Below are 112,115 nucleotides of genomic sequence, written 5' to 3' on the forward strand. Positions count from 1 at the left end.
TCGGCACCGGTTAGCGGCTTGGTGGCTTAGCGACACGCCGGCGCCGGAACGGCCCGACCTCGCGCACAACGCCCCGTCACTACCCGACGCGCACCCGGAGTCCGCCCGGGTCTGCTCCGTGCTGGGTGGACAACGCCACCGGTAGGCCGTTTAGGCTGACGGTCGTGGAGTACGCAGAGCACATCGCAGACCTCGTGGGCAACACCCCGCTGGTCAAGCTGAACTCGTTGACCAAGGGGCTCAAGCCGCTCGTGCTGGCCAAGGTCGAGTACCTGAACCCGGGTGGCTCGGTCAAGGACCGGATCGCGCTGCGGATGATCGAAGCGGCCGAGAAGTCCGGTGCCCTGCGCCCGGGCGGCACGATCGTGGAGCCGACGTCCGGCAACACCGGCGTCGGGCTGGCCATGGTCGCCCAGCGCAAGGGCTACCAGTGCGTCTTCGTCTGCCCGGACAAGGTCAGCGAAGACAAGCGCAACGTGCTCAAGGCGTACGGCGCCCGGGTCGTGGTGTGCCCGACCGCGGTCGCGCCCGAGCACCCGGACTCCTACTACAACGTCTCCGACCGCCTGGTCCGCGAGATCGACGGCGCCTGGAAGCCCAACCAGTACGCCAACCCGCAGAACCCGGAGAGCCACTACCTCTCCACCGGCCCGGAGCTGTGGAAGCAGACCGACGGGAAGATCACCCACTTCGTCGCGGGTGTCGGCACCGGCGGCACGATCTCCGGCACCGGCAAGTACCTCAAGGAGGTCAGCGACGGCGCCGTCCAGGTCGTCGGCGCCGACCCGGAGGGCTCGGTCTACTCCGGCGGCAGCGGCCGCCCCTACCTGGTCGAAGGCGTCGGCGAGGACTTCTGGCCGGAGACCTACGACCGCAACGTCGCCGACGAGATCATCCCGGTCTCCGACGCCGACTCGTTCCAGGTCACCCGCCGGCTCGCGCTCGAAGAGGGCCTGCTGGTCGGCGGCTCCTGCGGGATGGCCGTCGCGGCCGCGCTGAAGCTCGCCGAGCGCCTCACCGAGGACGACGTCGTGGTCGTGCTGCTGCCCGACGGCGGCCGCGGCTACCTGACGAAGGTCTTCAACGACACCTGGATGTCCTCCTACGGCTTCCTGCCCCCGGACTCCTCGGGCGCGACGGTCGCGGACGTCCTGACGAAGAAGAGCGGGCAGCTGCCGGCCCTGGTGCACTCGCACCCGAACGAGACGGTCGCCGAGGCCATCGCGATCCTGGCCGAGTTCGGCGTCAGCCAGATGCCCGTGGTCAGCGCGGAGCCGCCGGTGATGGCGGCCGAGGTCGTCGGCGCGGTCAACGAGCGTGACCTGCTCGAAGCGCTGTTCACCGGCAAGGCGCAGCTGGCCGACCGGCTCGACCGGCACATGTCGCCGCCGCTGCCGACGATCGGCGGAGGTGAGCAGGTGGGTTCCGCGATGACCGCGCTCGAAGGGGCCGACGGCGCGCTCGTGCTGGTCGACGGCAAGCCCGCCGGCGTCGTCACGCGGCACGACCTGCTGGGTTTCCTGGCCGGCCGGTGAACTCGAGCCGAGAAGAATCTTAATCGGCGGACCCGGCCGGGGCGTTACGAGCGCCCCGCCGGGTGATCCGATAGCGTGGGCGCAAATAGAACACTTTCGCGTCCTCGTCAAGGGGGTTCAAGACCCACATGAGTGCACCGCAGCCACCGAACCAGCCGTGGGGTGGCGGCCAGCCACCTCAAGGCCCGCCGAGTGGCCCCCAGCCGCAGCAGGACAACCCGTTCGGTAGTCCGGAGCCGACGCAGGTCGTGCAGCCCGGTCAGCCACAGGGCGGTTCTCCGTTCGGAGAGACGCCGGAGCCGACGCAGGTCGTCCAGCCCACCCGGCCGGGTGAGGGCGGGGCGGGCGCTACTCAGGCGCTGCCCCCGGTCGACGCGAACGCGACGCAGTGGGTGAACCCGGCCGGCGGTGACGCCCCGGTCGGGGAGTCCACGCAGCTGGTCCCGCCGGGTTCCCAGCCGCCGCCGTCGATCCCGTACACCCCGCCGCCGAGCGCGGCCGACAACCCGGCCGCGGCCTTCGGCCAGCAGCAGGGTGGTTACGGCCAGCCTGGCGGCTACGGCCAGCAGCAGCCGGGCGGCTTCGGCCAGCCGGGTCAGCCGGGCCAGCCGCCGCAGGGCTTCGGTGGCCCGCCCGGGTTCGGCGGTCCGCAGCAGCCCGGGTTCGGCGGCCCGCCGCAGTTCGGCCCGCCTTCGGCCGGCGGCGGCAACGGGATGTTCGGCTACATCGCCGGTGGCGTCGTGGCCCTGCTGGGCCTCCTCTCGCTGATCTTCGCCTTCGTGTACTTCGGCGACGCCAGTGACTACTCGAAGCTGTTCGACGGCGCGCCCGCCGACCAGGTCGACAAGTTCCTGGACGACGCGGGCACGGTCGGTTCGGGCACGTTGTGGCTGTACGTGATCCTGCTGCTGGTCTTCAGCCTCGTCGCGCTGGCCGCGGGGGTCGGGCTCGCGATCGCCGGGCGGCTGCCCGCGTCGATCAAGAAGATCCTGCCGATCGCGGTCGCCGCGGGCGGCGCGCTGGTCACGCTGTTCTCGGTCCTGATCCTCACCGGGACCACGCCGAGCTCCGACTACCTCGACAAGCTCAAGGGCCTCGGGGCGAACATCGACAGCGCGACGGGCATCGGCATCCCGCCGATGATCTGCGGCATCCTGATCCTGATCGTCGGTGTGCTCGGGCTCATCCCGGCGACCGCGCAGTTCGTCGGCCTCGGGGCCGGCGGTGCCGCGCCCGCCGGGCCGGCGAACCAGGGCTTCGGCGGTCCGCCGCCCGGGTTCGGTGGCCCGCAGCAGCCCGGGTTCGGCCACCAGCCGGGGCAGCCCGGTCCGCCGCCGCAGGGCTTCGGCCAGCCGCCGCAGGGTTACGGCCCGCCCCCGGGCTACGGCCAGCCGGGCGGTCCCAACCCGGCCAGTGGCGGGTTCCCGCAGCCGTCGAGCGGTGGGTTCCCCCAGCAGCCGCAGCAGCCCCAGCAGCCGGGTGGTTTCGGTCAGCCGGGCCAGCCGCCGCACGGCTACCCGCAGCAGCCGGGCCAGCAGCCGGGTCAGCCGCCGCAGGGCTGGGGTCAGCCGCCGCAGCAGCAGGGTCCGCCCAACGGTGGGTTCGGCCAGCCGGGCCAGCCCCCGCAGCAGTGGTGACACTGAGCCGTTCGGGTTGACCGGCAGCACACACCGTGACTCGCCTTCCGGCGGTCGTCCCGGGTGTTGTCGGAAGTTGACCGGATCTTGGTGAACACCGTTTTCGTGCCCCGGAGCCAATTCGGCTCCGGGGCACGCTGCATTTATAGCCGGACACGCAATTGTCCGAATAGGACAACCGGTGGCTAAACCGCTCGCCGCGATCGCGTGACAGGATTTCTGCCGCTACCGCAGGAAAATGATCTTGGGTTCCGCCGTCCGGCCGAATTCCGATCTTTTTCCTGACTCCTTCCACTTTTCCCGACTAGGGTGAGCGCCGTCGACTCGTGCTCTGTTGATGGGGGAGTTGTGACCGGTCCACGCGGTTACCCGGTAGCGCATTCGCATTCGTATTCATCCGCTAGGCCGTCCGGAGTAACGGCGGTGCTGGCCGGGGTGCTCGGTTTACCGGCCGCGGTCGCCGCGGGTTTCGTGCCGGTCAAGATCTTTCTCGACATGCCCGCCGAATTCAGCCTCGGCATGCTGCCCGCGTTGGTTCTCGTCGATCTGGCCGGCTTTCTCGTTGCCGGTCTCGTGCTGTTGCTCGGTTCGCTCGCGACGTTGTTCCGCGCGACCGCCGGCGCGATCCTGCTCGGGGTCGGCGCGCTGCTGGCGATCGGCGCCCTGCTGGTCGAGCCGCTCTCGGCCGGGGTACCGCTCGCCCGATACGTCGACGCGATGTTCACGCACGGTGGCCTCGCCATGGTCGACCGGGTGGGCCTCGCCGGGCTCGCGGTCCTCGTGCTGGTGCTCGCGTTCCTGCCGCCGACCTTCCGGTACCTGCGCTACCGCAGCACGCCCACGCTGCCGGTGTTCAGCGGCCAGGGCGCGTACACGTCACGGACCTGGTGAGCCGGGGCCCTATCCTCGGGCCCCGTGATCACGATCGACGACGCCGGGACGGCGCGCGCCGCCGGCGGCCTCGCCCTGCTCGGCGGGCTGCTCTACCTGGCGGGACTGCTCCTGGACGTCGTCACGCTGTTCCGGTTCCCGGACGACGCGGCCCGCACCGCCGTTCACGCGGTGGTCGGCCTGCTGCTCACGGCCGCCCTCCTGCCCGGCGGAGTCCTGCTGCTGCGCCGTGACCCCCTGGGCAGGCTGGGCTGCATCGTCGGCAGCACGACGGCGATCGTCGCGACGCTGACGTCGCTGCTGCTGTCGGCGACGGGACTGGCGTCCCTCGACGTCGGTCCCGGTGGCCTGGTCGCAGGCGGGGTCCTGGCGCTGCTCGTGGTACTGCCGCCCGCCGTCGCCACCCTCGCGCTGGCGATCTCGGCGCCGGCCGCGCGGTGGTGCGGGCTCCCGCGATTCGAGCGTCAGGCCTGAGATATATCCCACCTGACGGGAATGCCCGGGCCGGGCCGTACGCTGAACGGATGGTGGACGACTACTCCGAATTGGGATTCGAGACTCGCGCGATCCACGCCGGTCAGAAGCCCGACCCCCGCACCGGCGCGGTCATCGTGCCCATCTACCAGACCTCGACCTACGCGCAGGACGGCGTGGGCGGGACCCGTGAGGGCGACTTCGAGTACTCGCGCACCGCGAACCCGACCCGCAGCGCGCTGGAGGAGGCACTGGCCTCGCTGGAAGGCGGCCGCCACGCCCTCGCCTTCGCGTCCGGCATGGCCGCGTCCGACGTCGTGCTGCGCAGCACTCTCCGCCCCGGCGACCACCTCGTGCTCGGCAACGACGCGTACGGCGGCACGTTCCGCCTGATCGACAAGGTACTCAGCCTCTGGGGCGTCGAGCACACGGTCGCGGACCTGGGCAACCTCGACGAGGTGCGCGCCGCGATCCGGCCCGAGACCAAGCTGATCTGGTGCGAGTCGCCGACCAACCCGCTGCTCGGCATCGCCGACATCGCCGCGCTGGCCGGGGTCGCGCACGACGCCGGCGCCCGGCTGGTCGTCGACAACACGTTCGCGACGCCGTACCTGCAGAACCCGCTGTCGCTCGGCGCGGACATCGTGCTGCACTCCACCACCAAGTACCTCGGCGGTCACTCCGACGTCGTCGGCGGCGCGATCGTCACCAACGAGGACGAGCTGCGCGAGCAGTTCTTCTACCTGCGCAACGCCGCCGGCGCGGTGCCCGGCCCGTTCGACGCGTGGCTGACCCTGCGCGGCATCAAGACCCTCGCCCTGCGCATGGAGCGGCACAGCGACAACGCCGAGCTGGTCGTGCAGGCGCTGCTTAAGCACCCGAAGGTCGCGAAGGTCTACTACCCGGGCCTGCCGGAGCACCCCGGCCACGAGATCGCGGCGAAGCAGATGCGCCGCTTCGGCGGGATGGTCTCGTTCAGCCACGTCGACGGTGAGCAGGCCGCGCTGGACGTCGCGTCCCGCACCAAGCTGTTCATCCTCGCCGAGTCGCTCGGCGGCATCGAGTCGCTGATCGAGCACCCGGGCAAGATGACGCACGCGAGCACCGCGGGCTCGACGCTGCAGGTGCCGTCGGACCTGCTGCGCCTGTCGGTCGGCATCGAGGACGGCACCGACCTGGTCTCGGACCTGCTGACCGCCCTCGGCTGACCTTCCCCAGACGCGGAAACGGCGCCGGAGCAAGCAGCTCCGGCGCCGTTTTCGCGGGCTTTGCGCAGGTCAGGGGTTGTAGTTGCCGTGCACCACGGTGCCGGACTTGGGTGTACCCGTAGCGGGCAGGTCCGCGCCATCGACGCAGCCGCCGACCAGCTCGACGTGGCTGTCGTGGCGGATGTACTGGGCCGGCGACGCGCAGGAAGCGCTGTCCACCGTGATGTACGCGGCACCGGTGAGGGCGGCGGCCGACGCCAGCCCGATCACGAGCGGGACCAGCCCGGCGGAGCGGGTGGCGCGCGCCCGTTTAGCGGCGTTCGCGTCGTTCCCCCGTGCCATGGTTGCTCCCTGTTTACCGCGAGTTGACACGCCAAGGGTACCCGGCTCCCGGTCCGATCAACCTGTGGATCTCCTGAGTGGCATCATCCGGCTCATGGAACTCGTCACCATCGAGCGGATCCAGGCCGCCCGCGAACTCCTCAAAGGAGTGACCCGGGTGACGCCGATGGAGCACGCGCGCGACCTGCGCCGGCTCCACGGCGGTCCGGTGCACCTGAAGTGCGAAAACCTGCAGCGCACGGGGTCGTTCAAGATCCGCGGGGCCTACACCCGCATCCACGGCCTCACCGACGAAGAGCGCGCGCGGGGCGTCGTCGCGGCCAGTGCCGGCAACCACGCGCAGGGCGTCGCGCTCGCGTCGTCGCTGCTCGGCGCCAAGTCGACCGTCTTCATGCCGCTGCGGGCGCCGCTGCCGAAGCTCGCCGCCACGCGCGGTTACGGCGCCGACGTCCACCTGCACGGCGCGCTGCTCGAGGAGACCCTCGCCGCCGCGATCGAGTTCGGCGAGCGGACCGGGGCGGTGTTCATCCACCCGTTCGACCACCGGGACGTCATCGCCGGCCAGGGCACGGTCGGCCTCGAGATCCTGGAGCAGGTGCCCGGGGTCAAGACGATCCTCGTCGCCACCGGCGGCGGCGGGCTGGTCGGCGGGGTCGCGTCGGCCGTGAAGGCCGTGCGCCCGGACGTCCGGGTCGTCGGCGTCCAGGCCGAGGAAGCCGCCGCGTATCCGCCGTCGCTGGCCGCGGGCACGCCGGTCCGGCTGAGCCAGACCTCGACGATGGCCGACGGGATCGCCGTCGGCGAGCCGGGCCCGGTCAGCTTCGCCCACGTCGAATCCCTGGTCGACGACGTCGTGACGGTGTCCGAGCAGTCGCTCTCGCGGGCCGTCCTGCTCTGCCTGGAACGGCGCAAGCTGGTCGTCGAGCCCGCCGGCGCGGCGACCGTCGCCGCCCTGCTGCAGCACCCCGGCGCGTTCGAGCCGCCGGTCGTGGCCATCCTCTCCGGCGGCAACGTCGACCCGGTGCTGCTCCTGCAGATCATCCAGCACGGCATGACCGCCGGCGGCCGCTACCTGCGGCTCCACCTGCGGGTCCCGGACCGGCCGGGGTCGCTGGTGGGCGTGCTCTCGTGCGTCAGCGGGCTGGGCGCGAACGTGCTCGACGTCGAGCACTCCCGGATCTCCGGCAGCCTCGACCTCGGCGAGGCCGACGTCGTGCTGGCGCTGGAGACCCGCGGTCCCGAGCACTGCAAGGAGATCGAGATCGCGCTGACGAACGCCGGTTACACCGTCGTCTGAGGCCGTTCCCCGGTGATCGCCGCCAGGGCCAGGACCGTGGCCTCGGCGGTGACCTCCGACGGCGGGACGAACCGCCGGGCCCGGATGTGGGCGACCAGCTCCGGGTCCGGTGGCACCCCGTGCTCACGCAGGTAGTACGCGACCGCGCCGGGCCACGCCCACGCCCCGTCGGTGCGGAAGTTCATCGGCACGGCGTCGGTCCGGTCGGGCGCGAACGCGTCGGTCCCGTTGCTGCGCGACGCCAGGATGACCGGCGCCCCGTCCAGGTAGGCGAGCACGCGCTCGATCTCGGCCGGGACGAGCGGCTGACGCCGGATCAGCGGCCGGCCCGACGCGTCGAGGCCGTCGTGGATGCGGGGCGTGTGCACCGGGCCGTCCGGGATGGGCGGCGGTGGTGGTGGCGGCGACGGCAGCCCCGCCCGCTCCCGCAGCCAGCCCGGGATCCGCTCCTCGGCGCGCGGGAAGAACCGCAGCTCGTCCTGGAAGCCGATGGGTGGCGGCGGCCGCCGGAACGGCGGTTCGAGGTCCGGCCGCCCGAAGTCGACCTCGGGCGGCTGCCCCGGGTCGACGACGAGGACCGCGGTGAGCCAGGTGCCGAGGCCGGGCTGGTACATGCCCGCCCGCAGGACGCCGAGCAGCCGCACGGCCTCCGGGTGCGGCGGCAGCGTCCGGGGCAGCCCGTCCGGGGCGGTCACCAGCAGATCGGCTTCGATGTGCCGGCCGGCGGCGCGGTACTCGACCCGCAGCTGCCGCCACCCCGGTGGCACCTGCCCCGTCAGCACCGCGCCGATCTGCCGGACGAGCTCGTGCTGCTGCTCCGGTCGCAACGGCCCCGGTGGCTGGCTCATGTCGTCCCTCCTGCTGCTGTCAGGATCCGTCGGCACCTTGCCGCAACCAGTCGGGCGTGCGCCGCTCGGAGCGCGGGTAGCGCCGCAGCTCCTCGGCGTACTCCGCGGCCGGTGGCGCCTGCTGGAAGCCGGGGTCTTCGTTCGAGTTGAACTGCGCCTTGACCGTCTCGGGGAACTTGACCTCGTACTTGAGGCTGACCCAGGTGCCCCGGCCGTCGGACAGCGAAGCCGCGCGGTGCCGGCGCAGCAGCTCGAGCACCTGCTCCGGCGGCGTCCACGGGTACACCGTGCCGGTGATCGAGTGGACGACCGCGCCGGACTCCTCGTAGTCGCCGATGGCGCGGAACTGGAGCTGGAGGTAGTCCCACCCCGCGGGGAGGGCGAACGCCAGGTGGTCGGCGATGCCCCGCAGCATCGCGTTCGGCTCGTCCTCGATCCGTTTCCCGCCGCTCTCGCCCTTGCTGTCCAGGTACCAGCCGGGCAGCCATTCCGCGTCGCGGTCGAAGACCTCGAAGTCCTCCTCGTAGACGCCGATCTCGACCGGCGGGTCCCACATCGGGTCGAGGTCGTAGTTGTAGGTCACCCCGTAGTCGCCCGACGGCTGCAGGGCCAGCCGCATCGAAAGCCAGGTCCCGCGGCCGCGGGTGTACTTCTTGTTCCGCAGCTCGTGCAGCAGCGGGCTGACGTCGGGCGGCGGGTCCATCCGCGCGGCGCTGCCGTCCGGCATGACGACGGCCAGCGCGATCTCCTCCACCGAGGTGGTCAGCCGGACGGTCATGTCGATCCTCAGCCAGCCTTCCGGGGCGGCGTCCATCAGCCAGCCGCAGATCCAGCGGACCACCTGCGCCGGCTCGGCCTGCTGCAGGTCAGGTCCGGGTGGGGGGTACCACGGTGGCTGGGTTCGGGACATTGCGGAAACTCCTGTAGTTGTAGGTGCGGGTGCCGTCGGGGTGGATTCTCTCGGACATCACGTGCAGGCGGTCGGGAGTCTCCCCGACCGACGGCGCGTCGGCGTAGACCTGGACGGGCCCGTGGGTCCCGAGACCGCGGTTCTGGAAGGTCTGGCGGTCGATCTCCATCTGCCGCCAGTTGTCCGGGTTGCCGACACTGTGGTTCTGGTAGTAGTCCTGCGGGACCATGCCCATCCGGCCCTGCAGGCCGCCGGAGCGCTGGTCGGCCGTGTGCCCGCCGCGGTTCACGCTGCTGCCGGGGTGGTCCTCCAGCCCGGTGTGCCCGAGTTCGCGCTGCACGGCCACGTCCACCCGCGGATTCGCGGGGTTGGAGTAGTCGGGTGTCCACGACACGGCCGCGTTGCCGTACTCGTCGGCGTGGAAGTGCATGTCGCCGATCTCGTACTTCGCGCCCCGCACCGGCATGCCCTCGGGCCGGCCTTCGTGCTGGTCGTGCATCGTGTGCTTGTCACCCGTCTCCGGGTTGATCATGCCGCGTTCGTTGTCGTGCCACGTCTTGATGTGCGTGAACTCCGGCGGGTTGTCGCCGTTCGTGTAGAAGGTGCCGTGCCACTGGTCGGTGCCGTCGGGTGCCTTCGAGTAGACCTCGTAACGGCTGTTGGGCTTGAGGTCCTCCGGGGGCGTGGCGCCGAACGGCCCGTCGCCGTCGTGGCTCGGGTCGTAGTCCGTGATCCGGCGTTCGACGGGCGGCGGCGTCATCGGCGGGTCGAAGTGGTCGAGGTCGATCTCGGGACGCCCGTCCGCGCCGGTGTGGAACTCGAACTGGCCTTCGCCGGTGTTGACCCGGTAGTCGACGTCGCCGAGCAGGTGGGTCGTGTCGGGGTTGCCGACCTCGTGGACGTCGTTCCCGACGCGGGTGTTCGGCACGTCGGCGTCGACGTGCGTGATCCGCGGCGGCTCGTCCCCGTTGGTGTAGACGCGGGTGAACCGGCCGTTCGGGTCGGTGACCTCGTAGCGGGTGTTCGGCTCGAGGTGCCGGGGGTTCGCCGGGTCGTAGAACCGCTCGTTCGGCGCCAGTGTCACGGGCTCGTGGCGCTTGACCTCCGGTTCCGTCCAGCCTTCCTCGAGGTCGTGCATGTCCGGGTGTTCCTTGCCCCGGGCCAGCGCGCTGTCGGCGTCGACGTCGTGCGGGTCGCCGTGGTGGCTGTCCGGCGCGAAGCCGTCGTCGCCCGCGCGGTGCGCCGAGCCGTCCGGGTGGTGGGTGTTCCACTCGCCGTCCGGCGGGATGCGCGGGCGCATCTTCCCGTCGGGGCCGATCTCGTAGTCGGAGGAGAAGACGCGGCCGTGCGCGTCGGTCCACGCCGGCTTGGTCGGGGCCATCACCTCGGTGTCGAGCTCACGCGAAAGCCGGTGCGCGAAGTCGTTCGAGCTCGCGTCGCAGCCGATCAGCCGGACCGGCCTGCCGTCGTAGTCGGCGTTGCGGCGCAGGACGTCCGCGAACTCTTCGGGGGTGTAGAGCCGGTCGCCGATCCGCGCGTGGCCGTCGGGCGTGACGTGCACGTCGACGGTGTAGCGGCCGTCCGGGTCCGGCTGCACGCGGTGCGGCAGGTCGCCCATCTCCGGGTCACCGGCGTGGTAGGAGCTGCCGGCCGGCGTGCTTTCGGCGTGCCGGGCGTTCACCTCGTCCGGGCTGAGCGGCTCGTGGTGCGGGACGTCGCCGTCCGGGCTGCCGTCCGGATCGTGGTGGCCGTGCTCGTGGGGCGCCGCGCCGTCGGGTCCGGTGTGCCCGGGACCGGTGTGGTCCGGTCCGCCGGGTCCCGTCCGGCCGGGTCCGGTGTGGCCGGGGCCGCCGGGGCGGGTGCCGGGGGTGTCGGGCCCGTGCGTGCCGGGGCCGAAGCCGCGGGCCGCCGGTTCCGGGGTACGCGGCCGCGGGGTGTCGCCACCGCCGGGCCGAGGGCGTCCGGGCGCGTCCGCGCCGTCGCCGACGCGGGGCCGTCCGGGCGCGTCGGGTGTGTGCGGGGTGTGGGAGCCGGGGCTGCCCGGGGTCCCGGTCCAGCCGGCGTTGCCGCCGCCGGCGCGCGGGGAACCGCCACCGGGCGCACCGCCACCGGGAGCGCCACCCTGCGGCGGCATCCCACCGCCGCCCATCGGAGCCCCGCCTTGCGGGGCGGCGGCACCGTCCCCACCTCGCGGCGACGGCACCTGGGTGTCACCGGTGCGCGGGGTGGCGGGAGCGGTACCGCTGGCCGAGGTGGTCCCCTCGGCCCGCGGCGGCGCGGCGCTGCTCGGGCTTTCGGTGCCCCCGTGCGGCCCGGCGGCATCGGACCGGGCGGCGGGCGAGGAGTGCGCAGGGCTGCCGCCATCGGAGTGGCTCGGCGACCCGGAGTGCGTGGGCGCCGGGCTGTCGGCTGCGCGCGGTGAGGGGCTGGAGTCCCCGGCGTGGGAAGGAGAGCTGTCGGCTGCCCGAGCGGAGGGACTGGAGTCCGCAGCGTGGGACGGCGAGTTGTCCGCAGCGCGGGGCGAGGGGCTGGAATCTCCGGCGTGGCCCGGTGAGTTGTCGCCAGCTCGAGTCGGAGACGGGCTGCTGTCCGCCGCGCGGGGCGAGGGGCTGGAGTCTCCGGCGTGGCTCGGCGAGCTGTCGCCAGCTCGAGTTGGAGACGGGCTGCTGTCGGCTGCGCGGGGTGAGGGGCTGGAGTCTCCGGCGTGGCTCGGTGAGCTGTCGCCTGCCCGAGTCGGAGGCGGGCTGCTGTCGGCTGCGCGGGGTGAGGGGCTGGAGTCTCCGGCGTGGCTGGGCGAATTGTCGCCAGCGCGAGCCGAGGGGTTGGAATCTCCGGCGTGGCTGGGCGAGTTGTCGCCAGCGTGGGCCGAGGGGCTCGACTCCCCGGCGTGGCTGGGCGAGCTGTCGGCTGCGCGAGCTGAGGGGCTGGAATCCCCGGCGTGCGAAGGGGAATTGTCTCCGGCGCGGGCCGATGGGCTGCTGTCCGCCGCCCGAGCCGAGGGGCTCGAGTCCCCGGCATGTGAAGGAGAGCTGTCGCTTGCGGAGCTGGAATCCCCGGTGCGGGAAGGAGAGCCGTCACCGGATCGGGCCGACGGGCTCGACTCCCCGGCGTGCGAAGGAGAGCTGTCGCCCGCCGAGCTGGAGTCCCCGGCCGAGGAAGACGAACCGTCGCCCTCTCCCGCGTGGGTCGGCGAGCCGTCGCCGTTCGACGAACCGGACTCGTCGCGGCTCGCACTGCGGCGGGATCCCGGATCGGTGTCCGGCGACGAGTCCGGGTTCATCGGGTCGGAGCTCGGCGAGTCCGAATCCCCATGGCTGCCACCGGAATCACCCGAATCGCCGGACGAGCCGGAGTCACCGGACGAGCCCTCCGAGCCGCCATGGGCCCGGGCGTGGACGCCACCCTCGCCCTTGGGGATCTTGTGGACGAAGCCGCCTTCCTTGACCTTCAGCCCGTCCAGGCCGCTGACCTTGCCCAGCACCTTGCCGAAGACCTTGGCGATCTTCTCGAAGATGTCGACGAGCTTCGACAGCAGCGGCGAAACCTTGCGGATCGTGTCGGTCAGCTTCTTGAGGAGCTCACCGATCTTCTTGCCCCACTTGGCGATCGCGGCCGACGCCTGCGCGACGACGACCGGCGTGCCGAAGCCCAGTGAGAAGACTTCCTCCATCACCCACGCGATGAGCTTGCCGACCAGGTCCGCGATCAGCTGCCGCACGGTCTCCCGGACGAACGAGACGACCTGGCCCATGATCATGGTGACCGTGCTGATCGCGCCGGCGACCGTCGCCGCGCCGGAAAGGGCGTCGCTGTGCTCGGTGGCGAACTTGCGGTACGCGTCGGCGCCCGCGCCCTGCCACCCCGCCGTGCCGGTCTTGACGGCGTTGTCGAAGTCGGTCTTCCGCTCGCCCAGCGCCTTCGAGACGTTGCCCCAGGTGTCCGCATAGGACTGGATCACCGGCGGGTTGCCCGCGAGCGAGTCCAGCATGTCCTTCAACGGCTGGATGTGCTCCATCAGGAACGACGCCACCGACGACATCAGGTACCCGAACGGGTCGACCGCGGCACCCGCGATCTCGCCGGCCAGGCTCAGCACGCCGAGGCCGCCGGAAACCCAGTCGCCGTCCTTGATCCCGTTGAACGCGTCCATCGACGACTCGGCGAGCCCGATGCCGCCGGCGTAGCCGTAGTCGCCGTTGCCCGCGGTCAGCGGACCCGGGCCGTTGGGGTCCTGCTTGGCGTCCGCGACGAGCGGGTTGCCCTCGGGCATCACGCACCGCCCGTGGACTGGTTCAGGTCGCCGGCCACACCGGATTCGTAGGTGTGGTACGCCGCCGCGGCTTCGCGGACCTTGCCGGAGACGGCGGTCATCGCCTGCACGGCGTCCTTGAGCGCGTCGATCCCGTACTGCTCCACCGGGTCGAGCAGCATCCGGAACGGCTGGCAGAGGATGCCGTACGCATCCGTCGGCATGCTGACCTGGTTGGCCGCGTCGACGGCCTGCTGCAGCCCGTCGCCGATGGTGTCCAGCTGCTTCGCGTGCGCGGTCAGGTCGGTGCTGAGTTCCACGTCTGACACGGTTTCCCCCTCAGGACAGGATCGGTCCGCCGAAGTCGTCGTCATCGTCGTTGTCGACCGGACGGCGGCGTCGCGGCGGTTGCTGCTGCGGCGGTGGCGGTGGCGGCGGAGTGCGCGGCGGTGCGGGTGGCGGTGGCGAGTCGTTGTCCTCCGGCAGGAACCGGCGGACGCGGTCGGGTTCCGGGAACGCGGGCTCGGGTTCCGGCGGCGGTTCCGGGAAGGTGCTCTGCGCCTCCCGGACGATCTCGACGGCGGCCTGGTCACCGGTGCCGGTGGTCTCGGTCATCGCCTGCTGCAACAGCTCCGGGATCCGCGCCTGCGCGCGCTGCACCAGCTGCATCACCTGCGCCGAGATCTCGGCCATCCGCTTGGTGCCGGCCGCGGACTCCGCGATGACGAGGTTCTTCAGCAGTCCACGCGAATCGACGGTCACCGTCACCGTGCCGTCCTTCGACCGCTCGGTGACCGTCTGGCCCTGCATGTGCTCGGCCAGCGCCTGGTACCGGGCGGCGTTCTCCTCGAGCCGCTTGGTCCAGTTGTCGATCATCTCGTCGCTCGCGTCGACGCTGTCCGGCATGCCCGCCCCTTTTCCGCCCTCTTGACACTGACGAACCGGAGCCGTCCCTGGTTCCGGGTCCGCACCGAAAACACGCCAAAGGCCACCATAGGGGACCCAGGGGCTCCCGATGGTGGCCTTCGCCGTTTCGTGGACTTACAGGTTGCCGCGGCGCTCCTGCTCACGCTCGATGGCCTCGAACAGGGCCTTGAAGTTGCCCTTGCCGAAGCCCAGCGAACCGTGGCGCTCGATGAGCTCGTAGAACACGGTCGGCCGGTCGCCGATCGGCTTGGTGAAGATCTGCAGCAGGTAACCGTCCTCGTCGCGGTCGACGAGGATGCTGTGCTCCTTCAGCGTCTCGATCGACACGCGGACGTTGCCGATGCGGGCGCGCAGTTCCGGGTCCTCGTAGTAGGACGCCGGGGTGTCGAGGAACTCGACGCCGGCGGCGCGCATCGCGGTGACCGTGGCGATGATGTCGTTGGTGGCCAGCGCGATGTGCTGGCAGCCGGCGCCGCCGTAGAACTCGAGGTACTCGTCGATCTGCGACTTCTTCTTCGCCACGGCGGGCTCGTTCAGCGGGAACTTGACCCGGTGGTTGCCGTTCGAGACGACCTTGCTCATCAGCGCCGAGTACTCGGTCGCGATGTCGTCGCCGACGAACTCCGCCATGTTCACGAAGCCCATGACGCGGTGGTACCAGTCGACCCAGTAGTCCATCTTGCCGAGCTCGACGTTGCCGACGCAGTGGTCGACGGCCTGGAACAGCCGCTTCGGCGCGCCCTCGGGCCGCTTGACGGTGCTCTCGCGCGGCTCGTAGCCGGGCAGGTAGATGCCGGTGTAGCGCGACCGGTCGACCAGCGAGTGGCGGGTTTCGCCGTACGTCGCGATCGCCGCGACGCGCACGGTGCCGTGCTCGTCGGAGACGTCGTGCGGCTCCTCGAGGACGGTCGCGCCCTGCGCGCGGGCGTGCTCGATGCACTTGTCGACGTCGGTGGTCTCCAGCGCCAGGTCGATGACGCCGTCACCGTGCTTGCGGTGGTGGTCCAGCAGCGGCGAGTCCGGCCGCACGCCGCCGGTGATGACGAACCGGGCCGAGCCGGACTTGAGCACGTACGACTTGCGCTCGAAGTCGCCGGTTTCGGGGCCGGAGTAGGCGACCAGCTGCATCCCGAACGCGATCTGGTAGTACCAGGCGGTCTGGGTCGCGTTGCCGGCGATGAACACGACCGCGTCCATGGCCTTGACCGGGAACGGGTCTGTCGAGGCGTCGTGGTCGACGAGGCCGACGAGCTGACGCAGCTGGTCGTAGCTGACGTCGTCGAGGGCACCCTGGTGGGGTTCGGCAGTCTGGGTCATACCCCGAAGGATCCGCCCCGTGAGGCAAGATGTGCAATGGTCGTTCGTTTTGCTGGACAACCTGACCGGTCAATGAGGGACACTGGCAGTCAGCTTGGACAATGTGCGCAGGGAGAGAGCAATGCCGGAGAACCTGGACGCGCTCGACGCGCGGCTGCTGCTGTTGCTGACCGACTCCCCGCGGCTCGGGGTGCTGGAGTGCGCGCGCCGGCTCGGGGTGGCGCGCGGGACGGTCCAGGCGCGCCTCGACCGCCTCACCGAGCGCGGCATCCTCGGCGGTTTCCCGCCGGAGCTCGACCTGGCGGCGATGGGGTACGGCCTCACGGCGTTCGCCGTGATCGAGATCGCGCAGGGGCGCCGGGCGGAGGTCGCGAAGGCACTGGCCGCGATCGACGAGGTGTGCGAGGTCCACGCGACGACCGGCCAGGGCGACCTGTTCGTCCGCATGGTGGCGCGGGGCAACGACGACCTGCAGCGCGTGATCGACGAGGTCGTCGGCGTCCCGGACGTGCAGCGGACGTCGACGTCGATCGCGCTGTCGACGCCGGTCCCGCCGCGGGTCCGCCCCCTGCTGGAGCGGACCGCGCGGGAGTGACCGGGCGGCGCTGCCTCAAGGTTCGCGCCGGTGCGAAGCGGGGTCTCGGCGTTCGTCGATGGAGGATTCTGGCCGCTCGACGTCCCAAATCTTCCATCGACACCTCGCGGTCGTGTCCCGCTGCGGGTCCGCCCTCTGCTGGAGCGGACCGTGCGGGAGTGACCGGGCGGCGCTGCCTCGCAGGTTCGCGCCAGCGCTAAGCGGGTTTCGGCGTTCGTCGATGGAGGATTCTGGCCGCTCGACGTCCCAAATCCTCCATCGACACCTCGCGGCCGTGTCCGCTGCGGGTCCGTCCCCTGCTGGAGCGGACCGCGCGGGAGTGACCAGGCGGCGCCGCCGGACCCGGCGGAAGGGCTGGGCCCTCAGTCCTTGTCGACGACCTGGCCCAGGTACCGCCTCGCCGAGCGCTGCACGACCTCGAAGCCGTCGGTGCGGACGATCGCGTCCCACCAGGCGCCGTAGATCGCGTCGAACCGGTAGCCCGCCAGCAGTTCGGCCGCGCGGCGGACGATGTGCGGGCGCTCCGGGACCAGGTTCGGGTAGCTGTACATGAAACCGACGTGCGTGCGGTCGGGGATCACCTGCACGATGTCGCCGGACAGCAGCGCGCCGCGGCCCTCTTCGCCGTCCGGCCAGTGCAGGACCGTGCCGCCGTCGAAGTGCACCCCGAGGTTGATCAGCCGCAGGCCGGGCGCGACGTCCAGGGTGGTGCCGGACCACAGCTCCACCGACGGGTCGGGCCGGCCGATCCACTGCCGGTCGCCCTCGTGGAGGTGGATCGGCACGTCGAAGGCGTGTGCCCACTCGACCATCGTCGTGTAGTAGTGCGGGTGGCTGATCGCGATGCCGGTGATGCCGCCGAGGGCGTTCACCTGCTCGACGAGAGCGTCGTCGAGGTAGGCCGCGCAGTCCCAGAGGAAGTTGCCGGATTCGGCCCGCACCAGCAGGGCGCGTTCACCGATCGCGAACCCGGGGTTCGAGCCGACGCCGATGATGCCGGGGCCCTGCTCCTCGACGCGCGGGGTGTACGTGCCGCTCGCGCGGAGTGCGGCCAGGTTCGTCCACCGCTGGCCCGACGCCGGGACGTACTGGCGTTCGTCCTCGCAGACCGGGCAGTTGTCCCGGGCCGCGGCGTACTGCATGCCGCAGGCCTGGCAGATCGGTTCCGTGCTCACAGAAGTCCTCCCAGAAGATGGATCCCGGGAGGACACGCTAGCTGCGGGGACGCGCGCCCGGCCACGGGAAAACCGGGCGCGTCCGGACCGCTACTTGCCGTCGCTGTAGGGGACGGCCTTGACGAGGGTGACCTTCTGCAGCTTGCCGTTCGGCAGCTCGTACTCGCGCGACTCGCCTTCCTTGGCGCCGAGCAGGGCCTTGCCCAGCGGCGACTCGGGGGAGTACACGTCGAGGCCGCCTTCGGCGCCTTCCTCACGGGTGGCGAGCAGGAACTTCTCGTCCTCGTCGTCGCCTTCGTACCGGACGGTCAGGACCTTGCCGGGGCCTGCGGTGCCGTCGTTGGCCGGCGCCTCGCCGACCTTGGCCCCGCGCAGCAGCTCCTGCAGGTGCCGGATGCGCGCCTCGGCCTGGCCCTGTTCTTCACGGGCGGCGTGGTAGCCGCCGTTCTCCTTGAGGTCGCCTTCTTCGCGGCTGTCGTTGATGCGCGCGGCGATAACCGGACGATTCTCGATCATTTCGTCGAGCTCGTGCTTGAGCCGGTCGTAGGCATCCTGGGTCAGCCAGGTCACCTTGGTGTCGCTCACGGTCACCATCTCCTCGTCGGGCCTGCCAGGCTTGCGTGTTCAAGCCGGCCCACACGGGCGTAGGTGCCCGCGTGGCTGAGATAAAGGAAAAACACGGCCCGTCGTGGGCCGTGCTGAAGGATCAGACTATCACGGCACGACAGTGCCGAGCCCGTTATTTCCGCGCGCCGTGGGCGTTGAGCGCGCGGTTCACCCCGTTGGCCGCTATGGGGTTGACAGGTAGCGTGGTATGTCGTACGAGCAGCCGTACACGTCGGCGGTCACCGGAGCCCCGATGCTCCTGATCGTCGTGGTGATGGTGCTGTACTTCGCGCCGGCGGGGATCAGGAGCTCTTTGCGGCCGCTCTCGGCGCCGGTCTTGTCACGGACGCGGACGATGCAGACGCCCGGCCGGTTGTTGTCGTCGCGGGTCACGTTGAGGGTGATTTCCATCGCGTTGCCCGGTTTGCCGGCGAAGGCGACGCGCTCGGCGTCGATCGGCGCGGCCCCGAGGTTGACGTAGGCGACGTAGGCGACGACCCCGCTGACGACCAGGGCGATGGCCAGGAACAACCACCGGCGCCAGCGCCGGGACGTCGGCGCGCGCCCGGTGCCGTAGCGGCCTTCGGGCAGCGTGGACGCGCTGCTCCCGACGACCGTTTCCGCCGGTCCGCCTGCCAACCCGGGGCCTCCTGCTCGTTCTTGTCGTACCCGCAGGGACAATGGTGGGGCGGGTACGGCTTCGAGTATCCGCCCGCTGGGTGGGCGGCCCGCAGGTGGGTCGCGGAATACGGGTAGAGAAGGAGTCGTTCGCAGCATGGTGGACCAGTTGACGAAGACCGCCAAGCCGCGCCTGATGGCCGTGCACGCGCACCCGGATGACGAGTCGAGCAAGGGTGCCGCCAGCATGGCGCGCTACGCCGCCGAAGGTCACGAGGTGCTGGTCGTCACGTGCACCGGAGGCGAAGCGGGGAGCATCCTCAACCCCGCGATGGACCGGCCCGAAGTGCTGGCGAACATGAGGGAGATCCGCCGTGAGGAGATGGCCCGCGCCGCCAAGATCCTCGGCGTGAGCCAGCGCTGGCTGGGGTTCATCGACTCCGGCCTTCCGGAGGGCGACCCGCTGCCGCCGGTGCCCGAGGGCTCGTTCGCGGTCGTGCCGCTCGAGGAGTCCACCGAGGCGCTGGTGCGCGTGATCCGGGAGTTCCGCCCGCACGTCATCACCACCTACGACGAGAACGGCGGCTACCCGCACCCCGACCACATCCGCACCCACGAGGTGTCGATGGCGGCGTGGGACGCGGCTGGCGACCCGGACCGCTTCCCCGACGCCGGTGAGCCGTGGCAGCCGCTGAAGCTGTACTACATGCACGGCTTCTCGAAGGCCCGGATGGTGGCCTTCGACGCGGCGCTGAAAGAGGCCGGGATGGAGTCGCCGTACACCGAGTGGCTCGAGAAGTGGGACCCCGACCGCGCCGATGTGATGGAGCGGGTGACGACCCGTGTCGCGTGCGGTGAATACTTCGAGGCGCGGGACGAGGCGCTGAAGGCGCACGCGACGCAGATCGACCCGAACAGCCGCTGGTTCTTCGTGCCCTTGGAGATCCAGCGCGCGACCTGGCCGACCGAGGAGTACGAGCTGGTCAAGTCGCTGGTGGACAGCACGCTGCCGGAGGATGACCTGTTCGCCGGCATCGCCGGCACCGAGGAGAAGGTGAACACATGAGTCTGACGCTGCCGGCCGGCGTGGCGCTTCCGGTGACCGCGTCGGCCCTGGTCCTGACGCAGCAACCCGGCAACGGCGACAACGGCGGGCAGGGGGAGGACTTCGGCAAGTCGTCCCCGGTCGGCTTCCTGGTGCTGATCCTGTTCCTTATCGCGGTGGCCTTCCTGGTCCGCTCGATGACGAAGCACCTCAAGCGCGTCCCGGCCAGCTTCGACGAGCCGGCCGCCGAAGAGCCGGCCGCCGAGCCGGAGAAGAAGGCCGACGCCGAGGTGGCCGAGAAGCCCGCTTCGGACTCCACGGCCACCACGAAAGCCGACTAGCCGCTCATCGGTGGCGGCAGGAGCATGCGCCTTCCAGGGAGCACTCCTCGACCCAGCGGCACCACAAGCTCATCGCCGTGAGGCCTTCGAGTGCTGCCTGCTCGGTGATGTCCGCGAGGTTGTGGGTCACCTGGTTGCGAATGCACTGGAAAACGCCGCTGCCGAAGCTCCGGATGCCGGATTGCCTGCTCTTGAATTCGTCGTCCGTTGATGCTGTCGGCCAGCGCAAGCGCGGCCTGGACGGCTTGGGCCCCGTCGAGCAAGACAAGGCTTTGAACCGCCGTAGTGAAGGCTTGTCGTGGGCGTTTCGCACGAAGTCAAAGTCTTGTCCGGAGCGGATCATCTCCTGGTAGATCCGTACCGCGGCCAGGCCGACCAGCCGCTCAAAGCCGCGGATCCACCGGGTCCGACTCGAGGGCCAGCACCGCGAACACGCACTCGTGGACCCGCCACAGCGGCTCACCCCGGGCCACGCGCTCCAGGGCCTCCAGGCCGAGCGCGTACTCCCGCAGCGCCAGCATGCGCTTGCGGTTGAGCCCGCGCTTGCGCAGCCGCTCGAGGTTCGCCGGCAGTGTGTAGTCCGGCCCGTAGATGATCCGCAGGTACTCGCGTCCGCGCACCTTCACCCCGGGCTGGACCAGGCCGCGCGTGCCGCGGGTCAGGTTGGCCGCCGGTTTGACGACCATGCCCTCGCCGCCCGCGCCGGTCAGCTCCTCCCACCACGTGACGCCGCGGGTGGCCGACTCCTCGTCGAGGAGGTCGACCGCCAGCGTCCGGGTGCGCTGGAACCGCGGCCCGGCCAGCCGGCCGAGCATCGACAGGTGCCACTCGTGCGGCCGGTCGTGGTAGCTCGCCCCTTCCGACGCCAGCAGCTGGAACGGCGCCAGCCGCACGCCGTCGAGACCGGACGTCGGCCAGCAGTAGCGCCGGTAGGCGTCCCGGTACGACTCCACTGTGGACGAACGCGAAACGGTCCGCTCCAGCAGGTCCGTGACGTCGATGCCGCGCTCGGCCGCCGTCGCCAGCGCGGAGACCGCTGCCGGCAGCACGGCCTCGGCCGCCGCGCCGACCGACGCGTACTGGTCCGAGATCAGCGAACCCGCCTTCGCGCTCCACGGCAGCAGCTCGGCGTCGAACAGCAGCCAGTCGCTGTTCAGCCCGTCGAACAGCTCGCCTGCCGCCGCCCGGACGTCGGCCAGCAGCTCGAGGTTCTGCGCGGCGGAGAAGAACGGCCGTCCGGTGCGCGTGTACACCGCTCCGCCGCCACGGATGCCGAAGCGCCGGTACGCGACGTCGTCGTCGCGGCACACCAGCACCACGGCCCGCGAGCCCATGTGCTTCTCCTCGCACAGCACGGACTGGACGCCGGCCGCGCGGAACTCGGCGAACGCCTCGTCCGGGTGCTCCAGGTAATCGGAGCGGGACGACGTCGAACACGGCGCCATCGTCGGCGGCAGGTAGGCGAGCCAGCGCGGGTCGACCGCGAACCGGCTCATCACCTCCAGCGCCGCCGCCGACTGCTCCGCCGAGACGCCGACCCGGCCGTGGTGCGCGGTCTGCACGATCCGCTTGCCGGTGACGTCGGCCAGTTCCAGCACGGCGGGCTCGCGCCCACCCAGCGGCCGCGACGCGTCGAGCGGCTTCGTCGGCTCGTACCAGACCTGGTGCGCCTTCACCGAGACGACTTCGCGCTCCGGGTAGCGCAGCGCGGTCAGCTTCCCGCCGAACACCGCGCCGGTGTCGAGGCACATGGTGTTGTTGACCCACTCCGGTTCCAGCGTCGGCGTGTGCCCGTAGAGGACCATCGCGGACCCGCGGTAGTCGCGCGCCCACGGCAGCCGCACCGGCAGGCCGTACTCGTCGGTCTCGCCGGTGGTGTCGCCGTAGAGCGCCATGCTGCGCACCCGCCCGGACGCGCGCCCGTGGTACCGCTCGGGCAGTCCGGCGTGCGCGACGACCAGGTTGCCGCCGTCGAGGACGTAGTGCGCGATCAGGCCGTCGCAGAACTCGTGCGCCTGGCGGCGGAACTCCTCGGTCTCGGCGCCGAGCTGCTCCAACGACTCGGCGAGCCCGTGCGCGACGTTCACCTTCCGCCCGTGCAGCGCGCGCACCAGCTTCTGCTCGTGGTTGCCGCACACGACCAGCGCATTGCCGGACGAAGCCATCCCCATCACGCGCCGCAGCACACCCGGGGTGTCCGGCCCGCGGTCGACGAGGTCACCGACGAACACCGCCGTCCGCCCGTCCGGGTGCACGCCGTCGGCGTACCCCAGCTCGGCCAGCAGCTCCTCGAGCTCGGCCGCGCAGCCGTGGACGTCGCCGATCACGTCGAACGGCCCGGTCAGCTCGCGCTTGTCGTTGCGCAGCGGCTCGACGGCGATCTCCGCCTCGGCCACCTCGGTCTCGCCGCGCAGCACGTGCACCCGCCGGAAACCCTCACGCTCCAACGACTTCAGCGACCGCTGCAGCTCGCCGCGCTGCCGCCGGATCACGTGCTCGCCGAAGTCGCGGTCGGGCCTCCCGGCGTTGCGCGCCGCGCAGACGGAAAGTGGCAGGTCGAGCACGATCGCCGTCGGCAGCACGTCGTGCTCCTTCGCGAGCTTCACCAGGCTCGCCCGCGAAGCGCGCTGGACGTTCGTCGCGTCGACGACGGTCAGCCGCCCGGCCGCGAGCCGCTTGCCGGCGACGTAGTGCAGCGTGTCGAAGGCGTCGGCGGACGCGGACTGGTCGTTCTCGTCGTCGGCGACGAGCCCGCGGAAGAAGTCGCTGGAGAGCACCTGCGTCGGCGCGAAGTGCGTGCGCGCGAACGTCGACTTGCCGGAGCCGGAAGCGCCGACGAGCACGACGAGGGACATCTCGGGAACGGTCAGCTTCACGCGGCCACCTCCTTCTTCCTGTCACCGGTCGTGAAGACCGCCATCTGGGTCGGCGGTCCTGAATCCTGGTCCTCCGGTCCGACCGGTAGGTAACGAACGTCGTAGCGGTTTCGGGTCGCCACGGCATCGGCCCAGGCGCGGAACTGCGCCCGGGTCCATTCGAACCGGTGGTCGGCGTGCCGGAAATGCCCCATCGGCAGGAACTCGAACAGCCGGTTGTACTCCGCGTTGGGGGTCGTGACGATCACCGTCCGCGGCGCGGCGACCCCGAACACCGCGTGCTCCAGGGCCGGCAGGCGCTCCTCGTCGACGTGCTCGACGACCTCCATCAGCACGGCCGCGTCGTACCCGGCCAGCGCCGGGTCGGCGTAGGTCAGGGCGGACTGCCGCAGCGTCACCCGGCTGTGCTCCTTGAGCCGCTTCTCCGCGATGTTCAACGCGCTCGCGGAGACGTCGACCCCGACGATCTCGGTGAACGACGGCTCCTTCTCGAGCACGCGCAGCAGCGCGCCGGGGCCGCAGCCGAGGTCGAGGACACGCCGGGCGCCGGCCGCCCGGAGCGCGGCGAGCACGCTGCCGTGCCGCTGCGTCGAGAGCGGCTCCGGCCGGTCGGGCACCTCGGTGACCAGCGCTTCGGCCTCGGCCGGGACGTCGTCCGCCTCGGCCAGCCGCGAAAGCGCGTAGTTCACGACGGGACGGCGTCGCTCCAGGTAGCGGCTGGTGATGAGGGTCCGCTCGGGATGCCCGCCGAGCCAGCCGTCACCGGCGCGCAGCAGCTTGTCGGCCTCGTCCTGCCCGACCCAGTAGTGCTTGTCGCCGTCGAGGGCGGGCAGCAGGACGTAGAGGTGGCGCAGCGCGTCGACGACCCGCTGGGTGCCGGTCAGGCGCAAGTCGACATAGCGACTCTCGCCCCACCGCGGGAACTCCGGGTCGAGCGGGATCGGCGTCGCCGTGACGGCCCAGCCGAGCGGCTCGAACAGCTTGTGCACGACCTCGGCCCCACCGCGCGCGGACAGCGACGGCACGTGGACCTCCAGGTCGAAGGGCTCGTCGACCAGCTCGGGGCGAGCGGTGCAGCGCCCGGCGAGCGCCGTCGTGAACGCCGCCCGCAGGGCCACCGCGAGGTACGAGCCACCGGCGTACGGCCGGTCGTTGACGTACTGCGTCAACGACGTCCCGCCGCCGCGCACCAGCTCGATCGCGTCGATCTCGACGAACAACGCGGCGGTGCACCTCTCCGGCGTCGCCTCCGGGTAGAAGACGTGCGCGGTGCCGGCGGAAAGCGCGACCGACTGGGCCTTCTCCGGATGCTTGTGCAGCAGGAAGCCCAGGTCGGTGGCGGGGGTACGGGTGGTCGTGATGGTCAACAGCACCGGGCCAGTGTGACCGAGGGCCCGGTGACCGCGCGCCCGTTTTTCCGGGGTGCCACCCTGGAGGGCATGAACCGCCTCGCCAGCGCGACCAGCCCGTACCTGCTCCAGCACGCGGACAACCCCGTCGAATGGTGGCAGTGGGGCGCGGACGCGCTCGCCGAGGCGAAACGCCGGGACGTGCCGATCCTGCTTTCGATCGGCTACGCCGCGTGCCACTGGTGTCACGTCATGGCGCACGAGTCGTTCGAGGACGCCGAAACCGCCGCCGTGATGAACGCGCACTTCGTGAACATCAAGGTCGACCGCGAGGAACGGCCGGACATCGACGCCGTCTACATGGCCGCCACGCAGGCGATGACCGGGCAGGGCGGCTGGCCGATGACCTGCTTCCTCACCCCGGACGGCGAACCGTTCTACTGCGGCACCTACTTCCCGACGCCGACGTTCCGCCGGCTGCTCGACGCCGTCGCCGAAGGGTGGCAGAGCCAGCGGAAGGACCTGCTGGACCAGGCGAGCCGGGTCGTTTCGAGCATCGCCGGGGCCACCGGGCCACTGCAGGAGTCCGTTGTGGACGAAGCCGCCCTCGAAGGCGCGGCCGGGATCCTGCTGCGGGACGCCGATCCGGTCAACGGCGGGTTCGGCGGCGCGCCGAAGTTCCCGCCGTCGATGGTCCTCGAATTCCTGCTGCGCCACCACGAGCGCACCGGGTCCGAGGACGCGCTGGCCCTCGCCGACCGGACGGCGGAGGCGATGGCCCGCGGCGGGTTGTACGACCAGCTGGGCGGCGGCTTCGCGCGCTACTCCGTCGACGCCGAGTGGATCGTCCCGCACTTCGAGAAGATGTTGTACGACAACGCGTTGCTGCTGCGCTTCTACGCCCACCTCTGGCGGCGCACCGGCTCGGCGACGGCGTGGCGCGTCGCGAACGGGACCGCGGAGTTCCTCGCCGCCGAGCTGCGGACGCCCGAAGGCGGCTTCGCGTCTTCGCTGGACGCGGACACCGAAGGCGTCGAAGGCCTGACGTACGTCTGGACGCCGTCGCAGCTTCGCGAGGTCCTCGGCGACGACTCGGCGGCCGAGCTGTTCGGCGTCACGCCCGAAGGCACCTTCGAGGAGGGTGCCTCGACGTTGCGCCTGTTCGGCGACCTGCCCGAGACCACGCGCGTCAAGCTCCTGGAGGCGCGGGCGAAGCGGCCGCAGCCGGGCCGGGACGACAAGGTGATCGCGTCCTGGAACGGCCTGGCGATCACCGCTCTGGCCGAAGCCGGCGTCGCCCTGGATCGTCCACAGTGGATTCAGCTGGCGGTCGACGCCGCCGAGCTGCTCCTGCGGGTGCACGTGGTCGACGGCCGGTTGCGGCGCAGTTCGCGTGACGGCGTCGTCGGGGCATCGGCGGGGGTGCTGGAGGACTACGCCTGCGTCGCCGACGGGTTCCTGGCCCTGCACCAGGCGACGGCCGAGGCGCGCTGGCTGACCGAGGCGACGCGCCTGCTCGACCTGGCGTTGACGCACTTCGCGTCCCCGGACGCCCCGGGCGCGTACTTCGACACCGCCGACGACGCCGAAACGCTGGTCCAGCGCCCGGCCGACCCGACCGACAACGCGAGCCCGGCCGGGGCGTCGGCGCTGGCCGGAGCGCTGCTGACGGCGTCCGCGCTGGCCGGCCACGCGTCCGTGGCCAAGTACCGCGAGGCGGCGGAGCAGGCGCTGCGACGGGCCGGGGTGCTGGCCGGGCGGGTGCCCCGGTTCGCCGGGCACTGGCTATCGGTCGCGGAGGCGCTGCAGGCCGGTCCGGTGCAGGTCGCGGTGGTGGGCTCCGACGCGGAGCTGCTCCGGGCGGCGGCCCGCGGGGTCCACGGCGGCGGCATCGTGCTGGCCGGTTCGCCAGACGCTCCCGGCGTCCCGCTGCTGGCCGACCGCCCCCTGGTCGAGGGCTCGGCCGCGGCGTACGTCTGCCGCGGCTACGTCTGCGACCGCCCGGTGACCACCCCGGAAGCCCTCACCGCCCAGCTCTGACCAATGCCGTGAAGGCCACCTTGAGGGACTCAGAGTCCCTCAAGGTGGCCTTCACGGCATTGCGCTCAGGGTGAACGACGTCCGCGATCGCGTATTTCCGGCGTAGCGTGAGTTGCGTTGTAATCATGTAATCGGAGGTGCGACATGGGACGAGGCTGGAGAGGCGGCGGCCGCGGCTGGCAGCAGGCCGAGGTGCCGTCGGCCGACGACGCGGCGGCCTGGTTCGGCGGGCGCCTGCCCGACGGCTGGTTCACCGGGGCGCCGGAGGTCACGGTCGACCGTGAAGAGATCATCCTGGTCGGCGAGCTGCCGGCGCTGACCGAAGAGCACGCCGACGACGCGGCCCGCGCCGCGGCGGAGGACGGCCGGATCAGCCGGTTCCGCGAGGAGACGCGCGACGAGCGCATCGAGATCGCGCGCCAGGCCGAGCACCGCTACCAGCGCAAAGTCGCCTGGGGCGCCAAGCTCGGCGGCACCACCGCGCTGTTCACCACCCACTCGGCGCCGGTGATGACCCGGCTGCGGCAGCCGGAACGCCTGGTGCTCGACACGCTTGTCGACGCCGGGGTCGCGCGCTCGCGGTCGGAGGCGCTGGCCTGGGCCGTGCGCCTGGTCGGCGAGCACGCCGACAGCTGGCTGGGCGACCTGCGGGAAGCGATGACCAAGGTCGACGACCTGCGCTCGAAGGGGCCGGACCTGGCCTGAAACCGTGGGGTGCCGCCGCATCGGTGGCACCCCGCGGTGTTCCGTGGGCCACGCACGAGTGAGCTGAACCTGCACGATCCGCACGGCTGGGGCACGCTGGCTACCAACGAGTAGCCAGTACTTTTTCGGAGGAAGCCGTGGACGTGCCCAATGTGCCCGCGAAGGTGGATCCGGACGCGCTGACCGCCGTCCTCGACGGACGGTGGGCCGAGCTGCGCCGCGGGGTGCGCGCCCAGATGTCCGGCTCGGAGTTCCGGGACCCGGTGGACCTCGAAACCGAGGCGCACCGCGCCCAGGTGCTCGACCAGCTGCGCGCGCTCGCCGAGACCGACCGGCCCGGCCTGGGTTTCGACCCGGCCTACGGCGGGGGCGGTGACGTCGGCGGCTCGGTGACGTCGTTCGAGATGCTCGGCTTCGGCGACCTGTCGCTGATGGTGAAGGCCGGTGTCCAATGGGGACTGTTCGGCGGCGCCGTCCAGCTGCTCGGCACCGAACGGCACCACGAGCGCTACCTGCGCGCCATCAAGGACCTCGACCTGCTCGGCTGTTTCGCGATGACCGAGCACGGCCACGGTTCGGACGTCCAGCACCTGGGGACCACGGCGACCTTTGTGGACGGTGGGTTCGTGGTGAACACGCCGGATTCCATGGCCAAGAAGGAGTACATCGGCAACGCGGCGCGCGACGGCCGGATGGCGGTGGTGTTCGCGCAGCTGATCACCGGTTCGGAATCCCGTGGGGTGCACGCGTTCCTGGTCCCGATCCGGGACGACGACGGCAACCCGGCGCCCGGAGTGTCCATCGAGGACTGCGGCCGCAAGGCGGGCCTGAACGGCGTCGACAACGGGCGGCTGAGCTTCGACAACGTCCGCATCCCGCGGGAAGCCCTGCTCAACCGCTTCGCCGACGTCGACGAGTCCGGTGCGTATTCGAGCCCGATCGAGAGTGACAGCCGGCGGTTCTTCACCATGCTGGGCGCGCTGATCCGCGGCCGGGTGAGTGTCGGCGGGAGCGCCGGCAGCGCGACAAAACGCGCGCTGGCGCTGGCGATCCGCTACGGCGAGGTCCGCCGCCAGTTCACCAAGCCGGACGGCGAAGAGGTCGTCGTCCTCGACTACCTGGCGCACCAGCGGAAACTGCTGCCCGCGCTGGCTAAGACGTACGCGCTGCACTTCGCGCAGGAGGAGCTGGTGTCGAAGCTGCACGACATCGACTCGTCGGCGCCGGAAGAGGAGCAGCGCGAGCTGGAGTCGCGCGCGGCCGGGCTGAAGGCGCTCGGCACGTGGCACGCGACGGCGACGATCCAGGCCGCGCGCGAGGCGTGCGGCGGCTCGGGGTACCTGTCGGAGAACCTGCTGGCCGGGCTGAAGGCCGACACCGACGTCTTCACGACGTTCGAAGGTGACAACACCGTGCTGCTGCAGCTGGTCGCGAAGGGCCTGCTGACCAGTTTCAAGCAGGACTTCGAGGACCTGAGCCCGCTGGCGACGGCGCGGTTCTTCGCCGAGCAGGTGGTCAGCACGGTCCTCGAGCGCACGTCCGCGCGCAAGGCCTTCGAACGGCTCACCGAAGCGTCCGATTCGGACGTGTTCTTCCGCCGCGACTGGCAGCTCGGTCTGTTCGAAGACCGTGAGGAGCACGTGGTCGAGGGCGTGGTGAAGCGCCTGCGCAAGGCGGCGGACGACCCGTTCGGCGTGTTCAACGCGGCCCAGGACCACGTGCTGCGGGCGGGCCGGGTGCACGTCGAGCGCCTGATCCTGACGGCGTTCGCGTCGGCGATCAAGCGGTGCGAGGACCCGGACGCCCGCGCGGTGCTGGAGCGCGTCTGCGACCTGTACGCGCTGTCGGCGATCGAGGAGGACCTGGCCTGGTTCCTCGGCCACGGCCGCCTGTCGGCGTCCCGCGCGAAGGCCGTCACCTCGGCGGTGAACGGCCTGTGCGCGGAGCTGCGCCCGCACGCCCGGGCGCTGGTGGACGCGTTCGCGATCCCGGACCAGTTCCTGCGCGCGCCGATGCTGACGTCCTGACTTCCCTGCCGGGCCAACGGGAAAGGGGCGGCGCGCGTGATCTAGCCTTGCCGCACCGATGCTGCAACCGGGCGAAACGCCCGAAGTGATCGGCATGGTCAAGGTCGGCTCGGTCAAGAAGGCCGTCGGCCGGAGCGTCGCGCTCGGCGTCGCGACCGCCGTGCTGAGCGGCGGGACGATGTACTCGATCACGACCCAGCGTGAGCTCTACTTGCTGCTCACCGACCGGCAGTTGCTGTTCTTCGAAGCCGACGCCTACACCGGCGGGCCGGGAAAGGCACTGTTCGCCGTGCCGCGCGGGTACGTCGCGATCACCGAGCCGAAGGGCGGCTTCCTGGTGAAGACGGAGCTTCGCATCCACGGCTGGGACCAGGTGCTGGCGCTCACGGTGGCGCCGCTGCCGCCGTCGATGCGGAAGAAGGGCCTGCGGCTGCTGGCCGGGCTGCCGCGACTGCAGGTCGCCGCGGCGTGACCCCCGGGCGGCCGGCTTCGGGGAGCCGGCCGCCCGCTCAGGGTTACGACTTGCGGTGCTTGCCGTTGTCGTCGGTGACCTCGAACTGCTCCTTGCGGACCTTGCCGGACACCGTCTGGTCTTCGGTGACCGTCTCGGTCTTCAGGCGCGCCCGCTCGACGGCGACGGTTTCCTTGTTCACGACCGGCTTTTCGGCGTGCAGCACGATGTCCTGCTCGTCCTCGCCGATCTCGGCCCGCCCGCCGCGGCCGTCCTTGATCGGCTCGCGCTCGATGCGCACCTCTTCGTGGCTCACCGGCACGGTGATCTGCTGCTCTTCGGTGACGACGTACTTGCGCAGCCGCACACGTCCGGTCTCGACCTGCTCGGTCCCGACGTTCAGCCGCTCTTCCGAGCGCGTCATGGTCCGGTCGTCGTCCCGGCCCATCTTGTCGCGGTCCATCTTGCCGCGGCCGGAGGCGTCCCGACCGTCCATTCCGGACCGGCCACGACCGGCGTCGCCCATGGCGGCCTGCCCCGTGCCCGCACTGTCCATTCCGGACCGCTCGCGGCCGTTGCCCTTGCCCTGGGCCGCCTGGTCGTCCATCTGCCCGTCCGGCGACATCCGCGGCACCGGCAGGCCGTAGTGCTTGTAGAGCCGCGCGCTCTCCTCGGGCGAGAGGTGCCCGTCGGCGTCGATGCGGGGCGCGTCGGAGACGGCGTCCTTGTCGACCCGGACGTGCACGCCGTCGTTGTCCGTGTGGGCGCCGGAGAGCGGGACGAAGCTCTCCTTGGTCCCGAAGAGACCCGTCTTGACGGTGATCCACTCCGGCTGGTGCGTCGCGTCGGCGAGGTAGACGTTGCCGACCTTCCCGAGCTTGTTGCCGTCCGGGTCGACCACGGCACTGTCGATGAGCTCCTGGGGCTGCATGGTCTTGGCCATCGCTGTGCTGTCCTTCCACGCGTTGGGGCTGTTGGAGCTACGGTCGGCCGTGGTGTTGATCACGGCAACCGTCGCGGTGTTCCTGTGGGTGACCCCCGAAGGTGCGGGTTTGAAGCAGGGTCCGCGGGCGAAGTCCAGCGTGTCGCCGCAGGTCAGGGCCGTGGCCAGCGAAGCGATCGGCGACCGCCGCGTTGGTGCGAAGGTGTGTAACCGCGGGTGGCTGGGAAGCACAGGGCATGGACGAGTGCGAAGTGATGTGGCGCGTCCCGGCCGACGCGGACGCGGTGATGCAGTTCGTGGGCTGGGACAACCCCCTGCCGGCGGTGGTGCTGAAACTCGGCGAGGTGACCGTGACCCTCGCCCCGCCGCGCAACCGCGCGGAGGAGGGGGAGTTCGCGCGCTTCCTGGCCAAGCTCGCGGCGGCGGCGCGGGACGCGGCCCGTCAGGTCGTGTGACCGGAGCCACTGTCACAACGCCGCGCGCCGCTTCGTCAAGGGGGTGAAAGCGGACGACGGAAGGAAAAGGTCATGGAAGCGCGGCTCAACATGTTCGAGAACGAGGTCGCAGGCAAGTTCGTCAAGCGGCTGGTCGCGGCGTCCCGCCCGGTCGAGGAGTCGTCGCTGCCGAAGGCGACGCAGGAGCTGGTGAAGATCCGCGCGAGCCAGATCAACGGCTGCGGCGTCTGCCTCGACATGCACACGAAGGACGCGGCGCACGCGGGCGAGACGGCGCTGCGCCTGAACATGGTGGCGGCCTGGCGCGAGGCGACGGTCTTCACCGAACCCGAGCGCGCGGCCCTGGCGCTGGCCGAGGAAGGCACCCGCCTGGCGGACACCCACCACGGCGTCAGCGACGAAACGTGGGCCGACGTCCGCAAGCACTACGACGACGAGCAGATCGGCGCGCTGGTCTCCCTGGTGGCGATGATCAACGCCTGGAACCGGCTGAACGTGATCGTCCGCAACCCGGCGGGCGACTACCAGCCGGGGATGTGGAGCTGACGGTTCTCGTGCGTCAGGAGGCTTTGTCGAGTGTCTCGCGCAGGATGTCGGCGTGCCCGGCATGCTGCGCGGTCTCGGCAATGACGTGCACCAGCACCCGGCGCGCACTGCGCACCCCACCGGGCTCGTTCCAGGGCGCCTCGGCCAGCGGATGCGTCGTGTCGAGATCCACGGTGGCGACGACCTCTTCGGTCCGGGCGGCAACGTCCTCGTAGCGCTTGAGGATCCCGGCGAGCGAGTCACCGGGCAGCATCCGGAACTCGTTCTGATGATCGATGGCCCATTGCGGGTACTCCCGAGCGGTCCCGGCGGCGAAGTCGGCCCAGGTCACGCCGTCGGGCAGCTCAAGCTGCGACGGCCCTTCGACTATGAAGCGCAGCCACGATTCTTCGATGCTGGCGACGTGCTTGATCAGCCCACCGAGACAAAGAGCGGAGACGGTCGGGCTCTCGCCGAGCTGCTCATCGGTGAGGCCCCGCACGGTGCTGGTCAGAGCGGCCCGCGCGGCGGCGAGTTCGGCGAGCAGGTCGGTCTTTTCGGTGTTCTCAGGCATGGGGCCAGCCTTGCAGGAGTAGCGGTCAGCGTGTGTCCGCATCTCCGAGCGTTGTGGAGTGGTCGAACCGCCGTCGGCCAGTGATGAGCACGGTGTGCTTCCGAACCAGGAACCGCCCCCGGACCTCGGCGCGCTGCTCCGCGCTGAGCGGCCGCTCGGACAAGCTGTCGAGATAGGCGACCACCGGCCCGGGCTCGGGCACGTCGAGATCGCACAGATACCGCTCCATCTGGACGTCATCGAACCAGTCGGCGACCCGTCGAGGTCCACTTTCAGCGGTGAAGCCGTTCCGACCTCCGCCGATCGTCAGATCAGGGCGCCCGACGGAGGCCGCGAGGTCCTCGAGCTCACGGAGATGATCCGTCCCGTTGGTGCCGACGGCCACCCGCCCACCGGGCCGCAGCACCCTGGCGAACTCACGCAAAGCCGAGTCGGGGTCATCGAGGTGATAAAGCATGTGGTTGGCGATGACAACGTCGAAGCAGCCGTCCCGAAACGGCAGGTCGCCGGCATCGCACCGCAGCACGTCGGCGTCGGAGACCTGCCTGAGCTGCGCACACATGGCGGGCGAAAAGTCGGTGAGGACGAGCCTGCCCGGCCGGCGGTCGACGTACTCCCACAGCTTCCCGGTCCCCGCGCCCACTTCGAGGACGTCCCCATCGAGCGGGAGGCGTTGGGCGAGCCAAGAGAACCAGTTCTGCGGATTGGTGCCGTAGGAGTGCAGCGCCATGCGCGCGTCAAGGTTGCGGGTGGAAGCAAAGTACTGACCGACTGCTCGTTCCGACGGAGTCGAGGCCATGGTCGGAGGGTAGCTAGGCGTACATGGCCAGCCAGATCGCGATGATCTGCTCCGGGCCTCTTCTGCACCTCGGCGTCTCTGCCTCTTAGGCACGCTGAGCTGCGGTTTTACCTGTCATCAGTTCTCGCGGTTGCCCGCCTCTTCCTGACCTCTGACGGCCTGGAGACGGCCTGGCGACCGACGCCACACCCTGCCCTGCATCCCGATACGAAGCCTCCACGCGGCCGGTGGTGCCGGGTCAAGACACGCTTCCCGTCTTGACGCGGTGCTACTGGCCGTTGTCACGATCAGGCTTCGGGATGGAGGTCCCTAACGACGGCGCGTAACAGAGATCGACTCCCAAACGACCCGATTGTCACCACTGCTCGTAGTTCGTCGAGGAGGCCGGCATGGCTCAAGGGACTCGTGTGCCGTCGCCGCGCGGCGCTGCGCCAGGTGACCCGCTGGCGGCCGCACCGCCCGCCCGCCGTACCGGAAGCGGATGCGGCCGCCCAGGCGCGGGGCCACGTAGGCGACAGGTGCGCCGCCACCGGCGGCGCGCCCCTTGATCCAATAGAGCCAAGTTCGGCAAGCAGGCGAAACTATACGAATTCAGTGAGGTCTATTTGTTCACTCAGTTCTCAGTTGGAGCGCATGGGGGTCTAGTTCGCGCCGAAATGAACCAAGTTCCGCGACTGTTGATTGTCAGTGGGCCAAATGGTGCTGGAAAGTCAACGATGCTTTATCAGTTGCATCGGAACAAGCAGTTGGCTGAGCCGGGTACGCGAGTCATGTACATCAACTCAAGTCGTCCATGGCGAGCTGGAATCGTCAATGCGCTGGCGCCGCTGGGTCTGGAGAACCAAACATTTACGAATTTGATCGAAGGTGAGTCGATTCCGGGCTGGCCATTTGGTGTACCGCCGGGCATGACATTCCTTCAGTACAACCAGGGATCTCAGCGCGGACGAGACTTGGTGGATGACGTTCAATCGCTCGTAAAGGTTGCGATTCTTCGACTTGAGACGAGTCGGCAGCGTGCGATCACTAAATTGGTAGATAGTGGCAAGCGGGGCAGTGAACTCGACTTCGATGCGTTCGAGCCTATGAAGAGGTATGTTTCCACATTGCTTCCTCATCTTCGATTTGACGGTGTAGACCTATCTGATAGTGCAAATCAAAAGGTATTCTTCATCAAGCTTGATGGTGAACAAGAGATTCGTCTTGAAATCGATGACTTGAGCGCCGGTGAAAAAGCTGTCATCGGCCTCTTGTATCCGTTCATTGAGGACCAGGCTTATCGGCTAATGAACCCGGCGGAGAGACCTGCTGGGCCGACGCCGACCGTCCTGATCGATGAGCCTGAACTGCACCTTCATCCGGCTCTTCAGAGTAATCTTATCGCATACATGCGAGAGTTGGCCGTTTCTGGCGAAGCCCAGTTTATTATCTGCACCCACTCTACGACAATTATAGATGCGGCAACCGAGGGGGAGTTGTACGTTCTGGCTCCGCCAGCCATCACTGGTGGAAATCAGTTGGTACCCGTCGCCGATTCTGCTAGTCGGCTTGAGGCCATGCGAGAACTGACTGGCTCGGCTTATACAATTACTCGTTGTCGACCTATCGTTTTCGTGGAAGGGGAACGATTTGGTGCGCGCGTTCCGTCGGATAGTAGAATCTTGGAAATTCTGATTCCGGAATCAAAGTCTTGGGTAATAGTTCCTTCGCAGGGTCGTAGTCAGGTGATCGCATCGGCGAGAAATCTGCAAGATCCTGCTTTGACCGGGCTCCCAGGCCTCTCGGTATTTGCCCTAGTTGATCGAGATCAGAGTGACGTTGATGAAGAATTTGTGATTAGTTGGCCTGTGACAATGCAGGAGAACTTGCTTCTGGACATCAAGGCGCTCTGGGAGGTTATGCAACCGCATTTGGGTGACCCTCGTCTTCCTGCCAGTGAAAATGAACTAGAGGACCAACTGAGGGTTTGGTGTCGTGAACAGCGGGAACGTGAGATCTACCTCCGTGTTCGATCCCGCCTGAAGCCGTTGGCCATCCACGAGGCAATCACCACGGTTGAAGAGTTTGACGATCTTCATGGGAAAGTGACGCAAGAGGTAGGGCAATACCTAATCAATATGGGAGGCAGGACGCATCTTGAAGAAGTTGTCCGGGTGGCCGAACAAGAAGTCGATGGCATCCTGGAGAATTTGGAGATCGCACTCGTCCGGTTCCATGGCAAGGATCTGCTCGATAAAGTCTACGAAAAATATGCTGCTGCTATTGGATGGACGGGGAAAGCGGCCTTTGCCTATAACTTGGCTGCTGCAGTGAGTCGTGCCGACTCAGACCGTCTTCGTCAAATTCTAAGTCAGCCGGTTCGGAAGATCAAAAACTTTGTTCCTCAGGGTCTTGAGTCGTCACTCAGGAGTCTGCTTGGGCTGCCCGAGTATTCGGAAGTGGCGAGCCTGGCTGATCGAGTTGTCGTGGCACGCAAGTATTGGTTAGATGGGGAGGTTTGCACAGTTGATCGAGTGCAACTTCGTGCTGACATTTTAGCCGTCAGTCGTAGGCTTCGCGCTGAGGGACACGAGGTGGAAGCGCGTAATGTAGTGACGGAACTTTCTAGATTCGTCGTTGGCTGAATTTCGCGTTAGGTAAAGAATGCGTTGACTTTTCCTTTGTGGGAGAGTGCGTGTTCCAGTCGCATCCTAATTGAGCGGTGAATGTTCAAGTCGAAGATTCGAGACTTGTCAACCCAGGAAACCTCGCTGTTTCTTCACTTGAATCGGGAGTCCCCGAAACATACTCTGCCCGGAAGCAGATCGAGAACTCCTGTCGCACCTCGCCGTCGTCGTAGGCGATGACGTGTTTGGGTCCGAGTACAGGCCGATCACCCCCGTAACGTTGCATTCGATGCCAGTCTCCTCGCGGACCTCACGCATCACGGTGTTTGGGGTAGGGCGTGCGGTTCTTCGTGATCCAGCGCTCGACGGCCTTCTGGCCGACGTTGACGGCCTTTGCGACCTGATCCAAGGTCAGGCCGTCGCGCAGTAGCGCGTCACGCAGGCGTTCGTTCGGCATCGTCCCCCTGCGACGTGTAGGGACGTCCCGAGATGTCCTGCCACGTGGTGATCACTTCCCGCGTTTTAGCGGATAGTCGTGACAATGAGCAGGTCAAGGCCTGAGGGTGGACGGGGCTGCATGGTCGCGCAGGGGCGCGGGCTGCCTTGGTGCAGTCGCATTGGAGCCAGCGGCCAAGGCGTCGAGGTGACGGTAGAGGCCGTTCTGGAGCTATCGTGCCCGCCGGTCTTCATGCAGACGCAGGCGCCGCCGCAGGAACAAGAGGTTGTGGCGTTCCTGTGGCACCTCCGCGACCACGTGGGCGAACTAGAAGCGCGGGCGGGGAGGCGTGACGGTGCCGAAGGCTGAGCCGAAGACCCTGCGCGACGCCCACGAGGTCGTGATGGATCGCCGGCCGCCGAGGAGCGCGAGCCCGTCGGTGTGGCTGGCCTTCCGGCTCGGCAACGCGCGGTTGTACAAGGCGATCGCGGACGTCGACCGCGGCCATCACCACGAGGCGTTGTACTGGGCCGGGTACGAGGAACGGCAGGCATCCGAACTTCAGGAGGAAGGCAAGGCCACTGATTAGCAGGTAAAACCGCAGCTAGGCGTACATGGCCAGCCAGATCGCGATGTAGTGCGAAACCGCAGCCAGAACCGTGCAAGCGTGGAAGTACTCGTGGTACCCGAACGTATCCGGCCAGTGGTTGGGCCACTTGAAGCCGTAGAACGCCGCGCCCAGGGTGTAGAACAGCCCGCCCACGCACAGCAGCACCAGGGCCGCCACGCCCGCGTGGGACAGCAGCTCCGGGAAGACGAACACCGCCACCCAGCCCAGCGCTATGTAGATCGGGACGCCCAGCCAGCGTGGCGCGTTCGGCCACAGCATCTTCAGGGCGACTCCGAGGACCGCGCCGCCCCAGACGATCGACAGGATCACGTAGCCCGTGGGCTTGGACATCGCCAGCAGGGTGAACGGGGTGTACGTGCCCGCGATGAACAGGAAGATCATCGAGTGGTCCGCGCGCTTCATCCACTTGTACGCCCGGGGGCTCCACAAGCGACGGTGGTACAGCGCGCTCACGCCGAACAGGCCCAGCACCGTGAGGCCGTAGACCGACGTCGCCAAAGCGGCTGTCGGGGACACAGTGGACGCGGCCAGGCTGATCAGCACGGCCGCCGCGGCGACGGCGCCGAAGAACGACCAGAAGTGGATGTGGCCCCGCAGTCGCGGGCGCAGGTCCACTACGGGCTCTGGGGGATCCGTCGTCACACTCACTCAACCAGGTTACGGGAGCGTAGGTTCCCGGACAGCGGTCAAGTCACACGCCTCACATCGAGTGCGTACTCTTCCTCGACGTGAGTGTTCGCTCCTTCTTGTCCGACGTCGTGTACAGCGCCTACGGAAGGCGCCTCATCCAGCAGGCCCGCGGCCGGCATCCCCGGCACATCGCCATCATGCTCGACGGCAACCGCCGGTGGGCGCGTGAAGCGGGCTTCGCGGACGTCGCGGACGGCCATCGGGCCGGCGCGAAGAAGATCGCGGACTTCCTGAGCTGGTGTCACGAGGCCGACGTCGAGGTGGTCACCATGTGGCTGCTCTCGACCGACAACCTCAACCGTGACCCGGACGAGCTCACGCCGCTGCTGAAGATCATCACCGACGTCACGGACGAGCTCGCCGCGCCCGGCACGCAGTGGCGGCTCCGGATCGTCGGGGCGCTCGACCTGCTACCCGCCGAAGTCGCCAAGCGACTCAGCGAAGCCGCCGCGCGCACCGAGGGGCGCACCGGCATGGAGGTCAACGTCGCGGTCGGTTACGGCGGGCGCCAGGAAATCGCGGACGCCGTGCGCAAGCTGCTGCTCCACCACGCCGACGAGGGCACCAGCATTCACGAGCTGGCGAAAATCCTCGACGTCGACCACATCTCCGAGCACCTTTACACCTCGGGGCAGCCGGATCCGGACCTCATCATCCGAACTTCCGGTGAACAGCGGCTTTCCGGATTCCTGCTCTGGCAGTCCGCACATTCGGAATTCTGGTTCACCGAAGCCTATTGGCCGGCATTCCGCCGGGTCGACTTCCTGCGTGCGATCCGCGACTACGCCTGGCGGCACCGCCGGTTCGGTTCCTGAGGCACCCGAGACGCCTGAAGTACCCCCTGAGACGCCGAAAGGCCCCGGAGCGGACTCCGGGGCCTTTCACGCGCAAAGCACTCAGTGGTGGTGGTGCTCCAGCGAGTGCAGCACCAGCGCCGGCGAGGTCAGCACGCCGGTGTAGGCGCCCGCGACCAGGGAGGCCGCGCCGTAGCCGAGCGCGCCGCCACCCTCGATGAACGTGGCGTAGGCGTCGCCGAACGACGGGTCCGGGGTGCCGCCGTGGTCGCCCGTGGCGGCGAACGCGGTGCTGCCGATCATCATGAGGCCCGCAGCGGTGGCGGCGACGAAACCAGCCTTCTTCAGCACTTGGCACACTCCTAGGTAGAACTGTTGGGGTCCGGGCGCCGGCTGAACCGGCGGTGTGTCCCGCAGTCAAAAAATTACTCGCTATTCGGGCTTCTCGTACGTCTTGTACGCCCATTGTGTGAGCCCGATGCAGGCGCTTTCACTCGGTACGGTTCTCTGTCCACGACGCAAAATGCATTCCTCAACCGAACGTGGTAGAACCCCGAAGCCGATCTTGTGAATACGCCGGGTCAGCGAATTGTTCAAGATCATACCGACGGGTGTGTATCGATCGAGAGCGTGACTACGCAGAGCAACCGTCACGTGGCGTTGATGTCGGACGACCGACAGTGAGGTGACGATCTGGCGAATCACCGGGTTGGCTTCCTGCGCGATCACCGATTCGTAGGTACCTTCCGAGTTGAGGGCACGCGATCCGTGCGGGTCCTCGCGGGAGGCCCTGGTCGTGACGGTGATCGAGGGGGCGGCGCAGCCGCCCACGAGACGCACGAGGGGGCCGGCACCCGGCCCTCGTGGCCGCGTCGCCTGACAGCTCGTCAGGCGGAGTGGTCCAGCCAGGGAGGTGCCCGGCCCAGCGAGTGCGGGCGTGAGGTGCACACGCCCTCGAGGGAGATGCCGTCGTGACTGCGCAGCGTTTACCCCGTAAGGCCTCTGGCCGTTCTTCGACCGGTGCCTCTGGCCCGGAGAAAGCCTCGACCTCGCCCGAATCCCAGCAGCACATGTACGTGCTCGACACGTCGGTCCTCCTTTCGGACCCGTGGGCGGTGACCCGCTTCGCCGAGCATGCAGTCGTGCTTCCGCTGGTCGTCATCAGTGAACTGGAGGCGAAGCGCCACCACCCGGAGCTCGGCTGGTTCGCCCGGGAATCCCTGCGCATGCTCGACGACCTGCGCCGGCAGTACGGCAGGCTCGACGCGCCGCTCCCCATCGGGGACCACGGCGGCACGCTGCAGGTGGAGCTGAACCACTCGGACCCGACGGTGCTCCCGGTCGGGTTCCGCACCGACTCCAACGACCACCGGATCCTCGCCTGCGCGCTCAACCTGGCGGCGGAGTTCCCGGCGGTCACCCTGGTGACGAAGGACATCCCGCTGCGGGTGAAGGCGGGTGCCGTGGGCCTGGAGGCCGACGAGTACCGCGCGCAGGAGGTCACGCCGTCGGGCTGGACCGGCATGGCGGACGTCGACGTCGATCAGGACGTGCTGGACACGCTGTTCGGCGGCGGCACCGTCGACCCGGTCGAGTACGGCATGGACGAGCTCGCCGAGCTGCCGTGCCACACCGGGCTGCGGCTGCTCGCGGGCAGCTCCAGCGCGCTGGGGCGGGTCACGGCGGACAAGCGCATCCGGCTGGTCCGCGGCGACCGCGAGGCGTTCGGCCTGCACGGCCGCAGCGCCGAGCAGCGCGTCGCGCTCGACCTGCTGCTCGACTCCGACGTCGGCATCGTCTCCCTCGGCGGCCGCGCCGGCACCGGCAAGTCGGCGCTCGCGCTGTGCGCCGGGCTCGAGGCCGTGATGGAACGCCGCCAGCACCGCAAGGTCGTGGTGTTCCGGCCGGTCTACGCGGTCGGCGGCCAGGACCTCGGCTACCTGCCCGGGTCCGAGAGCGAGAAGATGCAGCCCTGGGCGCAGGCGGTGTTCGACACCCTCGGCGCGCTGGTCAGCCAGGACGTCCTGGACGAGGTGTTCGACCGCGGCATGCTCGAGGTGCTGCCGCTGACGCACATCCGCGGCCGCTCGCTGCACGACACGTTCGTCATCGTCGACGAAGCGCAGTCACTGGAACGGAACGTCCTGCTCACGGTGCTTTCGCGGCTTGGCACGGCGTCACGCGTGGTGCTCACGCACGACGTCGCCCAGCGCGACAACCTGCGGGTCGGGCGGCACGACGGCGTCTCGGCGGTGATCGAGAAGCTCAAGGGCCACCCGCTCTTCGCGCACGTCACGCTGACGCGCTCGGAGCGTTCGCCCATCGCCGCCCTGGTCACCGAGATGCTGGAGGACCACGGCTGAGCTTGAACTGACGTGAAGGCCACCTTGAGGGACTCAGAGTCCCTCAAGGTGGCCTTCACGGCTTTACCAGCCTGCGGGGAGTGGGCGGCCCTCGGCGAAGCCGGCGGCCGACTGGACGCCCAGGACGGCGCGCTCGTGGAACTCCTCCAGGGTGCGCGCGCCCGCGTAGGTGCACGACGACCGGACGCCGGAGCCGATCGAGTCCAGCAGGTCCTCCACGCTCGGCCGCGCCGGGTCGAGGGACATCCGCGACGACGAGATGCCCTCCTCGAACAGCGCCTTGCGCGCGCGGTCGAACGAGCCGTCGGTGCGCGTCCGCGCGCCCACCGCGCGCTTCGACGCCATGCCGAACGACTCCTTGTACGGCCGCCCCTGCTCGTCGAACCGCAGGTCGCCGGGGGATTCGTAGGTACCGGCGAACCACGAGCCGACCATCGCCGCGGACGCGCCGGCGGCCAGCGCCAGCGCGACGTCGCGCGGGTGGCGGACCCCGCCGTCGGCCCAGACGTGCTTGCCCAGCTCGCGCGCGGCGGCCGCGCACTCGCCGACCGCGGAGAACTGCGGGCGGCCCACGCCGGTCATCATCCGGGTCGTGCACATCGCGCCCGGCCCGACACCGACCTTGACGACGTCGGCGCCGGCCTGGATCAGGTCGCGCGTGCCCTCGGCGGTCACGACGTTCCCGGCGACCACCGGGACCCGCGGCGACACCGACCGGACGGCCTTCAGCGCGGCGATCATCTTCTCCTGGTGGCCGTGCGCGGTGTCGACGACCAGCACGTCGACGCCCGCGGCGAGCACCGCCTCGGCCTTCGCCGCGACGTCGCCGTTCACGCCGACCGCGGCCGCGACGCGCAGCTTGCCGCCGTCATCGACCGCCGGGGTGTAGATGTCCGCGCGCAGCGCGCCGACCGCGGTCAGCACGCCCGCGAGGCGGCCGTCGGTGTCCAGGCCCAGCGCCAGGTGCGCACCCTGGGCGTGCAGCAGCTCGAAGACCTCGCGCGGCGCCGTGTCCAGCGGGACGACGACGGTCGGCGGCTGGGCGACGTCGGCGAGCCGCGCGAAGCGGTCGACGTTCGCGCACGCCGCTTCGGTGACGATGCCGGTCGGGCGGCCTTCGCCGTCCACGACCACGACCGCGCCGTGGGAGCGCTTGTGGACCAGGTTGAGCGCGTCGGCCACCGCGTCGCCGCCGGTCAGCACGAGCGGCGTGTCCCAGACGGTGTGGCGGCTCTTCACCCAGCTGACGATGTCCGCGACGGCCGCGCTGTCGACGTCCTGGGGCAGCACCACCAGGCCACCGCGGCGGGCGACGGTCTCGGCCATCCGGCGGCCGGCGACGGCGGTCATGTTCGCCACGACGATCGGGATGGTGGCGCCGGTGCCGTCCGCGGTGGACAGGTCGACGTCGAAGCGGGACTCCACGTCCGAACGGTTCGGCAACAGGAACACGTCGTCGTAGGTCAGGTCGTGGGCGGGCCGGTGGCCGTCGAGGAAACGCACGAGTCCCCAGGCTACGTGGCTCACCGGGAGACGGCGAACGCGGCCGGGTGCGTGGGAGGATCGGGGCATGAGCCGCCGCGACCGGGACGCCGAAGGGCGCGCACGCAACGCACGGCCGCGCGACGGTCTCGGCCGCCCGCTGCCCTACGGCGCCGACGGTGTCGAACGCCAGCCGGAAGGCGTCGTCCGGACGCCGGCGCAAACGCTTGCGGAAGCGCAACGGCTGCTCGACGACGGCAAGCCGTTCCACGCGCACGAGGTCTTCGAAGACGCCTGGAAGACCTCGGACGGGCCGGACCGCGAGCTGTGGCGCGGCCTCGCGCAGCTCGCCGTCGGGCTGACGCACGCGGCGCGCGGCAACACCGCGGGCGCGGCGTCGCTGCTGGAGCGGGGCGCGGTGAACATCGAGCCGTTCCGGAACGACCCGCCGCACGGCATCAACGTCGCCGGCTTGCAGCAGTGGGCGCGTGACCTGGTCGAACTGGCGAAGCAGCACGTCCGCGTCGAGCCCGTCCCGCCGCGGTTGACGTGCTGACCGCGCTGGGGGCCGCGGTCATCGCGGCGGTCGCGTCGCTGGTCGGGGTGACCTTGGGGGCTTTCGTCGAGCCGCTGAAACTGAACGCCGCGCGACGAGCGAAGCTGCGGCAGGACCGGGCCGACCGCTGCGGCCGGTTCATCGAAGTCGCCGCCCGGGCGCGGCAGCACCTCGTGAGCCTAAACGTCACCCACCGGCAGCAGAAACAGGGCGAACCCGTCGATCTGGCGGGCTACGAAGACGGGTACTACACGGCGCGCGCGGAGATGCGCTCGCTGCTCGGGCTCCTGGTGATGAGCGGGCCGGACGAGCTGGTCGAGTCGGCCAAGGACGTGCGGCAGAAGGACATGGACCTGCACCACGTGCGGTACGAGCGGGAAGAGGGCACGGCGTTCGACCGGCTCTCGCTGCCGCCCGGCGTGCGGACGGCCGTGGTCGCGCTGGACCGGGCGATCGAGGAGTTCGCCCTCGTCGCCCGGAAGCACACTTCCTAGGGCTGGTCCCAGCCGGTCGACGCGGCCTTCTCGGCGCCGAGCGTCGTGCCGTCGCCGTGGCCCGTGTGCACCTTCGTGGCGTCCGGGAGCGGGAACAGCTTCTCCCGGATGGACTTCACGATGGTCGGGTAGTCCGAATAGGACCGTCCGGTGGCGCCGGGGCCGCCGTGGAAGAGCGTGTCGCCGGTGAACAGCACCCCGAGGTCCTCGGCGTACAGGCAGACCGCGCCGGGTGCGTGCCCCGGCGTGTGGATGACGCGCAGCTCGGTGCCCGCGATCGTGATCACCTGGCCGTCCGTCAGCTCGCCGTCCGGCGCGCGGTCCGGGTGCGTGAGGTCCCAGACGACCCGGTCGTCCGGGTGCAGCAGGATCGGCGCGCCGGTGGCCTCGGCGAGCGCCGGGGCGGCGTTGACGTGGTCGTTGTGCGCGTGCGTGCAGACGATCGCGGCCAGCTTCCGGTCGCCGACGACGTTCGCGATCGCCTTCGCGTCGTGCGCGGCGTCGATCACGATCACCTCCGCGTCGTCGCCCACGATCCACACGTTGTTGTCGACGTCCCAGCTGCCTCCGTCGAGCTCGAAGACGCCAGAGGTCACCAGGTTCTGCACGATCGCCGTCATGGGCCCGACCCTAGTGGCCCGGGCCCCGCCAGTTCACATACCGTCGGTATCTACTTTCGGGTAGCCTTGCCCGATGATCCGCGACCTGCTCGCCGAACCGCTCAAGCTGCGCTGCGGCGACGTCCTGCCCAACCGGCTGGTCAAGTCGGCCCTCAGCGAGCAGCTCGGCGACCGGCGCAACGCCCCGACCCGCGAGCTGGCGCAGCTGTACCGGACCTGGGCCCGCGGCGGTGCCGGCACGCTGATCACCGGCAACGTCATGGTCGACCCGAGTGCGCTCGGCGAGCCGCGCAACGTCGCGCTCACCCCGGATCCCGCTGTCTACCGGCCTTGGGCCCAGGCGGTCGACGGCACCGGGACGCGGCTGTGGGTGCAGCTGAACCACCCGGGACGGCAGAGCCCGCGCTACCTGTCACGGCAGCCTGTCGCACCTTCCGCGGTGGCCTTCGGCGACCGAGGTGTCCGTACCGCCTTCGCCGCTCCGCGGGCGCTGTCCGGCGAAGAGATCGGAGCGATCATCGAACGCTTCGGCGTCGCGGCCCGCACGTTCGTCGACGCCGGCTTCGCGGGCGTGCAGATCCACGGCGCGCACGGCTACCTCGTCTCCCAGTTCCTCTCGCCGCTGACCAACCGGCGCACCGACGCCTGGGGCGGCGACGCCGTGCGCCGACGGCGGTTCCTGCTCGAGGTCGTGCGGCGCGTACGGGACACCGTCGGGGACCGCGTCCCGGTGTCGGTCAAGCTCAACAGCGCCGACTTCCAGCGCGGCGGCTTCACCGAGGACGAGTCACTGCAGGTCGTCCACGCCCTCGGCGAAGCCGGGCTGGACCTGCTGGAGGTTTCCGGTGGCACGTACGAGAAGGCCGCGATGATGGGCTCGGGCCGGGCGAGCACGCAGGCGCGTGAGGCCTACTTCCTGGACTACGCGGCGAAGGCGCGCAACGTCTCGGACGTCGCGCTGATGGTCACCGGCGGCTTCACCACCCCCGGCGGGATGGCCGACGCGCTGAGCTCCGGCGAACTCGACGCGATCGGGCTCGGCCGCCCGCTCGTCGTCGACCCCGGGCTGCCCGCCCGGCTGCTGGCCGGCGAGGACGTCCAGGCCCAGCGGCGCTGCCCGAAGACCGGCATCCGGCTGGCCGACAGCCTGCTGGAGATCCAGTGGCACACCCGCCAGATGCACCGGATCGCGTCCGGGCGGCCGGTCGACCGGCGTGGGGCGGCGCTGACCCTGGTGCAGGCCGGGTTCACCGACGGCCTCAACGCGTTCCGCCGCGTTCGCGCCTAAACGACCTCGGGCTGCGGCTCGGCGGCCGCGGCCCGGTGGAGTGCACGACGGTGGAACGACCGGTCGAGGAGGAAGATGCCGGCCGCGAGCGCGGTGAAGAAGACGCCGATGGCGATGCAGTTGAGCGTCACGCGGCCGTAGCCGAGGGCGCCCGCGTCGACGAACGGGTACGGGTAGAAGCCGCTGATCGCGCCGCGCGGGAGCGTGAACGCGAGCCAGGCCGCCGGGTAGATCAGCGACCACCAGACGGTCGGCCAGGTCAGCGAGCCGCGCGGGCCGGCGACGAGCCAGCCGAGCACGAACACGATCGGCGTCACCTTGTGCAGCATCGTGTCGGCGAACAGCGGCAGCCCGTGCAGCTCGTACAGGCCGGCGAGGGCGACCTGGTAGACGATGCCGGTCACGACGATGCCGGCGAGGGCGTCGAGCCAGAGCACGCGGAACGGCCCGGTGACGCGGGCGAGGCCCAGCGCGACCAGCACCGACGTCACGGCGACCAGCAGGTTCGAGTCGATCGTGAAGAAGCAGAACAGGTTCGCGATCCGGGCGCCGGCGCCGCTGAACTGGCCGGTGGTGTCGCCCGCGGTGGCGATCACCTGGGTGACCAGGCCGGTCAGGGCGATCACCGCGGTGACCGCGAACCAGGCGCGCGTGAGCTTCGAACCGTGCATCCCCGGAGAATACCGGCTGGTAACCGCCGGTGGATCCGTTGTGGACCACTCGATCGAGTCACGTCGTGCGGCCCGCGGGCGCAATATTCTCGAGCGCGATGGACGTCGAACGCACGCCGGGGCGGCGCGGGCGGGTCGCGCTCGGCCCCGCGGAGGACACCGGGCCGGTCGCCGCGTTCGCGCGCCGGCTGTGGGAGCTCAAGCGCGCGGCGGGCGACCCGTCCTACGACCGGATGCGCGGCGAGTTCGGCGCGCTGGCCTCGAAGTCCGCGCTGTCCGCCGCCGCGCGTGGCCGGCACCTGCCCAGCTGGGAGACGACCTGGGAGTTCGTGCGTTTGCTCGCGGTCGGCGTCCTCGGCCGGGACGAGACGTCCGCCCGGCTGGAGTGGCGCGGCCTTTGGGAGCGCACACGGGAGCCGGAGCCCGCACCGCGCCGCCGTCCGGCGTACTGGCTCGCGGCGGCCGTCGCGCTGGTGCTGGTCGTGGCGCTGGTCCTGGTGTTCGGCGGCGTCTTCACCGGCGAGCCCGCGGCTTCGGGTGACGTGTCGGAGTTCGTCGGCGACGTCACCGTCCCCGACGGCTCCCCGATCCCGGCGGGCAGCCGGTTCGTGAAGACGTGGGAGCTGCGCAACGCCGGATCGGTCGGATGGATCGGCCGGTACCTCGTGCGCTCCGGTTCGTTCGGCAGCCCGGACGAATGCCGGACACCCGCCCGCGTCCCGGTGCCCTACACCGCTCCGGGCGAGCAGGTGCGGATCTCCGTCGACGTGCAGGCGCCGTCGTCACCGGGGCACTGCCAGGTCTACTGGAAGATGGCCGACGCCGAAGGCCACCTGCTGCTGCCGGACGACCGCGCGGTGTTCTTCTCGGTGCGGATCGTGCCCTGAATTTGGCTTTCCGACGTCGCTGGCCAAAGCCCTGACCTGCGTGAATGATCTTGGTTTGGCTTTCGGCCGGGTCTGGCCGGTGCATGCCTTCCGCCGCCGCGCGATTCGCCCTTAACGTCGTCGGTGCCCGGATCTCCCGGGTGAATCCGATTCAGTTTTTGTTGCGGGGAAGGGAATCCATGCGTCCGTATCTGAAGGTCGCGGCCGTCACGGGAGCCGCGCTCGTCGCGGGCCTCCTGCCGGCCGGCGCGGCTTCGGCGGCACCGGCTCCGGCATCGCGGGCCATCGCGAGTGATCCGATCATCACCTGCGATTCCGGCTACCACGGCTGGATGCGCCGGGCCGGCAAGGACGCCATCTGCCTGTGGCCGGGCGAGCGCACCTGGGACATCCGCGTGTTCGAGTGCGCGGGCGACCTGACGCTCTACTTCAAGGACGGCAAGCACGCCTACTGCGGCGGCTCGATGAAGTTCGGCATCGACATCGCCGAGACGTCCAACGTGGTCAAGACGAAGGTGGGGAACCGCTGATGCGCAAGGTGATCGCCGTCGTCCCGGTGGCACTGGCCGCGACGCTGCTGGCGGCGCCTTCGGCGTCGGCCGCGACGAAGGTGTGCGAAGGCGGGCCGCTGATGGGCGGGGCCACGAAGGTCGTCTCGGTGAGCGCCGGGCAGAAGATCGACATCACCGTGCACAACCACGACTACCGCGGGCTGCTCGTCCAGATCATCGACGACGTCTGGGACAAGGGGCTCTGGAGCGGCGCGATCGCCCCGGGCAAGGAGCACACGGTGTCGCACGGCGTCCTCGGCGACCCGCCGGTCGGCCACCGGATCCGCTTCGAGGTGACGTCGAACCTGTCCAACAACTACACGTACGCGATCAAGTCGGATCGCTGCTACTGACGCTGCCGGGGCGCGCCCCGGTGCTGTGCGGCACCGGGGCGCTCGGTCGTCAGGCCGTGGTGAGGGCGTCCCGGAGGGTGGTGAACGCCTCGTACTCGGCCTTCTGCTCGACGGGCAGCTGGTAACTGGCCGCGAGGAGCTTCGGCACGGAGGGAAGGATGCTGAGCTTGAAGCTCTGGCCTTCCGTCGTCTTGATCACGAACCGGCCCTGCAGATCACGCTTCTTCACCGACGCCCGGTTCGTGTCCGTGATCGTCAGCGGCGTGCCCGCCGTGACCGTGCCGCTCTTTTCTTCGAGCGGCACGATCACGACGTCGGTTTGGCCCGGCCGGAAACCCACCGCGAAATTGCTGACGGTGGTGGTGCGGAAAACGATGAAGTTCTTTTGCTTGATTTCCGCGGCGTACACCTTCGTGTAGCTCGTCCCGTCGGTGACGGCCGCGTCGAAAGCGGCGTGGATCGACGCTTTCAGCTGTTCTTTGCTTGCCACTGCTACTCCTCCATGACCGCTCGGGGACTGAGCGGCCTTCCAAGGAGCAGCATCGTACTGACGGACGACCCCGCGTTCTGTGGGGAAAATTCCTGGCACAGTACCGTTTTTAGTGCGTCGAATACACCGAACAACCGCGGTTCCGGTGAATTGTCAGCGGAGAGCCTTGACCAATGCGGGAACGAAAACCGATGCGTCGACCGTGCCCCAGCCGCTGGCGATGTCGAAGCCCTTCGCCGCGGTGAAGCCGGTGACGCCGTCCTGGCTGTTGTCCCCTTCGGTCACGTCGATGATGCCCGCCTTGGTGCCGGCCGGGCCGAGCTTCGTGTACAGCGCCGGGTTGATCTGGCCGAGCTTGCCGCCCTTGGCCTGCACGGCCAGCGCGAGCACACCGGCGAACAGCGGCGCGGACTGCGACGTGCCGAACACGCCTTCCATGCTGATGTCCGGGAACGAGCGCATCTTGCTGCCGGTGATCTTCTTGACGCCGTCCTGCCAGTTCGGCCGCGCGTACGTCTTGGACAGGCCCGCACCTTCGGAGAAGCCGTTGTCGGCGACGTTCACGACGTCGTCCGGCCTGGTGCGTGCGCCGGTGGCGTCGAGGTGCAGCTGGGTGCCGCCGAGCGTCGTGACGCGCGGGTCGGACGCCGGCCAGCTCGCGACGCGGTACGGGTAGTTGCCCGGGCCGTAGAGGTAACCGCCGGTCGGGCCGTCGTCACCGGAGGAGGCGACCATCGTGATGCCGGCCTTGCTCGCGCGCTCCAGCGCCGGGTCGAGCGTCTTGATCGAGTCGAACGAGGGGAAGTTCTCCTCGGTCGTGCCGAAGCTCATCGAGATGACGTCGGTCAGCTTGTGCTCGGTCAGGTAGTCGACCGCGTGCATCATCTCGGGCAGGCCGGTGAAGCCCTGCGTCTCGGCGACCGGCGTGGCCGCGACGATGATCTTCGCGTTCGGCGCGAGGGCGTGCATCATCGTGACGTCGAGGTCGGTCTCGCCGCCCCAGCCCTGGCAGGTCGCGGTGTCGACACCCGGGTCGGTGCAGGCCGGCACCGGGCCGGACGGCTGCAGGATCTCGACGTTCGCCGGCGGCAGGCCGTGGTTCTTCGAGTAGGTGTCGAGCACCTGCTTGACCTGGTCGTCGCCGAACGACACCAGCGTCGTGACGGTGCTGCCCGCGCCGGTGATGCCGTCGTTCCACAGCTTCGTCGCGTTGTAGGCCGTGCTTTCCTTCGGCAGCGTCGCCATCGCCGCTTCCAGCTTCGCGACCCGCTTCTGCACGGTGTCCGCGCCGACGAACGACTGCGCGGCCGCCGAGAAGTGGTGCTTCGACGGCTGGTGCCCGGCGTTCGGCGTGCTCGGCACCGGCGTCGCACCGGCGGGTGCCGCGAACGCCGTCACGAGCAGGGTGGTGCTCGCGAGCAAGCCGGCGGCAGCGCGCAGTCTCATGCTTTCTCCCTGGGCTGAAGGAAACTCCGTCAGCCACTCTGGTCACGACGGGGAGAAGGCAACATCGACTTTCGTCTTTCCTTTTAGGAGGAAAGCACCGCGAAGACGCTCGATGTCGTGATCGCTACTTTCGTCTCCGGCTCCTTCCGGGTGCGGTTTGCGTTGCGTGCCTGGAGGGGCGGCTCGGTGTCAGGCTCCTTCCGAGCGGTCGCCGTGCAGGAGGCCGCGGACCGTGTCGATCGTGTCGGCGTCCGCCGCTTCCTTGTCCGGGCGGTAGCGGACCACCCGGGCGAAGCGCAGCGCGAGGCCGCCCGGGTAGCGGGTGCTGACCTGGGCGCTGTCCAGCTCGATCTCCACCACGATCTCCGGGCGGACGTACACCGTCCAATCGTCGCGGTGGGTCTCGATCTCCTGGAACGTGCTCGTCTGCCAGGCGAGCAGCTCGTCGGTCATGCCCTTGAACGTCTTGCCCACCATGATCGGCGGCCCGCCGTCCGGGTCGCGGGCGCCGAGGTGCAGGTTCGACAGCGAGCCCGTGCGCCGGCCGTGACCCCACTCCGCGCCGAGGACCACCAGGTCGATCGTGTGCACCGGCTTGACCTTGAGCCACGCCCGCCCGCGCCGCCCCGCCGCGTACGTCGACGCCAGGTCCTTGACCATCACACCCTCGTGCCCGGCCTCCATCGCCGCCTCCAGCACCTCGGCCGCGCGTGAAACGCCCACCTCGCCGGGGATCACGTGCGTTCCGGCGACCTTGCGCAGCGCCGCGTTGCGCTCCGACAGCGGCGCGTCCAGCAGGTCGACGCCGTCGAGGTGCAGGCAGTCGAAGAAGTACGGCCGCAACAGCAGAGCCTTCACCTGCTCGTCGCGGGTGCTGCCGAACCGGCTCAGGGTCTCCTGGAACGGCCGTGGCCGGCCGGCGTCGGTCAGCGCCAGCGTCTCGCCGTCGAGCACCACCGACTCGCACGGCAGCGCCCGCACCAGCTCGACCAGTTCCTGGACGCTGGCGGTGATCTCGCGCAGCGTCCGCGTCCAGACGTGCACCTGGTCACCCCAGCGGTGCACCTGGATCCGCGCGCCGTCCATCTTGTACTCGACGATCGCCTCGGCGTGTTCGGCGACGGCCTCGTCCAGCGACTCCGCCGGCGACGCCAGCATCGGCCGGATCGGCGTGCCCAGCGTCAGCCGGAACTCCGCCAGCGCCGCCTGCCCGCCGGTCAGCGCCGCGACGCCGGTGGTGCCGAGCTTGCCGGACAGCATGAACGCCCGCCGCACGTCCACGGCCGGGACGTCGGCCGCCGCCGCGACGGCGTCGACCATCACACCCTCGAGCGCGCCCTGCCGCAGCTCGCCGGTGACCAGCCGGAACAGGAACTCGTGCTCGGGCTTCGTGAGCCGCACGAACAGCGCGCGCAGCACCTCCTGCCGGCGTGTCGAAGAGCCGGTGCCCGCCGCCACCCCGGAGGCCTCGGTCAGCGCCCCGTCCACCTCCAGCACCGTGACCACCGATTCCGGAGCGGGTGACGCGCCGAGCCCGGCCAGGGTGCGCCAGCCCGCACCCAGCCTGTCCTGCGCGGTCTGCCCCGTCAGGTACGCGATCACCACGGGCAGCTCCGCGACGTCGGCCGCGCGCAGCAGCTCGGCCAGGAGGGCGATCTTCGCCTTCCTGGACCTCGTCGCCGCCAGGTCGGCGGACGCCCGGACTATCTCGGTGAGCAACACCCGGACATCATGACCCGAACCACCGACAATTTCTTCTCGGTCAGATGTCCGGCCTGGTGCAGAGGGGGTCGAGCAGCCCGTCCTTGGCCACGCACGGCGTGTACCCGGCGTCCTGCAGCTCGGCCCGCGCGGTCGGGCTCGCCAGGTAGTCCAGGAACCCCTTCAGCACGCTGCCGTTGTCCGGCACACCCTTCGTGTACAGGTACTCGACGGTCCAGAACCGGTACCCGGCGTCGACCGTCGTGACGTCGGGGTAGTGGCCGTCGAGCTGCACGACCCCCAGCTGCTGGTCGCGAGCGGCTGCGGTTTTGGCCGCCGGGACGTCGGCGTACCCGATCGCCCCCGGCACCGCGCTGACCTCGGTGAGCACCTCGGCCGTCGTCCCGCGTTCGCAGCGCGTGGTCGCCGCCGACGGGTCGCGCTCGGGCTTGCGGCACGAGTCCGACGTCAGCCGGTCCTCGGCGCCGCCGAGCACCTTCTGCTCGAACGTCTTGCGCGTGCCCGACTCCTGGCCGCGCCCGACGATCCCGATCGGCACCGACGGCCCCGGCCGGATCTGGTCCCAGTTCCGCACCCGGCCGCTGAAGATGTCCTTGACCTGCTGCGCCGTCAGCCGGTCGACGCCGGCCGCGCGGTTGACGACCAGGGTGTAGACGATCACCGCGACGGCCTTCGCCTCTAGGTCCGCGCCCGCTTCACCCGAGCGGCCGTCCGACAGCACCGCCAGCTCGTTCTTGCCCGCCGCGTCGACCGGGGCGAGGGCGCGGACGCCGGTGACGCTGCCGGTCGCGCGGGTCGTGATGGCCGCGCCGTCGCACTGGGCGTGGTACTCGGCGGCGACGCTGTGGATGATCGGGACGAACGCGCTCGACCCCTCGACCGACAGCTTCCCGGTGGCGCAGAGCGCCGCCTCGCCGGACGGCCGCGACCACGACACGAGCAGCGTCGCCAGCAACGCGCCGGTCAGCAGCACGCCGACCGCGGTCGTGACGACCGGCCAGGTGACCCGCCGCTGCTTGCGGTCGTCCTTGATCCGGCCGGCGGCGAGCCGGGCGTGGTGCTCGATCTCCTTGCTGATCTCGCCGTCGTGGCCGTCGGACTCGCGCAGCACGACGACGAGCTTGAACTTTTCCTTGCGCTTCAAGGAAAGCCGGGCGAACCGGACGCCGTGCCACTCGGGCGCTTCGGGCGCGGGCGTCTCCGCGAACCGCTTGGGCAACCACGCACGCACCCGCGCCAGCTTCGCGCCCTCCACCGGCCGTTGCGGGGTCTCGCGCGTGAAGAACTCGAGGCCGTCGCGGACGTGCTGGCGCAGGCCGTCGTCGGTCGCGTCGGACACCCGCGCGTCCCAGACGATCCGGCTGCCGAAGGTGAACGACAGCGGGATCTCGAAGTCCTCCGGCGCGATGTCGAACCCGCCGGTGTTGCGGACCCGGATCACCACGACGCTCATCCGGCTCAGCAGCCGCGCGGTGCGCTCCAGCTGCGGATCCGCCTGCGCCGAACCGTTTTCACCGTCGTGCAGGTCGATCGGGGAGAGCCCGATCTTCGAGTTGTAGAGCACCCGGAACGCCAGCCGGCGGCGCCGGATGAAGTAGCGGTCCACGAACGGCGCGGCCATCGCGACCAGCGCGGCGAGACCGAGGACGAGACTGCCCGAATCCGAGCTGAGGATCTCGGCGAGTGACTGCATCGTCGCGCCGACGCCCACCGTGCCGCTCCTCTACCCCCGACTCCCCAGGTAGAGCAGCGTAGGCAGCCGTCACAGACCGTGGGGGTGCGACGGCCGAGTGTTCACCGGTCGTTCACCGGTCGGGGCTTCGGCAATCCAGCTGGCCAGCAGCCGGAGAGCGCGTTCGGACTCCGAACCCGGCTCGGCGTGGTAGATGACCAGGCCCTGGTCGGGGTCGTCGGGCAGGCGCAGCGTCTGGTAACGCAGCCGCAGCTCGCCGACGACCGGGTTCACCATCAGCTTCCAGCCCTGCGCCTTCTCCTGCACGTGGTGCTCGGCCCACAGCGTGCGGAACCGCGCGCTGGCCAGCGAAAGCTCGCCGATCAGCTGGGCGAACTCCGGGTCGCCGGGGTGCCGGCCGCTCTCCGCGCGCAGGTTCGCGACGAGCTCGCGGCACACCGCGTCGTACTCGGGGTGCAGCCGCTGCGCGCGCTCGTCCAGGAAGAACAGCTTCGGCATGTTGCGCTCGTCGAGCTTGCCGAAGTCGAACGCGATCGCGCCGCCGAGTGCGTTCCACGCCAGCACGTCCAGGTAGCGGCCGAAGATGAACGCGGGCGCCTGGACGGCGTCCAGCAGGAGCTGCAGCTCGGGCCGGACCCGCTGGGGCCCGCGCCGGTCGCGGCGCTTCGGCGCGGCGAGGTTGCGCAGGTAGGACTCCTCGTCCGGCCGCAGCCGCAACGCGCGGGCCAGCGCGTCGAGGATCGCCTCCGAGACGTTCTTCGCGCGGCCCTGCTCCAGCCGCGTGTAGTAGTCGACGCTGATGCCCGCGAGCTGCGCGATCTCCTCGCGGCGCAGCCCGGCCACCCGGCGCCGGGTGATGCCCTGCGGGAGGCCGACCTCGTCCGGCTCGAGGGCGGCGCGACGCGCCTTCAGGAAGGCGCCGAGCTCGGCTGCGTCACTCATGTCCTCCAGTATCCCCGGCCCGCGGCGGCCAGCCTGGTACTGCCGGACCCAGGCAGGAGGCGGCCTGGCTCGGCCCCGGAACCGCTCGCAGGGTGGAGGCATGAAACGACGAATTCTGGGTGGCACGGGGATCTCGGTCAGCGAGTACGCGTTCGGCGCCATGATGCTCGGCGAGTGGGGCAACCCGGACCACGAAGAGGATGTCCGGATGCTGCACACCGCGCTCGACGCGGGGATCAACTTCTGGGACACCGCTGACATGTACAGCAATGGCGAGAACGAGCGGATCGTCGGCAAGGCCCTGAAGGGCCGCCGCGACGACGTCGTGCTCGCCACCAAGGGCTTCTTCCCGATGGGTTCGGACCCCAACCAGGGCGGCCTTTCGCGGCGCTGGCTGACCCGCGCGCTGGACGACAGCCTGCGGCGGCTCGACACCGACTACGTCGACCTCTACCAGGTCCACCGGCCGGACCCGACGACCGACATCGAGGAGACGCTGTCGGTGCTCTCGGACTTCGTGCGGTCCGGGAAGGTGCGCGCGGTCGGGTCGTCGGACTTCCCGGCCGAGCAGATCGTGGAAGCCCAGTGGGTGGCGGAAAAGCGCGGCCTGGTGCGGTTCCGCGCCGAGCAGCCGCCGTACTCGATCTTCAACCGGGCGATCGAGGCCGCTGTGCTGCCGACCACGCAGAAGTACGGCATGGGCGTGCTCACGTGGAGCCCGCTGGCCAGCGGCTGGCTGTCGGGGCGTTTTGTGCGACCGTCCGATGTGGACCTTTCGGAAGGCCGGCGGACGTTGCAGGCGCACAAGTTCGACCCGGCGCTGCCGGAGAACGCGGTGAAGTTCGAGGCCATCGCGCAGCTGAAGAAGATCGCCGACGACCTGGGCCGGCCTCTCACGCACCTGGCGACGGCGTTCGTCCGGGCGCACCCGGGCGTGACGTCGGCGATCATCGGCCCACGCACGCCGGCCCAGCTCGACGACCTGCTGGCGGGCGCCGACCTGGAGCTGGACGACGACGTGCTGGACCGGATCGACGAGATCGTCCCGCCGGGCACGGACCTGAACTCCGCGGAGAAGGACTACACCCCGCCGGCGCTGGCGGACAAGCGCCTGCGCCGGCGGTAGCGGTCACTTGCCGCCGCGGGCCATGCGGAGCACGTCGAGGGCCTCGTCGAGCTGCGCCTCGGTGAGCTTGCCGTCCTTGACGTAGCCGCGTTCGAGGACGACCTCGCGGATCGTCTTCAGCTCCTTCAAGGCCTGCTTCGCGACCGCGGCGGCCTCTTCGTAGCCGATGTACTTGTTCAGCGGCGTCACGATCGACGGCGAGCCCTCGGCGTAGGTCCGGGTGCGCTCGACGTTCGCCGTGACGCCGTCGAACACCTTGTCCGCCAGCAACCGCGAGACGGCGGCGAGCAGCCGAGCCGACTCGAGGACGTTGCGGGCGATCACCGGCAGGTTGACGTTGAGCTGGAAGTTGCCCGCGGCACCGGCGAAGGCGACGGCGGCGTCGTTGCCGATCACCTGCGCGACGACCTGCAGGGTCGCCTCCGGGATCACCGGGTTCACCTTGCCCGGCATGATCGACGAGCCCGGCTGCAGGTCCGGCAGCGCCAGCTCGGCCAGGCCGGTGCGCGGGCCGGAACCCAGCCAGCGCAGGTCGTTCGCGATCTTGTTGAGCGACACGGCGAGCGTGCGCAGGTGCCCGGACGTCTCGACGACGCTGTCCTGCGTCGCCTGCGCCTCGAAGTGGTCGCGCGCCTCGACCAGCGGCAGCCCGGTCACCTCGGCGAGCTCGGCCGCGACGGCCGCACCGAAGCCGTCGGGCGCGTTCAGCCCGGACCCGACGGCGGTGCCGCCGATCGGCAGCTCACCGAGGCGCGGCAGGCCGGACTTCAGCCGTTCGATGCCGAAGCGGACCTGCGACGCCCACGCGCCGGCCTCCTGGCCCAGCGTGATCGGCACGGCGTCCATCAGGTGCGTGCGCCCGGACTTCACGACGTCCGCCCACTCCGCAGCGCGCGTCTCGATGGCGCCGGCGAGGTGCTCGAGCGCCGGGATGACGTCCGTCAGAACGGCCTCGGTCGCGGCGACGTGGATGGTCGTCGGGAAGGTGTCGTTCGAGGACTGCGACGCGTTGACGTGGTCGTTCGGGTGCACGTCCCGGCCGAGGGTTCGGGTGGCGAGGGTCGCGATGACCTCGTTGGCGTTCATGTTCGACGACGTCCCCGACCCGGTCTGGAAGACGTCGATCGGGAAGTGCGCGTCGTGGGCGCCCTCGGCCACCTCGTCGGCGGCTTTCGCGATGGCCTCGGCGACCTCGGCGTCGAGCACGCCGAGCTTGAGGTTCACGCGCGCGGCAGCGGCCTTGAGCAGGCCGAGCGCGCGGATCTGGGCGCGCTCCAGGCCCCGGCCGGAGATGGGAAAGTTCTCGACGGCCCGCTGCGTCTGCGCCCGGTAGAGGGCGTCGATCGGTACGCGGACCTCGCCCATCGTGTCGTGTTCGATCCGGTATTCCTGGTCAGCCATGAGACCGATTCTGGACCTGTTCGGGGGTTGCCGCGTGGTGGCGTTGCGCACCTCCGCGGTGGGCGGGATCGCGGTTCGGTTCGACGGGCTTGGGGTGGGGTCGCGAACGGTCCTTTCGTGCTCGGGCGGTGGTCTGAGCGAGTGGTCCGTTGGTGCTGGATCGGTTGCGAACGGTCCTTTCGTGCTCGAGTGGTGGCGCGAGCGGCCCATCGGTGCCGTATCGGTCGGTCGCGAACGGTCCGTTGGTGCTCGGGCGGTGGTGGTGCGAGTGGTCCGTTGGTGCTGGATCGGTCGCGAACGGGCCGTTGGTGCTCGGGCAGTGGAGCGCGAACGGTCCGTTGGTGCTCCGGGGATGGGTCGCGAACGTTCCGTTCGTGTCGGCGACGAGTGCGCGTGTGGTCCTTTGGTGCCGCTGCAGGTGGGCCTGCGGCGAGCGGCGTTGTGCGGGTAAAGCCGAGCGCGCGAGCGGTCCGTTGGTGCCGATTCGGGCGCGAACGGCCCGTTGGTGCCCCGGCGATCGGGCGCGAAAGGGCCATTCGCGCCAACAACGCAGCGAGTGGCCCGTTCGTACCGCCCCACGCCGACCCGCGCGAGTGGCCCGTTCGCGCCCGAGCGACCCCGTCACGAGTGGCCCGTTCGTGCCAGAAACGGCGCGAAAGGACCGTTCGCGCCACGCCAGCGAGCCCGGTCGAAACCGGCCTGCGGTGTCGTCGACCACCTCCCGAGCCCGGCGACGCTAGGATCGGGTGTGTTCTCGATCACCGCCATCCACCACTGGCTGGAGCGAGCATGACTGAAGCTTCTGGGGACTCCTACGACCTCGTGATCATCGGCGCGGGCCCGACCGGCCTCTTCGCCGCCTACTACGCGGGGTTTCGCGGGCTGTCGATGGCCATCGTCGACTCGCTGCCCGAGCCCGGCGGGCAGGTGACCGCGATGTACCCCGAGAAGATGATCTACGACGTCGGCGGGTTCGCCGCGGTCAAGGGGCGCGACCTCGTCGACGGGCTCGTGCAGCAGGCCGCGCCGTGGAAGCCGACCTACCTGCTCGGGCGCAAGGCCGAGAAGCTGGAGACGCTCGAAAACGGCGTCGAGCTGACCCTCGACGGCGGTGAGACCCTGCGCGCCGGCGCCGTGCTGATCACCGCGGGCATCGGCGAGTTCACCCCGCGTCCGCTGCCCGCCGGCGACGGCTGGCTCGGGCGGGGCATGGTGCACTTCGTCCCGTCACTGCAGGCGCACGCGGGTCAGCACGTCGTGGTCGTCGGGGGCGGCGACTCGGCGTTCGACTGGATCCTCGCGCTGCACCCGGTCGCCGCGAGCGTGACCCTCGTGCACCGCCGCGCGAAGTTCCGCGCCGCCGAGTCGATCGTGCGGCAGGCCCGCGAGCTCGGCACCCGGATCATCACCGACGCCGAGGTCACGGCGTTCGTCGAGGACGCGAGCGGGGCGCTCGAAGCAGTCCACGTCTCGGTGAAGGCCACCGGCGAGGAGCGGCTGCCGGCCAACGCCGTCGTCGCGGCGCTCGGGTTCACCGCCGACCTCGGGCCGATCGAGAGCTGGGGCCTGGAGATCGACCACCGCGCCATCGCCGTCGACTCGACGATGGCGACCCCGCGCGAGCGCGTCTACGCGGCCGGCGACGTCGCCGCGTACCCGGGCAAGGTCAAGCTGATCGCGACCGGCTTCGGCGAGGCCGCGACAGCCGTGAACAACATCGCCGTCGCGCTCGACCCGGACGCCCACCTGTTCCCGGGCCACTCGAGCAACGCCGAATGACTCAGGCCTTCGTCTTCTCCGCGATCCACGGCGCGTACGCGACGACGGACGTGTAGATCGACGGCGCCGTCGCGCACACCGGGTCGTCGTTGCCCGGGCGGCTCGTGACGCCGGCCAGCAGCCAGTGGTCGCCGTCGCGGACGAGTTCCGGGCCACCGGAGTCACCGAAGCACGCCCCGGCCTTGCCGCCCGGGTTGTCGGTACACAGCTCGGCGGTGCCGTCGAACACCGACGTGCACTTCGTGCCCTCGACGATGTGCGTGTCGAGCTGCTGGAGCGTGGTCGGGATCTGGCCGCAGTTGACCTTCGGGCAGGTCTGGCCCCAGCCGAGGATCCTGGTGGACGTCCCGGGGGACGCCGTTGTGGCCAGGGCGATCGGGGCCGCCTTCGCGGGCGAAGCGAGCCGCAGCAGCGCGATGTCACCCGCCGGGTTCTGCGTGTCGAAGGCCGGGTTGACGATGATCTCGCCCGCCTGCGCGACCTCGCCGCCCTGTCCGGAGTCGTTCGACCCCAGCCGCAGCGACACCGCGGACGGCGCCTTGTCGAAGACGCAGTGCGCGGCCGTGACCACCCAGCTCGGGGCGATCAGCGCGCCGGCGCAGAAGAGCTTCCCGGACGTCGAGTGCAGCGACACCGCGAACGGGTACGGCTGGTCGGCGACGGCGCCGCCGACGATGCCGGGTTCGGCCGAGGCGGTGCCCGGGACCAGGACGAGGGTGAGGACCGACAGCAGTGCCAGCAGTCGCCTGGTCACGAATCTCCTTTACGGCAGCGGGGGCACCACGTCGTCGTCGCCGACCTTCAGGTTGCCGTCGAAGTCGATCGAGGAGTACGCCCGGAGCTTGTCGAGCCGGTGGTAACCGTCGATCATTCTGACGGTCCCGGACTTGGACCGCATCACGATGGACTGCGTCGTCGCGCCGCCCTCGCGGTAGTTGACGCCGCGCAGCAGGTCGCCGTCGGTGACGCCGGTGGCGCAGAAGAACACGTTGTCGCCGGTGACCAGGTCGTCGTTCAGCAGGACGCGGTCGAGGTCGTGGCCGGCGGCGAGGGCCTTCTCGCGCTCGGCGTCGTCCTTCGGCCACAACCGGCCCTGCAGCTCGCCGCCGAGGCACTTCATCGCACAGGCCGCGATGATGCCCTCGGGGGTGCCGCCGATGCCGATCAGCATGTCGACGCCGGTGGTCGGGCGGGCCGCGGCGATCGCGCCCGCGACGTCGCCGTCCGAGATGAAGCGGATCCGCGCGCCGGCGTCGCGGATCTCCTTGATGATCTGCTCGTGGCGCGGCCGGTCGAGGACGCACACGGTGACGTCGCCGACGCTGCTCTTCTTCGCCTTGGCGACGCGCCGGATGTTCTCCGCGATCGGCGCGCCGAGCTCCACCTTGCCCGCGGCCTCCGGCCCGACGGCCAGCTTCTCCATGTAGAACACCGCGGACGGGTCGAACATCGCGCCGCGCTCGGCGACCGCGAGCACCGCGAGGGCGTTGGGCATTCCCTTGGCCATCAGCGTGGTGCCGTCGACCGGGTCGACGGCGACGTCGCAGTCCGGCCCGTCGCCGTTGCCGACCTCTTCGCCGTTGAACAGCATGGGCGCTTCGTCCTTCTCGCCCTCGCCGATCACCACGACCCCGCGCATCGACACGGTCGACACGAGCTGGCGCATCGCGTCGACGGCCGCGCCGTCCCCGCCGATCTTGTCGCCGCGGCCGACCCAGCGGCCTGCCGCCATCGCGGCGGCCTCGGTCACCCGGACCAGTTCCATCGCGAGGTTGCGGTCGGGCGCTTCACGGCGTTGTGGGGCGCTGGGGGTCGTCATGCGGGCCTCCCGGAATGCGGAGTTCGGCGGACGCCCAGTCTCTCAGATACCGCGGGTCGGTCCAGCCAAGCGCGGCATGGCAAACGTCACTGGCCGTCGCCGGTTTCGTCCTCCACGGACGCCAGCGCGGCCTCGATGCGCTCCCGCGCACCCTCGAGGTGCCGCTCGCAGACCTTCGCGAGCTTCTCGCCCTTCTCCCACAGCGCGAGCGACTGCTCGAGGGACAGCCCGCCGGCTTCGAGCTCGCGGACGACCTCGACGAGGCGGTCGCGGGCCTGCTCGTAGCCGAGTTCTTCGCTGGCTGTTTCGCTCACGCTGGACGTTCTCCGACCTTCCGGGATGGGCTGTTGGCGCACACTACCGCGCTCGCCATCGCGTGGTCGTACCCGACGAACGCCAGCGCGAACTCCTGTCCGTCACCCTCCGCGATCGCCTCTTCGAGGTTTTCCTGCGCGCCGGCGACCCGCCGCCGGTGCTCCGCGCCCTCGGCGAACCACCAGCGTGAGCCGACCTGCATCGACGTCGCCTCGGACAGCCGCCGCAGCTGCGGGGCCAGGTCGCGGCGGGCGGCGGTGCCGCAGCCCGCGAGCAGCGCGGTCCAGCACTCGGCGGCCGCGCGGTCGGTGCGTATCGCCTGGTCCAGCAGGGGACGCGCGCCCAGGCGCCGGGCCGCGTCCACGGTGAGCGGGAGGAACGTCGCCGCCCGAAGGGTCACGCCTTTTCTCCTTCCGCCACCGCCGTGATCGCGCCGTCGCCCACGCGCACGCGCAGCTGGGCACCGGCCTCGACTTCGGAGACGGAGCGGAGTACCTGGAGGTTGCCTTCGGCATCGAGGAACTGCACAACCGCGTAGCCGCGTTCCAGCGTCGCGGCCGGGCCGAGCGCCGTGAGCCGGGCCCGCGCGCTGGCGATTTCGGCCTGGTCCTTGGCGAGCAGGGTCAGCATGGCGCGGCGCGCGCGTTCGCGGTGCACGTCGACGTCGTCCTGGCGGCGCTGGACCGGGCCCAGCGGGTCGGCCAGCGACGGGCGGCTGCGCAGCTGCGTCAGCAGCCGGGCCTGGGTGTCGACCCAGCCGTGCAGCGCGCGGCGGCCGCGGTCGCGCATCTGCCGGACACGCTCGGACTCCTCACGGACGTCCGGCACGATCCGCTTGCTCGCGTCGGTCGGCGTCGAGCAGCGCAGGTCGGCGACGTAGTCGAGCAGCGGGGTGTCGGGCTCGTGCCCGATCGCGCTGACCACCGGGGTGCCGGTGCCCGAGACGGCCCGGCACAGCGCCTCGTCGGAGAACGGCAGCAGGTCCTCGACGCTGCCGCCGCCACGGGCGATGACGATGACGTCGATCTCGGGGTCGGCGTCCAGGATCCGCAGCGCGCGCATGATCTGCGGCACGGCCTGAGAGCCCTGTACCGCGGTGTTCAGGACCTTGAACCGGACGTGCGGCCAGCGTGTCTGGGCGTTGACCAGCACGTCCCGCTCGGCGGCCGACGCGCGGCCGGTGATCAGTCCGACGCCCTGGGGCAGGAACGGGATCGGCCGCTTGCGCTGCGCGGAGAAGAGGCCTTCGGCGGTCAGCAGCTTCTTCAGGCGTTCGATCCGGGCCAGCAGCTCACCGATGCCGACCGCGCGGATCTGGTCGGCGCGCAGGCTGATCGTGCCGCGGCCGAAGAAGAACGACGGCTTCGCGTGCACCACCACGCTGGCGCCCTCCCGCAGCGGCGGCTCCATCTCGCGGATCAGCCAGTTCGGGCAGGTCACGGACATCGACACGTCCGCCGACGGATCGCGCAGCGTCAGGAACGCGGTCTGCGTGTTCGGCCGGGAGTTGACCTGGGTGACCTGGCCTTCGACCCAGACGGAACCGAGCCGGTGGATCCAGTCGCCGATCTTGCGGGCGACCGTGCGGACCGGCCAGGGTGCTTCGGCGGTGCTCGCGGGGGCCTGTGCGGATTCGGTGCTCACGAGCCTTCCGTGCCGTCGCCGGTCTCTTCCGCCTTGCGGGCGTTGGCGATGCGGCGGGCCAGCATCCCGGTGAACGACGAGCGGTCGGCGTGGGCGCGCTCGTAGTCGAGGATCGTCTCGAGCTGGGGGATCGAGAACTGGCGGAGCCGGGCCCGCAGCTGCGGGAGCGTGAGCTGGTCGTAGCCGGTCAGCCCGGCGGGACCCTCGTATCCGGCGGCGCTGGTCTTGGGGATGTCGGCCTTGGCCCTCTTGTCGATCTTGGGCGTGCCGGGCTTCGGCTTGGCGGCCTCGGCTTCGGGGGCTTTTTCGGGTGCGCTTTTCGGGGCGCTGTTCGGGGCGCTTTCGGGCGCGTCGAACTCGCCGTCGGCGTGGTCCTCGGCGAGCGCGCGCTCCTCTTCGGCCCACGGGTCACCCAATTCCGCTTCGAGGTCGGAGAGCGACGGAACGTGACCGTTGACCTCCGAACGGGGTTCGGGCACGTCGGCGACCGGCGTGAGGTTGGGCCGGACGGGTGGGACCTCGAGGTCCTCGTCGAAGGTCGCCCAGTTGGGGGTGTCTTCGACGGGCCGCAGGTTGGACAGCGCGTTGTCGCCCTTGATCGCCAGCTCGGTGACGTGCTGCTGCACCCGCATGGAGGCCTGCAGCACCTGGCTGACGACGGTCACCGGGAGCCCGGCGAGCTGCCGGGGAAGCTCACGAACCCGCTCGGCGGTGCTGACGGCGAGGCCCGCGGCGACCCGGAGGGGGAGCGGGAATGGCTTCATGCGTCTAGCCTGCCGCATTTACGCCATCCTGCCCAACCAGAAGAGTGATGCTTATTCTGGTTAGGCCGCCGCGGCCCACGTGCGAACCGCTGGTCGGCACGGATGTCATGCGGCGGGCGACGGCTGAATAAGCATCACTGGGAACGGGCGCGTTGCGTGACCCCGCGCACACACCGACAGGGGGACGAAGCTCACCCGAAAGGGACTGCGGGTTCGTCGGCGGACAGCCCGTACCCTGGGTGCCATGAGTTCAGCGAGTCCCGGAATCGAGCCCGCGGGTACCCCGACGATCACCGGAACCGCCTCCGGCAAGAAGCGCGTGCTGCTCGCGAAGCCGCGTGGCTACTGCGCCGGCGTGGACCGCGCGGTGATCGCAGTCGAGAAGGCCCTCGAGGTCTACGGCGCCCCGGTGTACGTGCGCAAGGAGATCGTCCACAACCGCCACGTCGTCGAGACGCTGCGCGAACGCGGCGCGATCTTCGTCGACGAGACGTCCGAGGTGCCCGAGGGCGCGCTCGTGGTGTTCTCCGCCCACGGCGTCTCGCCGATGGTGCACGCGGAGGCGGCCGACCGGAACCTGCGCACGATCGACGCGACCTGCCCCCTGGTGACGAAGGTGCACAAGGAGGTCAACAGGTTCGCCAAGGACGACTACGACATCCTGCTGATCGGCCACGAGGGCCACGAAGAGGTCGAGGGCACCGCCGGCGAGGCGCCGGACAAGGTGCAGCTGGTCGACAAGGCCGAGGACGTCGACAAGGTCGAGGTGCGCGACCCGTCGAAGGTGATCTGGCTGTCCCAGACGACGTTGTCGGTCGACGAGACGATGGAGCGCGTCGACCAGCTCCGCGAGCGCTTCCCGGGTCTGGCGGACCCGCCGAGCGACGACATCTGTTACGCCACCACGAACCGCCAGGTGGCGGTCAAGGCGATGGCGGCCGAGTGCGACCTGGTCCTGGTGGTCGGGTCGACGAACTCGTCCAACTCGAAGCGCCTGGTCGAGGTGGCCCTGAAGGCGGGCGCGCGGACGTCGTACCTGATCGACTTCGCCCGCGAGATCGACGAAACCTGGCTGGAGGGCGTCACGACGGTGGGCGTGACCAGCGGCGCGTCGGTGCCCGACGTGCTGGTGATGGAGGTCCTCGACTGGCTGTCCGAGCGCGGCTACGGCGACGTCGACGAGGTGACCACGGCGAACGAGAAGATCACCTTCGCGCCGCCGAAGGAGCTTCGCAAGGTCTGAGTTAGCACTGAAGGCGGTCACTTCCCGCGGGAAGTGACCGCCTTCAGGTGTTCGTCAGCGTTCTTCGTCGTCCCAAGGACGGTTTCGCCGCGGCGGGGTGCTTCGCCCACCCGACGACGGACGGCGGGGCGGCGGCGTGTCACGGCCTTCTTCGCCTGGCGGGCGAGGTCGCCGGCGGGGCGCTTCTCCGCTGCGCGGCTCGCGGCGACGGGGGTCGCCTTCCTCCGCCGGACGCGGTCGCCGGGTGGCCGGCGGGGGCTTGCGGGTGCCACGGGTACCGGGATCACGCTCGGCGGGCGCACCCGCGCGGGGTGCGCGGCGCTCGCCGTCCGCGGGCGGACGCGGCCGACGGGGCGGCTCGCCTTCACGACCACGACGGGCACCCTGGGGCAGCGGCGTCTGACCGGTCCGCGAGCCGGGCGGACGCGGACGCCCACTCGCCGCGGCGCGCGGCTTTTCGTCGTCTTCGTCCGCGCGTCGCTTGTCGGGCTTGCCGCCCTTGATCTTCACCGGGGCGTCCGGGTCCTTCTCACGGAAGATCCGGACGAACCCGATCAGCAGCGTGACGCCGGTGGTGATCGCCATCATCGGGAACGCGTTGATCAGCGGGGTGCCGATGCTCAGGGCCTTCGACAGCATGTCGTCGCCGCCCTGCGACCCGGAGGTCAGCAGGACCACGCCGGGCACGGTCACGGCCAGCACCAGCGGCGGCATCACCATCGGCCCGAAGATGCCCCGGCGCCGCACCGCGCAGACCGCGATCACCGCGCCCAGGACGTAACAGACCGTGAAGATGACGGGGATGTTGGCCTGGCTCGGCTTGCCGACGAGGGCGCCGACGACCGACAGGCCGAGGCCGACCAGGACCGCCGCCCACCAGGGCAGTCCACGCCTCGCACCGACGACTGGACGCTCGTCCCACGGAACGGGGACGTCGTCGGCATCTGGATCGCTCTGGCGATCGCGAATCGCGGTCACGAGACAACACCGTATCTCGTGGTTGTGAAGATCTTGCCAGCACCGCCGCCGACTTGGTTGTACCGCCACCCGGCGGCATGAGCCGAACGGCTGCGGGCAACGACCGCGGGGCCATCTCCCAGAGTGCTCGATCGGCGTCGGCCGTCACTCGCCGTTGAGGGCATCGTTGCTGGTAGGACGAGTACCGGTCACCTGGTGGCCACCTTCCGGACGACGCCCGGCCATGTGGGCCGAACGGCCGTGTCCGGATGGTGTTCACCGAGGTCGCGGGCGACTGCGCCGAGCAATCCGACGCTGCCGCCCGAGTCCACCCGTCCGAGGCGGCGTCAACCGCGCCAAGTCAGGTCGTCGGCGCAGTTCGGCCCCGTCTGCCCGGGTCGCGCGCCCGCCGGACAGCCCCGTTGCCCGGGCCTCAGCCAAGGTCGTCCGGCCCGGTTCCGGCAGGCCGCCGGCGGCCTCGCTCGCCAAGCCGGTCAGGCGATCGTGGCCCTTCCTGGCGCGTCTTGCCGCGCCGACCAGGGCGCCCCGCCGTGACCGTGAGTCAGCTCGACGCCGCCCGGCCCGCATCTCGCCACGCGCCTCGCGGAACAGCCCGCACCTCGCCACGCGCCTCGCGGAGCAGTCCGCACCTCGCGGAACAGCCCGCACCTCGCCACGCGCCGCGGAACAGCCCGGTCGCCCGGGCCGTTGCGCACGGTGCGACTCGGTCGCCGCGAGCCTTGCCCACCGGGTCGGTCGGGGCGATCGTGGCCGTCCCGGCTCGTCTCGTCGTACCGCGTGGGTCATCCCGTCGCGACCGCCCGCCAGATCGGTGCTGCCCGCCTCGACTCTCGCTACGCGCCCGTCGAATGGTCCGGTTGCCCGGGGCCGCTCGCCGAGGTCGCGCCGCGCGTGGTGGGTCGCCGCTCACCATGCAGGTCAAGTGATGGCAGGCCTTCCTGGCTCGGCTTGCCGCGCCGATGAGGGGCACTTCGCCATGGCCGTGAGCCGGCTCGGGTCGCGCCTCGCCGTGCATCCGTTGGACAGACCGATTGCTCGGCGCTGCTCGTGAGGTCGGTCAGGCGATGACAGACTCTTCCTGACGCGGGCTTGCCGTGCCGATGAGGGCACTCCGCCGTGATCGTGAGCCGGTTCGGGTCGCGCCTCGCCGTGCATCCGTCGGACAGACCGCCGCTCGTGAGGTCGGTCAGGCGATGACAGACTCTTCCTGACGCGGGCTTGCCGTGCCGATGAGGGCACTCCGCCGTGATCGTGAGCCGGTTCGGGTCGCGCCTCGCCGTGCATCCGTCGGACAGACCGCCGCTCGTGAGGTCGGTCAGGCGATGGCAGCCCGGCCCCGGCACTTCTCGCCGTGAGTCGGCTTGGTGCGGTTCTCTCAGCTTGCCGCCAGTTCGTCTCCCTTCCGCACCGGAGGGACCGCCGCCGGGCTGCCTGATGCGTCGGTCAGCGGGGCCACCGTTGCCCGGAACGTCTCCAGGGCCTCCAGCTCCCGCCGCCGGGCCGAGAGGAAGCGCTGGAGGTGGGTGCTGGACAGGTTGAGCGCCTCCACCGCGCCGCCCGCGGCCCGGTGGGCGGCCGCCGCGCCCGCTCGGACCTGCTCGACGTCCGCCTCCAGCGTGCGGTCGGTCGCCGCGAACAGGGCCGCCGATGCCAGTACGCCGAACCCCGTTGGGCCGCACAGGAACACCCGCCGGTCGATCAGCCAGCGCAGCAGCTCCGGGTCGGTGTCCAGCGCCGCGACCACGGCGGCGTCGGACGGGACGAACATGATCGTGCCGTAGATCGCGTCCGCCCAGCGCTGGTAGCCCTTGCCGGCCAGCTCGGCCGCCCGGGACCGGATCTGGCGGACGTGCGCGCGCAACGCGTCCAGCCGTTCCTCCGGGTTGTCCGTCTCGATGGCCTCGGCCCAGGTCGCCATGCTCGCCTTGGCGTCGACCGGCACCGTGCGCCCGCCGCCGACGCTCAGCACCATGTCCGGTTTCGCCGCGCCGCCGCCGGCCAGGTCGGTCTGCAGGGTGAAGTGCAGGTCTTCGCGCAGCCCGAGCGCCCGCGCCGTCTCGACCAGCACCTGTTCGCCCAGTTCGCCGCGCCCGCTGATCGAGGCGAACGCCACCTCGTACCGGCGCAGCGCGAGCTGCTGCTGATCCGCCTTCGCGCGCTCGGCCGCCACCAGCCGGGCCGCCGCGTCCGCGCGCCGCATCCCGTCGTTGTACAGCCGCCACAGCACCGCGACCGCGATCAGCAGCAGGACCGCGAGCACGACCGCCGCGGTGGTCAGCACCGTCGCCACCTTGTTCTCCTCCCTCCGGGCCGTCTGGATCGGACCGCGGAGACATCATGGCGGACCCCACCGACAAAAAACGCACCCGACCCGTCGCTCTGGGTAGCTGACCTGCAAACACTTCGACTTCGCGCAGGGCGTGTCCGATCTTGCGAACCGCGGGCACTGTCGTGTTAGTACACACGTTCGAGTGAGGAAGCGGCGAGCCTTCGCGATTTCGTCGGGGCCGGGTCGTACCTTGGCCCGGTGAGATTCCTGCACACCTCCGACTGGCACGTCGGGCGCACCTTCCACGGTGCCGACCTGCTGGCGGAACAGGAAGCGGTGCTCGGGCACCTCGCCGACCTCGTGGCCGGCGAGGCGATCGACGCCGTCCTCGTCGCAGGCGACATCTACGACCGCGCGGTGCCCTCGGCCGAGGCCGTGCGGGTGGCCACCGCGGCGGTCGCCCGGATCCGCGCGGCCGGCGCGCAGCTGATCGTCACGCCCGGCAACCACGACTCCGCGCCCCGGCTCGGCGCGTTCGCCGAGTTCGCCGCGGCGGGCGGGCTGCACCTGCGCACCACCGTGGCCGGGCTGGCCGAGCCGGTGCTGCTGGCGGACGAGCACGGCCCGGTCGCCTTCTACGGCATCCCTTACCTGGAACCGGAACCGTCGCGGCACGCGCTGGGCGTGCCGGACGCGCGTGGCCACACCGGCGTGCTCACCGAGGCCATGCGCCGGATCCGCGCGGACCTCGCCATCCGCCCCGGCGTCCGTTCGGTCGTGCTCGCGCACGCGTTCGTCACCGGCGGCGAGCCGACCGAATCCGAGCGCACCATCGCCGTCGGCGGTGTCGAACAGGTGCCGGGCTCGGTTTTCGACGGCGTCGACTACGTCGCACTCGGCCACCTCCACGGCCCGCAGACCCTCGCCGAGCACCTGCGCTACTCCGGCAGCCCGCTGGCGTACTCGTTTTCCGAGGCGCGGCAACGGAAATCGGTCTGGCTGGTCGACGTGGACGCCGGCGGGCTCGCCGAGGTCCGCCGCCACGAGCTGCCGGTGCCGCGGGCATTGGCCACCCTGCGCGGCGAACTCGAAGACCTGCTCGCAGCCCCGGAACACGACGCGGTGCTCGACCACTTCCTGTCGGTCACGGTCACCGACCGGGTGCGCCCGGTCGACGCGATGCGGCGGCTGCGCGTGCGGTTCCCGCACGCGGTGCACCTGGAGTGGGAGCCCGAAGGCGGGTACGCCGGCGCGCCGTTGCGGTATTCCGACGCCGTCCGTGGCCGCTCCGACATCGAGATCTCGCGCAGCTTCCTCGACGACTGCCGCGGCGCCCCGCCGAGCGAGCGCGAGGAGAAACTCCTGTTCCACGCCCTGGAAGCGGCCAACCGGGGGGCGCTCGCGAAATGAGGCTGCACAGGCTGGAGGTCGAAGCCTTCGGGCCGTACCTCGGGCGCCAGGTGGTTGACTTCGAGGTGCTCGGCGCGGACGGGCTCTTCCTGCTCCACGGGGAAACCGGCGCCGGCAAGACCACGCTGCTCGACGCGATCGCGTTCGCGCTGTTCGGGGTGGTTCCCGGCGCGCGCAACGAAGCCAAGCGGCTGCGTTGCGACCTGGCCGAAACCGACCAGGTCACCGAGGTCGCGCTGGAGCTCACCGTGCAGGGGCACCGGCTGAAGATCGTGCGCAACCCCGAATACCAGCGGCCGAAGCGCCGCGGCGAGGGCACGACAACGCAGCAGGCGAAGGTGTCGCTGAGCTGGATCGGCACCGCACCGGCCGGGCTGGCGCCGGAGGGCCTGATCCGGATCGAAGAGGTCGCGCGCACGGTCGAGCGGTTGCTCGGCATGACCGCGGCCCAGTTCTTCCAGGTCGTGCTGCTGCCCCAGGGCGAGTTCGCCCGCTTTCTGCGTTCGGACACCGCCGAGCGCGAAAAGCTGCTGGAGCGGCTGTTCGGCACCGAGCGCTTCGCCGACGTCGAACGCTGGTTCGCCGACCTGCGGGCCGAGCGCGGGCGGGAGCTGGAGGCGCGCCAGCAGTCCGTGCGCGAACTGCTGGCGCGGTATGCCCAGGAGGCACAACAGGATCCGCCCGACTCGGAGCTCGCGGAGTGGGTGGGCGCGGTGCTGGCGGCAGCCATCGAACGCGTCGGGCAGGTCACGGCGGAGGAAGAGCGGGCGCGAGCCGCGGCCCAGCGGGCGGACGCGCATCTGCAGGAAGAGCGCGCCGACGCCGAGAAGATCCGCCGGGTCCGCACCGCGCACCTGCGGCTGCTCGAGATCACCGAGCAGGCGCCGCAGCGCGCCGAGTGGGCCCAGGAGGTCGCGGCGGCGCGGCGGGCGGCGGGCGTGGCCGTCGAAGCGGAACTGCTGGACCGGCGGACCGCGGAGCTGACCGACGCCGAGCAGACGGAGAAGTCCTGCGGCGCGGAGCTGCGGGAGTTCGGCACCCGCGCGACCGGCGATCTGAAGGCACGGGCGGCGACCGCGCGCGAAGAGGCGGGCGCGGTCGCGGAGCTGGTCGCTGAGGCCGAGCAGCAGCAGGTCGACGGCATGCGGCGGGACGACCTGAAACTGGCGTCCGTCACAGCCGCGAAGCAGGTCGAAGAACTGACCGCCGAGCTGGCCGCGATCCCTGGCCAGCTGGCGAAACTGCGGGCGGACGCGCTCGCGGCGGCCGAAGCCGAAGCGAAACTCGACGGGGCCCGCGCCCGCGTCGGCGACCTTACGACCGTGGCGCGCGACGCGGCCGAGCTGCCCGAGGCGCAGGCGAAAGTCGGCCGCGGCGAGGCGAAGCTGCGCGAAGTCGTCGACACGCACCAAGCGGCCCGGCAACGGCGGCTCGACCTGCGCGAGCGGCGGCTCGACGGGATGGCGGCCGAACTCGCTGCCGCGCTGCCCGAGGGTGCGCCCTGCCCGGTCTGCGGGTCGGCGGAGCACCCGGCGCCGGCGAACCGGGACGCGATGCTGGTCGACCCGGCCGAGGAACGGAAAGCCGAGGAAGCCGAGCAGGCGGCGGACGCGGTGCGGCAGCGGGTCGTCAAAGCGCTGGAAGAGGCGAAAGCGCGGCTGGCCGGGCTGGTCGAGCGGCTCGAGGGACGCACGGCCGAGTCCGTCGCGGCCGACCTGACCGAAGCCCGCACCGCGGTCGCGGCGCTGACCCAGCGGGCGGCGGGGAAGGCGAAACTAGGCCAGCAGGTCGTGTTGCTGGAACGGGATCTGGAGCTGCGGACGGAACGGCGTCACCGGGCCGAGCAGGCGGTGGCCGAGGCCACCGCCGACGTCCGGGCCCTGGAAGAACGGCTGGCCGAGCGGGAACGCCGTTTGGTCGCCGGGCGGGGTGAGTTCGCGGACGTCGGCGCGCGGCGGACGCACCTGATCGGGCTGGCCGAGGCCCTCGAAGCCGTCGCCGAGGCGCGCACAGCCGTTGCGGGCGCGCGGGAACGGGTCGCGCAGCAGCGTGCGCTGGTCGACACCGCGGTGCAGGCCAAGGGCTTCGCGTCGCTGAAGAAGGCGCGCTCGGCGATGCTGCCGGACGAGCAGATCGAGAAGCTGGAGCAGGGCATCGCCGAGGCCGAAGCGGCCGCGGCGGGCGCGCGGGCGCTGCTGTCCGAGCCCGACCTGTTCGGCATCTCACCGGACGACGTCGCGGACGTCGGCCGCGCGACCGACGCGGCGCAGCTGGCGCGGGCGCGCGCCGACTCGGCGTACGCGGCGCTGCGGGTCGCGACGACCCAGCACGAAGAGCTGGCCCGGCTGGCGGGCCTGCTGCGCAAGGCGCTCGCCGGGCTGGCGCCGGCCGAAGCGGAGTACACCGAGCTGCGCGCGCTGGCGGAGGTCGTCAACGGGCGCGGGCAGAACAGCCGGAAGATGTCATTGCGCTCGTACGTGCTGGCGGCGCGGCTGGAAGAGGTGGCGGTCGCCGCCACGCACCGGCTGCGCACGATGAGCCAGGGGCGGTATTCGTTCGTGCACTCGGACGCGGCCGGAGCGCGCGGCACCCGCGGCGGGCTCGGCATCGACGTGCTGGACGACTACTCGGGCACCATCCGCCCGGCGAAGACGCTGTCGGGCGGCGAGTCGTTCCTGGCGTCGCTGGCGTTGGCGCTGGGCTTGGCGGACGTCGTCGCCGGGGAGACCGGCGGCGCACTGCTGGACACGCTGTTCGTCGACGAAGGCTTCGGCACGCTGGACGCCGAAACCCTGGACGTCGTCATGAACATCCTCGACGAGCTCCGCGCCGGCGGCCGGGTGGTCGGGCTCGTGTCACACGTCGAGGAGCTGCGGCAGCGCATCCCGACCCGGCTGCGGGTCCGCAAGGCCCGCACGGGCTCGACATTGGAGGTGCGCGCGGGCTGAGCGCTCGGCCAAGATGAGGTCATGACGGAACAGCCGCCCGAGGGCCTGCCCCGCTACCGCCTGCTCACCGGTCCGGACGACGCGAAGTTCTGCCACCGGGTGAGCGAGGCACTGGAACTCGGCTACCGCCTGCACGGCTCACCGGCGGCGACCTTCGACGGCAACCAGGTGATCGTCGCGCAAGCCCTGCTCTGGCAAGGCGAGCAGGCCTAGGCGTTCGCGCGCCACAGGTACATCCCGGCGTAGGAACACCACGGCGTCCACCGCCGGGCCCGGTCCGCGACGTCTTTGATGCCCAGCGCCGCCGCGCCGCGGCCCAGGGCGGCGTCGCCGGTCAGCAGGACGTCCGGGGCGCCGAGGACGCGCATCAGCACGTAGTCCGCCGTCCACGCGTCGACCTCCGGGCACGCGAGCAACTCGGCCCGCAGGTCGGCGGCGTCGCGGCCGACGTGGACGTCCAGCCGGCCCTCGGCCAGCGCTGCCGCGACACCCCTCACCGAAGGGGGTCCCGCCGCCGCGATCTGGGCCGCCGTCGGGAACAGCCGCGTGACGCCCGCTTCCGCCGGCACCTCGTCGCCGAGGACGGCCGTGACGTCTCGGCCGAGCAGGGCCCGCAGCAGCAGCTCTTCCCCGTCGACCGAGCCGGGGACGCGGATCCCGGGCACCGCCCTCACGACCGGTGCCAGCGCGGGGTCGGCGCCGAGGACGCGGGTGACCGCGGCCGGGTCGGCGTCCAGGTCCAGCAGCCGGCGCACCCGGCTGACCACGCTGCTGAGATCACGCAGGTCGGCGAGGTGCAGCTCGCAGCGCACGTGGTCCGGTTCCGGCGTCAGCCGCACGACGCCGGTGCCGTGCGCGAGCCGCAACGTCCGGGCGTACGACGTGTCGGTGACGTCTTCGACGCCCGGCACCGCGCGGTCCGCGAAGAAGCGAAGCAGCCCGGCGGCGTCGAAAGGCGGCCGGAACGGCAACCGCAGGCTGAGCCGCGTCGCGCCTTGGTCGGCCTCACGACGTCCGCGTCGCAGGCTGGCCGCGCGAAGCTGCGAAGGCGTTGTCGCGAACACTTCGCGGATCGTCTCGTTGAACTGCCGCACGCTGGAGAACCCCGCCGCGAACGCGACATCGGTCAGCGGCAGCCCGGACAGCTCGATGAGCAGCCGCGCCGAGTGCGCGCGGTGCGCCCGGGCGAGCGCCAGCGGGCCGGCGCCCAGCTCGGCGGTGAGCACCCGGCCGAGCTGCCGCTCGGAATAGCCGAGCCGTCGTGCGAGACCTGGCACGCCTTCGCGTTCGACGGTCCCGTCGGAGATCAGGCGCATCGCCCGCGCCGCGAGGTCGGCGCGCAGGTTCCAGTCCGGCGAGCCGGGCACGGCGTCGGGCAGGCAGCGGCGGCAGGCGCGGAAACCGTTGGCCTGCGCGGCCGCCGACGTCGGGTAGAAGCGCACGTTCTGCACCTTCGGCGTCGACGCCGGGCACGACGGGCGGCAGTAGATGCCGGTGGTGCGGACCGCCATGATGAACTGGCCGTCGAAGCGCGGGTCGCGGGCGGTGACCACGCGGTAGCAGCGTTCCGCGTCCCGCCAGAGCCCGGGCGCCTCGGTTGTCGTGACCATGAATCCGAGCATGCCAGCAGGTCAACGGCGTTGCTGGCGAAAATCCGACACCGCGTTCGCCCTGGTCGTGAGCCCTGGCGGCGGTCGCGGACCGGCCACGTAGACTTCGGGGTCGTGAGCCTCACCCTCGGTATCGTCGGCCTGCCCAACGTCGGCAAGTCCACCCTGTTCAACGCGCTGACCCGCAACGACGTGCTCGCCGCGAACTACCCGTTCGCGACGATCGAGCCGAACGTCGGCGTGGTGCCGCTGCCGGACCCGCGGCTGGACAAGCTGGCGGAGCTGTTCAAGTCGGAGAAGATCGTGCCGGCGGTGGTGTCCTTTGTGGACATCGCGGGCATCGTGAAGGGCGCCTCCGAGGGTGCCGGGCTGGGCAACAAGTTCCTCGCGAACATCCGTGAGGCCAACGCGATCTGCCAGGTCATCCGCGTGTTCGACGACCCCGACGTGATCCACGTCGACGGCCGGATCGACCCGCTGAGCGACATCGAGACGATCAACACCGAGCTGATCCTGGCCGACCTGCAGACGCTCGAGAAGGCCGTCTGGCGCCTGGAGAAGGAAGCGCGGACCAAGAAGGAAGCGAAGCCCGCGCTCGAGGCCGCGCAGAAGGCGAAGGAAATCCTCGACAGCGGCCGCACGCTCTTCTCCGCGCAGAAGGACGTCGACCTCGAACTGCTTCGCGAGCACAGCCTGCTCACCACGAAGCCGTTCCTGTACGTGTTCAACGCCGACGAGGCGATCCTCACCGACGAATCCCGCCGCGAGGAGCTGACCAAGCTGGTCGCCCCGGCGGACGCGGTGTTCCTCGACGCGAAGGTCGAGGCGGAGCTGCTGGAGCTGGACGACGAGGAGTCGGTCCGCGAGCTGCTCGAGTCGGTCGGCCAGCCGGAGCCGGGCCTGTACTCGCTGGCCCGCGCCGGGTTCCACACCCTGGGCCTGCAGACGTACCTGACCGCGGGTCCCAAGGAGTCGCGCGCCTGGACGATCCCCCAGGGCGCGACGGCCCCGCAGGCCGCGGGCGTCATCCACACGGACTTCGAGCGCGGCTTCATCAAGGCGGAGATCGTCTCGTACGACGACCTGATGGACGCAGGCTCGATGGCGGCGGCCCGCGCGGCGGGCAAGGTCCGCATGGAGGGCAAGGACTACACCATGGCGGACGGCGACGTCGTGGAGTTCCGCTTCAACGTCTGAGTAACTGCCTGTCACTGGTTGTTGTTTTCATTGGGCGCAGGATATGCTGCGTCCAATGAAAGCTTCGCCGAGCTTGCTGCCCCTGCTGCGTTCGCGCATGCAGGGTGAGCTGCTCGCGCTCGTCCTGCTGCATCCGGACCGCGAGTACAGCCTCACCGAGCTCGCCGAGGCCACTGGTGTCACGCCCACCGCCGTGCTGCGGGAGGTCGAACGGCTGACCGGTGGTGGCATCCTCGAAGACCGGCGCGTGGGCCGGAGCCGGCTCGTCAAAGCCCGCACGGACACCCCGCTCTACCAGCCGTTGAGTGACCTCATGGCGGTCACCTTCGGGCCGATGCCGCTGCTCGCCGAGGCCCTGTCCGGGCTGGCGGACGTGCGCGAGGCCTACATCTACGGCTCGTGGGCCGCGCGCTACAACGGCGAACCCGGTCCGCCGCCCGGCGACGTCGATGTCCTCGTCGTCGGCTCGCCCGATCCGGACGCGCTCTTCGACTCGGCCGAACAGGTTTCCCGGCGGCTGGGGCGCGAGGTCAACGTCCACCGGGTGTCGCCCGAGTCGTGGGCGGCGAGCACCGCCGATCCGTTCCTCACCAGCGTGCGTGAGCGTCCACTGGTGAAACTCAGCCAGGAGGCTCGATGACCCGGTGGAACCAAGGCCGCGAACGGATCGACGCGTTCATCGCGCGCGGCGCCATCGAGCACGTCCCGGCGTCACGGGAGGCCGCTGAGGCCGAGCTCGTCCGGGCCCGCACGCACCTCGCTTCGGCGCGGCAGCTGCAGGAGACGGATCCGGAAGGCGCCTACACGCTGGCCTACGACAGCGCACGGCGCGCCCTGGCCGCCGTCCTGCAGAACCAGGGCCTGCGGGTGACGAGCCGGGGTGGGCACGTCACCGTCTACGAGGCGGTTCTCGCTCAGCTGGATCCGCCGCTGGGGCCGGTTCTGCGGCCCTTCAACCGGATGCGAGCCCGGCGCAACGAAGTCGCCTACCGGTCATCGGAGGCGCCTGCGGTGACCGTGGAAGACGTGACGGCCGACGTCGTGAAGGTCGAGGCCCTCATCGAGGTCGCCGAGAAGGCGATCCCGAACATGTCACGCTATTGACCGCCGAGCGCGCACGGCCCGGGTGACCGGTCGCTGTGCTTGCGGGTGTCCCACGATCGACCTGGCGGTCGACGAGACAGCGCCCGTCGCCGGCATCGAGGACCGGGTCGCGGTGGAGGTCGACGTCGCGGACGGCGGGCTCATCGTGTTCGTCGACGAAGGCCGCCTGTCCGGGCTCGAGTACTGGAGCGTGGGCGACGAGACCCCGGCCGAGTTCCCACCGCCCGAGGACATCCGGGTAGTGACGGCACCACGCAACGACCCCGGCGTTCTGCCACCCTCGGAGTCGTGAGCGTCTACGTCGTCTCCGAGGTCGAAATCCTCGACGAAGCCCAGGGGCAGCGCTACCGCGAACTCGCCCAGGAATCGATCGCGCGGCACGGGGGGCGCTACATCGTCCGAGGTGCGGCGCCCGCGGTTCTCGAAGGGACCTTCGACGAACACCAACGCGTGGTCGTCGTCGAGTTCCCCGACCGGGACACCGCCGAACGCTGGTACGGCTCGGCCGAGTACGCCGAAGCGTTGGCGCTGAGCAAGACCGCGCTGCGGCGGCGGTTGCTGCTCGTCGACGGAGTGGCCTAACGTCGGCTTGGTGGAGCCGCTGACCGCTGATCTCTTCGCGACGCAATGCCCGTCCGCCGAAACGCCGTTCCGGATCGCGGACAAGTGGGGTGGGATGGTGGTCATCTGCCTGAAGGACGGGCCGCGGCGGTTCTCCGAGCTGCGCGTGCCCCTGCGGACCGTCAGCCCGAAGGTGCTCGCCGCGACGCTGAAGGCTCTTGAACGCGACGGCATGGTCACCCGCAAGGCCTACGACGAGAACCCGCCGCGTGTCGAGTACGCGCTGACCGACCTGGGCCGGACGTTGTTCGAGCCCATGGAACGGTGCCGCGAATGGGCGGAGAAGTACCTGCCGAGCCTGCTGAAAGCCCGGCAGGCCTACGACCGGGCGGACTAGCCGAGGAGGCCCATCAGCGCGATCGCGATCAGGACGACCGCGGGCGCGAGGGCGTTGATCCAGGCGCGCTGGGTGGCGGTCAGGGCGGCGGTGGCGGGGGTGCTGTTCATGGCGTTTTCCCTACGAACGGGCCGATGCTTCCGCGAGTTCAGCGCGTTGACCATGCCGAGTGTTAGCAGCTGTGACGAAGCTCACCCGATCATGCCGCTGACCAGCGGAAACGGCACTCAGCCGTCCGAGTGACGGTGACTGCGGACGGTGAACCAGAGCACCCCGCCGGCCGCGGCCACCATCGTCGCGAATGCCACTGAGCCCACTACGATCGCCTGCGTCATATCTGCCTCTCGGGTCCGAAGTCCTTTACCGAGAGACGCCGAACGCGGGCTTTCGTGCACTCAGAGTAGCCGGGATCACAGTCCGTCGAGGGTCTCGTTGATCTGCTTGGCCAGCGCGAAGTCCTTCTCCGTCAGGCCTCCGGCCGAATGCGTGCTGAGGTGGAAGGTCAGCGTGCGCCAGCGGATGTCGATGTCCGGGTGGTGGTCGGCGGCTTCGGCCAGCACCGCGACGCGGTCCACCACCTCGATCGCCTTCGGGAAGCTCGGGAGCTCCACCTCGCGCCGGATGACCTTGCCCGTGCGGACCCAGCCGTGGAGCAGGGCCCGGTCGGCCTCGTCGTCGCTCAAGATTTCCGTCATGCCTCCATCGTCCAACGTCCTGGACTAAGGTGCACGGTTGCCACGGGAGTCCGGTGAGCCGGGCTGAGAGGCGGGGTGACCCGCGACCGTTAGCACCTGATCCCGGATCATGCCGGCGAAGGGAGGGCTTTCCCTCCTCGTCCGGCGAAGTGCAGGAGGGTAGATGAAACGCAGTGCTGTTCGCGCCGCGACGGCCATCGCCGTCGTCAGCGTCGTCACAGCGGCGTGTTCGCTGTCGGACGGGTCCGGTGACACGAAGCAGACGCCCACCGTCACCCTCGTGACGCACGACTCCTTCCTGGCGCCGCAGGAGGTGCTCGACGCCTTCCAGCAGCAGTCGGGCATCAAGATCTCCGTGCTCAAGCAGGGTGACGCCGGTTCGCTGACCAACAAGCTCGTGCTGACCAAGGCGAACCCGGTCGGCGACGTCGCGTACGGCGTCGACTCGACCTTCGCCTCACGCGCGCTCGCCGAGGGCGTCTTCGAGCCCTACACCAGCCCGGAGGCCGACCGCGGGCCGCAGCGCTACGCCGTCGACCCGGAGCACCGGCTGTCCGCGGTCGACGTCGGCGACGTCTGCGTCAACGTCGACACGAACTACTTCACCGCCAAGGGGATCCCGGCGCCGGAGTCGTACGACGACCTGGCCGACCCGAAGTACAAGGACCTGCTGGTCGCCGAGGACCCGGCGACGGCGTCGCCCGGGCTCGCGTTCCTGCTCGGCACGGTCGCGAAGTACGGCGAAGCCGGCTGGAAGGACTACTGGACCAAGCTGAAGGCCAACGGGCTCAAGGTGGTCAGCGGCTGGGAAGAGGCCTACACGAAGGACTTCTCCGGCTCGTCCGGCAAGGGGCCGCGGCCGATCGTCGTGTCGTACGCGTCGTCGCCGGCCGCCGAGGTTGGTGACGACGGGAAGCCGCGGACGAAGGCGCTGCTCGACACCTGCTACCGGCAGGTCGAGTACGCCGGGGTGCTCACCGGCGGCAAGCAGGAGGAGAACGCGCGCAAGGTCGTCGACTTCCTGCTCTCGCAGCAGTTCCAGGCGACCGTGGCGGCCAACATGTACGTCTACCCGGCGCGCCAGGGTGTCGACCTGCCGGCGGGCTGGGCGCAGGTCGCGCCGCTGCCGCAGAAGCCGCAGGCGCTGACCCCGGACCAGGTGCAGGCCGGGCGTGAGAAGTGGATCGGCGAATGGCGCACGCTCGTGCAGTGACATCCGGGCCTTCGCCCCGGGCCGGGGGCTCCGCCACCCGGAGCCCCCGAAAAGCGGCAGTCCTAGCCCCACCCAGGACGGTCCGCGGCCTCGGCCTGGCGCTGCTCGGCGTGGCGCCGATCGGTTTCCTGGTGGTGTTCTTCGCCTGGCCGGTGCTGGCGATCATCGGCCGCGGGTTCGCCGCGGGCGGGCTCGACGTCGTGCTGGGCGACGCGCAGACCTGTCGGCTGGCCGGGTTCACGGTGGCCACCGCGGCCGGCTCGACGGTCGTCGCGGTGCTGGCCGGGCTGCCGGTGGCGTTCCTGCTGGCGCGGGTGAAACTGCTGGGCGTCGGCCTGGTGCGGACGCTCGTGCTGGTGCCGTTCGTGCTGCCGACCGTCGTGGTCGGGCTGGCGTTCCGCGCGCTGTGGCCGGACGGCGGGGTGCTGCCGATCGTGCTGGCCAACGCGTTCTTCAACGTCGCCGTCGTCGCGCGAACCGTCGCTGGGCTGTGGGCCCGGCTGGACTCGCGGACCACCGACGCCGCGCGGGCGCTCGGCGCGTCACCGTGGCGGGCGTTCCGGTCGGTGACGCTGCCCGCGCTGGCGCCCGCGATCGCGTCCGCCGCGGCCGTGGTGTTCCTGTTCTGCGCCACCAGTTTCGGTGTCGTGCTGATCCTCGGCGGCGCGCGGTACCGGACGCTCGAGACCGAGATCTACTTGCGCACGGTCGACCTGCTCGACCTCTCCGGCGCCTCGGCGCTCTCGCTGATCCAGTTCGCGGCTGTGGTCGCGGCGCTGGTCGTCGGCGGGCTGGCGCGGCGGCGCAAGGAGGGCGCCAGGATCGGTTCCGGTTCCGTGCGGCGCCCTCGCGGCGGTGAGTGGTGGGTCGTCGGCGCGGCGGGTGTCGTGCTGGCCCTGCTGCTGACGCCGATCCTCGCCCTGCTCGCCGAGTCGGTGTCCACTTCGGACGGCTGGAGCTTCGCGGGGTACCGGGCGCTCTCGGGCACCGGGGAGAAGGGCGCGCTGCAGGTGTCCGGCTGGGACGCCGCGCTGAACTCGCTGAAGGTGGCGATCGACGCGACGCTGCTGGCGCTGGTGGTCGCCGTGCTCGCGTCCGTGGTGCTGGTGGCGTTGCGGCGGTCGCCGGCGCGGGCCGCGCGCGGGCTGGGGGAGACGCTGGACGCCGCGCTGATGCTGCCGCTCGGGGTGTCCGCGGTGACCGTCGGGTTCGGGTACCTGGTGACACTCGACGCGCTGCCCGGCGACCTGCGGACGTCGCCCTACCTGGTGCCGCTGGCGCAGGCGCTGGTGATCATCCCGCTGATCGTGCGGATGGTGCTGCCGGTGCTGCGCTCGGTCGACGTCCGGCTGCGGCAGGCCGCGTCGACGCTCGGCGCGAGCCCACTGCGGGTGTGGCGGGAGATCGACCTGCCGCTGGCGGTGCGCCCGCTGGTCGCGGCCGCGGGGTTCGGGTTCGTCGTGGCGCTCGGCGAATTCGGCGCGACGAGCTTCCTGGCCCGGCCGACGGCGCCGACGCTGCCGGTCGCGATCGCGTCGCTGATGGGGCGCCCGGGTGAGCTGAACAACCAGATGGCGTACGCCGCGTGCGCGTTGCTGATGCTCGTGACGGTGCTGGCGGTCGCGCTGATCGACCGGCTCGGGGCCGCGCGCGGCCGGGTGGGAGAGTTCTGATGGCGTTGTCGGTGCGGGACCTGACCGTCCACTATGGAGCGTTCGCGGCGGTGCGCGACGCCCGCCTGGACATCGCCGACGGCGAGGTGCTGGCCCTGCTCGGGCCGTCCGGTTCCGGGAAGTCGACACTGCTGCGCGCGATCACCGGGCTGGAGGCGTCGGCGCGCGGCACGGTGAGCTGGGACGGCGAGGACCTCGGCGCGGTGCCGGTGCACCGGCGCGGGTTCGGGCTGGTGTTCCAGGACGGCCAGCTGTTCGGCCACCGGGACGTCGCCGCGAACATCGCGTTCGGCCTGCGGATGCACGGCGTGCCGCGGGCCGCGTGGGCGCCGCGCGTCGCCGAGCTGCTGGAGCTGGTCGGACTGTCCGGCTTCGAGCGGCGGCGGGTGACGGAGCTGTCGGGCGGGCAGGCGCAGCGGGTGGCACTGGCCCGCGCGCTCGCGCCGGAGCCGCGGCTGCTGCTGCTCGACGAGCCACTGTCCGGTTTGGACGCCGGGTTGCGCGAGCAGCTGGCGATAGATCTGGCGGACCTGTTGCGGCGCAGCAAGATCACGGCGCTGCTGGTGACCCACGACCAGGAGGAGGCGTTCACCCTGGCCGACCGGGTCGCGGTGCTCGACGCCGGCGAAGTCCGGCAGGAGGGTGCGGTCCGGCGCGTGTGGCGCAATCCCTTGGACGACGGCGTGGCGCGGTTCCTCGGGGTGACGACGTTCGTCGACGGCGTCGCGGCGGGTGGCGTGGTCCGGACGTCGCTGGGGGACGTGCCGGTGCCGGACGTCGAGGATGGTCCGGTGCGGCTGGGGCTGCGCCCGCACGCGCTGCGGGTGGCTTCCGAAGGTGTCGCGGGCGAAGTGGTGGCGGCGGTGCACCGGCGCGAGCACGTGCGGCTGGTGGTGCGACTGGCGGAGTCCACTGTGGACGCGGTGGCTCCGGCGGCGGCCGACTTCCGGGCGGGGGATCGGGTGACGCTGGAGCTTGACCCGGACGGCGTGGCCCTGGTCGGTTAGGGGCTCTGGTTCTCCGCATGAAACTCGGCCTTGCGCCGAGCGAGGCAGGCGGGCCAGTCGGCCTTCGCCGCGATCACGTCCGTGATGGAAAGCTTGATAACGGCGCAACCGGAGAGGGAGCACGCTCTGGGATGGGTGGCGTCGATCAGCGAGATGCCGCCGATCTCGTCGCCGTCATCGATGTGGGTGCACAGCGCTGGGTGGAACGAAGAGTCCTCGTAGATGTCACCCGGCCGGATCTCCCCGGGCTGGCCCTGGTCGGTTGAGCAGCCCCGGCCCGGAACGCGGCCCCCACCCTTCCCGGGGGGCGTCCCCAGGCCAAGTCTATCGGCTCAGCCCGGGGAAACCCGCCGTTCGCGGATCTGTGGACAACTTCGCGCCTGTGGATGGCGGAGTTGACAGATTTCAGCCGTCGCGGGTGGACAACCGGGCGTAGGCCAGCGACAAGCCGATCACGATGTAACAAGCTGCTCGCAACGCCCCTTCGCCCAGCATCTGCGTGCCCATCGGGTCCTGCAGCACCTCCGCCGGGGCCATGGACCAGTTCTGCGTCAGCAGGAACGGGTGCAGCCAGTCGAGCGACGTCAGGAACCCGAGGATGGTGAACACGATGTCCGCCGCCAGGACGGACGCCACCACCAGCATCGGGTGCTCGGTCCAGCTGGACAGCGCCAGCGCCACCGCGCCGACCGCCCACAGCTGCAGCACCACCCAGGCCGCCACCAGCAGGATCCGCGCCAGCGCGCCGCCCAGGGACAACGTCGTGCCCGACAGCGTGAACAGCGAGTCCGTGCCGTTGATGATCAGCCCGGTCACCACGCCCGTGAAGCACATCGCCAGCACCGAGACCACCGACACCGTCGCGACGCCGAACGCCTTGACCGCGAGCAGCCGGCCGCGGCCGACCGGGGCGATCAGCCAGCCGCGCAGGGTTCCGTGGGACGTCTCGCCCGCGATCGCGTCCGCGCCCGCCATGGCCGAGGCCAGCGGCAGGAGCAGGGTCAGCGTCATCACGATCGCCGCGATCGGCAGGACGAACGCGTTGTTCACCGCGGACGCCAGCAACGCGCCACCACCGTCGTCCGGGCCGCCGCCCGCTTGCGCGTCTTCGCTCACCAGCGTCAGGCCGATGCCGATCACCACCGGGATCAGCGCCAGCAGGCCCAGCACCGCCAGGGTGCGCGGGCGGCGGAAGATCCAGCGCAGCTCCGCGGCCAGCAACCGGGGCAGCGGCACCGAGTCGTGGCCCGTGCGGGCCGCCGGTGCGTCGAGAACCGCGGTCATTCCGCCCCCTCCGTCAGTCGCGCGAACAGGTCTTCCAGCCCGGTGCGGGCCCGCGTCGCCTCGTGGACCGCGACCCCCGCGCCCACCAGGACCTGCAGCACCCGCGGTGCTTCCGTCGCCGTGAGGTCGGCGCGGATCCCGTCCGGCGTCAGCCGCGCGCCGATCCGGTTCTCCCGCAGCACTTCCACGGCCTGCTCGGCGTCCGGCGTGCGGACCAGCAGGGCCGCGTTCCCGGACTCCAGCAGCTCTGCCAGCTCACCCTGCGCGACGACGTTCCCGGCCTGCAGCACGGCGACGTGCGTGCAGGTCGCCTCCACCTCGGCCAGCAGGTGCGACGACACCAGCACGGTGACGCCCTCGGCGTGCAGCTCGGCCACGATCCTGCGGATCTCCCTGGTACCAGCAGGGTCGAGGCCGTTGGTCGGCTCGTCGAGCACGACCATCTTCCGCGGCACGAGCAACGCCGAAGCGAGCCCGAGCCGTTGCTTCATGCCGAGCGAGTACCCCTTGTACCGCCGCCGCGCGGCGACTGTCAGGCCGACGCGCTCCAAAGCCGAGTCCACCGCGAGAGGAATCCCCGACGACGCCAGCCGCGGTTCGGCGGCGGCGAAGCGCAGCAGGTTGTCCCGGCCGGAGAGGAACGGGTGGAAACCCGGCCCCTCGACCAGCGCGCCGACGTCCGGCAGCGCGTGCGCGGCCGACTCGGGCATCTTGCGGCCGAGCAGCTCGACCTCACCCTCGGTCGGGCGCACCAGGCCCAGCAGCATCCGGATGGTGGTCGTCTTGCCCGAGCCGTTCGGCCCGAGCATCCCCACGACCGCGCCTTCGGGGATGTCGAGATCGACGTGGTCCACCGCGACCGTGCCGCGGTAGACCTTGCGCAGCCCCCTGGTGCGCGCCGCCAGGGGAACCGCCGGGGCGGACGTCTCCGAAGAGACGTCCGCCCCGGACTCGACAGTCGTACTGGTCACTTCTGGCCCAGCGCTTCGTACAGGACCTGCTCCGGCACCGCACCGGCGGCGAAGCGGCCGTCGTCGGTCAGGACCGCGCTGCCCACCTTCGTCGTGATGAGGTGGCCGCTGCCCCAGGCACCGCTGACCTTCTTGGTGAACCGGTCGAGCAGGGCCTGCGGGTCGGCGTTGCGGCCCTGGCGGTCACCCTGCTGCTTCGGCGCCGCGTTCAGCGCGTCGGCCGGGACCTTGCCGGTGACGACGGTGTCCCAGCCGTCGCCGACGACCTTGGTGTCCTGCTTCGCCTGCTCGGCGAGGTCCTTGTCCTTCTGGTCGACCGTCGGCGTCTTCTCCTGCACCTTGGCGCCCTTCGGCGGGGTGAAGGCGAAGAGGTCGGCCGGCTGCTGGGTGAAGTGGACCTCGGTGAACGCGACCTCGAGGGCCGGCGTCGACGTCCCGTTGCTCAGCACCGAAACCCGCAGCGGCATCCGCGTCTGCGAGTCGACGGCCACGCGGATCTCGCGCAGCAGCGTGCGTTCGGCCGGCTTCGGCGTCAGGACCAGTTCGTAGGCCGGGCGGTCGGCGACCGTCGCGGTGCCGTCGACCGACACCGTGCTGCTCTCGCGGACCTTCGCCAGCAGCTCTGTGGTCGTCGCGACCGGGTCGGGCGTCTTCTCGCTGCCCGCGCCCTTCTGCTTGGCCACGTCGGCGGGGATGGTCACCTTGGTCGCGGTGTTGGTCTTGGAGCTGTAGTCCCAGACGGTCGTCCCGTCGTGGACCACGGTCTCCTGGCCGGCGCCCTGGGTGACGGCGAGCCGGCTCTTGCCGGCGCCGTCGGTGAAGATGCGCGCCGAGTCGATGTTCAGCGCGGACGCCCCCGGGATCGCGTTCCCCACCGCCGGCAGGCCGAGGTCGTTGCTGACCTTCAGCGTGCCGTCGAACGCGCCTGGGTTCGCCTTCATGACCGACTGGACCAGGTCCTCGGCACTCACCTGCGGCAAGGCCGGCTTGTCGTCGGCGCTGGCCGGCATCGCGATGAACGCGAGCCCGCCGGCACCGAGAGCGGTGCCCACGACCGCCGCGGTGATGCCCTTCGTCTTCGGTTTCATGCGTCTCTCCCTGTGTTCCCGAACCCGAGTGTGCTCGGTTCCCGGCTCCGACGCTTCCCTCTCGAGGCTGAGATACCCCTGAAGGTTCTCCCCCTGACGCTGAGATCGTGCTGAGAGATCCCGCGGGACCTGCGCAAACCCGCCATGATGAGAATCGTGAAACCTCGGGTTCTGGTGGTCGACGACGAGCTGGGCGTGCGGAAGGCACTGCAACGCGGGCTGCGCGCGGAGGGGATGGACGTGGTCACCGCCGCGGACGGCCCGACCGGGCTCCAGCTGGCGAGCACCGGCTCGTTCGACGTCGTGCTGCTCGACATCATGCTGCCCGGCTTGTCCGGTTACCGCGTGCTCGAGCGGCTGCGCAAGGACGGCGTCACCACGCCGGTGCTGCTCGTCTCGGCCAAGGACGGCGAGGTCGACCAGGCCGACGGCCTCGACCTCGGCGCCGACGGCTACCTCGTCAAGCCGTTCTCCTTCGTCGTGCTGGTCGCGCAGGTCCGCGCGACGCTGCGCCGCGCCGGTCCGGACGCCAGCCGCGGCACGCTGCGGCTCGGCGCGCTGGAGGTCGACCGCGGGCTGCGTCAGGTGCACTGGAACGGCGAGGAGGTCGGCCTGAGCCCCCGCGAGTTCGCGCTGCTCGAGGTGCTCGTGGGACGCGCCGGCACGGTCGTCACCAAGGACGAGCTGCTGCGCGCGGTCTGGGGTGAGGAGCAGGCCGTGACGCGCAACCTCGTCGAGGTGTACGTCGGGTACGTGCGGCGCAAGCTCGACGCCGTCGGCGCCGGCGCGCTGCTCCGGACCGTGCGCGGGCACGGCTACCTGGCCTCCGACGCGCAGCTCGACGAGGTCATCACCCCGTGATCACCTGGTGGCGCGGGCGGTCCCTGCAGGCCCGGATCACCGTGCTGGCCGCGACGATCACCTTGGCCTGCCTGCTCGGGCTCGCCGCGCTGGCCGCGGCGCGACTTTCGCCGTTGCTCATCGAGTCGGTCGACCGCGAGCTGACGGGCGCGCTCGGCCCGGCGAGTGCCGAGGTGAGCGCGGGACGTCCGCTGCCGGGCTCGGCGCCGGTGACGGTCCGGGTGCTCGACATCTCGGGCGCGCCGGTCGACGGCGGCACGCCGACCGGGCTGAATCCCGCGGAGGTCGGGCTGCTCAAGGCCGGGCAGCCGGTCCAGCAGGACGGCGCCCGCTACCTGGGTTCGGTCGTCAGCACGCCGGACGGGACACAGCGGCTGGTCGTCGCGGGCGCCGGCCTGGTCGGGTTCTCCGCCGCCGTGCACTACGGCGGAGTGTGGCTGGTGGTCGTCGCGTCGGTCGGCGCGCTGGTCGCGGGCCTGGCGACGTGGCTGGTGGTGCGCCTGGCGCTGCGGCCGGTGGCGCGGATGCGGGGCACGGTGCGGGTGCTGCCGCCGGGCGCGCGGCTGCCGTTGCCGGACTCCCACGACGAGCTGCGCGCGCTGGCGGAGGAGTTCAACGCGCTGCTGGAGCGGCAGGAGCAGGCGAGCGAACGGCTCCGGCGGTTCACCGGCGACGCCGCGCACGAGCTGCGCTCGCCGGTCGCCTCGATCCGGGTGCAGGCCGAGGTCGCCGTCACCAACCCCGATCCCGATCTGTCCCAGGAGACCCTCGGCGACATCCTGACCGAGGCCGAGCGGCTCTCGTCGTTGCTCGACGGCCTGTTGTCGCTGGCCCGCTCGGACGCGGGGGAGGTGCCGCCCGCGGAGCCGGTCGAGCTGGTCAGCGAGGTCCGCGCGGCGGTCGGCCGTCTCCCGGCCGGGGCGCCGGAGACGCGGGTGAGCAACGCGGTCGCGCAGGCCTGGGCGTGGGCGCAGCACGGCGAGGTCGAGCTGGTGCTGGACAACCTGCTGCGCAACGCGTGCCGCTACGCGCGCGGGGAGATCGTGGTCTCGGTGCTGGCGTCCCGGTCGTCGGTACGGGTCGTGGTCGACGACGACGGGCCGGGCATCGCGCCGGAGCACCGGGAGAAGGTGTTCGACCGCTTCTACCGGGTGTCGGACGACCGGGCCCGGATCACCGGGGGGACGGGGCTGGGACTGGCAATGGTGGCGGAGACGGTTCGCCGTCGTGGCGGGCGGGTGCAGGTGGGCGAGTCGCCGGACGGCGGGGCGCGCTTTCAGGTCACCTGGCGTGCGGCGCCGGTCTCGTGAGCGGCGTGCGGCGGCGGTACGACGTCGTGGAGTGCGCGGTCACCGGGCACGTTCACTACGGGCTGCTGATCGCAGCCGAGGACGGCGAACGCGGTTTCGTCGACCGGGCGGAGATCACGGACGAGCCGGGCGAGCCGTGGCCCGAGACCGGGAGCCGGCTGCGGGGCGTGGTGCTCGGGTACACGCGGGACGGCCGCCTCCGCGTGGCGACCCGGCCCGGGTACGTCGAGCTGGTGGCCACCGCGGACGACCCCGCGGCCGGGGCGGCGGATTGGTCCCGACTCCGGGACGTCCGGCGCACGACGAGCGGCCGTGATGGCGGCTGCGGAAGAGCGTGATCGAAGGGTCGACTCGTGATGGAGGGGTCGGCTCGCGTGTCTGGAGGGTCGACACGCGTGTTTGGAGAGTCGACACGTGTGTCTAGAGGGTCGACACGTGCTTGGAGGGTCGACGCCCGTGTCTGAAGGGTCGACTCGTGTGCTCAGAGAGTCGGTTGGCGTGCCGGGCCGGTCGGTCCGCGTGCCTGGGCGGTCGGCTCACGTGCCTGGAGAGTCGCTTCGCGTGCCTGCACGGTCGGCTTGCGTGATTAGAGGGTCGGCTCGCGTGCTTGGAGGGTCGACTCGCGTGCTTGGAGGGTCGACACGTGTGTTTGAAGGGTCGACACGTGCTTGGGGGGTCGGCTCGTGTGATTGCGGGGTCGACACGGCGCGGCCGGGGTTGGGGCGTCCGGGTAGATTCCGGGGCTGTGAACGGTGTGATCGTGGGTGCCGCCCTGGTGCGCGACGGGAAGCTGCTGGCCCAGCAGCGGGCCTGGCCGCCGGGGCACGCGGGGCAGTGGGAACTGCCCGGCGGGCGCGTCGAAGACGGTGAGTCCGACGCCTTCGCCCTGGCTCGCGAGTGCAGCGAGGAGCTGGACGTCGTGATCGAGGTCGGGGCGCGGGTCGGGCAGGAGATCCCGCTGCCCGGGGACAAGGTCCTGCGGATCTACGCGGCGTCGCTGGTCTCGCCCGGTGACGAGCCGCGGGCGGTGGAGCACCTGGCCGTGCAGTGGCTCGGGCCCGACGACCTCGACGACGTCGACTGGCTGCCCGCCGACCGCATCCTGCTGCCGGCCTTCCGGGAGCTGCTCGCCTGAGAGCACAGGAGAGCAGCCCCCGGAGCGGCTCTTCAATTCGCGCCGATCATCCGCAACGCCGCCGACAGGCGGTGCGAGCCGCGCTCGGCGGCTCGGGCCGCGCCCGCCTTGCGGATCCGGTCCAGCTCCGCGACGTCGCCGAGCAGCGTCGACGCGCGTTCGCGCAACGGCCGCAGCTCCTCGATCACCGCGTCGGCGACGGCGTCCTTGACCTGGCCGTACGACGAGAACTCCTCGGCCAGGTCCTCCGGCGAACCACCCCGGCAGGCGGCGAGGATCTCCAGCAGGTTCGCCATGCCCGGCCGGGTGTCCGGCGCGTGCACCGGCACCGAACCGCCGTCGGTGACCGCGCGGCGGATCTTGCGGCGGATCTGGTCGGGCTCGTCGAACACGAACACCACGCCGGCCTCGTCCCGCGTCGACTTCGACATCTTGCGCGTCGGGTCGGTGAGGTCCTTCACCCGCGCGCCGGCGGGCGGGAGCACGGCCTCGGGGACGGTGAACACGTCGCCGTAGGTGCCGTTGAAGCGCTTGGCCAGGGTCCGGGCCAGCTCGACGTGCTGGCGCTGGTCCTCGCCGACCGGCACCTCGTCCGCGCCCTGCAGCAGGATGTCCGCGGCCATCAGCACCGGGTAGGTCAGCAGCGACAGCCGCACCCCGGCCTGGCCCTTGGACTTCTCCTTGAACTGGATCATCCTGGCCGCTTCGCCGTAGTTGCAGGTGCACTCCAGGACCCAGGTCAGCGCGCCGAGCTCGCGGGCGAGATCGGACTGGACGAACACCCGCTCGGGGTCGATGCCGGCGGCGATGAGGACGGCGAGCTGCTCACCCGCCAAGGATCGGAGTTTGGCGGGGTTGTGCGACGTCGTCATGCCGTGCAGGTCGGCGACGAAGTAGAGGTCCTCCGGCCCGCCCTCGGCGGCCCAGCGGCGCACGGCCCCGAGGTGGTTGCCGAGGTGGACGTGACCGGACGGGGTGATCCCGGACAGCTTGCTCATCGTGGGTCCTTTCGACGGGGACCACCCCGGCGAAGGCACGAAAAAGGCCGCCCGTCCGGGGCGGCCGCTGCTGGTTTCCAGCGCAGGATCAGTGGGCCGCCGAGGGCGGCCACCACTGGGACGTCTGCGCATGCATACGGCGACTATAACCGAGCGGGGCTACGGTCGTAACCATGTTCGCCGTTGTGCTGACCTACATCGCCCCGATCGAAGAGGTCGACCTGGCGCTGCCGGATCACGTGGAGTGGCTGGACCGGCAGTACGAGCGCGGGCTCTTCCTCGCGTCCGGGGCGCGGAAGCCGCGCGTCGGCGGCGTGATCATCACGCGCCCGATGTCGCTGGGGAAGCTGGACGCGATCCTGGCGAGCGACCCCTTCGCGGTGCGGAAGCTCGCGAAGTACGAGGTCGTCGAGTTCTCGCCGACGAAGACCGCGCCCGAGCTGCGGGCGCTCAACGAGGCCATCCCGCATTAGGCGGCCAGGTCGAGCTTCGCCTTCTTCAGCGCCAGCACCGGGCACTTCTTGCAGCGCGGCTTGGAGCGGCAGCACTTCTTCTTGACCTTGCCGGCTTTCATCAGCTTGCGCACGACCTTGCGGGGGTCGTCCGGCGGCTTCTTGCCCACGCGCAAGCTCCTAGGATCGGCGACGCTGTCCGGCTCTCCAGATTAGGAGAGCCTAACCGATCTTGGGGCGTGGGGCTCCTCACAATGGGCCTACGGGTATCCTGGGTGAGGTCCGCGTGTGACCAGAGCCGGTCACGGGATGCCGAACGGGCTTACGCGGCCACCCACACCTTTGAAGTTCAGGAGTCTTCGCGTGCCCGCAGTAAGCGCTACCGTCGAAACCGGCCGGCCGACCGGTAAGACCCGGCCCGACCTGCGCAACGTCGCGATCGTCGCCCACGTCGACCACGGCAAGACCACGCTGGTCGACGCCATGCTCCGGCAGTCGGGCGCCTTCGCCGAGCGCGCCGAGCTCGTCGACCGGGTCATGGACTCCGGCGAGCTGGAGCGCGAAAAAGGCATCACGATCCTGGCGAAGAACACCTCGATCCACCGCCAGACGCCCGAGGGCTCGGTGACGATCAACGTCATCGACACCCCCGGCCACGCCGACTTCGGCGGTGAGGTCGAGCGCGGCCTGGCGATGGTCGACGGTGTCGTCCTGCTGGTCGACGCCAGCGAGGGCCCGCTCCCGCAGACCCGCTTCGTGCTCCGCAAGACCCTCGAGGCCAAGCTGCCGGTGATCCTGCTGGTCAACAAGGTCGACCGGCCGGACGCCCGGATCGCCGAGGTCGTCGAAGAGACCCACGACCTGCTGCTGGACCTGGCCGGCGACATCGAGGACGCCGACCTCGACGCGATCCTCGACCTCCCGGTCGTCTACGCCTCCGCGCGCGCCGGCAAGGCGAGCCTGGCGCAGCCCGAGGACGGCGGCCTGCCCGACAGCGAGAACCTCGACCCGCTGTTCGAGACGCTGATGCGCCACGTCCCGCCGCCCGCGGCGGACCTGGACGCGCCGCTGCAGGCTCTGGTCACGAACCTCGACGCGTCGAACTTCCTCGGCCGCATCGCGCTGATCCGCATCCACGCCGGCCGCCTCCGCAAGGGCCAGACCGTGGCCTGGATGCGCGAAGACGGCACCGTGCAGAACGTCCGGATCTCCGAGCTGCTGGTCACCGAGGCGCTCACCCGCGTCCCGGCGACCGAGGCCAGCGCGGGCGAGCTGGTCGCCATCGCCGGCATCCCGGAGATCACCATCGGCGACACCCTCGCCGACTCCGAGAGCCCGGTGGCGCTGCCCCGGATCACCGTCGACGAGCCCGCCATCTCGATGACCATCGGCGTGAACACCTCGCCGCTGGCCGGGCGCAACGGCGGCGACAAGGTCACCGCGCGGCTGGTCAAGGCCCGCCTCGACGTCGAGCTGATCGGCAACGTCTCGATCCGCGTGCTGCCGACCGAGCGCCCCGACACCTGGGAGGTCCAGGGCCGTGGCGAGCTGGCGCTGGCCATCCTCGTCGAGCAGATGCGGCGTGAGGGCTTCGAGCTGACCGTCGGCAAGCCGCAGGTGGTGCTCCGCACGATCGACGGCAAGCTGCACGAGCCGTTCGAGCGCCTGTACATCGACTCGCCGGAGGAGCACCTCGGCGCGATCACGCAGCTCCTCGCGTCCCGCAAGGGCCGCATGGAGGACATGAGCGGCAACGGCACCGGCCGGATCAAGCTGGTCTACGTGCTCCCGTCGCGCGGCCTGATCAGCTTCCGCACCGACTTCCTCACCGAGACCCGCGGCACCGGCATCGCGAACCACGTGTTCGAGGGCTACTTCCCGTGGGCGGGCGAGATCCGCACCCGCCACAGCGGCTCCCTGGTCGCCGACCGGACCGGCCCGGTCACCGCGTACGCGATGATCCAGCTGGCCGACCGCGGCACGTTCTTCGTCGAGCCGGGTGCCGACGTCTACGAGGGCATGGTCGTGGGCGAGAACCCGCGCTTCGAGGACCTCGACATCAACATCACCAAGGAGAAGAAGCTGACGAACATGCGTCAGTCCTCCGCCGACGTGATGGAGACGCTGGCCCGGCCGCGCAAGATGGGCCTGGAAGAGGCCCTGGAGTTCTGCTCGGTCGACGAGTGCGTCGAGGTGGCCCCGGAGGTCGTGCGCGTCCGCAAGGTCACGCTGGACATCAACACCCGGGCCAAGGAGCGCTCGCGCGCCAAGAGCCGCGACAACGTCTGATCCGAATCCGGAAAGGGCCTCCCGGCAGTCGCCGGGAGGCCCTTTTTCGATTGCGCTCGTGACCCTGCGTCCGATATACCGGGGCCCAGCGTCACCGAAATCATCGAGCTTCTCCTTATATCTTTATAGGCGGCTCGCCTGGTGTTCACCTCCGCCCGGCGCCGTCTCGTGTCCGGGCCGTGTTCGTTCCGCCGTTCCGGAACGGTCCGGGAACCCGGACGGCGGTCCGCGCGTCCTTTTCCATAGCGCCACGAAGGGGCGCCGGACCCGGCCGATCCGGGTATGGGAATCTCGGTTCCGGCGGCGAAGGTGGTCATGGGAGCATGGCTGACCCGATCGGTGGGAATCCGGAAGGAACAGGCGTGCGGGTGAATCGCAAGGCGGGGCCGGTACTGGCGCTCGCGGCCGTACTGCTCGCCGCCTGCTCGAACACCCCGCCACCCCCGGTCGTGTCGTCGTCGGTGGCGCCGGCCTCGACCACCGGCAAGACGCCGTCGCAGATCGTCGTCGGCGTCGACGACGTGCTCGGCGGGTACAACCCGCACAATCTCGCGGACTCCTCGCAGGTGACCTCGGCGCTCTCGCAGCTGCTGCTGCCCTCGGTGTTCCGCCAGAAGGACGACGGCGCCACCCTGCTCGACAAGAACCTCATGAAGTCCGCGCAGGTGATCTCGCAGCAGCCGTTCGTCGTCGCCTACGAGATCCGGCCGGACGCCTCCTGGTCCGACGGCGCGCCGATCGCCGCCGAGGACTTCGACTACCTGCGCACCCAGATGCGCGACCAGCCCGGCGTGATCGGCCCGGCCGGCTACCGGCAGATCACCGACCTGCAGTCCCGTGAGGGCGGCAAGCGCGTCGAGGTCACCTTCGCCAAGCCCTACCCCGGCTGGCAGACGCTGTTCTCGGACCTGCTGCCCGCCCACTTGCTCAAGGACGCTCCCGACGGCTGGCGCGGCGCGCTGGCCTCGAACTTCCCGGCCATCGCCGGCCCGTTCTCGATCAAGAGCCTCGACACCGCCCGCGGCGAGGTGATCCTCGAGCGCAACGAGCGCTACTGGGAGAAGCCGGCCGCGGTCGACCGGATCGTGCTGCGCCGTTCGGACCAGAACACGCTGCTCGCCGCGCTGCAGAGCGGCAACGACCAGTTCGCGCTGGCCAGGACCACCGGGGACGAGCTCAAGCGGCTCGGCGAGCTCGGCTCGGCCGTCCAGCTGCACACCGTGGCCCGGCCGCTCGTCGCCGACGTGCTGCTGCGCCCGGTCAGCGCCACGCTGCAGGACGCGCAGGTCCGCGCCGGGATCGCCGCCCTGGTCGACCGGACCAAGCTGATCACCGAAGGCGTCAACGGCGGCCCGTCGGCGACGCTGCACGCCGACGCCCAGGTCAAGGCCCCTTCGGTCGCCGGGTACACCGCGACCATCCCGCCCGGCCCGCCGACCGCGCCCGACGTCGCGAAGGCCGAAGAGTCGCTGAAGGCGGCCGGGTACACCAAGACCGCGGGCACCTGGCGCAAGAACGGCAAGGCGCTCTCGCTGGTCATCGCCTCGCCCGCCGCCCAGGAGCCGTACGCGTCGATCGCCAAGGAGCTCACCGGCGAGCTGGCCGCGCAGGGCATCGAGGTCAACGCGATCACGCCGCCGCCGCGGGACCTGTTCAGCGGCCTGCTCGCGATGCCGGTCGTCGGCGGGGTGCAGCAGCCGGCCGGCGACTCGGCCGGCAACGTCGGTGTCGACATCGCGGTCGTGCCGCAGGCGGTCGGCGGCGACACCGCGTCGGTGCTCGCGTCGACCTTCGGCTGCCGCCCCGAGCAGACGGCGGCGGGCGCGGACACGAACAAACCGGTCGTTCCGGGCAATTCGGCGGGGTTCTGCGACCCGGCGCTGCAGCCCTCGATCGACGCGGCGCTCTCCGGCTCGACCCCCATCGCCGAGGCTCTGACCACCCTTGAGCCTGAACTTTGGCGTCAGAACGTGGTGATTCCGTTGTTCCAGATGGCTGACACACTGGCGATTGGTTCGGGCATCTCGGGCGTCACGCCGGGTCCCCCCATGGTGGGTCCGTTCGGGTCCGCCGTGAACTGGACTCGCGGCCCGAAGTAATCACTCGGCTACGCATTCAGTACTACCGAGTGATCTTTGGCGACGCCTTCGGGTGGGTGGCATTGATTCCATGAGGTAACCGTCGTATTTCTGGATGTCGGCTGGAAGTCACCCTTTGGTCACGATCGACCCTGAACTGGTGACTGTCGGTGCTTTTCCTTTCTAGCGTGCACCCGCAGTGCGCCAGTTGAGTGTCGCTTGGCGTGTCGTAGGCTCCGGCCCATCCAAACCGGAGCGGTGTGGGCCCTTGTCCCGATATTCAAGGGTTCAGTGCTAGGAGGGCACACTTCATGAGGAGATCCAAAGCTGTCTCCGCCTTGGCGCTCGTCGCCGGCGCTTCGCTGCTGCTGAGCGCTTGCAGTGGCGGCGACGAGGGTTCGGGCAACACCGACCAGAACGGGTCGTCGACCGACGTCAAGGCGATGGCTGTCGGCAAGGCCGAAACCGCTGACCAGTTCAAGCTCGCGGACACCCCGGGGTACGACGGCACGGTCACTGTTGGTATCGACGACGGGTACTCGGGGTACAACAACCAGACCACCGACACCAACACGTCGTACAACAACTACGTCCTGACGTCCGTGCTCTCCGGCGTTTTCAAGCTCGACGGCAACAACAAGCAGCTGCTGAACAGCGACGTGTTCGAGTCGGCGGAGGTCACCTCCAAGGACCCGCAGATCGTCACGTACAAGTTCAAGCCGAACCAGAAGTGGTCCGACGGGCAGGCCTTCGACTGCAAGGACCTGTACCTGGCGTGGCTGTCGCAGAGCGGCCTGGCCAAGGGCCCGGACGGCAAGACCCCGTTCAACGCGGCGTCGACCACCGGCTACTCCAGCATCAAGACCGGCACCTGCAAGGACGCCCTCACCTTCGAGGCGGACTTCGACCAGCCGTACCTGGACTACAAGGGCCTGTTCAACAGCGCCGCGATCATGCCGGCGCACGTCCTCGAGGCCAAGACCGGCATCGCGGACATCACCAAGCTGGCTCCGACCGGCGACCCGGCGCAGCTCAAGGCGGCCGGTGACTTCTGGACGAACGAGTGGAAGGGCTTCAAGGCGGACATCATGCCGTCGTCGGGCCCGTACAAGATCACCGCGTTCGACGCCAACCAGAAGGCCGTCACGCTGGAGAAGAACCCGAACTGGTCGGGCGGCAAGGGTGGCCCGTCGAAGATCGTCATCCGGGCGATGGAAGACACCAAGGCCATGGCGACCGCGCTGCAGAACGGCGAGATCGACGTCGCGGCGTCGACCCAGCCGGACGCCACCGCGGCCCAGACCCTGAAGGGCCTCGCGGCTCAGGGCGTGACCTACGGTTCCGCTCCGCAGCTGACCTTCGAGCACCTCGACCTGAACTACGCGCGCATGTTCTCCGACAAGGACCTGCGCAAGGCGTTCTTCGAGTCGGTCAACCGCAAGGAGATCACCGACAAGCTGCTGAAGGAGGTCCAGGCCGACGCTTCGCCGCTGAACTCGATCGAGTTCTTCCAGGGTGAAGAGGGCTACCAGGACCAGTACAGCAGCAAGGCGGGCCTGGGCGCCGACGCGGCGGCCAAGACCCTGACCGACGCCGGCTGGGTCAAGGGCGGCGACGGCATCTTCGCGAAGAACGGCAAGCGGGCCTCGTTCAAGATCACGCACAACCAGAACGCGCGGCGCAGCCAGACCGTCGAGATCATCATCTCGCAGGCGAAGCAGGCCGGCATCGAGGTCAAGGACGAGACCGACGCCAACTTCCTGAAGGGTGGCCGCCTGGCCGCCAGTGACTACGACGTCGCGCTGTTCGGCTGGTCCTCCTCGCCGAGCAAGTCGGAGTCCCGGTCGATCTACGTCTGCAAGGCCAACGGTGGCGAGCAGAACTACCAGGGTCTCTGCGACCCGAACATCGACAAGAACTACGACATCGCGGTGAAGGCGACCGACGAGGCTGTCAAGCTCAAGGCCTACCAGGACGTCGACAAGGCGATCGCGGACAACTACGCGACGCTGCCGCTGTTCCAGACGCCGAGCATGTGGGCGTTCAAGGGAATCGACCGCGTGTACATGCAGTCGTACGACGGTGCCCTGTGGAACGCCGGCGAGTGGGAGCAGAAGAAGTAGGGCTCTGCCCGCCTCTTCTTTCCCCTCGCTCCAGATGACCTGGGGGTACCGGGGCCCGGCCACGAGCCGGGCCCCGGTACCCACCGGAAGTAGCTGTTGACCGTAGGGTTACCCCCACTACGGTAGACAACCGGGTAGCGGTCCAGCGCACTTCTGAAGACCAGGCCCGGATGAGGAGCAGTTCGTTGAACCTGGTGATCTACATCCTTCGCCGTCTGGCGATATCGATTCCCGTCCTGCTGGTCGGGACTTTCTTGTGTTTCGTCATGGTCGCCGGCACCGGCGACCCGCTGGGCGAGCTGAAGAGCAACCCGCTGATCAGCAAGGAAGCCCTGGCCGCCACGGCCACCAAGCTGGGCCTGGACCAGGGCATCGTGCCCCGCTACTTCGACTGGCTCGGGCACTTCCTCACCGGTGACTGGGGGATCTCGATCGCCCAGGGCAACGCCCTCGCGCCGGTCGCCCCCAAGGTGATGGCCGCGTTCGGCGTCACGCTCAAGCTGGTCGTCGGCGCCGAGATCCTCGCGCTGGTCATCGGCATCATCGTCGGTGTGCTGGCCGCGGTGAAGCAGTACTCGATCATCGACTACATCGCGACCACCCTCGCCTTCCTGCTGTTCTCGATGCCGATCTTCTGCGTCGCGATCGTGTTGAAGCGCTACGCGATCGAGATCAACGGCTGGGTGCGCGACCTCGGCCTGACCGACATCCTCGGCAACCCCTGGCTGCGCACGACCAGCCCGGAGCAGCTGAAGACCGACGGCGTCGGCGACTTCATCGCGAGCACGATCGGTGCGTACCTGCTGCCGACGCTGTCGATCATGGCGATCAGCTTCGCCGCGTATAGCCGGTTCCAGCGCGCCTCGATGCTCGAGGTCATGAACGCCGACTACGTGCGCACCGCGCGCGCCAAGGGCCTGCCGAACGGCCGCGTGATCTTCCGGCACGCGTTCCGCAACGCGCTCATCCCCGTGACGACGCTGTTCTCGGTGAACTTCGGGTCGGTCCTCGCCGGCGCGATCATCACGGAAACGGTGTTCAACTGGCACGGTATGGGCACGTTGCTGGTCGAAGCCGTCGGCAAGAACGACACTCAGGTGATGATGGGCTGGCTCGTGGTGATCGCCAGCAGCGTGATCGTTGCCAACCTGATCGCCGACATGATGTACGGCATCCTGGACCCGAGGATTCGCGTTGGCTGACTTGAACTCTCTTCTCGCGAGCGAAACCGCGACGGCCGAGGGCACGCTGCCCCCGGAGGCGCTGCCGGAGCCGCGGAGCCAGGGCAAGCTGGTCCTGCGCAAGTTCCTGCACCACAAGCTGGCGATGGCCTCGTCCGCGGTGCTCATCCTGATCGTGCTGCTCAGCATCGTGCTGCCGCTGATCTGGAAGCACAACTACGAGGACAGCTCCTTCCCGTCCTTCGCCAAGCCGAGCGGGGACTTCCCGCTGGGCACGACGCAGGTCGGCAAGGACATGGTGTCGCAGGTCCTGCGCGGCACGCAGTACTCGCTGCTCATCGCGCTCACGGTGTCGATCCTGGCCACCGTCATCGGCGTGGTGTTCGGTGCGGTCGCCGGGTACCTGCGCGGGTTCTCCGACTCGGCGATCTCGCGGGTGACGGACCTGTTCCTGATCATCCCGCAGATCGCCGCGGCGGCCATCCTGGCCAAGGTGTTCGGCGGTGGTTCCTGGTACATCGTCGCGCTGGTGCTGGCGGCCTTCGGCTGGATGCAGATCGCCCGGATCACCCGGGCCGAGGCGATGTCGTTGTCCCAGCGTGAGTTCGTGGACGCGGCCCGCGCCTCCGGTGCCGGGACGTTCCGGATCATCTTCAAGCACCTGGTGCCGAACATGGTCGGCAGCATCACGGTGAACGCGACCCTCGCGGTCGCCCAGGCCGTGCTGGCGGAAGCCGCGCTGTCGTTCATCGGCCTGGGTGTGCAGTTGCCGGACACCTCGCTCGGCCGGGTCATCCTGGAGAACTACGCGCAGCTGCAGACGCGGCCGGCGTTGTTCTTCGGGCCGTTCGTCGTGCTCGTGCTGATTTCGCTGACGATCAACTTCATCGGTGACGGTCTGCGCGACGCCTTCGACCCGCGCCAGCGGAGGATGAAGGCCTGAAAGCCTGAACGCACGACGCGGGGGTGACCGGATCGGTCACCCCCGCGTCGTCGTTTCAGCGTCCGGCCGATTCGTCCTGGGTGCCGCCGAGCTGGGCGCGCAGCACGTACTCGGCCAGCGGGGTCTGCCGGTACAGGACGCTGCGGCCCGACCGCCGGCTGGTCACCAGGCCGGCGTCGCGCAGGACCGCGAGGTGCTCGCTGACCGAAGCCGGGCTCTGCCCGAGCTCGCGGGCGATCCGGGTCGTGGACATCGGCACGTCGGTGCGCCGCAGGATGGCCGCCCGGGTCCGGCCGAGCAGCGTGGCCAGCGGCTCGGCGGTCTTCGACGCCAGGGCGTCGGCCCCTTCCCACACCCGCGCGATGCCGCGCGCGGCGTAGGTCAGCCCGAAACAGCCCGTCTCACCGTCCTCGAGGATCAGGCCCGGCCAGGTGAACACCGACGGGGTGAGGATCATCTCCGACGCCTCGTACACGGCGTCGGCGAAGTGCGGCTTGTCGATGCGCAGGAGGTTGCCCTCGATGCTGACCTCCGGGTGAAGGTCCCGCAACAGCGCGAAGAACCCGTGGTCGACCAGAGCGGCCATCCGCTGGCTCACGTCGTCCTCGAGCACCGCGCACATCCGGGGCCAGTGCGGCCGGATCGCCGCGTCCCAGTAGTCCCAGAGGGCCTCGGCCAACCGGGCCGTCGCCCGCGTGCCGGACGCGAGCAGGTCGGCCACCTGCCGGGGCGGGGTCCGGCCGGACCAGACTTCGCGCAGGTCGCGCTCCAGCTCGTCGGCGGTGACGGCCGTCAGCGCGGACAGCTGATCCTCCAGCGACGGCTGAGGAATCCGCCCGCGAGGCACCAGGCACGAAGCGATGTACCGCCCGGGCGGGACCACGGACAGCAGCAGCTCCAGGTCGACGCCGTCCAGCCGGGCCCGGGCCTGCCGCAGCCATGGCGTGTGCACGTGCGCGGGGTGGGGCAGGCCCAGCAGCCGCAGGCTCGACGTCGCCTCGGCCAGCGGCGAGAAGCAGAACCGCGTCCGCCCGAGCACGTCCGGACTCAGCACAAAAGTGATCACAGGCCCTCGACCCGCCGTTGGATGGGGGAATCGTCCTCCCCGGGCGAAGGGTGACGCAACCGCCGCCGAGGATTCGGCGGATGCCGAAAGGTTGGCCGGGGCGTCGCGGAGCCGGATGCTGTCCGCGTGCCTGACCGTGGTGGGGGTTGTGGATGAATCTCGTGCTCTACGTGCTCCGCAGGCTGGTCATCTCGATCCCGGTCCTGCTGGTGGGCACGTTCCTCTGCTTCGTCATGGTGTCCAACACCGGAGACCCGCTCGGCGAACTCCGTGGCAAGCCCGGCATCAGTGCCCAGGCGATCGCCAACAGCGAGCACCAGCTGGGTCTCGACCAGGGCGTCGTCGCCCGGTACTTCACGTGGCTCGGCCACTTCCTGACCGGCGACTGGGGCATCTCGATCGCCCAGGGCAACGCGCTGGCCCCGGTGCAGCCGAAGGTGATGGCGGCCTTCACGGTGACGCTCGAGCTCGTGCTGGCGGCTTCGGTGCTGGCGCTGGTCTTCGGGGTGCTGGTGGGGGTGCTCGCCGCCGTCAAGCAGTACTCGCTCTGGGACTACCTCGCGACGACGGTGGCGTTCCTGATGTTCTCGATGCCGATCTTCTGCGTCGCCATCGTGCTCAAGGGTTACGCGATCCGCGCCAACACCTGGGTGCGCGACCTGGGCCTCGCGGACGTCCTCGGCGACCCGTGGCTGCGCACGACGAGCCCGGAGAGCCTCTCGGCCACCGGCGTCGGTGACGCGCTCGCGAAGTACGTCGGGGCGTTCCTGCTGCCGACACTGTCCATCATGGCCATCACGTTCGCCGCCTACAGCCGGTTCCAGCGCGCGTCGATGCTGGAGGTCCTGGACGCCGATTACGTGCGTACCGCGCGCGCCAAGGGCGTCTCGAACTCCCGCGTGATCTGGCGGCACGCGTTCCGCAACGCGCTGATCCCGGTGATGACGCTGTTCTCGGTCAACTTCGGGGCCACGGTGACGGGCGCGATCATCACCGAGACGGTCTTCAACTGGCACGGCATGGGCACGCTGCTGGTGGAGGCGGTCAACAAGAACGACCCGCAGGTCCTGATGGGCTGGCTGGTGGTGATCGCGGCGAGCGTCGTGGTGGCCAACCTGGTCGCGGACCTGATGTACGGCATCCTGGACCCCCGCATCCGCGTCGGCTGACCAGGGCGACCGGGCAGAATCGCCGGGTGAGCTGGGTGACGAACATGATGCTGTCCACCGCGATGGAGGACTGGGAGGCCGCCGAGACGCTGAGCGAATGGCTGCGCACCGAAGCGCCCAGGCGCTACGACCCGGCCGCGCTCGGCTGCGGCTACCTACGCCGGACGACCGAGGGCGAGGACCCGCCCTGGGGCGGCTGGAAGTCCCCGGAGTGCGCGGTCTGGGCCGGCGCGCTCAACCACGCCGACCCGGCCGCCCTGCTGGACCGGGTGCGGGGGCTCCCGTGGCGTGCCCCGCACGCCGTCCAGCTCTTCCTGATGGATCAGGAGCAGCTGTTCTTCCGGGTCTGGATGATCCGGGAGGGTGAGCTGCGCCAGTACGCCCCGGAGCGGCCGGACGAGGAGGACCCGGCCTTCGGCCGGCCGTACCACCCGTGAAACGCCGGAAGGCCACCACCCGAGCCGGGTGGCGGCCTTCCGCGTGTCTGAAAGAGCGTCAGTCGGCGACCGGCGCCAGCCGGCCCGCTTCCCACGCCGCGCGGCGCTCGGCCTGCAGCACCGGGTCGGCGACCGGGGCCGCCGACAGCAGCCGCCGCGTGTACTCCTGCTGCGGCGAGTGCAGCACCTGGTCACGGCTGCCGACCTCGACCAGCTTGCCGTACTGCATCACCGCGACGCGGTCGGCCAGCAGGTCGACGACCGCGAGGTCGTGGCTGATGAACAGGCAGGCGAACTGCAGCGACTGCTGCAGGTCGAGGAACAGGTCCAGCACGCGGGCCTGCACCGACACGTCCAGCGCCGAGGTCGGCTCGTCGGCGATCAGCAGCGCCGGGTCGAGCGACAGCGCCCGGGCGATCGCCACGCGCTGGCGCTGGCCGCCGGAGAGCTCGTGCGGGTAGCGGTTCATGTAGTGCCCGCCCAGCTCGACCTTGTCGAGCAGCGAGCGCACGCGCGCCGAGAGCTCCTTGCCGGCCAGCACCTTGTGCAGCACCATCGGCTCGGCGATCGACTCGCCGATCGTCATCTTCGGGTCCAGAGTGGACGCCGGGTCCTGGAAGACGATCGAGAAGAACCGGCGCAGCGGGCGGATCTCCTTCGCGGACATCGTCGTGATGTCCTTGCCGGCGATCGCGACGGTGCCCTGGGTGGCCCGGAGCAGGCCGACGGCGCAGCGGCCGACGGTCGACTTGCCGGAGCCGGACTCGCCGACCAGGCCGACGATCTCGCCCTTGGCGATGGTCAGCGAGACGTCGTCGACCGCGCGGTTCTTGGTCTGGCCGCGGCGGCCCGGGTACTCGAGGACCAGGTTCTTGATCTCCAGCGCCGGCGCGGCCTCTTCGATCACGGCCTCCAGCTCGGCGTCGGCCAGCCGGATGTCCTCGGCGATCTTGGCCGCCTCGGTGCTGTCGGAGGCGATCCCGGCGTCGTCGAGCAGGCGGCGGCCCTCGGGGCGCTGGCCGAGGACGGGCACCGCGGCGAGCAGCCGCCGGGTGTAGTCCTCCTTGGGTGAGGCGAACAGCTCGCGCACCGGCGCCTGCTCGACGATCTCGCCCTGGTACATCACGATGACGCGGTCGGCCATGTCGGCGACGACGCCCATGTCGTGGGTGATCAGCACGATCGCGGTGTCGAGGGTGTCGCGCAGCTTGCGCAGCAGGCCCAGGATCTCCGCCTGCACGGTGACGTCGAGCGCGGTGGTCGGCTCGTCGGCGATGATGACCTGCGGGTCGCAGGCGATCGCCATGGCGATGACGACACGCTGGCGCAGACCACCGGACAGCTGGTGCGGGTACTGCTTGAACCGCAGCTCCGGGTTCGGGATGCCGACCAGGTCGATCAGCTCGACGGCGCGCTTGTCGGCGGCGGCCTTGGAGATGTCCTGGTGCGAGCGCAGGGCCTCACGCAGCTGCCAGCCGATCGTGTAGACCGGGTTCAGCGCCGTCATCGGCTCCTGGAAGATCATCGCGACCTGGTTGCCGCGGATCTTCTGCATGTCCTTTTCTTTGAGGTCCGCGAGGTTGCGCTCGCCGAGGCGCAGCTCGCCGGCGATCCGGCTGGTCTTGGGCAGCAGGCCCAGCACCGACATCGACGTGACGGACTTGCCGGAGCCGGACTCCCCGACCACGGCGACGATCTCGCCGGGCTTCACGTCGAACCCGATGCCCTTGACCGCGTCGACGACGCCGTCCTCGGTCGGGAACGACACGCTCAGGTCGGAGATCGACAGAACGGAACCGGACACGCCGGCGACGTCGGCCGAAGTTGCTTCAGTGCTCACCAAGATGCCCTTCGTGGGGGTACAGACGATCACGACGCGGCGGTCGCGACTCGCGCGAGGATAACCGAGGGTGTCCCCGACGAAGGTCGGAGCACGGGAATTACGCTCAACCCGTGATCTCCCCGGTACCGCGAAGGCTGCTGCTCGTCCACGCCCATCCCGACGACGAGAGCATCACCACCGGCGCCACGATCGCACGATACGCCGCCGAAGGTGCCGAGGTGACCGTGGTGACCTGCACGCTCGGTGAGGAGGGCGAGATCGTCCGCGAGCTGCCGGAGCTGGCCGGGCTGGGGGCCTGGGCCGCCGACCAGCTGGGCGGTTACCGCGTCGCCGAGCTGAAGGCCGCGTGCGCCGCGCTGGGGGTGTCACGACATCGTTACCTGGGCGGGATCGGGCGGTGGCGCGATTCGGGCATGGCGGGCACGCCGGCGGCGGCGCACCCGCGGGCGTTCGCCGGTGGTGCCCTCGGGGAGCAGGCGGCGCAGCTGGCGGAGATCCTGGACGAGGTCCGGCCGCAGGTCGTCGTCACCTACGACGCCTTCGGCGGTTACGGCCACCCCGACCACATCCGCGCCCACGAGGTCACCATGGCCGCCGCGCCCCGGGCTTCGTCGGTCGCGCGGGTGTTCCACACGGTCGCGTCGCGTGACGCCGTCCGCGCCGGGCTGGCCGAGCTGCGGGCGGACGGGACGTCCCGGTTCCCGGTGCCGCCCGACGCCGAGCTGCCGGTGACCCCGGACGAAGAGATCACGACCGTCCTGGACGTCGCCGCGCACCTGCCCGCGAAGCTGTCGGCACTGCACGCGCACGCGACGCAGCTGACCGTGGTCGAGGGCGCCGTCCCGCACTTCGCGCTGACCAACGAGCTGGCCCAGCCGATCCCGGCGCACGACCACTTCGTCCTGGCCCACGGGCCGGCCGAGGGTGCGGACGTCGACCTGTTCGGTGGACTGTGACCGCGCCGGACCGGCTGAGCGGGGTCCAGCTCGGCTTCCTGCTCCTGCTCGCGGCCGACGCCGTGCTGCTGGGCGTGCTGGAGCTGTTCTTCCTGCCGCTGCGGATCGGTGTCGTCCCGCTGCCGGTGACGGTGCTCCTCGGCGCGGTGACGACACCGTTGCTGGTGTCGACCACGGCGAAGCTGGTGCGGCCGTCTCTTTCGTGGGTACCCCTCGTCGTGTGGGTGCTCGTCGTGTTCGGGTTCGGCATGCTGGGCCCGGGCGGTGACCTGGTGCTGATCCAGGACTGGCGGGCGCTGCTGCTGCTCGGTGCGAGCGCGCTACCCGGCGCGATGGTGCTCGGCGGCGGGCTGGGACGTGCGGCGGGAAGGAAACCGGGACGTGGCTGAGGCGATTTCCGACAAGCAGGTCGTGGCGGTGCTGCGCCCGTTCGTGCGGGCCTGCGGGCCGATGCTCGACGCGCTGCGCGAGTCCGACCCGTTCGGGCTCCAGGCGCGCGACCGGCGGGAGCAGGACGACCTCGCCGAGGTCGAGTCCGGTCTCAAGGCGAAGCTGATCCACGGGCTGACGTCGGTGAAGGTCCCCGGCACGGCCGCGTGGGGCCGGATGACCGGCTACGACCGGTCGAGCTGGTGGATGAACCGCGTCGGCCGGTTCACCGCGCTGCTGACGTCGATCCCCGGCCTGGGCGGCGCGCTGGCCGACCGGCTGCCGGTGCAGGACACGCTCGGCGCGGCGTCACAGGGGCTGCTGCTGTGCGCGATCGCGGGCGAGTACGGCGTCACGGACGTCGGGACCCGCGTCCAGCTGATCGCGGCGGTGCTGTTCGAGCGGGACATCGACGCCGACCTCGCGGCGGGACGGCACCCGGAGCACGACGAAGCCGCGGAGGCCGAGGAAGCCGCGAGGCTGACCGAAGAGCTCACGGCGTCCGAGAAGAAACACGGCAAGGCGACGGTCAAGGCCGCGGCGGGCACGTTGTGGCGCCTCGGCCGCGGCCTGCTCGCGATCACCGGCGAGCTGGAGAAGCGGCCGCGGGGCAACTTCGTGCACCGGGCTTTGGGCATGCTCCCGGTCGTCGGCGCGGCGGGGGACTACCTCGGTGAGCGGTCCGGGCTCAAGGAGGTCTGGAAGCGGGCGCACACCTGGCTGACGGCGCACCCGGTCCAGGCCCGCTGACGCGTTAGCTCCAGAAGCGGAAGACGCTCGCGCCCGCGCGGGCACCCTCTTCGAAGCCGCCGAGGCCGTCGTAGATCCAGAACGCGCCGTCCCACAGCGCGTTGCTCGCGGGCTGGAAGAACCAGAGGATCGCGAACAGGGCGATCGGCGCCCACGGGCGCACCTTGGCGCCGAACTCGCGCGCCTGCGGCGGCAGGTACGGCTCGATCGCGCCCCAGCCGTCGAGGCCGGGGATCGGGAGGATGTTCAGGATGAACGTCAGGACCTGCAGCAGCGCCAGGTAGGAGATCGCGACCACCAGGCCGCCCGCCATCGGCACCAGTGACACCACGAGCGTCAGCGCCGCGCCGACCGCGAGGTTGCTCAGCGGGCCGGCCAGCGAGACCCACGAGGACGTCCCGCGTGAGCGCAGCGCGCCCCGGTTGATCCAGACGGCGCCACCGGGCAGCGGGATGCCGCCGATGATCAGGAAGATGAGCGGCAGGACGATCGACAGCACCGGGTCGGTGTACTTCCGGACGTCCAGCGTCAGGTAACCCTTGTGGGCGACGCTGTAGTCACCGCCGCGGTAGGCGACCATCGCGTGGCCGAACTCGTGCAGCGACAACGACGCCACCCAGCCGGCGGCGACGAAGATCACGACGCCGGCGATGAGGAGCGGATCTCGGTCGCCGACCAGAACGGTGGTGACGTCGCCGAAGGCCGCCATCACGCCACCGGCGACGGTGAGGGCGAGGATGCCGAGGAAGACCGGGCTGGGACGCGTCGCTGACTTCTGCACGCTTCCAGTCTTCCGTATGCCCGGTGTGAAGTTACCGGCGTGTCCCCTTGCGCGATCGGGCCGAAGGGTCCCCCGAACTCGCTACTCCGCTTGACCTGACCGCACTACACGGGTGTAATCACAGTGATGTCATTCGTCGTCGAGGGGACGACGGGTGTCGTTTCACCACCGCCAGCCTGGGGAGTGCTAGGGAGCGAGGAGGCGGACGTGCGGTTGGAAGCCGATGGTAAGGAATGGGGGCACGTCATGAGTTGGGGCGAGATCCCGGAGCAGGCTCTGGGAGATCTCACCGAGCTCATCGATGCCACCGAAGAAGAGCAGGACTGGCAAGAACGCGCTCTGTGCGCGCAGACGGACCCGGAGGCGTTCTTCCCGGAGAAGGGCGGCTCCACCCGCGAAGCCAAGCGGATCTGCCTGGGTTGCGAGGTCAAGGACGAGTGCCTTGAGTACGCGCTGGCCCACGACGAACGCTTCGGCATCTGGGGCGGTCTGTCCGAGCGGGAGCGCCGGAAGCTGAAGAAACGCGCGGTTTGAGGGGAGATCACCGGTGATGCGTGGCGTCACCGGTGATTCCATGTGGTGAACACTCGGCGTGGGTTCACCATCGGGTGACGGACCGGGGCCGTAGGGTGGCCGCACCGATCCGCCGCCTGATCTGGAGCGTTTGTTGCCCCGCACCGCCGCGCCGCCCGCCCTGCGCACCGCGCCCGTTCTGGCCATTGTGGTCTGTCACAACGGTGAAAACTGGCTGCCGCTGGCGCTTTCTTCGTTGCGCCGCAGCACCGTCGCCCCCCGGCACGTGCTCGCCGTGGACACCGGGTCCACCGACGCGACCCCCCGTCTCCTGGCCGAAGCGGCCGACCCGGACGGCGACCCGGATTCTTCTCCCGTGCTCTCCGGGATCATCACGCTTTCGAGTGAAACCGGCTTCGCCGCCGCGGTCGCCGAAGCCGTCGAGCACGCCGCCGAGCGGTGGGGCGACCCGGGAGCGTGGCTCTGGCTGCTGCACGACGATTGCGCGCCCGAACCGGACTGCCTCGACGAACTCCTGCGCGTGGCCACCGCGAAACCGTCCGCGACCGTGCTCGGCGCGCTCGGTCTCGACTGGACCGACCCGCGCCTGATCGTCGAAGCCGGCCTGTCGACCGACGCGTCCGGGCACCGCCAGCAGATCGCCGCGACCGGCGACGACCCGGCCGAGGTGCTCGCCGTGCCCAGCGCGGGCTCGCTCGTGCGCCGCGACGCCTGGGACTCCCTCGGCGGGTTCGACCCGGATTTCCCGTTGCTGCGCGAAGATCTCGACTTCGGCTGGCGCGCGAACGCGGCGGGCGGGCTGGTGCTGTCCGTGCCGACCGCGCGGGTGCGGCACGCGCGTGCCGTCACCACCGGCCAGCGGCCCGCGGACGCCGTCCCGGCGTCGCTCGCGGCCGCGAACCGCGCCCACGGGCTGCGCGTGTTCCTGGTGAACTGCTCGCCGTTTTCCTTCTGGCTGGGCATGATCCGGCTCCCGCTGCTGTCGGTGCTGCGCGCGCTGGCGTTCGTCCTGCTGCGACGCACCGGTGAAGCGCGCGCGGAGTTCGCGGCGGCCACCTACCTCCTCAGTGGACGCGGCGGATTGCGCGCCGCGCGAGCCCATCGACGGCGGAATCCGCGGCCTGGCACGGTTCGCGGGCTCTTCACAGGTCGTGCGACGCGGCTGCGCAACGCCGTCCGCGCCGGTGTGGTCGGTCTCGTGCGGCGCGGTGTGGAGAACGACGTCGCGCTCGGGACCGTGCCCGAGACCGTCAAAACCGAGTCCGCGTGGGTGACGCCGGAAGCGCTCGACGCGCGCGAGAACCGTCCTGTCGGGCCGGACGCGCTGCCCGCGGGCGCGCTGCGCGGGGTCAGCTCGCGCGGGTCCGGGCTGCGGCGGCCGGGCACGCTGGTCGCCGTCGCGCTGCCGGAAACCGCGGCGCCCGAAACCGCGGCGCCCGAACGGGAAGCCGCCGAAGACGTCACTCCGGCGCCCGAGCCGGAACTCGTCTTCGTCGAGGTCAACCGCCGCCGGGTGCTCGGGGCGACGATCTTCGCGCCGCCGGTGGTGCTGCTGGTCGTGATGACCGCGCTCGGCCTGGTCGTCAACCGCGCCCGGCTCGGGCTCGACCTGTTCGGCGGCAAACTGCTTCCGGTCGGCGGGCTGGGGGAGCTCTGGACGTCGTACCTCGAGCCGTGGCACGCGGTCGCGGGCGGCACCGGCGCGCCGGCGTCGGCGACCGTGCCGGTGCTGGGCACGCTCGGCGCGGTGTTCGCGCCGATCGGCGGCCCGGCGGCGCTGGTCGCCGTGCTGCTGCTCGGGGACATTCCGCTGGCGGCCTTGAGCGCGTACGTGGCGACGCGGCGGCTGCGCGTCCGGCGCTGGGTCCGCGCGGTCATCGCCGCGACGTACGCGCTGCTGCCGGCCGCCACGGCGGCGGTGGCGCAGGGCAGGCTCGACGTCGTAGTGGTGCACCTGGTGCTGCCGCTCGTCGCGGCGGGCATCGCCGGGCTGCTGGTCCGCGCGGACACGCGGTGGCTGCACGTGTCGGCGCTCTCGGCGTTCGGCGTCGCGCTGCTCGGCGCGTTCTCCCCGCTGGCGCACGGGCTCGCGCTCGCCGGGCTGCTGATCGGGTTCGTGGTGCTGCCGGCGCCGACCGGGCTGGCGCGGCGGATCGCGTCGGTCGGGATCGTCGTGCTGCTGCCGCTGGCGTTGCTGCTGCCGTGGCCGACGGTGTTGCTGAAGCACCCGGAGCTGCTCGTCCAGGGACTGGGCGGCGCGGCTTCGGCGGTCTCCGGGACCGACCTGGCCGGGCTCGACCCCGGCGGGCCGGGTGCCTGGCCGATCGGCGTCGCGGTGATCGCGGCGGCGCTGGTGGCGCTGGTGGTGCGTCCGACGAAGCTGGCCGCGGGCGGGCTCGCGCTGGCCGCGCTGGGTGCGGGCGGCCTGGTCCTGGTCCGGCTCGTCACGGCGACGCCGATGCAGGGTGGCCCCGCGGCGCACGGCCACACGGGGGTGCCGCTGCTGATCGTCGGCGCGGGGCTGCTGTGGGTGGTGCTCGGCTCGTGGCAGCGCGGCCGCTCGGCCGGAGTGCCGGCGACGTGGCTGCCGAAGGTGTTCGCGACCGCCGGCGTCGCGGTGCTGGTGGCACTGGCGGCCGGCGCGGTGGTCGTCGGCGGGCAAGGGCCTCTTCGCGCCGGCGCGCGGCCGTCGCTGGCCCCGGAGGTCACGGCGGCGCTGGGTGCGTCGGGCCGGTCGGTGCTCGACCTGGCGCCGGACGCGACCCGCCAGATCGGCGGCCGCCTGCCCCACTACGGCGACGACGAGCTGGCCCCCACCCCCGGCACCCCGACCCGGCTGGCGACCTGGCGCCGCGACCTGGGCCAGGGTGACGCGGCCGCGGTGCAGCGCACTTTCGCCGCGGCGGCGGCCGCGGGGGTGGAGTACGTGGTGCTCCCGCCGGGCGTCGACGCCCAGGCGTACCCACCGCTGGCGAAGGACATGGTCTCGGTGGCGGCCCCGACATCCGACGGCCGCGGCGTGCTGCGGCTGTTGTCACCGGCGGGGCAGGTGATCTTGATTTCCCCGGAGCAGGCCAAGGCGGCGGTGACGGGCGGGGGCGCGCCCGGCAACGCGCCAGGCGTGGTGCCGGTCCAGGCCGGGCTGCCGGACGTCCGCGTCCGGGTCTCGGACGGCCCGACCGGGCGGCTGCTGGTCTTGGCGGCGGAGCAGGAAGCGGGCTGGAAGGCGTCGGTGGGCGGCAAGGGGGTGCCGATCGTCCCGGCGTGGGGGCACCAGGTGGCGGTCTCGGTCCCGCCGACGACCTCCGAGGTGACGGTGGAGTTCCCGGGCACGGAGCGGAACCTGCTGCTGCTGGCCCAGCTGGCGGCGGTGCTGTTCACGCTGCTGACGGCGGTTCCGGCGCGGCGGCGCCGCTGAGCTTTGCCGGGCTCTTCGGTGCCCGCGCCCGGGCACGAACGGTCCGTTCGCGCTGGTTCGGGCGCGAGTGGCCTTTTCGCGCGGTGTGGAGGTGGGCGCGACTGGCCCGTTCGCGCCGCGATCGGCGCAAGTGGCTCCTTCGAGCAGTCCGGCTGCGGGGGCGCGAGTGGCCCGTTGGTGCCGAAAGAAGCGCGAGTGGTCCGTTGGTGCTGCGGGGCTGGGTGGGTGCGAGTGGCCCGTTGGTGCCGAAACGAGCGTGAGTGGTCCCTTCGCGCAGCGCGGTTGCCGGGGCGCGAGTGGCCCGTTCGCGCAGCGCGGTCGCCGGGGCGCGAGTGGCCCGTTCGTGCCGAAGGAAGCGCGAGTGGCCCGTTGGTGCGGCGGGGCTGCGTGGGTGCGAGTGCCCGTTGGTGCCGAATCAAGCGTGAGTGGCCCGTTCGTGCGGCCCGACAGCGTGGGCGCGAGCGGCCCGTTCGCGCGGCTTCTGGCACGTGTGGAGCGTTCGCGCGTGTGGATGGGCGGCGAGCGGTCCGTTGGTGCCGTGATGGGTGCGAGTGGGCCGTTCGTGCCCGAACCGGCGCGAGTGGGCCGTTCGCGCAGCGCGGGAGGGGCGCGAGAGGACCGTTCGTGCCCGAACAAGCGCGAGTGGCCCGTTCGCGCAGCGCGGCCGCGATGGGCGCGAGCGGCCCGTTCGCGCCGAAACAAGCGACCACAGCCCCGCAGAGCGACTAGCCCGAAGAGCTACTCGCCTTCGATGACGTCCGGTTCCACGCCGAGATATCCCGCCACCTGCTCCACCAGCACGTCGTGCACCAGCTCGGCCAGCTCCGCCGGGTCCTTCGCCCGCGCCTCCAGCGGCCGCCGGTACAGCACGATCCGCGCCCGCGTCGGCATCCCCGTGCGGTCCACGCCCGCCGGGACCAGGCGCGACAGCGGGACCGCTCCGTCGTGCAGCACCCCGTCGGACGGCGCCTTGCCGTTCTCGCGGACCTCGGGCACGTCGTCGACCGCCACGTCCAGCTTGGTCAGCTCGTGGCGCCACCGCGCTTCGATCGGTTCCAGCGCGTCGAGCACCAGCGCGTCGAACCGTTCCGCCCGGCTCGCGGCGGCGGGGAGGGTCGCCGGATAGAGCGTCCCGCGCAGGCCCCGGCCGTGCCGGTCCCGTCGCAGGCGCCGCCGTTGTCGGTAATCACGAGCCGTCGCCACCCCGGAAGTCTATGCGGTCGGCACGTCCCAGCGCGTGTCGCTCCTACGACCTTGCGGCGACGCGCTATCGTTTCGGATCGTGCGGAGCGTACGGAAGTGTTCGCGTACCGGCTGTCTCGAGCCGGCAGTGGCCACGCTGACGTATGCCTACAGCGACTCCACCGCCGTCGTCGGCCCGCTGGCCACCGCCTCCGAGCCCCACTCGTACGACCTCTGCGAAGCCCACGCGCTGCGGCTGACCGTCCCCAAGGGCTGGGAAGTCGTCCGGCACGAAGGCGCCTTCGCCGCTCCGGACCCGTCGGCCGACGAGCTGACCGCGCTGGCCGAGGCCGTGCGCGAGGCCGGTCGTTCCGACAAGCCCGCGCCGCCCGCCACCGAGCCGGACGGCCCGTCCGGACGCCGCGGTCACCTCCGGGTCCTGCCCGGCCGCGCCTGAGCGCGTAACCCACCTCCGGCGCCGGTAGGCTTTCCGCGCGGCGCAGCGGGCGCCGGGACGACTATTCGCGGGGAGACGGCGTGCCAGACCTTTCGGGCATCGTGAAGGCCTACGACATTCGCGGCGTGGTCGGCGAGCAGCTCGACGCGGACCTCGTCCGCGACTTCGGTGCCGCGTTCGCGCTGCTCATCAAGCCCGAGGCCCCCGCGGTGGTGATCGGCCACGACATGCGCGACTCGTCGCCGGGGCTGTCCGCGGCCTTCGCCGAGGGGGTCACCTCGCAGGGGCTCGACGTCGTCAGCATCGGACTGGCGAGCACCGACCAGCTGTACTTCGCGTCGGGCTCGCTGAACCTGCCGGGCGCGATGTTCACCGCCAGCCACAACCCGGCCAAGTACAACGGCATCAAGATGTGCCGCGCCGGCGCGTCGCCGGTCGGCCAGGACACCGGGCTCGCCGAGATCCGGGACACCGTCGAGCAGGGCGTGCCCGGCTTCGAGGGCCAGCGCGGCTCGGTCTCCGAGCGCGACGTCCTCGCCGACTACGCCGCCTACCTGCGCAACCTCGTCGACCTGTCCGGCAACCGGCCGCTGAAGATCGTGGTCGACGCCGGCAACGGCATGGGCGGGCACACCGTCCCGACCGTCTTCGACGGGCTGCCGATCGACGTCGTCCCGATGTACTTCGAGCTCGACGGCAGCTTCCCGAACCACGAGGCCAACCCGCTGGACCCGGCGAACATCGTCGACCTGCAGGCGAAGGTGCGCGAGGTCGGCGCGGACGCCGGGGTGGCCTTCGACGGCGACGCCGACCGCTGCTTCATCGTCGACGAGCGCGGCGAGCCGGTTTCGCCGAGCGCGATCACCGCGCTGGTCGCGGTGCGCGAGCTGGCCAAGGACCCGGGCGGCACGGTCATCCACAACCTGATCACGTCCAAGGGCGTGCCGGAGATCGTCGCCGAGCACGGCGGCAAGCCGGTCCGCACCCGCGTCGGGCACTCGTTCATCAAGGCCGAGATGGCCCGCACCGGCGCGATCTTCGGTGGCGAGCACTCCGCGCACTACTACTTCCGCGACTTCTGGCGCGCCGACACCGGCATGCTGGCGGCGCTGCACGTGCTCGCCGCGCTCGGCGAGCAGGACGGCCCGCTGTCCGAGCTGACCAGCGCGTACTCGCGCTACGCGGCGTCGGGTGAGATCAACTCCACGGTGGACGACCAGGTCGCGAAGATGATGTCGGTCAAGGACGTCTTCGGGGCCCGCTCCGGCGTCGAGATCGACGAGCTGGACGGCCTCACCGTGCAGCTGCCGGGCGGCGCCTGGTTCAACCTGCGGCCCTCGAACACCGAGCCGCTGCTGCGGCTGAACGTCGAGGCCGCCAACGCCGAGGCGGTGCAGGCGCTGGTGGAGGACGTCCTCGCGATCATCCGCAGCTGACCTGTCCCGGTGGAGGGCAGGCGGGACGAACTGTTGTCCTGAAGTGCCCTTCACCACCTCACCGCGTGGTATGGAGGAACCATGGCCCTCACGCTCGACGCCCAGCTCCTCGAGATCCTGGCGTGCCCGTCGCCCGATCACGCCCCACTGCGTCCCGGGACCCCGGGCGACCCCGAGGCCGACGCCCTGACCTGCACCGAGTGCGGCCGGGTGTACCCGGTCCGTGACGGGATCCCGGTGCTGCTGCTCGACGAAGCGACCGGTGGCCCGGCTGAAAGCGAAGCGTCCGATGCCGACGGTGCTTGACGACACGCTGC

Annotated in this window: 109 protein-coding genes, 1 pseudogene and 1 riboswitch (1 of these 111 only partly in view); of the genes and pseudogenes, 61 read left to right on the forward strand and 49 right to left on the reverse strand. The window is 70.7% G+C overall.

Annotated elements, in window-relative coordinates; translation table 11 throughout:
* Nucleotides 1-164: 164 nt before the first annotated feature.
* The 5 genes from ACIOD2_RS09460 (at nt 165) to ACIOD2_RS09480 (ending at nt 5,745) form a co-directional block, all read left to right on the forward strand.
* Nucleotides 165-1,535: a cystathionine beta-synthase gene (locus ACIOD2_RS09460; RefSeq protein WP_400536345.1), complete on the forward strand. Its 1,371-nt coding sequence runs from the start codon at nt 165-167 to the stop codon at nt 1,533-1,535.
* Between the two features lie 128 nt (nt 1,536-1,663).
* Complete coding sequence (locus ACIOD2_RS09465) at nt 1,664-3,172, forward strand: hypothetical protein (protein ID WP_400536346.1); 1,509 nt, start codon at nt 1,664-1,666, stop codon at nt 3,170-3,172.
* A gap of 495 nt (nt 3,173-3,667) precedes the next feature.
* Nucleotides 3,668-4,063, forward strand: a complete 396-nt coding sequence (locus tag ACIOD2_RS09470; protein ID WP_323323504.1) for a hypothetical protein — start codon at nt 3,668-3,670, stop codon at nt 4,061-4,063.
* 24 nt (nt 4,064-4,087) lie between these two features.
* Nucleotides 4,088-4,537 carry a hypothetical protein gene (locus tag ACIOD2_RS09475; protein WP_400536347.1) on the forward strand — a complete coding sequence of 150 codons (450 nt, stop codon included), beginning with the start codon at nt 4,088-4,090 and terminating at the stop codon, nt 4,535-4,537.
* A gap of 50 nt (nt 4,538-4,587) precedes the next feature.
* Nucleotides 4,588-5,745 carry a cystathionine gamma-synthase gene (locus tag ACIOD2_RS09480; RefSeq protein ID WP_400536348.1) on the forward strand — a complete coding sequence of 386 codons (1,158 nt, stop codon included), beginning with the start codon at nt 4,588-4,590 and terminating at the stop codon, nt 5,743-5,745.
* A 69-nt stretch (nt 5,746-5,814) separates the two neighbouring features.
* Here the strand turns inward: ACIOD2_RS09480 and ACIOD2_RS09485 are convergent, their stop codons facing one another.
* Complete coding sequence (locus tag ACIOD2_RS09485; RefSeq protein WP_323323498.1) at nt 5,815-6,087, reverse strand: hypothetical protein; 273 nt, start codon at nt 6,085-6,087, stop codon at nt 5,815-5,817.
* 94 nt (nt 6,088-6,181) lie between these two features.
* Between ACIOD2_RS09485 and ilvA the strand changes: the two genes are divergently transcribed.
* Complete coding sequence (ilvA, locus tag ACIOD2_RS09490; RefSeq protein ID WP_400536349.1) at nt 6,182-7,384, forward strand: threonine ammonia-lyase; 1,203 nt, start codon at nt 6,182-6,184, stop codon at nt 7,382-7,384.
* On the opposite strand, the gene ACIOD2_RS09495 is transcribed toward ilvA, so the two are convergent.
* The 6 genes from ACIOD2_RS09495 to hppD form a co-directional block, all read right to left on the reverse strand.
* Nucleotides 7,369-8,232, reverse strand: coding sequence for a ferredoxin (locus ACIOD2_RS09495; RefSeq protein ID WP_400536350.1), 864 nt, complete (start codon nt 8,230-8,232; stop codon nt 7,369-7,371). The genes ilvA and ACIOD2_RS09495 overlap by 16 nt on opposite strands.
* 19 nt (nt 8,233-8,251) lie before the next feature.
* Nucleotides 8,252-9,142, reverse strand: coding sequence for a hypothetical protein (locus tag ACIOD2_RS09500; RefSeq protein WP_400536351.1), 891 nt, complete (start codon nt 9,140-9,142; stop codon nt 8,252-8,254).
* Nucleotides 9,099-13,412, reverse strand: a complete 4,314-nt coding sequence (locus tag ACIOD2_RS09505; protein ID WP_400536352.1) for a hypothetical protein — start codon at nt 13,410-13,412, stop codon at nt 9,099-9,101. The genes ACIOD2_RS09500 and ACIOD2_RS09505 overlap by 44 nt, the downstream gene beginning before the upstream one ends.
* Complete coding sequence (locus ACIOD2_RS09510; RefSeq protein ID WP_400536353.1) at nt 13,412-13,720, reverse strand: type VII secretion target; 309 nt, start codon at nt 13,718-13,720, stop codon at nt 13,412-13,414. Before ACIOD2_RS09510 ends, ACIOD2_RS09505 begins: the two co-directional genes overlap by 1 nt.
* Before the next feature lie 10 nt (nt 13,721-13,730).
* The gene (locus tag ACIOD2_RS09515) at nt 13,731-14,297 is read right to left on the reverse strand and encodes a YbaB/EbfC family nucleoid-associated protein (RefSeq protein ID WP_400536354.1); all 567 of its coding nucleotides are present in this window, start codon (nt 14,295-14,297) and stop codon (nt 13,731-13,733) included.
* A 135-nt stretch (nt 14,298-14,432) separates the two neighbouring features.
* A complete protein-coding gene (gene hppD, locus ACIOD2_RS09520; RefSeq protein ID WP_400536355.1) occupies nt 14,433-15,635 on the reverse strand; it encodes a 4-hydroxyphenylpyruvate dioxygenase in 1,203 nt (400 codons plus the stop codon).
* Nucleotides 15,636-15,756: 121 nt separating this feature from the next.
* On the opposite strand from hppD, the gene ACIOD2_RS09525 reads away from it, so the two are divergent.
* Nucleotides 15,757-16,230, forward strand: coding sequence for an Lrp/AsnC family transcriptional regulator (locus tag ACIOD2_RS09525; protein WP_400536356.1), 474 nt, complete (start codon nt 15,757-15,759; stop codon nt 16,228-16,230).
* 362 nt (nt 16,231-16,592) lie between these two features.
* Here the strand turns inward: ACIOD2_RS09525 and ACIOD2_RS09530 are convergent, their stop codons facing one another.
* The 3 genes from ACIOD2_RS09530 to ACIOD2_RS09540 all read right to left on the reverse strand — a co-directional run bounded on the left by ACIOD2_RS09530 (nt 16,593) and on the right by ACIOD2_RS09540 (nt 18,650).
* A complete protein-coding gene (locus tag ACIOD2_RS09530; RefSeq protein WP_400536357.1) occupies nt 16,593-17,405 on the reverse strand; it encodes an MBL fold metallo-hydrolase in 813 nt (270 codons plus the stop codon).
* Nucleotides 17,406-17,495: 90 nt separating this feature from the next.
* Nucleotides 17,496-17,999 (reverse strand): transcription elongation factor GreA, encoded by a 504-nt coding sequence (greA, locus tag ACIOD2_RS09535; protein WP_323323479.1) that lies wholly within the window; start codon nt 17,997-17,999, stop codon nt 17,496-17,498.
* Nucleotides 18,000-18,194: 195 nt separating this feature from the next.
* Nucleotides 18,195-18,650 carry a DUF4307 domain-containing protein gene (locus ACIOD2_RS09540; protein WP_400536358.1) on the reverse strand — a complete coding sequence of 152 codons (456 nt, stop codon included), beginning with the start codon at nt 18,648-18,650 and terminating at the stop codon, nt 18,195-18,197.
* A 136-nt stretch (nt 18,651-18,786) separates the two neighbouring features.
* Between ACIOD2_RS09540 and mca the strand changes: the two genes are divergently transcribed.
* Both mca and ACIOD2_RS09550 read left to right on the forward strand, forming a co-directional pair.
* A complete protein-coding gene (gene mca, locus ACIOD2_RS09545; protein ID WP_400536359.1) occupies nt 18,787-19,695 on the forward strand; it encodes a mycothiol conjugate amidase Mca in 909 nt (302 codons plus the stop codon).
* Nucleotides 19,692-20,015, forward strand: a complete 324-nt coding sequence (locus ACIOD2_RS09550; protein WP_400536360.1) for a hypothetical protein — start codon at nt 19,692-19,694, stop codon at nt 20,013-20,015. The genes mca and ACIOD2_RS09550 overlap by 4 nt, the downstream gene beginning before the upstream one ends.
* Before the next feature lie 4 nt (nt 20,016-20,019).
* On the opposite strand, the gene ACIOD2_RS09555 is transcribed toward ACIOD2_RS09550, so the two are convergent.
* From ACIOD2_RS09555 to ACIOD2_RS09565, 3 genes are read right to left on the reverse strand one after another with little or no spacing between them, the layout of a single operon-like run.
* Nucleotides 20,020-20,358, reverse strand: a complete 339-nt coding sequence (locus ACIOD2_RS09555; RefSeq protein WP_400536361.1) for a TIGR02391 family protein — start codon at nt 20,356-20,358, stop codon at nt 20,020-20,022.
* A gap of 40 nt (nt 20,359-20,398) precedes the next feature.
* Entirely contained in the window at nt 20,399-22,891 is a 2,493-nt protein-coding gene (locus ACIOD2_RS09560) for a polynucleotide kinase-phosphatase (RefSeq protein ID WP_400536362.1), read from the reverse strand.
* The gene (locus ACIOD2_RS09565; RefSeq protein WP_400536363.1) at nt 22,888-24,264 is read right to left on the reverse strand and encodes a 3' terminal RNA ribose 2'-O-methyltransferase Hen1; all 1,377 of its coding nucleotides are present in this window, start codon (nt 24,262-24,264) and stop codon (nt 22,888-22,890) included. The genes ACIOD2_RS09560 and ACIOD2_RS09565 overlap by 4 nt, the downstream gene beginning before the upstream one ends.
* A 66-nt stretch (nt 24,265-24,330) precedes the next feature.
* On the opposite strand from ACIOD2_RS09565, the gene ACIOD2_RS09570 reads away from it, so the two are divergent.
* From ACIOD2_RS09570 to ACIOD2_RS09585, 4 genes are all read left to right on the forward strand, one after another.
* On the forward strand, nt 24,331-26,280 hold the full coding sequence (locus tag ACIOD2_RS09570) for a thioredoxin domain-containing protein (protein ID WP_400536364.1): 1,950 nt from the start codon (nt 24,331-24,333) through the stop codon (nt 26,278-26,280).
* Between the two features lie 144 nt (nt 26,281-26,424).
* The gene (locus ACIOD2_RS09575; RefSeq protein ID WP_392767744.1) at nt 26,425-26,985 is read left to right on the forward strand and encodes a hypothetical protein; all 561 of its coding nucleotides are present in this window, start codon (nt 26,425-26,427) and stop codon (nt 26,983-26,985) included.
* A 137-nt stretch (nt 26,986-27,122) separates the two neighbouring features.
* Nucleotides 27,123-29,012 carry an acyl-CoA dehydrogenase gene (locus ACIOD2_RS09580; protein WP_400536365.1) on the forward strand — a complete coding sequence of 630 codons (1,890 nt, stop codon included), beginning with the start codon at nt 27,123-27,125 and terminating at the stop codon, nt 29,010-29,012.
* A gap of 58 nt (nt 29,013-29,070) precedes the next feature.
* Nucleotides 29,071-29,484: a hypothetical protein gene (locus ACIOD2_RS09585; RefSeq protein ID WP_400536366.1), complete on the forward strand. Its 414-nt coding sequence runs from the start codon at nt 29,071-29,073 to the stop codon at nt 29,482-29,484.
* A 43-nt stretch (nt 29,485-29,527) separates the two neighbouring features.
* Here the strand turns inward: ACIOD2_RS09585 and ACIOD2_RS09590 are convergent, their stop codons facing one another.
* Nucleotides 29,528-30,406, reverse strand: a complete 879-nt coding sequence (locus tag ACIOD2_RS09590) for a DUF2382 domain-containing protein (RefSeq protein ID WP_400536367.1) — start codon at nt 30,404-30,406, stop codon at nt 29,528-29,530.
* A 236-nt stretch (nt 30,407-30,642) separates the two neighbouring features.
* Between ACIOD2_RS09590 and ACIOD2_RS09595 the strand changes: the two genes are divergently transcribed.
* Nucleotides 30,643-30,861 carry a hypothetical protein gene (locus ACIOD2_RS09595; protein WP_400536368.1) on the forward strand — a complete coding sequence of 73 codons (219 nt, stop codon included), beginning with the start codon at nt 30,643-30,645 and terminating at the stop codon, nt 30,859-30,861.
* A 72-nt stretch (nt 30,862-30,933) separates the two neighbouring features.
* Nucleotides 30,934-31,407 (forward strand): carboxymuconolactone decarboxylase family protein, encoded by a 474-nt coding sequence (locus ACIOD2_RS09600; RefSeq protein ID WP_400536369.1) that lies wholly within the window; start codon nt 30,934-30,936, stop codon nt 31,405-31,407.
* Between the two features lie 13 nt (nt 31,408-31,420).
* Here the strand turns inward: ACIOD2_RS09600 and ACIOD2_RS09605 are convergent, their stop codons facing one another.
* Nucleotides 31,421-31,960, reverse strand: coding sequence for a DinB family protein (locus ACIOD2_RS09605; protein ID WP_400536370.1), 540 nt, complete (start codon nt 31,958-31,960; stop codon nt 31,421-31,423).
* A gap of 25 nt (nt 31,961-31,985) precedes the next feature.
* Complete coding sequence (locus ACIOD2_RS09610; protein ID WP_400536371.1) at nt 31,986-32,759, reverse strand: class I SAM-dependent methyltransferase; 774 nt, start codon at nt 32,757-32,759, stop codon at nt 31,986-31,988.
* Between the two features lie 656 nt (nt 32,760-33,415).
* On the opposite strand from ACIOD2_RS09610, the gene ACIOD2_RS09615 reads away from it, so the two are divergent.
* A complete protein-coding gene (locus ACIOD2_RS09615) occupies nt 33,416-35,383 on the forward strand; it encodes an AAA family ATPase (RefSeq protein WP_400536372.1) in 1,968 nt (655 codons plus the stop codon).
* 108 nt (nt 35,384-35,491) lie between these two features.
* Here the strand turns inward: ACIOD2_RS09615 and ACIOD2_RS09620 are convergent, their stop codons facing one another.
* Both ACIOD2_RS09620 and ACIOD2_RS09625 read right to left on the reverse strand, forming a co-directional pair.
* On the reverse strand, nt 35,492-35,683 hold the full coding sequence (locus ACIOD2_RS09620; RefSeq protein ID WP_400537971.1) for a hypothetical protein: 192 nt from the start codon (nt 35,681-35,683) through the stop codon (nt 35,492-35,494).
* Nucleotide 35,684: 1 nt separating this feature from the next.
* Nucleotides 35,685-35,822 (reverse strand): annotated as a pseudogene (locus ACIOD2_RS09625) (helix-turn-helix domain-containing protein); the annotation flags it as partial.
* A gap of 328 nt (nt 35,823-36,150) precedes the next feature.
* On the opposite strand from ACIOD2_RS09625, the gene ACIOD2_RS09630 reads away from it, so the two are divergent.
* Nucleotides 36,151-36,390: an AMED_5909 family protein gene (locus ACIOD2_RS09630; protein WP_400536373.1), complete on the forward strand. Its 240-nt coding sequence runs from the start codon at nt 36,151-36,153 to the stop codon at nt 36,388-36,390.
* A gap of 15 nt (nt 36,391-36,405) precedes the next feature.
* On the opposite strand, the gene ACIOD2_RS09635 is transcribed toward ACIOD2_RS09630, so the two are convergent.
* Nucleotides 36,406-37,047, reverse strand: a complete 642-nt coding sequence (locus ACIOD2_RS09635) for a hemolysin III family protein (protein WP_400537973.1) — start codon at nt 37,045-37,047, stop codon at nt 36,406-36,408.
* A 113-nt stretch (nt 37,048-37,160) separates the two neighbouring features.
* On the opposite strand from ACIOD2_RS09635, the gene ACIOD2_RS09640 reads away from it, so the two are divergent.
* Nucleotides 37,161-37,937, forward strand: coding sequence for an isoprenyl transferase (locus ACIOD2_RS09640; protein ID WP_256475555.1), 777 nt, complete (start codon nt 37,161-37,163; stop codon nt 37,935-37,937).
* 81 nt (nt 37,938-38,018) lie between these two features.
* Here ACIOD2_RS09640 and ACIOD2_RS09645 read toward each other — a convergent pair whose 3' ends face one another.
* Both ACIOD2_RS09645 and ACIOD2_RS09650 read right to left on the reverse strand, forming a co-directional pair.
* Entirely contained in the window at nt 38,019-38,267 is a 249-nt protein-coding gene (locus ACIOD2_RS09645; protein ID WP_400536374.1) for a hypothetical protein, read from the reverse strand.
* 81 nt (nt 38,268-38,348) lie between these two features.
* The gene (locus tag ACIOD2_RS09650; protein WP_400536375.1) at nt 38,349-38,756 is read right to left on the reverse strand and encodes a hypothetical protein; all 408 of its coding nucleotides are present in this window, start codon (nt 38,754-38,756) and stop codon (nt 38,349-38,351) included.
* Between the two features lie 230 nt (nt 38,757-38,986).
* Between ACIOD2_RS09650 and ACIOD2_RS09655 the strand changes: the two genes are divergently transcribed.
* The gene (locus ACIOD2_RS09655; RefSeq protein WP_400536376.1) at nt 38,987-40,279 is read left to right on the forward strand and encodes a PhoH family protein; all 1,293 of its coding nucleotides are present in this window, start codon (nt 38,987-38,989) and stop codon (nt 40,277-40,279) included.
* Between the two features lie 63 nt (nt 40,280-40,342).
* Here ACIOD2_RS09655 and ACIOD2_RS09660 read toward each other — a convergent pair whose 3' ends face one another.
* Nucleotides 40,343-41,782 (reverse strand): GuaB1 family IMP dehydrogenase-related protein, encoded by a 1,440-nt coding sequence (locus tag ACIOD2_RS09660; protein WP_400536377.1) that lies wholly within the window; start codon nt 41,780-41,782, stop codon nt 40,343-40,345.
* A gap of 67 nt (nt 41,783-41,849) precedes the next feature.
* On the opposite strand from ACIOD2_RS09660, the gene ACIOD2_RS09665 reads away from it, so the two are divergent.
* Nucleotides 41,850-42,317, forward strand: a complete 468-nt coding sequence (locus ACIOD2_RS09665; protein ID WP_400536378.1) for a DUF309 domain-containing protein — start codon at nt 41,850-41,852, stop codon at nt 42,315-42,317.
* Entirely contained in the window at nt 42,311-42,811 is a 501-nt protein-coding gene (locus ACIOD2_RS09670; protein ID WP_400536379.1) for a hypothetical protein, read from the forward strand. Before ACIOD2_RS09665 ends, ACIOD2_RS09670 begins: the two co-directional genes overlap by 7 nt.
* Here ACIOD2_RS09670 and ACIOD2_RS09675 read toward each other — a convergent pair.
* Complete coding sequence (locus ACIOD2_RS09675) at nt 42,808-43,431, reverse strand: MBL fold metallo-hydrolase (RefSeq protein ID WP_400536380.1); 624 nt, start codon at nt 43,429-43,431, stop codon at nt 42,808-42,810. The two genes, ACIOD2_RS09670 and ACIOD2_RS09675, sit on opposite strands and share 4 nt — an antisense overlap.
* Nucleotides 43,432-43,504: 73 nt before the next feature.
* On the opposite strand from ACIOD2_RS09675, the gene ACIOD2_RS09680 reads away from it, so the two are divergent.
* On the forward strand, nt 43,505-44,719 hold the full coding sequence (locus ACIOD2_RS09680) for an NADH:flavin oxidoreductase/NADH oxidase family protein (RefSeq protein ID WP_400536381.1): 1,215 nt from the start codon (nt 43,505-43,507) through the stop codon (nt 44,717-44,719).
* Here ACIOD2_RS09680 and ACIOD2_RS09685 read toward each other — a convergent pair.
* Nucleotides 44,716-45,390 (reverse strand): Pr6Pr family membrane protein, encoded by a 675-nt coding sequence (locus ACIOD2_RS09685; RefSeq protein ID WP_400536382.1) that lies wholly within the window; start codon nt 45,388-45,390, stop codon nt 44,716-44,718. The two genes, ACIOD2_RS09680 and ACIOD2_RS09685, sit on opposite strands and share 4 nt — an antisense overlap.
* A gap of 98 nt (nt 45,391-45,488) precedes the next feature.
* Here ACIOD2_RS09685 and ACIOD2_RS09690 point away from each other — a divergent pair, with 98 nt between their 5' ends.
* From ACIOD2_RS09690 to ACIOD2_RS09700, 3 genes are all read left to right on the forward strand, one after another.
* A complete protein-coding gene (locus tag ACIOD2_RS09690; protein ID WP_400536383.1) occupies nt 45,489-46,277 on the forward strand; it encodes an NBR1-Ig-like domain-containing protein in 789 nt (262 codons plus the stop codon).
* 179 nt (nt 46,278-46,456) lie between these two features.
* On the forward strand, nt 46,457-46,807 hold the full coding sequence (locus ACIOD2_RS09695) for a hypothetical protein (RefSeq protein WP_400536384.1): 351 nt from the start codon (nt 46,457-46,459) through the stop codon (nt 46,805-46,807).
* On the forward strand, nt 46,807-47,181 hold the full coding sequence (locus tag ACIOD2_RS09700) for a hypothetical protein (RefSeq protein ID WP_400536385.1): 375 nt from the start codon (nt 46,807-46,809) through the stop codon (nt 47,179-47,181). Before ACIOD2_RS09695 ends, ACIOD2_RS09700 begins: the two co-directional genes overlap by 1 nt.
* 49 nt (nt 47,182-47,230) lie before the next feature.
* On the opposite strand, the gene ACIOD2_RS09705 is transcribed toward ACIOD2_RS09700, so the two are convergent.
* The 5 genes from ACIOD2_RS09705 to ACIOD2_RS09725 form a co-directional block, all read right to left on the reverse strand.
* Complete coding sequence (locus ACIOD2_RS09705) at nt 47,231-47,770, reverse strand: hypothetical protein (RefSeq protein WP_400536386.1); 540 nt, start codon at nt 47,768-47,770, stop codon at nt 47,231-47,233.
* A gap of 54 nt (nt 47,771-47,824) precedes the next feature.
* Nucleotides 47,825-49,117 (reverse strand): S8 family serine peptidase, encoded by a 1,293-nt coding sequence (locus ACIOD2_RS09710; protein WP_400536387.1) that lies wholly within the window; start codon nt 49,115-49,117, stop codon nt 47,825-47,827.
* Nucleotides 49,118-49,306: 189 nt separating this feature from the next.
* The gene (locus tag ACIOD2_RS09715) at nt 49,307-50,839 is read right to left on the reverse strand and encodes an ATP-dependent DNA ligase (protein WP_400536388.1); all 1,533 of its coding nucleotides are present in this window, start codon (nt 50,837-50,839) and stop codon (nt 49,307-49,309) included.
* Between the two features lie 40 nt (nt 50,840-50,879).
* Complete coding sequence (locus ACIOD2_RS09720; RefSeq protein ID WP_400536389.1) at nt 50,880-52,550, reverse strand: PstS family phosphate ABC transporter substrate-binding protein; 1,671 nt, start codon at nt 52,548-52,550, stop codon at nt 50,880-50,882.
* A gap of 51 nt (nt 52,551-52,601) precedes the next feature.
* Nucleotides 52,602-53,474, reverse strand: a complete 873-nt coding sequence (locus tag ACIOD2_RS09725) for a helix-turn-helix transcriptional regulator (protein ID WP_400536390.1) — start codon at nt 53,472-53,474, stop codon at nt 52,602-52,604.
* Between the two features lie 100 nt (nt 53,475-53,574).
* Here ACIOD2_RS09725 and ACIOD2_RS09730 point away from each other — a divergent pair, with 100 nt between their 5' ends.
* Complete coding sequence (locus tag ACIOD2_RS09730) at nt 53,575-54,600, forward strand: aldo/keto reductase (RefSeq protein WP_400536391.1); 1,026 nt, start codon at nt 53,575-53,577, stop codon at nt 54,598-54,600.
* A gap of 3 nt (nt 54,601-54,603) precedes the next feature.
* On the opposite strand, the gene ACIOD2_RS09735 is transcribed toward ACIOD2_RS09730, so the two are convergent.
* Entirely contained in the window at nt 54,604-56,001 is a 1,398-nt protein-coding gene (locus ACIOD2_RS09735; protein WP_400536392.1) for a class II fumarate hydratase, read from the reverse strand.
* A 789-nt stretch (nt 56,002-56,790) separates the two neighbouring features.
* Between ACIOD2_RS09735 and ACIOD2_RS09740 the strand changes: the two genes are divergently transcribed.
* Nucleotides 56,791-57,780, forward strand: coding sequence for an NAD(P)/FAD-dependent oxidoreductase (locus ACIOD2_RS09740; protein ID WP_400536393.1), 990 nt, complete (start codon nt 56,791-56,793; stop codon nt 57,778-57,780).
* A 1-nt stretch (nt 57,781) separates the two neighbouring features.
* On the opposite strand, the gene ACIOD2_RS09745 is transcribed toward ACIOD2_RS09740, so the two are convergent.
* From ACIOD2_RS09745 to ACIOD2_RS09770, 6 genes are all read right to left on the reverse strand, one after another.
* Nucleotides 57,782-58,534: a S1 family peptidase gene (locus tag ACIOD2_RS09745; protein WP_400536394.1), complete on the reverse strand. Its 753-nt coding sequence runs from the start codon at nt 58,532-58,534 to the stop codon at nt 57,782-57,784.
* A 9-nt stretch (nt 58,535-58,543) separates the two neighbouring features.
* Entirely contained in the window at nt 58,544-59,599 is a 1,056-nt protein-coding gene (gene glpX, locus ACIOD2_RS09750) for a class II fructose-bisphosphatase (RefSeq protein ID WP_400536395.1), read from the reverse strand.
* 86 nt (nt 59,600-59,685) lie between these two features.
* Nucleotides 59,686-59,913, reverse strand: a complete 228-nt coding sequence (locus ACIOD2_RS09755) for an exodeoxyribonuclease VII small subunit (protein ID WP_323323409.1) — start codon at nt 59,911-59,913, stop codon at nt 59,686-59,688.
* Nucleotides 59,910-60,314: a hypothetical protein gene (locus ACIOD2_RS09760; protein ID WP_400536396.1), complete on the reverse strand. Its 405-nt coding sequence runs from the start codon at nt 60,312-60,314 to the stop codon at nt 59,910-59,912. Before ACIOD2_RS09760 ends, ACIOD2_RS09755 begins: the two co-directional genes overlap by 4 nt.
* Nucleotides 60,311-61,558 (reverse strand): exodeoxyribonuclease VII large subunit, encoded by a 1,248-nt coding sequence (gene xseA, locus ACIOD2_RS09765; protein ID WP_400536397.1) that lies wholly within the window; start codon nt 61,556-61,558, stop codon nt 60,311-60,313. The genes ACIOD2_RS09760 and xseA overlap by 4 nt, the downstream gene beginning before the upstream one ends.
* On the reverse strand, nt 61,555-62,322 hold the full coding sequence (locus ACIOD2_RS09770; protein ID WP_400536398.1) for a lipid droplet-associated protein: 768 nt from the start codon (nt 62,320-62,322) through the stop codon (nt 61,555-61,557). The genes xseA and ACIOD2_RS09770 overlap by 4 nt, the downstream gene beginning before the upstream one ends.
* 244 nt (nt 62,323-62,566) lie before the next feature.
* Here ACIOD2_RS09770 and ACIOD2_RS09775 point away from each other — a divergent pair, with 244 nt between their 5' ends.
* A complete protein-coding gene (locus tag ACIOD2_RS09775) occupies nt 62,567-63,565 on the forward strand; it encodes a 4-hydroxy-3-methylbut-2-enyl diphosphate reductase (RefSeq protein WP_400536399.1) in 999 nt (332 codons plus the stop codon).
* A 54-nt stretch (nt 63,566-63,619) separates the two neighbouring features.
* Here the strand turns inward: ACIOD2_RS09775 and ACIOD2_RS09780 are convergent, their stop codons facing one another.
* Both ACIOD2_RS09780 and rmuC read right to left on the reverse strand, forming a co-directional pair.
* Nucleotides 63,620-64,543 (reverse strand): DUF6542 domain-containing protein, encoded by a 924-nt coding sequence (locus tag ACIOD2_RS09780; RefSeq protein ID WP_400536400.1) that lies wholly within the window; start codon nt 64,541-64,543, stop codon nt 63,620-63,622.
* Nucleotides 64,544-65,918: 1,375 nt separating this feature from the next.
* Nucleotides 65,919-66,833 carry a DNA recombination protein RmuC gene (rmuC, locus tag ACIOD2_RS09785; protein WP_400536401.1) on the reverse strand — a complete coding sequence of 305 codons (915 nt, stop codon included), beginning with the start codon at nt 66,831-66,833 and terminating at the stop codon, nt 65,919-65,921.
* Nucleotides 66,834-67,070: 237 nt separating this feature from the next.
* Between rmuC and ACIOD2_RS09790 the strand changes: the two genes are divergently transcribed.
* Genes ACIOD2_RS09790 through ACIOD2_RS09800 form a run of 3 tightly spaced genes read left to right on the forward strand, consistent with a single transcriptional unit; the run spans nt 67,071 to nt 71,383 of the window.
* The gene (locus ACIOD2_RS09790) at nt 67,071-68,222 is read left to right on the forward strand and encodes an exonuclease SbcCD subunit D (protein ID WP_400536402.1); all 1,152 of its coding nucleotides are present in this window, start codon (nt 67,071-67,073) and stop codon (nt 68,220-68,222) included.
* Entirely contained in the window at nt 68,219-71,170 is a 2,952-nt protein-coding gene (locus tag ACIOD2_RS09795) for an AAA family ATPase (RefSeq protein ID WP_400536403.1), read from the forward strand. Before ACIOD2_RS09790 ends, ACIOD2_RS09795 begins: the two co-directional genes overlap by 4 nt.
* A gap of 21 nt (nt 71,171-71,191) precedes the next feature.
* Complete coding sequence (locus ACIOD2_RS09800; protein ID WP_400536404.1) at nt 71,192-71,383, forward strand: DUF1737 domain-containing protein; 192 nt, start codon at nt 71,192-71,194, stop codon at nt 71,381-71,383.
* On the opposite strand, the gene ACIOD2_RS09805 is transcribed toward ACIOD2_RS09800, so the two are convergent.
* Nucleotides 71,380-72,780, reverse strand: a complete 1,401-nt coding sequence (locus ACIOD2_RS09805; RefSeq protein WP_400536405.1) for a DNA-3-methyladenine glycosylase 2 family protein — start codon at nt 72,778-72,780, stop codon at nt 71,380-71,382. The genes ACIOD2_RS09800 and ACIOD2_RS09805 overlap by 4 nt on opposite strands.
* A 114-nt stretch (nt 72,781-72,894) precedes the next feature.
* Between ACIOD2_RS09805 and ychF the strand changes: the two genes are divergently transcribed.
* Genes ychF through ACIOD2_RS09835 form a run of 6 tightly spaced genes read left to right on the forward strand, consistent with a single transcriptional unit; the run spans nt 72,895 to nt 76,039 of the window.
* The gene (gene ychF / locus ACIOD2_RS09810; RefSeq protein ID WP_400536406.1) at nt 72,895-73,977 is read left to right on the forward strand and encodes a redox-regulated ATPase YchF; all 1,083 of its coding nucleotides are present in this window, start codon (nt 72,895-72,897) and stop codon (nt 73,975-73,977) included.
* A gap of 55 nt (nt 73,978-74,032) precedes the next feature.
* Complete coding sequence (locus tag ACIOD2_RS09815; protein ID WP_400536407.1) at nt 74,033-74,617, forward strand: ArsR family transcriptional regulator; 585 nt, start codon at nt 74,033-74,035, stop codon at nt 74,615-74,617.
* On the forward strand, nt 74,614-75,081 hold the full coding sequence (locus tag ACIOD2_RS09820; RefSeq protein ID WP_400536408.1) for a hypothetical protein: 468 nt from the start codon (nt 74,614-74,616) through the stop codon (nt 75,079-75,081). The genes ACIOD2_RS09815 and ACIOD2_RS09820 overlap by 4 nt, the downstream gene beginning before the upstream one ends.
* Before the next feature lie 22 nt (nt 75,082-75,103).
* Nucleotides 75,104-75,373: a hypothetical protein gene (locus tag ACIOD2_RS09825; protein ID WP_400536409.1), complete on the forward strand. Its 270-nt coding sequence runs from the start codon at nt 75,104-75,106 to the stop codon at nt 75,371-75,373.
* Nucleotides 75,370-75,663: a DUF1330 domain-containing protein gene (locus tag ACIOD2_RS09830; RefSeq protein WP_400536410.1), complete on the forward strand. Its 294-nt coding sequence runs from the start codon at nt 75,370-75,372 to the stop codon at nt 75,661-75,663. Before ACIOD2_RS09825 ends, ACIOD2_RS09830 begins: the two co-directional genes overlap by 4 nt.
* 10 nt (nt 75,664-75,673) lie before the next feature.
* Nucleotides 75,674-76,039, forward strand: coding sequence for a winged helix-turn-helix transcriptional regulator (locus tag ACIOD2_RS09835; protein WP_400536411.1), 366 nt, complete (start codon nt 75,674-75,676; stop codon nt 76,037-76,039).
* Nucleotides 76,040-76,449: 410 nt separating this feature from the next.
* On the opposite strand, the gene ACIOD2_RS09840 is transcribed toward ACIOD2_RS09835, so the two are convergent.
* Nucleotides 76,450-76,734, reverse strand: a complete 285-nt coding sequence (locus ACIOD2_RS09840; RefSeq protein ID WP_323323360.1) for a 4a-hydroxytetrahydrobiopterin dehydratase — start codon at nt 76,732-76,734, stop codon at nt 76,450-76,452.
* 32 nt (nt 76,735-76,766) lie between these two features.
* A riboswitch (TPP riboswitch) is annotated at nt 76,767-76,876 on the forward strand.
* Between the two features lie 21 nt (nt 76,877-76,897).
* Between ACIOD2_RS09840 and ACIOD2_RS09845 the strand changes: the two genes are divergently transcribed.
* From ACIOD2_RS09845 to ACIOD2_RS09855, 3 genes are all read left to right on the forward strand, one after another.
* On the forward strand, nt 76,898-77,947 hold the full coding sequence (locus ACIOD2_RS09845; RefSeq protein ID WP_400536412.1) for a thiamine ABC transporter substrate binding subunit: 1,050 nt from the start codon (nt 76,898-76,900) through the stop codon (nt 77,945-77,947).
* A gap of 110 nt (nt 77,948-78,057) precedes the next feature.
* A complete protein-coding gene (locus tag ACIOD2_RS09850; RefSeq protein WP_400536413.1) occupies nt 78,058-79,620 on the forward strand; it encodes an ABC transporter permease in 1,563 nt (520 codons plus the stop codon).
* The gene (locus ACIOD2_RS09855; RefSeq protein WP_400536414.1) at nt 79,620-80,627 is read left to right on the forward strand and encodes an ABC transporter ATP-binding protein; all 1,008 of its coding nucleotides are present in this window, start codon (nt 79,620-79,622) and stop codon (nt 80,625-80,627) included. The genes ACIOD2_RS09850 and ACIOD2_RS09855 overlap by 1 nt, the downstream gene beginning before the upstream one ends.
* Before the next feature lie 405 nt (nt 80,628-81,032).
* Here the strand turns inward: ACIOD2_RS09855 and ACIOD2_RS09860 are convergent, their stop codons facing one another.
* The 3 genes from ACIOD2_RS09860 to ACIOD2_RS09870 are packed head-to-tail and all read right to left on the reverse strand — an operon-like array spanning nt 81,033 to nt 83,970.
* Nucleotides 81,033-81,911, reverse strand: a complete 879-nt coding sequence (locus ACIOD2_RS09860) for an ABC transporter permease (RefSeq protein ID WP_400536415.1) — start codon at nt 81,909-81,911, stop codon at nt 81,033-81,035.
* Nucleotides 81,908-82,882, reverse strand: a complete 975-nt coding sequence (locus ACIOD2_RS09865) for an ABC transporter ATP-binding protein (protein WP_323323352.1) — start codon at nt 82,880-82,882, stop codon at nt 81,908-81,910. Before ACIOD2_RS09865 ends, ACIOD2_RS09860 begins: the two co-directional genes overlap by 4 nt.
* The gene (locus tag ACIOD2_RS09870; protein WP_400536416.1) at nt 82,879-83,970 is read right to left on the reverse strand and encodes an outer membrane lipoprotein carrier protein LolA; all 1,092 of its coding nucleotides are present in this window, start codon (nt 83,968-83,970) and stop codon (nt 82,879-82,881) included. Before ACIOD2_RS09870 ends, ACIOD2_RS09865 begins: the two co-directional genes overlap by 4 nt.
* Before the next feature lie 144 nt (nt 83,971-84,114).
* On the opposite strand from ACIOD2_RS09870, the gene ACIOD2_RS09875 reads away from it, so the two are divergent.
* The 4 genes from ACIOD2_RS09875 to ACIOD2_RS09890 all read left to right on the forward strand — a co-directional run bounded on the left by ACIOD2_RS09875 (nt 84,115) and on the right by ACIOD2_RS09890 (nt 87,276).
* Nucleotides 84,115-84,831, forward strand: a complete 717-nt coding sequence (locus ACIOD2_RS09875) for a response regulator transcription factor (protein ID WP_400536417.1) — start codon at nt 84,115-84,117, stop codon at nt 84,829-84,831.
* A complete protein-coding gene (locus ACIOD2_RS09880) occupies nt 84,828-86,141 on the forward strand; it encodes a sensor histidine kinase (protein WP_400536418.1) in 1,314 nt (437 codons plus the stop codon). The genes ACIOD2_RS09875 and ACIOD2_RS09880 overlap by 4 nt, the downstream gene beginning before the upstream one ends.
* Nucleotides 86,142-86,146: 5 nt before the next feature.
* Complete coding sequence (locus tag ACIOD2_RS09885) at nt 86,147-86,479, forward strand: hypothetical protein (protein ID WP_400536419.1); 333 nt, start codon at nt 86,147-86,149, stop codon at nt 86,477-86,479.
* A gap of 407 nt (nt 86,480-86,886) precedes the next feature.
* Nucleotides 86,887-87,276, forward strand: coding sequence for an NUDIX domain-containing protein (locus ACIOD2_RS09890; RefSeq protein WP_323323345.1), 390 nt, complete (start codon nt 86,887-86,889; stop codon nt 87,274-87,276).
* Between the two features lie 32 nt (nt 87,277-87,308).
* Here the strand turns inward: ACIOD2_RS09890 and trpS are convergent, their stop codons facing one another.
* Nucleotides 87,309-88,274 carry a tryptophan--tRNA ligase gene (gene trpS, locus ACIOD2_RS09895; RefSeq protein ID WP_400536420.1) on the reverse strand — a complete coding sequence of 322 codons (966 nt, stop codon included), beginning with the start codon at nt 88,272-88,274 and terminating at the stop codon, nt 87,309-87,311.
* A gap of 173 nt (nt 88,275-88,447) precedes the next feature.
* Between trpS and ACIOD2_RS09900 the strand changes: the two genes are divergently transcribed.
* On the forward strand, nt 88,448-88,747 hold the full coding sequence (locus ACIOD2_RS09900; protein ID WP_400536421.1) for a YciI family protein: 300 nt from the start codon (nt 88,448-88,450) through the stop codon (nt 88,745-88,747).
* Here ACIOD2_RS09900 and ACIOD2_RS09905 read toward each other — a convergent pair.
* On the reverse strand, nt 88,744-88,896 hold the full coding sequence (locus ACIOD2_RS09905; protein ID WP_247057556.1) for a hypothetical protein: 153 nt from the start codon (nt 88,894-88,896) through the stop codon (nt 88,744-88,746). The genes ACIOD2_RS09900 and ACIOD2_RS09905 overlap by 4 nt on opposite strands.
* A gap of 193 nt (nt 88,897-89,089) precedes the next feature.
* Here ACIOD2_RS09905 and typA point away from each other — a divergent pair, with 193 nt between their 5' ends.
* From typA to ACIOD2_RS09930, 5 genes are all read left to right on the forward strand, one after another.
* Nucleotides 89,090-91,015: a translational GTPase TypA gene (gene typA / locus ACIOD2_RS09910; protein ID WP_400536422.1), complete on the forward strand. Its 1,926-nt coding sequence runs from the start codon at nt 89,090-89,092 to the stop codon at nt 91,013-91,015.
* Between the two features lie 362 nt (nt 91,016-91,377).
* Nucleotides 91,378-93,114: an ABC transporter family substrate-binding protein gene (locus ACIOD2_RS09915; RefSeq protein WP_400536423.1), complete on the forward strand. Its 1,737-nt coding sequence runs from the start codon at nt 91,378-91,380 to the stop codon at nt 93,112-93,114.
* 290 nt (nt 93,115-93,404) lie between these two features.
* The gene (locus ACIOD2_RS09920) at nt 93,405-95,216 is read left to right on the forward strand and encodes an ABC transporter family substrate-binding protein (RefSeq protein ID WP_400536424.1); all 1,812 of its coding nucleotides are present in this window, start codon (nt 93,405-93,407) and stop codon (nt 95,214-95,216) included.
* Nucleotides 95,217-95,401: 185 nt separating this feature from the next.
* Nucleotides 95,402-96,418 carry an ABC transporter permease gene (locus ACIOD2_RS09925; protein ID WP_400536425.1) on the forward strand — a complete coding sequence of 339 codons (1,017 nt, stop codon included), beginning with the start codon at nt 95,402-95,404 and terminating at the stop codon, nt 96,416-96,418.
* Nucleotides 96,411-97,340: an ABC transporter permease gene (locus tag ACIOD2_RS09930; RefSeq protein ID WP_400536426.1), complete on the forward strand. Its 930-nt coding sequence runs from the start codon at nt 96,411-96,413 to the stop codon at nt 97,338-97,340. Before ACIOD2_RS09925 ends, ACIOD2_RS09930 begins: the two co-directional genes overlap by 8 nt.
* Nucleotides 97,341-97,395: 55 nt before the next feature.
* Here ACIOD2_RS09930 and ACIOD2_RS09935 read toward each other — a convergent pair whose 3' ends face one another.
* Nucleotides 97,396-98,394: an ArsR/SmtB family transcription factor gene (locus tag ACIOD2_RS09935; RefSeq protein WP_400536427.1), complete on the reverse strand. Its 999-nt coding sequence runs from the start codon at nt 98,392-98,394 to the stop codon at nt 97,396-97,398.
* Between the two features lie 164 nt (nt 98,395-98,558).
* Between ACIOD2_RS09935 and ACIOD2_RS09940 the strand changes: the two genes are divergently transcribed.
* Nucleotides 98,559-99,575, forward strand: coding sequence for an ABC transporter permease (locus tag ACIOD2_RS09940; protein ID WP_400536428.1), 1,017 nt, complete (start codon nt 98,559-98,561; stop codon nt 99,573-99,575).
* Nucleotides 99,576-99,601: 26 nt separating this feature from the next.
* A complete protein-coding gene (locus ACIOD2_RS09945) occupies nt 99,602-100,012 on the forward strand; it encodes a hypothetical protein (RefSeq protein ID WP_400536429.1) in 411 nt (136 codons plus the stop codon).
* 58 nt (nt 100,013-100,070) lie between these two features.
* Here the strand turns inward: ACIOD2_RS09945 and ACIOD2_RS09950 are convergent, their stop codons facing one another.
* A complete protein-coding gene (locus ACIOD2_RS09950; RefSeq protein WP_400536430.1) occupies nt 100,071-101,852 on the reverse strand; it encodes an ABC transporter ATP-binding protein in 1,782 nt (593 codons plus the stop codon).
* A gap of 113 nt (nt 101,853-101,965) precedes the next feature.
* Here ACIOD2_RS09950 and mshB point away from each other — a divergent pair, with 113 nt between their 5' ends.
* The 3 genes from mshB to ACIOD2_RS09965 are packed head-to-tail and all read left to right on the forward strand — an operon-like array spanning nt 101,966 to nt 103,990.
* Nucleotides 101,966-102,811, forward strand: a complete 846-nt coding sequence (gene mshB, locus ACIOD2_RS09955) for an N-acetyl-1-D-myo-inositol-2-amino-2-deoxy-alpha-D-glucopyranoside deacetylase (RefSeq protein WP_400536431.1) — start codon at nt 101,966-101,968, stop codon at nt 102,809-102,811.
* Nucleotides 102,808-103,200, forward strand: coding sequence for a hypothetical protein (locus tag ACIOD2_RS09960; RefSeq protein WP_400536432.1), 393 nt, complete (start codon nt 102,808-102,810; stop codon nt 103,198-103,200). Before mshB ends, ACIOD2_RS09960 begins: the two co-directional genes overlap by 4 nt.
* The gene (locus tag ACIOD2_RS09965; RefSeq protein WP_400536433.1) at nt 103,193-103,990 is read left to right on the forward strand and encodes a hypothetical protein; all 798 of its coding nucleotides are present in this window, start codon (nt 103,193-103,195) and stop codon (nt 103,988-103,990) included. Before ACIOD2_RS09960 ends, ACIOD2_RS09965 begins: the two co-directional genes overlap by 8 nt.
* 4 nt (nt 103,991-103,994) lie before the next feature.
* On the opposite strand, the gene ACIOD2_RS09970 is transcribed toward ACIOD2_RS09965, so the two are convergent.
* Nucleotides 103,995-104,699 (reverse strand): site-2 protease family protein, encoded by a 705-nt coding sequence (locus ACIOD2_RS09970; protein WP_400537975.1) that lies wholly within the window; start codon nt 104,697-104,699, stop codon nt 103,995-103,997.
* 318 nt (nt 104,700-105,017) lie between these two features.
* Between ACIOD2_RS09970 and ACIOD2_RS09975 the strand changes: the two genes are divergently transcribed.
* On the forward strand, nt 105,018-105,305 hold the full coding sequence (locus ACIOD2_RS09975; RefSeq protein WP_161790928.1) for a WhiB family transcriptional regulator: 288 nt from the start codon (nt 105,018-105,020) through the stop codon (nt 105,303-105,305).
* A gap of 133 nt (nt 105,306-105,438) precedes the next feature.
* Nucleotides 105,439-108,723 carry a glycosyltransferase gene (locus ACIOD2_RS09980; RefSeq protein WP_400536434.1) on the forward strand — a complete coding sequence of 1,095 codons (3,285 nt, stop codon included), beginning with the start codon at nt 105,439-105,441 and terminating at the stop codon, nt 108,721-108,723.
* Nucleotides 108,724-109,461: 738 nt separating this feature from the next.
* Here the strand turns inward: ACIOD2_RS09980 and ACIOD2_RS09985 are convergent.
* Complete coding sequence (locus tag ACIOD2_RS09985) at nt 109,462-109,926, reverse strand: metallopeptidase family protein (RefSeq protein ID WP_400536435.1); 465 nt, start codon at nt 109,924-109,926, stop codon at nt 109,462-109,464.
* Between the two features lie 79 nt (nt 109,927-110,005).
* Here ACIOD2_RS09985 and ACIOD2_RS09990 point away from each other — a divergent pair, with 79 nt between their 5' ends.
* The 4 genes from ACIOD2_RS09990 to ACIOD2_RS10005 all read left to right on the forward strand — a co-directional run.
* Nucleotides 110,006-110,362 (forward strand): DUF3499 domain-containing protein, encoded by a 357-nt coding sequence (locus ACIOD2_RS09990; RefSeq protein WP_323323313.1) that lies wholly within the window; start codon nt 110,006-110,008, stop codon nt 110,360-110,362.
* 80 nt (nt 110,363-110,442) lie between these two features.
* The gene (locus ACIOD2_RS09995; RefSeq protein ID WP_400536436.1) at nt 110,443-111,798 is read left to right on the forward strand and encodes a phosphomannomutase/phosphoglucomutase; all 1,356 of its coding nucleotides are present in this window, start codon (nt 110,443-110,445) and stop codon (nt 111,796-111,798) included.
* Between the two features lie 81 nt (nt 111,799-111,879).
* Nucleotides 111,880-112,104, forward strand: coding sequence for a Trm112 family protein (locus ACIOD2_RS10000; RefSeq protein ID WP_323323309.1), 225 nt, complete (start codon nt 111,880-111,882; stop codon nt 112,102-112,104).
* Nucleotides 112,088-112,115 carry the start of a hypothetical protein gene (locus tag ACIOD2_RS10005; RefSeq protein WP_400536437.1) on the forward strand. Its footprint extends 1,067 nt past the window's final position, so 28 of the gene's 1,095 nt are visible here — the first part of the coding sequence; its start codon is at nt 112,088-112,090; its stop codon lies off the right edge, out of view. The genes ACIOD2_RS10000 and ACIOD2_RS10005 overlap by 17 nt, the downstream gene beginning before the upstream one ends.

Source organism: Amycolatopsis sp. NPDC088138 (genome assembly GCF_044741685.1).
GTDB lineage: Bacteria > Actinomycetota > Actinomycetes > Mycobacteriales > Pseudonocardiaceae > Amycolatopsis.

Bases quoted from the DNA above. Each gene is read 5' to 3' on its own strand.
- mca (WP_400536359.1), top strand. From the start codon at position 18,787: ATGGTGGACCAGTTGACGAAGACCGCCAAGCCGCGCCTGATGGCCGTG.
- ACIOD2_RS09570 (WP_400536364.1), top strand. From the start codon at position 24,331: ATGAACCGCCTCGCCAGCGCGACCAGCCCGTACCTGCTCCAGCACGCG.
- ACIOD2_RS09495 (WP_400536350.1), bottom strand. From the start codon at position 8,232: ATGAGCCAGCCACCGGGGCCGTTGCGACCGGAGCAGCAGCACGAGCTC.
- ACIOD2_RS09840 (WP_323323360.1), bottom strand. From the start codon at position 76,734: ATGACGGAAATCTTGAGCGACGACGAGGCCGACCGGGCCCTGCTCCAC.
- ACIOD2_RS09920 (WP_400536424.1), top strand. From the start codon at position 93,405: ATGAGGAGATCCAAAGCTGTCTCCGCCTTGGCGCTCGTCGCCGGCGCT.
- ACIOD2_RS09860 (WP_400536415.1), bottom strand. From the start codon at position 81,911: ATGACCGCGGTTCTCGACGCACCGGCGGCCCGCACGGGCCACGACTCG.
- trpS (WP_400536420.1), bottom strand. From the start codon at position 88,274: ATGAGCAAGCTGTCCGGGATCACCCCGTCCGGTCACGTCCACCTCGGC.
- glpX (WP_400536395.1), bottom strand. From the start codon at position 59,599: ATGACGACCCCCAGCGCCCCACAACGCCGTGAAGCGCCCGACCGCAAC.
- hppD (WP_400536355.1), bottom strand. From the start codon at position 15,635: ATGACCCAGACTGCCGAACCCCACCAGGGTGCCCTCGACGACGTCAGC.
- ACIOD2_RS09815 (WP_400536407.1), top strand. From the start codon at position 74,033: ATGAAAGCTTCGCCGAGCTTGCTGCCCCTGCTGCGTTCGCGCATGCAG.
- ACIOD2_RS09735 (WP_400536392.1), bottom strand. From the start codon at position 56,001: ATGGCTGACCAGGAATACCGGATCGAACACGACACGATGGGCGAGGTC.
- ACIOD2_RS09655 (WP_400536376.1), top strand. From the start codon at position 38,987: ATGTACGTGCTCGACACGTCGGTCCTCCTTTCGGACCCGTGGGCGGTG.
- ACIOD2_RS09870 (WP_400536416.1), bottom strand. From the start codon at position 83,970: ATGAAACCGAAGACGAAGGGCATCACCGCGGCGGTCGTGGGCACCGCT.
- ACIOD2_RS09665 (WP_400536378.1), top strand. From the start codon at position 41,850: ATGAGCCGCCGCGACCGGGACGCCGAAGGGCGCGCACGCAACGCACGG.
- ACIOD2_RS09800 (WP_400536404.1), top strand. From the start codon at position 71,192: ATGACGGAACAGCCGCCCGAGGGCCTGCCCCGCTACCGCCTGCTCACC.
- ACIOD2_RS09875 (WP_400536417.1), top strand. From the start codon at position 84,115: ATGATGAGAATCGTGAAACCTCGGGTTCTGGTGGTCGACGACGAGCTG.
- ACIOD2_RS09700 (WP_400536385.1), top strand. From the start codon at position 46,807: ATGCGCAAGGTGATCGCCGTCGTCCCGGTGGCACTGGCCGCGACGCTG.
- ACIOD2_RS09940 (WP_400536428.1), top strand. From the start codon at position 98,559: ATGAATCTCGTGCTCTACGTGCTCCGCAGGCTGGTCATCTCGATCCCG.
- ACIOD2_RS09820 (WP_400536408.1), top strand. From the start codon at position 74,614: ATGACCCGGTGGAACCAAGGCCGCGAACGGATCGACGCGTTCATCGCG.
- ACIOD2_RS09685 (WP_400536382.1), bottom strand. From the start codon at position 45,390: ATGCACGGTTCGAAGCTCACGCGCGCCTGGTTCGCGGTCACCGCGGTG.
- ACIOD2_RS09675 (WP_400536380.1), bottom strand. From the start codon at position 43,431: ATGACGGCGATCGTGCAGAACCTGGTGACCTCTGGCGTCTTCGAGCTC.
- ilvA (WP_400536349.1), top strand. From the start codon at position 6,182: ATGGAACTCGTCACCATCGAGCGGATCCAGGCCGCCCGCGAACTCCTC.
- ACIOD2_RS09585 (WP_400536366.1), top strand. From the start codon at position 29,071: ATGCTGCAACCGGGCGAAACGCCCGAAGTGATCGGCATGGTCAAGGTC.
- ACIOD2_RS09770 (WP_400536398.1), bottom strand. From the start codon at position 62,322: ATGAAGCCATTCCCGCTCCCCCTCCGGGTCGCCGCGGGCCTCGCCGTC.
- ACIOD2_RS09710 (WP_400536387.1), bottom strand. From the start codon at position 49,117: ATGAGACTGCGCGCTGCCGCCGGCTTGCTCGCGAGCACCACCCTGCTC.
- ACIOD2_RS09555 (WP_400536361.1), bottom strand. From the start codon at position 20,358: ATGATCCGCTCCGGACAAGACTTTGACTTCGTGCGAAACGCCCACGAC.
- ACIOD2_RS09730 (WP_400536391.1), top strand. From the start codon at position 53,575: ATGAAACGACGAATTCTGGGTGGCACGGGGATCTCGGTCAGCGAGTAC.
- ACIOD2_RS09615 (WP_400536372.1), top strand. From the start codon at position 33,416: ATGAACCAAGTTCCGCGACTGTTGATTGTCAGTGGGCCAAATGGTGCT.
- ACIOD2_RS09605 (WP_400536370.1), bottom strand. From the start codon at position 31,960: ATGCCTGAGAACACCGAAAAGACCGACCTGCTCGCCGAACTCGCCGCC.
- ACIOD2_RS09610 (WP_400536371.1), bottom strand. From the start codon at position 32,759: ATGGCCTCGACTCCGTCGGAACGAGCAGTCGGTCAGTACTTTGCTTCC.
- ACIOD2_RS09620 (WP_400537971.1), bottom strand. From the start codon at position 35,683: ATGCGTGAGGTCCGCGAGGAGACTGGCATCGAATGCAACGTTACGGGG.
- ACIOD2_RS09500 (WP_400536351.1), bottom strand. From the start codon at position 9,142: ATGTCCCGAACCCAGCCACCGTGGTACCCCCCACCCGGACCTGACCTG.
- ACIOD2_RS10000 (WP_323323309.1), top strand. From the start codon at position 111,880: ATGGCCCTCACGCTCGACGCCCAGCTCCTCGAGATCCTGGCGTGCCCG.
- ACIOD2_RS09855 (WP_400536414.1), top strand. From the start codon at position 79,620: ATGGCGTTGTCGGTGCGGGACCTGACCGTCCACTATGGAGCGTTCGCG.
- ACIOD2_RS09845 (WP_400536412.1), top strand. From the start codon at position 76,898: ATGAAACGCAGTGCTGTTCGCGCCGCGACGGCCATCGCCGTCGTCAGC.
- ACIOD2_RS09595 (WP_400536368.1), top strand. From the start codon at position 30,643: ATGGACGAGTGCGAAGTGATGTGGCGCGTCCCGGCCGACGCGGACGCG.
- ACIOD2_RS09900 (WP_400536421.1), top strand. From the start codon at position 88,448: ATGTTCGCCGTTGTGCTGACCTACATCGCCCCGATCGAAGAGGTCGAC.
- ACIOD2_RS09695 (WP_400536384.1), top strand. From the start codon at position 46,457: ATGCGTCCGTATCTGAAGGTCGCGGCCGTCACGGGAGCCGCGCTCGTC.
- greA (WP_323323479.1), bottom strand. From the start codon at position 17,999: ATGGTGACCGTGAGCGACACCAAGGTGACCTGGCTGACCCAGGATGCC.
- ACIOD2_RS09590 (WP_400536367.1), bottom strand. From the start codon at position 30,406: ATGGCCAAGACCATGCAGCCCCAGGAGCTCATCGACAGTGCCGTGGTC.
- ACIOD2_RS09550 (WP_400536360.1), top strand. From the start codon at position 19,692: ATGAGTCTGACGCTGCCGGCCGGCGTGGCGCTTCCGGTGACCGCGTCG.
- ACIOD2_RS09775 (WP_400536399.1), top strand. From the start codon at position 62,567: ATGAGTTCAGCGAGTCCCGGAATCGAGCCCGCGGGTACCCCGACGATC.
- ACIOD2_RS09575 (WP_392767744.1), top strand. From the start codon at position 26,425: ATGGGACGAGGCTGGAGAGGCGGCGGCCGCGGCTGGCAGCAGGCCGAG.
- ACIOD2_RS09505 (WP_400536352.1), bottom strand. From the start codon at position 13,412: ATGCCCGAGGGCAACCCGCTCGTCGCGGACGCCAAGCAGGACCCCAAC.
- ACIOD2_RS09470 (WP_323323504.1), top strand. From the start codon at position 3,668: ATGCCCGCCGAATTCAGCCTCGGCATGCTGCCCGCGTTGGTTCTCGTC.
- ACIOD2_RS09690 (WP_400536383.1), top strand. From the start codon at position 45,489: ATGGACGTCGAACGCACGCCGGGGCGGCGCGGGCGGGTCGCGCTCGGC.
- ACIOD2_RS09805 (WP_400536405.1), bottom strand. From the start codon at position 72,780: ATGGTCACGACAACCGAGGCGCCCGGGCTCTGGCGGGACGCGGAACGC.
- ACIOD2_RS09725 (WP_400536390.1), bottom strand. From the start codon at position 53,474: ATGAGTGACGCAGCCGAGCTCGGCGCCTTCCTGAAGGCGCGTCGCGCC.
- ACIOD2_RS09465 (WP_400536346.1), top strand. From the start codon at position 1,664: ATGAGTGCACCGCAGCCACCGAACCAGCCGTGGGGTGGCGGCCAGCCA.
- ACIOD2_RS09485 (WP_323323498.1), bottom strand. From the start codon at position 6,087: ATGGCACGGGGGAACGACGCGAACGCCGCTAAACGGGCGCGCGCCACC.
- ACIOD2_RS09740 (WP_400536393.1), top strand. From the start codon at position 56,791: ATGACTGAAGCTTCTGGGGACTCCTACGACCTCGTGATCATCGGCGCG.
- ACIOD2_RS09975 (WP_161790928.1), top strand. From the start codon at position 105,018: ATGAGTTGGGGCGAGATCCCGGAGCAGGCTCTGGGAGATCTCACCGAG.
- ACIOD2_RS09525 (WP_400536356.1), top strand. From the start codon at position 15,757: ATGCCGGAGAACCTGGACGCGCTCGACGCGCGGCTGCTGCTGTTGCTG.
- ACIOD2_RS09480 (WP_400536348.1), top strand. From the start codon at position 4,588: ATGGTGGACGACTACTCCGAATTGGGATTCGAGACTCGCGCGATCCAC.
- ACIOD2_RS09515 (WP_400536354.1), bottom strand. From the start codon at position 14,297: ATGCCGGACAGCGTCGACGCGAGCGACGAGATGATCGACAACTGGACC.
- ACIOD2_RS09680 (WP_400536381.1), top strand. From the start codon at position 43,505: ATGATCCGCGACCTGCTCGCCGAACCGCTCAAGCTGCGCTGCGGCGAC.
- ACIOD2_RS09970 (WP_400537975.1), bottom strand. From the start codon at position 104,699: ATGGCGGCCTTCGGCGACGTCACCACCGTTCTGGTCGGCGACCGAGAT.
- ACIOD2_RS09600 (WP_400536369.1), top strand. From the start codon at position 30,934: ATGGAAGCGCGGCTCAACATGTTCGAGAACGAGGTCGCAGGCAAGTTC.
- ACIOD2_RS09795 (WP_400536403.1), top strand. From the start codon at position 68,219: ATGAGGCTGCACAGGCTGGAGGTCGAAGCCTTCGGGCCGTACCTCGGG.